Here is a 114,341-nt window from a genome sequence, read left to right on the forward strand (position 1 = left end):
CGATATCAGCCATTTTTTGATGCATCGCTACAATTGGATTAGGCCTCATCAATTCAACGATGGGTTGGCTCCAGCGCGGGCCGAGGAAAAACTTAAAGTCGTGTCCGGGATAAGTTGACCACTACAGATCAGAGATCGAAGTCATAGTCCGAAAGCTGCTTCTGGAGTCTTCTTTCTTCCAGAAGATTATCAATGGTTCTGCGTTTGGCGAGATTGGTCTTCGCCACCTCCGGAGCCGGGACGACCTCTTCCTCCTGCTCGTCTGACACAAGCTCTTCGTCTACATCCAGTTCTTCTTTGCCAGTGCTCATTCTGCTCACTCCAGACCAAGACAGCTATTGGCGCCCCTTATAGCGACAAACATCGCCAGGGTAAAAAAGATTTTCTCAATCGATCAGTGAATAAAATCGCTATCGCTCAATCATCAGACGTCTTTTCCTTAAAGTCGCACAGGTCTTCAATTCGGCAGCTCCCGCATCTGGGCTTACGTGCTTGGCACACATAGCGCCCATGGAGGATGAGCCAATGGTGCGCATCCAGCAGGTAGGGCTTGGGCACGAACTTCATCAGTTGCTTTTCGACCTCCACCACATTTTTGCCCGGCGCCAAGCCGGTACGGTTGCTTACACGAAAAATATGAGTATCGACGGCCATGGCAACCTGCCTGAACGCGGTGTTTAGCACCACATTCGCCGTTTTGCGGCCGACACCCGGAAGTGCTTCGAGCGCTTCCCGTGTCTGCGGCACTTGGCTGTCATGTCGCTCGATCAGTAACCGGCATGCCTCAATCACGTTTTTGGCCTTGCTGTTATACAAGCCGATGGTCTTGATGTACTCCGATAAGCCGTCCACTCCCAGAGCGTAGATGGCTTCTGGCGTATTCGCGACCGGAAACAATTTGGCCATAGCCTTGTTGACGCTCACGTCGGTTGCCTGTGCGGACAAAATAACCGCGATCAACAGTTCGAAGGGCGATGAGTAAGCCAGCTCCGTTTTGGGCTCAGGATTGTCTTCGTGGAATCGACGAAATATTTCAAGGCGCTTTGCGGCGTTCATGAGTAGTGGCGTTTCCTGATGGGCTGTCGGTTTATGCGCGGTAGAAAATGTGTATCGATCTGAAAAATATCAAGCGCTAGCGTCGTTCAACGAAATAATCAGCCGTTCTGCGCGATCCGCGGCCTCTTTTAATGGCGCCAACTCTTCGGTTGAGCGATTCAGGCTGATGGCTTTGTTCAGCTCTGCCCGGCGCAGTGCCAATTGAATTTTTGCGCGCTTGAGATCGGCGCCCTGGGTGCTGGCTGTGGGCGCCAAGGGCTGAGGTGTTTTTTCAAGTGTCGCCAATACCTGTTCGGCAGATTCAAATTGTTGCCCGAGCACGTTGAGTTGGGCTTGTTGTTGTGCTGTAGGAGGGTGGCCAAAGGCTTTGAGTGACTTGTGCAGTTGAGCGCGGGCCATCGCCAGCGTAATTTTGGCCTTTTTAAGCGCCACTTCATCGCTACCGGGTGTGCTGGAGATGGATTGCACGTTGGATTCGCGCGTTGTCGGGTGACCCACCGCAACAGGTTGGGAGCGTGCAGCGCGTGCGGCTAGCCTGATCTCATCTTCACGCTTGAGGCGGGCTTCACGTTGTTCATAACGAAAACGTGCATGTTGCCGTTTTTGTGCGCGGGCTTGGTACTCGTCCGTACGCTGTGCAAGCCCACCAATCACCGCAATGACGTTCTGGGGGAGTGGGCGCATTTCAATGCAGTCTACCGGGCAGGGCGCAACACACAGGTCGCAGCCTGTGCATTCATCTACGATTACGCTGTGCATCAGCTTGGCAGCGCCGAGAATGGCATCAACCGGGCAAGCCTGAATGCATTTGGTGCAGCCGATGCATTCAGCTTCGCGGATGTAGGCAACTTGAGCGGCAGCAGATCCGCGCTCTGCGTCGAGGGCAATGACAGGCACCTGGAGCAACTGTGCGAGGGCATGAAGGGTTTCTTCACCACCAGGAGGGCATTTGTTAATCGCTTCGCCCTGCGCAATCCCTTGTGCATAAGGTTTGCAGCCCGGGTGGCCGCATTTTCCGCACTGGGTTTGCGGCAATAAGGCATCGATCTGTTGTATCAGGCTCATTGTGTGATGTTTCCAACGACAGCAAGCCGTCCGCTGCGCTCATGATCAGGGAATCATCGAAACGGGCTTGGTAGTAACGCGTGAATGTCAGGTCAGTCATGGTCGCCGTCAAGCGAGGGTGCTGATTATCCGACAAGGCAGGAAGGGAGGCTACTGTAGAACGTTCGCTGACGACCCGCAGGTCGTCAGCGAATGTGAGGCGCGGTGTCTTACTTGATGCGTTGACCCGGCTTGGCGCCACTGTCAGGGCTCAGCAGGTAAATTTCTTCACCGCCCGGGCCTGCCGCCATGACCATGCCTTCCGAGATGCCGAAACGCATTTTGCGCGGCTTGAGGTTGGCAATCATCATCGTCAGGCGACCTTCGAGTGCGGCCGGGTCCGGGTAGGCACTTTTGATCCCGGAGAACACGTTGCGCTGTTCGTCGCCGATGTCGAGGGTCAGGCGCAACAATTTGTCGGCACCTTCAACGGCCTCTGCCTTGAGAATCAAGGCCACGCGCAGGTCAACGGCGGCGAAAGCGTCAAAGTCGATCTCGGCTGCCAGAGGTTCTTTTACCAGTTCGCCGTTACCTTTGGGGGCGGCGGAGCCAGTGTCGGTCTGGCTCGCAGCCAGGTCTTCTTTCGATGCGTCAGTCATGGCCTGTACTTTTACCGGGTCAATGCGGGTCATCAGTGGTTTGAATGCATTCAACTGATGATTGCTCAGCAGTGTGGTGTGATCGTCCCACGTCAACGGCGACACATTGAGGAATGCCTCTGCATCGGCGGCCAGTACCGGCAACACAGGCTTGAGGAAAATGATCAACTGACGGAACAGGTTGATACCCAGTGCGCACACCGCCTGGACTTCGTCCTGTTTACCTTCCTGCTTGGCCATGGCCCATGGGGCTTTTTCGGCAATCCAGGCGTTTGCGCGGTCGGCCAATGCCATGATTTCGCGCATGGCGCGTGCGAAGTCGCGTGCTTCATAGGCTTCGGCAATGCTCGGAGCGGCCGCCAGAAATGCATCGGTCAGCTCAGGTGCTGCGTTGCCTTCAACCAACACGCCCGCATTGCCCTTGTGGACAAAGCCTGCGCAGCGGCTGGCAATGTTCACCACTTTGCCGACCAGGTCAGAGTTGACCTTTTGCACGAAATCTTCGAGGTTGAGGTCCAGGTCGTCGACCCCGCGACCCAGTTTCGAGGCGTAGTAGTAACGCAGGTATTCAGGCGACAGGTGGTCCAGGTACGTGCGGGCCTTGATAAAGGTGCCGCGGGATTTGGACATTTTCTGGCCGTTGACCGTCAGATAGCCGTGCACGTTGATGGCCGTTGGCTTGCGATAACCTGCGCCTTCGAGCATGGCGGGCCAGAACAGGGCGTGGAAGTTCACGATGTCCTTGCCGATGAAGTGATACAGCTCGGCAGTGGAGTCTTTGGCCCAGTAGGCGTCGAAATCCAGATCAGGACGGCGTGCGCAGAGGTTCTTGAAACTGGCCATGTAGCCGATGGGTGCATCCAGCCATACATAGAAATATTTGCCGGGCTCATCGGGGATTTCAAAACCGAAGTAGGGTGCATCGCGTGAGATGTCCCACTGTTGCAGACCCGCATCGAGCCATTCGGCAATTTTGTTTGCGACGGCATCTTGCAAGGCACCGCTTCGCGTCCAGCTTTTGAGCATGGCGTCGAAGTCTGGCAGCTTGAAGAAGAAGTGTTGCGACTCTTTGAGAACCGGTGTGGCACCGGAAATCGCTGATTTCGGGTTCTTGAGATCCGTGGGTGCGTAGGTGGCACCACATTTTTCGCAGTTGTCGCCGTATTGATCTTCAGTGCCGCATTTCGGGCAGGTGCCCTTGATGAAGCGGTCGGCCAGGAACATTTTCTTTTCCGGGTCGAAGTACTGAGTAATTGAGCGAGTTGCGATATGGCCCGCTTCGCGCAGCTTGATGTAGATCGCACTCGACAGCTCACGGTTTTCTTCGGCGTGGGTCGAGTGGAAATTATCGAAGTCAACGAGGAAGTCGGCAAAGTCGGCGCTGTGTTCAGCCTGGACGTTGGCGATCAGTTGCTCTGGCGTGATGCCTTCTTTTTCAGCGCGCAACATGATTGCCGAGCCGTGGGCGTCGTCTGCGCAAACATACGTGCATTGGTTGCCGCGTTGCTTCTGGAAGCGCACCCACATATCGGTCTGGATGTACTCAAGCATATGGCCAAGGTGGATTGAACCATTGGCATAGGGCAGGGCGCTGGTGACGAGGATCTTGCGTGGCTCGGACATGGGGCTCGGCTACTTGATGAGACGGTGGTCGGCCACTATAAAGCGCCGGGCGATATATTTCACCCCGTGGACACGTATCTGAGGGTTTATGGTGGTTTCAAGGCTTTTAAAAGCCTGCTTTGGTTGCTTCAGAAGGTTAGGATAGCGGCCTGTTTTAATCAGATCTTTTCGGGAGTTGCCCATGAGCGCCGTCAATCGCGCAGCGGTGGAGGCTGTCCTTCGCCAGTACACCGACCCTTACTTGAATCAGGACCCTGTGTCTGCCGGCTGCGTCCGTCATGTCGATGTCCAGGGCGATCGCGTCAGCGTGCAACTGGAATTGGGCTACGCCGCCGGTCTGTTCAAAAATGGCTGGGCGCAGATGCTGCAAATGGCCATTGAAAACATGGATGGCGTGTCAGTTGCCAAGGTTGAGGTCAACTGCGTGATTGCAGCGCACAAGGCCCAGGCGCAAATCCCGGGGCTGGCCAATGTTAAAAACATCGTGGCGGTGGCCTCGGGCAAGGGGGGCGTGGGCAAATCCACCACGGCCGCAAACCTTGCGTTGGCACTGGCGCGCGAAGGTGCGCGGGTCGGTATTCTGGATGCCGACATTTATGGGCCGAGCCAGGGGGTAATGTTTGGTATCCCGGAAGGTACACGGCCGAAGATCCGTGACCAGAAATGGTTTGTGCCGATTGAGGCCCACGGCGTTGAAGTGATGTCCATGGCCTTTTTGACCGATGACAACACGCCGATGGTGTGGCGTGGGCCGATGGTGTCTGGCGCGCTGTTGCAACTGGTGACGCAGACGGCCTGGAATGATCTGGACTACTTGGTGATTGATATGCCGCCGGGCACTGGGGACATCCAGCTGACCCTGGCGCAGAAAGTTCCGGTCACCGGGTCTGTCGTGGTGACCACGCCTCAAGACCTGGCATTGCTGGATGCGCGTAAAGGTGTCGAAATGTTCCGCAAGGTCAATATCCCGGTATTGGGGGTTGTCGAGAACATGGCGGTCCACATCTGCTCCAATTGCGGTCACGCAGAGCATCTGTTCGGCGAGGGCGGGGGTGAGAAGCTCGCGACGCAATATGGTGTTGAGGTGTTGGCCTCACTGCCACTGTCGATGGCCATTCGCGAGCAGGCGGACAGCGGCAAGCCGACGGCGATTGCCGAACCGGACAGCCAGATCGCAATGATTTATCAGGAATTGGCCCGGCATGTGGGCGCACGCATCGTCTTGCACGAAGCCGCATCACAAGCCATGCCGACCATCACCACCAGCGACGATTGAAATTCGGCAGCGGGGGCGGGCTGGCTCGCCCCTGTTGAAGTACGGGGCACGTGTTGCTTTTACGGCAGGCATAAAAAAACCCCGCTTTTGAGGGCGGGGTTTTTTACTGGATCAGTACAAGTTAGATAACTTGAACTTCCTCAGCTTGCATGCCTTTCTGACCGCGAGTAGCGATGAAAGAAACCTGTTGGCCTTCTTTCAGGCTTTTGAAGCCGTCGGATTGGATTGCTTTGAAGTGAACAAACAGGTCGTCACCGGATTGTGGAGTGATGAAGCCGAAGCCTTTTTCATCGTTGAACCACTTAACGGTACCAGTTTGGCGATTAGACATGGTGTAACTCCTTGGACAAAGATAACTGCGACTCAGGAAAAGCCCTGGCCGAGACTGAGTGCAAAGAGCAGGAAAAATTCTTGGAGATGGTTGGATCGAAATTCAACATCGTGTAGAGATTCTCAGTGACACAAGCAACACAGTGACGCCACCTTAACCCTTTTTCAGGAACGTGCAAAGGGTCTTTGCGAAGGTTTCTCTAAAAACGTGACTGGCGGTTGGCCTCACAGCCTGTATTCCCGGTCGCTACAGCTATTTTCAATAAATCTCTCTCAGGCTTTTGAACCTGACACCTCGCCCCGGTAAGATGCCGAACAGAATTTTTCCACCTCGCTATTCAGGACACCCCGCCATGAGCATCAAATCAGACAAGTGGATCCGCCGCATGGCGCAAGAGCACGGCATGATCGAACCCTTCGTTGAGCGCCAGGTGCGTGGCGAAGGCGCCGACCGTCTGATCTCCTATGGTGTGTCGAGCTACGGCTATGACGTGCGCTGCGCGAACGAATTCAAGGTGTTCACCAACATCAACTCCGCCACCGTCGATCCGAAAAACTTCGATGAGGGCAGCTTTGTCGATGTCACCAGTGACGTGTGCATCATCCCGCCCAACTCATTCGCGCTGGCGCGCACCGTCGAGTACTTCCGTATTCCGCGCAACGTGCTGACGATCTGCCTGGGTAAAAGCACGTACGCCCGCTGCGGCATCATCGTCAACGTGACGCCCCTTGAGCCGGAGTGGGAAGGCCACGTGACGCTGGAGTTCTCCAACACCACGACCTTGCCGGCGAAAATCTACGCCAATGAAGGCGTCGCACAGATGCTGTTCTTCGAATCCGATGAGGAATGCGAAGTCTCCTACAAGGACCGTGGCGGTAAATATCAGGGCCAACGTGGCGTGACCTTGCCGCGTACCTGACGAACCGAGGGAATTCCTGAGCGAAAATACACTCTACTGGGTGTATTTCCGGTGATGCACCCAGCGCGCCGGATCCACGCTCAGGAGTGCCCCTATGAAGATTGATCCGAGTATCCGCGCCCAACTGGCCAGCCTTGAACCGAATCAGGTCGGTATGTTGGCCTGGTCGCTGCTCGCACACCCTCCGATGCAAGCAGGCGGCATCCCCGGCCAGCCTGACCCCGATACCCCGCAACCCACTGAACCGGGCGTCCCGACAATTCCGGACGAGCCACCGCCTGCGCCAGTGGCGTGAATATTCAGTCAGTCATGCGTCAGTGGCCACACGCCTTCATCTGCTACCAGATACAGGCGCGTACCCGGCGCAGGGCTGACGTTCATCCCCCCTGTGAATGCACCGAACGCCGGTAGCAAACTGATCCTTGGGCCGAGACAGAAACAGGGCGCACGTACGCTTTGCCGACCTTTACCGCGCAAGCGGAAAGTGGGATGCACATGGCCGGCCAGTACATGGTGAGTGGCATGGGGCTGCGGCTCATGCTGCAGGGCAAAGGGCCCCACCAACCACGGTTCGGCTACCACCTCAATCTTCAATGCCTCAGGCGGATCCCCGGCACGCCGGTCGTGGTTGCCCCTGATTAACCTCATCGACACATCAGAGTGCGCCTCGCGCCACGCGCCAATGGCCGCCAATGTGTTCAGCGCGTGGGATTCGGGTGCGTGCAGGAAGTCCCCCAGAAAAATCACCTCTGTGCAGGGATAACGCCGCATTAATCGATTCAGTACATCGATATTGGTTTGAGTCGTGCCGGTCGGCACCGGCTGGCCCAGTTTTCGATAGGCTGCCGCTTTGCCGAAGTGCGCGTCAGCTATCAACAGGGTGTGTCGGCGCGGCCAATAGATGGCCTTTTCTGCCAACAGCCATAGCTCTTCACCTGCCAGTTCAACCACCACTTTCATGCTATTTCGTTCCTTTCACGACAGCGGCTTCCAGGTCCTTGACCATGCGTGCGATACGATCCGCCAGTTTTTCAGAGCTGAGGCTTTCACGAAAACGCTCCACCAACAGCGGGAAGGCGAACGGGGTGGCTCGTTGGATGGCATGCACATCGAGCGTCAGTGCGCGCATGTCACTCAAGGTCTGTTCCAGGCGCTGAATATCCAACTCCTGACGCAATACTTCCTCCTGGGCTTGGGTCAACAGCAGATTGTTGGCGTCGTATTGCTTGAAGACTTCAAAAAACAGCCCGCTGGAGGCTTGAACCTGGCGCGTGCTTTTCTGCGCGCCGGGGTAACCGCCAAACACCAGTCCCGAAATACGCGCAATTTCCCTAAAGCGCCGCAAGGCCAGTTCACCGGCATTGAGGCTGGCAAGAATGTCTTCCAGCAAGTGGTCTTCATCAAACAGGCCTGCCTTGAGCAGGGACGCCCAGTCCACCGCGGTCGCGCTGAGCAGTTCAAAACCATAGTCATTCACCGCGATCGAGAACGTCAGCGGTTGCTGTTGACTGATCCGCCAGGCCAACAGGCTGGCCAACCCCAGGTGCACCTGCCTCCCGGCAAAGGGATACAGGAACAGGTGCCACCCTTCACGGGATTTAAGGGTTTCGGCCAGCAGCGTATGGGTGCCGGGCAGGGCCGACCATGCCTGTTGCACCTCCAGCAAGGGCTTGATCGCCTGCATTTCCGGGCCTGTGAACTGCCCCTGGCGAGCGGCATCCAGTTGCGCGACAACCGCATGCGCCAACTCGCTGGAGAGCGGCATGCGCCCGCCGTTCCAGCGCGGCACGGCGGCTTTTTTGCCCGAGGTACGTTTGACGTACGCCACCATGTTTTCGACGCGCACCAATTCCAGCAAGCGCCCGCCGAACAGAAAGCCGTCACCCGGTTTGAGCCGTGCAATAAACCCTTCTTCGACACTGCCCAGCGATTGCCCGCCGCCGCCTTTGCGCCAGTACTTCAATTGGATACTGGCGTCACTGACGATGGTGCCGATGCTCATGCGGTGGCGTCGGGCCAGGCGTGCGCTGGGGACTTTCCACACGCCGTCGGCATCGGGTTCGACACGCTGGTAGTCCGGGTACGCGGTCAGCGAGTCGCCGCCATGATGGACAAACGCCAGCGCCCAGCGCCATTGAGCTTCGCTCAGGTCGCGATAAGCCCAGGTGCTGCGCACTTCGTCCAGCAACTCATCAGGCGTGAAGCCACCGGCCAACGCCATACTGACCAGATGTTGCACCAACACATCCAGCGGGCAGTGGGGCGATTCGCGGGGTTCAATCAAGCGGGCGGCCACGGCGGCTTTGGCGGCAGCGGCTTCAACCAGCTCCAGGCTGTGGGTCGGCACCAGCGTCACACGCGAAGGCCGCCCCGGCGCATGACCCGAGCGGCCCGCACGTTGCATCAAGCGGGCGATGCCTTTGACCGAGCCGATTTGCAGCACCCGCTCAACCGGTAAAAAATCCACCCCAAGATCCAGACTCGACGTACAAACCACCGCTTTGAGCGTGCCTTCCTTGAGGCTGCGCTCAACCCAGTCCCGCACGCCTCGGGCCAAGGAGCCGTGATGCAGAGCAATCAATCCGGCCCAGTCGGGACGGGCTTCCAGCAACGCTTGATACCAAATCTCGGATTGCGCGCGGGTATTGGTAAAAATCAGGCAACTGGCGCTGCTGTCCACTTCGGCCACTACCGCGGGCAGCATGCGCAGTCCGATATGCCCGGCCCAGGGAAAGCGTTCGATGGAGGGCGGCAGCAGGGTGTCGACCTGTAAATCCTTGATGACGTTGCCTTGGACACTGACGCCCCCGCCTTGCGGCAATAACACATCCTGGGCGTGGGCCTGATTGCCGAGGGTTGCAGAAATACCCCACACGATCAGTTGTGGATTCCATTTGCGCAATCGTGCCAACGCCAATTGCAGTTGCACCCCGCGCTTGTTGCCAATCAACTCGTGCCACTCATCCACCACCAGCATGCGCAGGTTGGACATCTGTGCCTTTGCGTCGGCACGGGTCAGCAGCAAGGTCAGGCTCTCGGGGGTGGTCACCAGCGCACTGGGCAGGCATCGACCCTGTCGGGCGCGTTCGCTGCTGCTGGTGTCGCCCGTGCGCAGGCCAATGCTCCACGGGATGTCCAGCTCTGCCAGCGGTGCATCCAGCGCCCGCGCAGTGTCCGCTGCCAGCGCGCGCATGGGGGTGATCCACAGGACCGTCAGCGGTGCACTGGCCGGTTTGCGCGATTTGGGCGGGGTCAGCGGTTTGGCTGGTGCGGCACGGGCAAAGCGGTTGAGGGCTGCAAACCACACTGCATAGGTTTTGCCGGCGCCGGTACTGGCATGCAGCAGGCCGGACTCACCGCGCTTGACCGCCGCCCAGACCTTTTTCTGAAAGGCGAACGGCACCCACTGTCGAGCACTGAACCACTGTTTCGCGAAGTTATTGGAGTCAGCCATACGCGCGGGTAATGCTCTGAGGGGGCTTGATTCAGAGACCGCGAGTGCTGCCGGTTAGTGCCCAAAATTGTCGCTCGCCTCAAGGCGACAGCAGGTACTCGCTGCGGTGCTCCCCGGCCCCCGCCACATGCGCGATGACCATGCCGGCCGTGGCCATGCGCCGTAACGACCGGGCGTACAACACGCCTTCAGTCGCGCTGTAAATGGGCGTGACGCGGTCGCTGAGCGGGTCAATGACCTGCGCGATCAGTTGGCCGTCGCGCAGTCTCTCGCCCGGGCGGGCGCAAAACACCAGCAGCCCCCCGACGGGCGTCGTCACCGGTTCAACCCCGGCCAGCGGCGTAGCGGGGCACAACAACGCGGGGGCAGGTGGCGGGTCGCCAGCAATGGCACCCAGGTCGATCAAATAATCAAGCAACGCTTCACAGTCGGCCTTGGCCATGGGGTGGTTGACGTCATGCTGACCGCGCAACTCCACGGTGACTGACACACAACCCTGGGGGATGGCGGCGACGTGCCCGAAGCGTTGCTTGAGCTCCCACCACAAAAGCGTCAGGCATTCGTCGAAGGACAGTCCGCCTGAATCGGTGGCCAGCAGGCTTGCCTGTGCACCGATGCGACGCGCCAACGGTTCGACACGGGGCCAGGCATCGGGGGTGGTGTAAAGGTGAGGGACGGCTTCGAAATCGCAATGCAGGTCCAGCACGATATCGGCATCGCAGGCCAACGTTTGCAAGGTCAGGCGCTGAGATTGCAGCGCGGTCATGGGCACGTGCTGAGCGAGGGTTTCACGCAAATGATGGCGAATCAGATGCAGGTTATGAGTGGGATCATCGGTTAAAAGCCCTTCAACGGCATCCCCTATTTCAAGGCTTAAATCGAGAAACAGGCGATTGAAATTCTGCCCGCTTTCCAATTCAAAGCGGCCCAGGGGGACGTCCATCAGCACTTGTTCCAGGCCAGCGGGGTTTGCCATCGGCACGATCACGATTTCACTGCGCAACCGGCCCTCGCTTTCCAGCTCGGCCAGCCGCTGCTTGAGGTGCCACGCCACCAGCATGCCCGGCAGTTCATCCGCGTGCAGCGCGGCCTGAATGTAGACCTTGCCCTGCGGCTGCTCAGGGCCATAGTGAAAGCTATGAAGCTGGCGTTCACTGCCGGGTACGGGGGCCAGCAAGGCGTGAGTTCGATGTCGTTCTGTTCGCATGCAAAAGTCCCGATGAGCCAGGTCAGGGAGCGCCAGCCTGCAGCGTTCCGGCCAATGAGGTCACACAGGTCCGAATAATGGCAGCGATGCTGGCTCGCGAAAAGCTCCCCTACCGCGTTTTCCGCACAGGCGATGGCCTTTAGCCCAGCAGGGCTTGCAGGGTTTCAAGGCTGTCGGCCTCAGCCACGGGTTTGTCCTGTCGCCAACGCAACATGCGCGGAAAGCGCACGGCGATCCCGCTTTTATGGCGTCTTGACAGAGCAATGCCTTCAAACCCCAGCTCGAACACCAGGCTGGGGGTCACACTGCTGACCGGGCCGAACTTCTCGACAGTGGTCTTGCGCACGATCGCGTCGACTTTGCGCATTTCTTCGTCGGTTAACCCTGAATAAGCCTTGGCGAAGGGCACCAATTGACGATCCGATTTTTCCGGCGGTCCGTCCCATACGGCAAAGGTGTAATCGCTGTAGAGGCTGGCACGCCGACCATGCCCGCGTTGGGCGTAGATGAGCACGGCGTCGACACTGAACGGGTCGACTTTCCATTTCCACCACACGCCCACGTCCTTGGTGCGCCCGACGCCGTAGTGCGCCGTGCGCGCTTTGAGCATCATCCCTTCCACGCCCAAGGCCCGAGACGCCGTGCGTTGTTGCGCCAAGTCCGACCAGTCGCGCCCTTGCAATAGGGGGGATAGCTGCAACGCGGACTGGTTGGCCTGATCCACGGCGGCTTCCAGTTGCGCCCGCCGGTAGTGCTGCGGGTGCTGGCGCCAATCCTGGCCTTGCCACTCCAACAGGTCGTAGGCAAGCAGCACCACCGGAATTTCTTGAAGGATCTTTTTACTCAGCGTCTTGCGGCCAATACGTTGCTGCAACAGGGCGAATGGCTGCACGCGGGGGCCGATTTGCGACGCGTGATTCCAGACCACGATTTCACCATCGATGACGCTCCCGTCCGGCAGGGCAGCGCCCATTTCCAGCAGCTCCGGGAAGCGCTCGCTGATTAACTCTTCGCCCCGCGACCACAGCCATACTTGCCCGTCGCGTTTGACCAGTTGGGCGCGGATACCGTCCCACTTCCATTCCACTTGCCAGTCGGTAGGCGGCCCCAGCTGGGCCTCGAATTGCTCGACCGGCAGTTGCAGCGGATGCGCGAGGAAGAACGGATAAGGTTGCCCGCCCCGTTGCGCGTGTTCATCGGCTGACGGTTCGGCGATCAGTTTCAGGTAGTCGGCCGCAGAAGGCTTGCGCGACAACTCGGTATAACCCACCAGCCGCTGGGCCACGCGCTTGCTGTCGACCCCGGCGAGGGCCGCGAGGGCGCGGGTCACCAGCAGTTTGGAGACACCCACGCGGAAACTGCCAGTGATTAACTTGATGCAGACCATCAGGCTTTGTTGATCGAGTTGCGCCCACAGGGCCGGGAGGCGCTGCGCCAAGTCTTCTGGCGACGCTCCGCGCAGCGGTAACAGATGATGCTCAATCCAGTCAGCGAGCCCGGCCTCGCTGCGGTGCAGGGATTCAGGCAACAGCAGCGACAGGGTTTCGGCCAGATCGCCGACGGCTTGGTAGCTTTCTTCAAACAACCATTCAGGCAGGTCGGCCTGTTGCATGCCAATCTCGCGCAATACGCGGCTGGGCACCAGTTGGCGCGGGCGTCCGCCTGCCAAAAAGTACACCGCCCAGGCGGCATCGGCGGGCTGGGCCTGGCTGAAATAGTCTTGCAGCGCGGCCAGTTTGGCGTTGCTGGAGGTGGTGGCGTCGAGTCGACCATAGAGCTGCGCGAAGGCCTTCATGAGGCGGGCTCCGGCGGGGGCGTTGCGTCTTCGTCATCGCCGTATTCGGTGACAAACCCTTGGGCATCGAGGCCCTTTTCCCGCAGAAACCGCACCAGCGTGCCGATCGAACCATGGGTCACCATGACCCGTTCGGCGCCGGTTTGCTCGATGGCCCACAACAATCCGGGCCAGTCGGCGTGGTCGGACAGAATAAATCCGCGGTCCACCCCCCGGCGTCGCCTCGGGCCGCGCAGGCGCATCCAGCCGCTGGCGAAGGCATCGCTGTAATCGCCAAAGCGGCGCATCCAGGTGCTGCCGCCCGAAGAGGGAGGCGCGAGGATCAAGGCCTGTCGTAGCAAGGGGTCGGTCTTTTTGAGGTCCCCGGCGTACAGGGTTTCAGGGATGTAAATGCCCGCGTCGCGGTACACCCGGTTCAGCGGCTCCACCGACCCGTGGGTCACGATCGGGCCGATACTGGCGTCGATCCCGTGCAAAATGCGCTGCGCTTTGCCGAAGGCATAACAGAACAGCACGCTGGCTTTGCCCACGCGCTGATTGGCACGCCACCACTGATTGATTTCGGCAAAAATCTGCGCTTGCGGCTGCCAGCGGTAAATGGGCACGCCGAAGGTCGATTCAGTGATGAACGTGTGACAGCGCACGGGCTCGAACGGCGCGCAGGTGCCGTCGGGTTCCACTTTGTAATCCCCGGAGGCTACCCACACTTCACCTTTGTAGGCCAACCGAACCTGCGCCGAGCCCAGCACATGGCCCGCCGGGTGAAAGCTGAGGGTGACGCCGTGGTGTTTCAGGGGCTGACCGTAGGCCAGGGTTTGCAGGCTGATGTCTTGGCCAAGCCGTGCACGCAAGATGCCCGCGCCAGGTTCGGCGGCCAGGTAATGGGTGTTGCCCGTGCGCGCATGGTCGCCATGGCCGTGGGTAATCACCGAGCGTTCGACAGGGCGCCACGGGTCGATATAAAAATCCCCGGGCGGGCAGTACAAACCTTCAGGTCGCGCGATAACAAGGTCCATGGGCATGCCGTGGCAATGGGCTTGTTATGTAGGAGGCGAGGGCAGGGCGGGAAGTTCGAAAAAGGTGCGGGGCTGACACGGCCGCGCAAGGTGAGTTCTATGAACGCGCCCTGCGCGGCAGTCTGAGGGGTTTTACCTGCCCGGTGTCAGCGTCAGGCGGGTGTTGCCGTACACCTTGTCGAAATGTTGCGGTTGCATCGGGAAGCTCACGTACTGCCCTTTGAGCCACGGATCGATGCCGTCGGCGTAATGCGGGCTGGCCGGGTTGCTGGATTGCCCGCTGCTGTTCTGCGCCATCATCGGCTCGGGCTGCCCGAAATCAACGATCATGCGCATGGCCGGGATCAGCGTGGTGTCGAAGTTCGAATCCCCCAGGCGATACGCGGCCATGTTCAGCGTGGTGTGATCCCCGCCCGCCGCAATCGGCCCACGCACGGTCTGGCCCTGGGCATTGCGCCACACGTAATGGTGCAACATGCCCCATTGCCAGGCCTTGTGATTGCTGCCCATCAGGCGTTCACCCGCATCGACGGCCGCCACCAGGCTGCGGGCCAAGACGGCCGGTTTGTCGCGCTGTTGCCCATTGCGGGCGTCACTCCAGAACGGGCTGTCTTCGCGGCTCAGCAAGTGATCGGCCTGAGCCGAGTACGACAGGTTGCCGTTGCTGATAAACGCCTTCCAGCTGGCGCTGTTTTCGGGGCCAAGGGCGTCGAGGAACGTCACTTGCGTACTGGCCTGCAGGAACAATTCATACAGCGCCGCGTCGGCGGAGGTCGCATTGAGCTTGCCGTCAAAGGCCAGCAACCGGCTCAGGGCCTCGCGGGCTTTGGACTGGTCGGCAGCGGGCAGCGCAGCAATGGCTTGTTTCAGGGGCTGCGCCATACCGGGTGCGGTGAGCATGGCCTTGAGTTTGGGGGCGAACAGGGTGACCTGGTCGTACTGCATGGCGATCAGGCTGCGCGCGTCCTGTTTGCCGCTGCCAGCCAATTGCGCGAGGCGCTCGCTGCGCTCAGGTGACAGCCACGAGTTTGACAGTTGCATGCCGTAGCCAAAGGCCGCCGTGCGCTGGTTGGCCGTGCCGAGCCAGCCCTGAGCCGGGTCTTGATCGTAAGGGTGCAGCATGGCGTCGGCATAACCGTCCCAGTCGTAGCGACTGTCCCAGCCCGGCGACGGGATCAGGCCCAGCCCTTCGCGGCGGTTGGGGTACAGACCGGTCACTTGCCAGCCAATGTGCCGGGCGTCGGCATATAGCAAATTGAGCGCGACCGAACGGATTTCACGGCTGGCGTCGGAGGCGGCTTCGCTGGTTTGCGCCCGGGACAGGTTGAAAAACGCATCCAGCGTGCTGTCACCCTTGAAGTCCGGCAGTTGCAGGGCCAGGCCCAAGTGACTGTTGAGCGGGTTGTTGAGCAGCGGCCCGTGGCGGGTTTCATACACCGCTTCACGCACTGGGCGCTGCCCCTTAATGAAGAACGTTTCGTTGCGCACGCTGGTGGGCAACCATTTGCCGTTGGACAGGTAATACAGACGATTACCCTCGCGCTTGAGCTTCTCGACAAACACGTCCTGATTGTCGCCCATGGCCATGCTCATGCCCCACGCCACGTTGCCGTTGAAACCGGCAAACAGGGTCGGCAGCCCGGCAATCGTGGCCCCGGCAGCCTGGTACTTGGGCGCGCGGATTTGCACGTAGCTCCAGGCCGAAGGGATGCCGATGGGCTGATGAATGTCGTTGGCCAACAGGCTTTTGCCCGACCGGCTACGGGCCGGGCCAATCGCCCAGTCACTGGACGCCGTCACCCCCGGCAGACTCATGTGCGTGACCTGTTCAAGGGCTTGCGTCAGGCTGTCCAGCCCTTGTAACTGAGTGCCAAGGTTCAAGCCCTTGAGCTTGTCGGCCTCGCTGGTGGGCAACGCTTCACCGGGGTAGGTCGGCATCAGCCAGGCCAGTTTGTCGCTGCCCACTTTCTGCGCCAGCACCAGCGCATTCAACTCTTCTTGCAGGTTGGTCGACATGCCGAAGCTCAGCAGGCTGTACACCAGGGCCGAATCTTCGGGCTTCCAGTACTCGGCCTTGTAGCCTGCCCGGGCCAAATCTTCGGGCAACTTGTCGCGGTAGCGGAACAGGTAAGCGTTGACGCCCCGCGCATACACTTCAAAGAACTTTTTCAGGCGCGGCGATGCACTTTTGTACAGCTCACTGGCGTTTTTCTTCAGGTTGATGCTGCGCATCAGGCGGTCGGTGGGCAGGGCATCGGCGCCGTCCAGCTCGGCCAGACGGCCCTGAGCGAGCAAGCGCAGGCGCACCATTTGGCTGATGCGGTCGCTGGCGTGAACATAGCCCAGGGTGAACAGCGCGTCATGGAAACTGCTGCTTTCAATCAGCGGCATGCCTTGCGCGTTACGGCGCACCGACACGTTCTGCGCCAGCCCTTTGAGCGGTTGCACACCCGACGTCGGCACAAGGCTTTGTGAGGCGTGGTTGTTCATCTGGCAACCGTTCAGGCTCAACACGCCGACCACTGCCGCGGCAACGCCGAACCGGGGTAAAAAATGAATGAAGGCTGGCGAGGCCATGGCAAAGCTCCTGCGAAGGGGGGATGTCAACGAAAGGCGCTACGTTAGTGACGCGCACGGGGGCACGCAAGGGCTATCTGGCGAAAAGCCAAGGCGCTGCAGGCCGCCGATTCACGCAGACGGAGCGTTGAGGATTCGCAGGGCATAGCAGGGTGGAGCTGCGTGAATGGGCGAGTGCCATCTGATCGAGACCGAACGGCGCGAGGCGCGACTCGCCGCCTCGCGTGATCGGCCTGCAGCGCCAGCGTTATGACGCTTGCAGCGGTAAGGCGTGTTTACTGCGACGGGTTGATCTTGGCCACCAGTGCGTAAGCCCGTTCGGTGGCCGGGCGGGCCTTGACCCGGGCAAACCAGCTTTTCAGCGACGGGAAGTCATCCAGATTCTGGCCTTGCCAGGCGTGCGGCACGATCCACGGGTAAATCGCCATGTCCGCGATGCTGTACTCGTCACCTGCTACGAACTGCCGGCCTTCCAGCTGCTTGTTCAATACGCCGTAGAGGCGGGCCGTTTCGTCGGTATAGCGCTTGATCGCGTAGGGGATTTTCTCGGGCGCAAAACGATTGAAGTGATGGTTTTGCCCCGCCATCGGCCCCAGCCCGCCCATTTGCCAGAACAGCCACTGCAGGGCCATTTGCCGACCTCGTAAATCCTTGGGCAGGAACTGACCGGTTTTTTCGGCCAGGTACAGCAGGATGGCGCCCGATTCGAACAGCGACAGCGGCTCACCGCCGTCCGCCGGGGTGTTATCGACGATGGCCGGAATGCGATTGTTCGGTGAGATTTTCAGGAAGGCGGGTGCGAACTGTTCATTTTTACTGATGTTGATCGGGTGGACCTTGTACGGCAGGCCAGCTTCTTCGAGAAACAGTGAAACCTTGTGGCCGTTTGGGGTGGTCCAGTAGTAAAGATCGATCATGAAGGGCTCCAGAAGGGAATGTTCACGTTGAAACTGATGCCCGGCAAAGGTAGCAGTTCACTCGCAGTTGTCAGTTTTACGCCTTCTGTTGTGAAGGGGAAACGTGCCATCGCAGGATCTGGTCGCAACTTTCAGGCGATAAAAACACAAACGCCGCACCGGCCCGAAGGCAGATGCGGCGCTGGTCGGGCGCTTTTGACAGGATCAGGCGCCGTGACACTTTTTGAATTTCTTGCTGCTGCCACACGGGCAAGGATCGTTTCGGCCAACGTCTTTCAACGCATTGCGCACAGGCTCCTGATGGGCGTGACCGCAGTTCGGGCCATGCACGTGGCCGTTGCCGTGGTCATGGGCGTGATCATGTTGGTCATGATCGTGGTTGCAGTCCGGGCCGTGAACGTGGGGTTGTTGGGTCATTGCTCAATCACTCTGGAATAAAATCGCCGGGGATTATCTCGCCTTTGCGCATCACGTGCACGTCGTTACCGTAGAACAGACCGGTCTCCAGCGTACCTTCAAGCCGATAAGGGATGGGCTGGTCGGGCGACTCCAGCAATTTGACCAGGGGTTTGATGTGTTGCCACATGTTGGTGCGCACGGGAACGATGTACTCGGCAGTGCCGTTGGGGTCGACGCTGAACCATTGGCTGTGTTCGCCTTCGGTCAACAGAACTGGCCCCAAATACACTTTGTAGCTGATGCCGCGCACGGTAAGGGTCGAATCATTGCGGTTATCGACCCTGAAATGCAGCTTGAAGCGCTGCTCCAGCAGTTTGGCCTGAACCAGTTCGACGCGTTCCAGGCGCACCTCGGGGTCTTTGTCCGAGGACTCAAACCAGGAGGCACACCCCGACAGGCCCGCTATCAGTAACAGGGCGGCGGTGTGTTTAATAAGTGCCCGAACATCCATTCCTTGCTCCTTATCAGCCACGTCAGTTCAGCTTATTGGGCGAAATAGCCGGCGCAGCATTTTTTGAATTTGAAACCGCTGGCGCAAGGGCAGGGGTCATTGCGCCCTACTTTGAGCGGCACGGTTGGATCAATGAAGTACCAGCGACCGGCACTTTGTACGAATGAAGACTTTTCCCGATGGCTGTGTTCGCCATTGGCGTCATGCCAACGCGCGGTAAAGGTGACGAACGCATGTTCAGGTTGACCACCAAACACTTCACTGTGTTCAACCTCTAACCCGAGCCAGGTACTTTGCGCGCTCCAGCTCTTCATCGACTCACAGTCCAGACCCGCTTGCTGCACCGGGAGTGTAGTGGCCACCAGATAATCCACCTGCCCCAGCACATAGGCGCTGTAGCGTGAACGCATGAGGGTTTCGGCGCTTGGGGCCACTGTCCCCGCGTGATAATGCCCGCAGCAGGCGTCGAGCAGGTTGCCGCTGCCACACGGGCAAATAGATGTGCTCATCGTGTTACCACCAATACTTGCCAAAGTTTTCCGGGTTGGCCCAGAACCTGGCATTCAGCCAGTCGGGCACGTCTTTGTATTCGCGTAGATCATAGGTGAACAGCGTCAGTATCTGGTCGTCACGCTGAAAGCTCTCGCTGTTTTGTAGGGCTAAAGCGAAAAAGTCCGTTTCTTTCCAGTCGCATGCTGCCAGATCCGCGAGTACCGCGAGACGGCTGGCGTTCAGGTTGCGAATCCCGCCCAGCAATTCAAGGCCCGCTTTTTTGGGCATGTGCTCAAGGCAATCGACCACCAGGGCTAGATCAAAACGCTGGCCAGCCATCGCTTCGGGAAGCACGCCGGGGGCGGCGAGGGAGATCCGGGCCTCTGGGTGGGCCTTGTGAAAGGCTTGCAGTGCCGGGACATCACTGGCGGTTACCACCAGCAGGTGTTCGGGGGCATAAAGCTCAAGCAAGGCCGCCAAGGCTTGCTGAGGTGTACGGCTGTCAATGCCAGGTTTCATTTCAAAGTTCTCTCTGCCTAAGCGCTCAAGACTAGCGTGCCGGGAACGTGGGGCCTAGTCGATGTGCGCAAAGGCGCACAGGTGAAGTGAGTCCGCTACTCCTGATGCGGTAGCCGGATAACACCTTGCCTGCCCCGACACGTGTGCAAATAAGGTACAGCGGTCTTAGGACCGTCTCCATTTGATAAGGGAATTTATGACCACACCGTCTACTGCCGACCCAGTCTTACAACCGTCCAATCCACCTGTTTATCACGCCGTTAATGCACAATTTTTCACGCGTCCAGGGATCGATACCGTGATTCGGGACATGTTCAAGCATGCACTGGAAGAGCGCTACCCCACACTGACGATTGATCTGGCCACTGCCCGCCTGGCCACCCCGCTACCCACTGGTGGCTGGGAATTGCCGCTGCTCATGGACAAGATCAATGACTTTCTTGTCAACGGTGCTGCGATGGAGATCAGTCATGTCAGCCCGCGTAACTACTACTTCTTGTCTGACCGGGAGGGCAACCGCCTCAAGCTTGCCGACGATTATGAAGTCGATATGCAGGTCATTGAAGCATTGATCAAAGAGTTGCCCTGGAGTGTACCGATAGGTCTGAAAACCGCACTGGCGGACTATTGGTCACAGCAAACGGAGGGCGGGGTCACGCGATGGCGATGGCTCAGTAATGTACTCAAGGACACATTGGCAATGAAGGCGCTTGAACAGAGCAGCCTCAGTGAAACTGAGCTTGAAACCTTGCAACAGGTCCTGAATTTTCCGGACAGTGAGGAGCGGATCAGTTTTTACGGCGATCAAGCGACTCGCGTCTTTTATGTGCAATCGACGCTGATGTTTTCAGGGAATACGGGCAGGGTATTGAATCCACATTTACTGTTGGTTCGTTACGCCAGCGAGTACACCTCGACGCCCTGTGTATTGATGTGCCAACCCAATGGCGAGATCGAAGCCTTCAACTCAGTGGACGCCGTTACACAATCCAGGGCGGTCATTGTGCAAGCCTTGTATGCCGTGGATACGATTGTTTCCAAGCGCTATGAGGTCGATGGCGATGCCTTTGATGCCGAGGCGGCCCTGATTCTCAATAAACAGATGAACAACATCACTGCGTTGCGCCTGCCCAATCGTTCAGGCCTGCAAGCAGTGAAGTCGACCTACCAGGCGATGACAAACCCTGCCCAGTTTTTCAGGGGGGCCCCGGCGGGCAAGCCTGAGAAGGTAGGCAAACTGTGGGCTGTATTGCCCGACTGGATGGTAACGGCTTCCCGCGAACATCAAGAAGACTACCGCTCATGGAGCCTGGCGCTGGCTCAGGCCAAAAAAAATGCCAAAGGCCTCGACTACCTCAGTGGTGTTCCCGATCTGCACAGCTATACCGTTGAAGCGCTCAAACGTCATCTCAGGCGCGATCAACTACGGTTAACACCGCAGGCGCCTCACAGTGTGACGATGCCTGATTATGACCCCGACCACATTGAACTGACCTTTCTCGTGGTTTCCGGCACCGTTATTCCTGGATCAACCGATGTGAGCGGCGTTGTAGAACGCATAAAAATGACCCTGACAGACTTGGCCATCAAAAATCTGGCAGGCAAGCCTGAAGGTGAACTGATTAGCGTGCAGCATCGCCAGGGGGTGGCACTGCCTGCCTGGCTTACGGCCGACTACATTACCCAGCGCAACGGGTTAATTCAAAGCGTCGATATCGGTCGGTTTTACCCTCAAACCCTGAAAAGCTATCTACTGGATAACAGCCAGGCAGCGCGAAAGCGTGAAGCGCAGTTTAGCGATCAACTCAGGTGGTATTTGCCGTTACACGCCCTGGAACTGAGTCTCAGGAAGGAAAACGGCATGACGACGGCGGGCGCGAACCTTGTAGCGGCGCTCATGCACAGGTCTGCACAACCGCGCCAGGTCAATGGCCAACGGGCAGTGATTCGCAACCTAGCCCTGCTCAGTCACGCTGAGGCGAAACCTGATGTTGTGTGCAATATGTTCATCATCGAGCCGGCGAACCTTGAGACCGGGCCACACGTGCTTTACCGGCCGATGTATGTCAAATCACTGCAGGAGTTTGCATCCCGGGCAGCCTTGATGAATGCCATCGCGCACCCCGGGGAGTTGCAAACCAGCGTATTGACCTGGATGACCGACTCGGCCAGAACGGTGTACGACAACGGAGGCTTCCTTGAGCCGCATTACGTTCGATTCTCAGGCGAAGACGACTTCCCTGTGTTATTTGGAAAGCCAGAACCTGCGTCGCTCGCCACTGAGGGGGTGAGCGACGAGCTGACACAGCAAGTTCAAAACAATCAGTTAATGGCTTATCTCTACCGAGTGAACGCGCTGGCGCTCATTCATCAGGCCGATAGCGATACCGTTTCCAATCGTGAAAGCAGGTGGGCGCTGTTTATTGAAGGCGCCAGCCTGATTTTCAACACGTTCATGCTGCCTTATCTGCGTGGACCGTTAATGCTGACGGCCTGGTGGGTGTTATTGGTGCAAGCCCTGAATAAAGATATTCCCGGATTAAGCAGCAATGACCCTGTTACCCGGGAGTTGGCCATTGTCGATATGCTGCAAACCCTCGCAATGGTGCTGTTTCAGAGGGTGCCTGCGCCGACCGGTTCGCAGAGTAAACCCCAAGCCGTGGCGACCCGGAAATTGTTATCTGCAGGGGGCCCGCGGCGGGTGCTCAGCGAGTGGCCGCCCCGTCCCGAAGCAAAAATAATGGACGGTCCTGTACGAATGGCGGGCGAATGGCAGCAACGGTTGAGTCGTGATCTGGACTTCAGTTTTGCCAGTGCCAGTAACCGTCTTTCCCCGAACCTGCGTTTAAAGCTGGAGCAACTGGCAGTACCCACGCCAGTCCCTTTGCCGCTACCCGCCAAAACAGGTGTGCGGGCGGGTCTTTACCCGGTTGGGGAGGCCTGGTTTGCCTTGATTGAGGGTGGTTTTTACCCAGTCCGGATTGAGTCCGATGGCGTCAGCATTGAGGGCGGGCCCCCTCTGCAAACGGATGGGCACGGTCACTGGTCGCCTGATCTGAGACTGCGACTGCGGGGTGGCGCGCCTGGCAAACAGATCAAAGCCCTGCGTGAGCGCAAGGCGCAGCGCATTGCCGAGCTGGCAAGTGAATATGAGGTGTTCGTTCGGGAGAGACAGGCCGGTCAAGTAAAAATAAATCTTGAAAACACAGTGTTAGAACGCTTTATAAGTGACCGACGCAGAACGCCAGATGAAGTACTCGCACAACGTGAGCGCTTATTGCAGAGCCTTGATACGCAACTGGAAACCTTCGAGCGTCAAATAGCCCTTAATCAGGAGCGCAAGACTCTCGGTGTGGCGATGCCCAATGAGGATCTGGTCCAGGCCATGGATTATGTGGTCGTTAATACGTTTGCTTGTATTAAACACAATAAAAAAGTGCGTGCCGAATTGATTAATAAGTGGGCCGCACTGGAGCAATCCTTGGTAGCGGTCTCCAAGGATGATAAAGACCTTCCCTCGGCACGGCGAGCGTTACGCACAGAGGGCTGGAAAGCGCTGATCCAGATCAATGAACACGATCTGCGATGGTTTGAGCGTATTGAAACGTATATGGGTGAGCTTCCTTCGCTGGGCGAGCGCGGTAAGCGAGCTCATGAAAGCTTGAGTGTCCTCCGTGAGCAGGAGCCCTTGACCTCGACTCAAGTCAAAGGCGCTCAGATCGGGTTATTGGGGTTTACCTGTACCACCCATGAGAACCCTGAATTGCAAGAGCGCCTCAGTGAGGTCATCAACAGTGTGCTTGAACAAGTACACACCCACGACCAATTGAACCAACTTGAGCTTCCACTTGAAGAGCGTCTGGCCGTTCTTGGCAGTGTCGTTGAGCAATATGGAAAGGCGTTGGATGCCTTGTTCAATGTCAGGAAAGTTAACGTTGAGGACATTGATGTTCACACCTTTGACGCCATCGTTGCGCTAATGGAAGGGCTTTATAAAGGCGCTGAATTGCAGCTGGCCGATGACATCAAACCGCTTGAGCTGAATCGTAAAAAAATCAAAAAAGACAAAGTACCGTTAACGTCCCGTCCTTTGAAACGCATTATTAAAACCCGGCATAAGGGCCGCCTGATCGGTGACCTTAAGTCGTCGCAGGACGGCGCAGCCCCCGAGACGGTCGAAGTGCGCTCCGACACAGACAATAAAGTGCTCTCCACGTATGTCAGAGAGGGTGACAACTGGAACGTTGTGGCTATTGAACGCACCGCTGAGCCTGCTCCTTTGAAGCGCGGCCTTGCTGACCTCAAGCGTGAGGCGCTCAAGCTCTATGGCATGGCAGAGGTTCACCTCAAGCGCGCTGAAGGCCTGATCAATAGTGCCCGATACCCTCAGGAGGCAGAAGAAATCTTGTTGCATGTGGCTGATCGGCTGGGCAAGAGCGCCTCTGATCTTGAAGCCGGCAGCGCCTCCGATACCGAGCGTTGGCGGCAAAAAGAAGATCAGGAACTGGTCGCCGGAATGCGTGCCAGAGCCCTCGATATCAGGTCAAAGGCACACGATTTACGCGTGCGTTTGAGCCTGAAATTGCCCCCCACCCATGGCAGTCTGCAATACCTGCTTGAACACCAGCGTGTCAGCATTGAGCTGTATCGCAAGCGCCAGCGACTCAAAAGAGACTTCATTGATGAGTATGCGATCAAGGACAGGGACGGTAACTTTGTGTGGTGCGCTCACTTTCATTACAAAGAAGCCGGTAAAGCCAAACACGACTATGAAGTCGCACACCTTAAACGCTGGTCGCAGCGTACCGATGACTACTGGTCATTGAAAGACAGCGCGAAAAACCAGCATGAAATAGTCGAGGTTTACCGCAGTCAAATCGGCAAGAACCTTGCAGATCAGTGGTTTTTACCCTTGACCACGTAATGGGCGCAGGGGTGGGCAACGACCTCACACGCGTGATTAACGCGTTGAGGTATTTTTGCCCGGGCCTCTGGCGCTGTTGTCCTGCCACCCGTTAAGGTGCATCCAAAGAAAAAACATAACGATCAGGGGGAGCTATGAAGGTGCTTTGGGGGCTGGGGAAAGTCTTGACCCTTATGTTTTGGGTGGTCGTGGTGATCAACGTGTTCAATCCGTTGATCAACCCATTTGATGTCTTGATCAACCTGGCCGGCAGCTTGTTGCTGCTGACCCACTTGCTTGAACTGCTACTGTTCAACGGCAGTATCAAAGACCGCCCCAATCCTTGGCGTGATCGCTTGCATATCCTTCTGGTTGGCATTTTTCACCTGCAAACCCTTCGCTCTACTTCTGAACAAGGCGCTCACCATGCGTAAGTTAGGTTTATTGGTCGCCCTGTGCAGCCCGTTTGTCCATGCCGAATCGGTCAAGGTTGATCCCAACACGCTGATGCGTTTACCCGCCAATACCAGCGTTTTGCAACTCGAACAGCTGGACGTGGCGGACTACGGCACGTTGCTGATCCCGCCCGGTGTGACTCAGGTCAAGATTGACCAACTGCATTTGGGGCGTGAGGCGCGTATCACCATCGTCCCGGCTGAACGTGCCATTGAGTTGCACGCCGCTTACGCCAACTTCGAAGAAGGCAGCCAGATCAACGCCCGCGGCGCGGCGGGCACCTACGAAAAACCGGCGCGACCGGCGCGTGACCTGACCCTGCGTTTTGATGCCCTGCAAGCCAATGAACTGTCGGTCGATGCCCGTGGCGGAACCGGTGCGCCGGGTTTTGTCGGGTTGGATGGCGGCAACGGTGACGCGCCGGGTTGCACGTGGGGTTCCGCGAGCGCAGGCCACAATGGGCAAAACGGTGGCAACGGTCAGCAAGGCGCTGCTGGCGCGCAGGTTCGGGTTGAGCTGCCGCGAGACTTTCCCGATGACCTGATTAAGGTGCGTGTGGACGGCGGCGCGGGTGGCAAGCCCGGCGCAGCAGGGCGTGCGGGGTCTGGCGGCAAATCCAAAGGATGCTTGGTATACCGCACCGACGGCGCAAAGTCAGGCAAGCCAGGGCTGGCCGGGGAACCCGGTGAAACCGGTTCTGCTGGCGCCGTCACCATCCAGCGTTTGTAACCCTTCCTGTAAAAACGCCTGTTGCGAAGGCTGCGAGCGGTGACAGGACGACCAATGCGTCGTCCTGTCACCGCTCAAGGCTTTACAACATGGGGCGTGCCGCCGCAATGGCCACCACTGCCAGCCCGACGATCAAGTTACAGCCCACCAGACGACGAATCCGCCCCAAGGCCGCCGCTCCGGCCGCCCACTGTTCAGCCTCGACCGCCTTGCGCAACTCCGGTAATTGTAACGACTGGATACGAATGAACAGCGCCACCATCACGATGTACAACCCCATCATGACCTGCACATAACGCGGTGCGGTCTCAAACCCGTTAAAGCGCATCTGCAGCAGGCCAATGCCGCTTATCGGCAAAATCAGCACGGCAAGCCATACCCAGATAAAAAACCGTGGGAATACCTGAACCCATAATTTCAACCTGGCCGGGCCTTCAAGGGCGGCCACGCTGGCCGGGCGCAGGATCATCCAGGCAAAAAACATCCCGCCCACCCAGATCAGGGCGGCCAAAACATGCAGGGTATAGGCAAGGGCAAAGGCGGTCATGAGGTACTCCGTTCGGCGCGGGATGAATTAGCGGGGTATGATAGCGGCCATTCGAACCACTGAAAATTTATCCAGCGTTTCTCGCGCCCGAAGAACCATGATTAGTAACGAACTCAAATCCCAGATCCAGGGCGCCTACTCGCGTTTTCTCGAAGCCAAAAGCCTCAAGCCCCGCTATGGCCAGCGATTGATGATCGCTGAAGTGGCCAAGGTGCTCGGCGACATCGACACCGACGAAGAAGGCCATCGCAGCGGCGAACCGGCCGTGGTGGCGGTCGAAGCAGGCACCGGCACCGGTAAGACCGTGGCCTATAGCCTGGCGGCCATTCCAACGGCCAAGGCCGCAGGCAAGCGGCTGGTGATTGCCACCGCCACCGTCGCGCTGCAGGAGCAAATTGTTTACAAAGACCTCCCCGACCTGATGCGCAACAGCGGGCTGAATTTCAGCTTCGCGCTGGCCAAAGGCCGTGGGCGCTACATGTGCCTGTCCAAACTCGACATGCTGCTGCAAGAAGGCCACGCGCAAACCGCGACAGCGCAGTTGTTCGAAGAAGAAGGGTTCAAGATCGAGGTCGATGAAGCCAGCCAGAAGCTGTTTACCAGCATGATCGAGAAACTGGCAGGCAATAAGTGGGATGGCGACCGTGACAGCTGGCCCCAGGCGCTGGAAGACCAGGACTGGGCGCGCCTAACCACCGACCACAGCCAATGCACCAACCGCCATTGCCCGAATTTCGGCCAATGCGCCTTCTATAAAGCCCGCGAAGGCATGGGCAAGGTAGACGTGATCGTCACCAACCACGACATGGTGCTGGCCGACCTGGCGCTGGGCGGCGGCGCCGTATTGCCCGATCCGCGTGACACCTTGTATGTGTTCGACGAAGGTCATCACCTGCCGGACAAGGCCATCGGCCACTTTGCTCATTACACGCGCCTGCGTTCCACCGCCGACTGGCTGGAGCAAACCGCCAAGAACCTGACCAAACTGCTGGCGCAACACCCGCTGCCGGGTGATCTGGGCCGTTTGCTGGAGCAAGTGCCGGAGCTTGCGAAGGAGATCAAGGCGCAGCAGCAGTTCATGTTCACCACGTGCGAGCAGATCGCTGACTTCAAGGTCGGTGAAGAACCGGAAGGGCGCGAGCGCCCGCGGCACCGTTTTGTCGGTGGGCTTATTCCCGACCACATGCGGGAAATGGGCATCGAACTGAAAAAAGGGTTCTCGCGCCTTACAGACTTGTTTACCCGGCTGACTGAAATTCTCAAAGACGGCATGGACGGTGAGGTCAATATCGGCATCACCAGCAATCAGGCCGAAGAGTGGTATCCGCTGTTTGGCAGCTTGCTGTCCCGTGCCCAGGGCAACTGGGAATTGTGGACCGCCTTTACCACCGAAGACCCGGAAGCCAACCCGCCCATGGCCCGTTGGCTGACCTTGGCTGAAAGCGGTTCGCTGTTTGATATCGAGGTCAATGCCAGCCCGATTCTGGCGGCGGAAATGCTGCGCCGTAACCTGTGGAACGTTGCCTATGGCGCGTTGGTCACGTCGGCCACGCTGACGGCTTTGGGCACCTTCGATCGTTTTCGCATGCGTGCCGGGTTGCCGAAAAAGGCGGTGACGGCCGTCGTCCCCAGCCCGTTCCACCACGCCGACGCGGGCGTGCTGCGGGTGCCCGACCTTAAAGCCGACCCACGGGACGCAATGGCGCACACGGCGGCGATCATTCGTGACCTGCCGGGTCTGGTTGAGGGGTCCAAGGGCACGCTGGTGCTGTTCTCGTCGCGCAAACAGATGCAGGACGTGTTCGACGGTCTGGAGCGTGACTGGCGCAAGCAGGTGTTCATCCAGGGCAACTTGTCCAAGCAGGAAACCCTTAACAAACACAAGGCGCGGGTGGATGGTGGCGACTCCAGCGTGTTGTTCGGGCTGGCCAGCTTTGCCGAAGGTGTGGACTTGCCCGGCGCGTACTGCGAGCACGTGGTGATCGCTAAAATACCGTTCTCGGTGCCTGACGACCCCGTCGAGGCCGCGTTGGCGGAGTGGATCGAAGCCCGTGGCGGCAACCCGTTCATGGAAATATCCGTTCCCGACGCGTCGCTCAAACTGGTGCAGGCCTGTGGTCGTCTGCTGCGCACCGAGCAGGATCGCGGCACCATCACCTTGCTGGACCGGCGCCTGGTCACTCAGCGCTATGGCAAGGCGATCCTGAATGCCTTGCCCCCTTTCCGGCGCGAAATTTCTTGAGTGCAAGTCGGCGATCTCGCCGACTTTGCTGTCTATGCTTTGACTTTTACCACCTCACAGACCGTTTTTCGGTCGTTAGGGAGAACCACATTCCTATGATTCGCCGTTCCCTGTCTGCTGTTTTTGCGTTGTTGGTTTCGACCCCGCTACTGGCGGCGCCTGCCGGACAACAAACGTTGTTTAACTTCGTTCGCCCCGCCGATGTGGTGCAGGTGGCGACCGTGGATGCGTATTTGCCGCAGTACAACGCGGAACAAACGGCCGAAGGTGAGGTGTTGCGTCGTGTGACCTTCAACCCGGCGACAGCCCCGAGCCTGATGCTCAAGCCCCAGACCGGTGTTTGGGACTGGTCGCAGTCGGGCATGATGACGTTACGTATTCAAAACGCCATGAACTGGGCGCTGACCCTCGACGTCACCCTGCAAAGCAGCAACGGCAAAACCTTGACCAGCCGCGTCGCCCTGCCGGCAGGCCCGGCGCAGACGCTATTACTGCCCTTGAAGGCCAACACGCCGCACAGTCAGGGAATGCGCGCCGGGCCGCCGATGCCGATGACCCTCGACGGTCAGCGCATCTTGCTGGCTGCCAGTCAGGGTGAAATTGACCTGACCCAGGTGGTGTCGGTGACGCTGTCGGTCCCGCAGCCCAACGCAGCGCAAAGCATCTTGCTGGAGCGCTTTGGTGTGCAAGACGGCGACGGGGTGATCAAAGCGGTCTACAGCTCGATTGTGGACGAATATGGGCAGTCGACTCGCGCCCGATGGCCCGAGCGTGTGGCCAATGACGAGCAGCTCAAGGCCGCAGCCGCCCGGGAACACCAGCAACTCAAGGGCTGGCTGGCCAAGCGCGGCGATCAGGATAAATACGGAGGCTGGATCCAGGGCGCACCCTTTGAAGCCTCGGGCTTTTTCCGCACCGAAAAACGTGACGGGCGCTGGAACCTGATCACCCCGCAAGGGCATCCGTTTTATTCCTTGGGCCTGAATGCCGTGACCGCCCGTGACAGCCAAACCTACGTGGCGGGCCGCGAATGGATGTTCAGCGCACTCCCTAAAAAGGGCGAGCCATTGCATGCCTATTACGGCACTTCGGACCATAACAGCGACAACGGCGCGAGCCGCGGGCGAGCCTTTGACGCGGGGCGCTGGTACAACTTCTATGGCGCCAACCTGCAACGTCTTTATGGTCAGCCCTGCACCACCGGCAACGCGGCACAAAGCGCTGAAGCGGTGACCCCGTGTGCCCCCGAAGCCTTCGATGCACAGCGCTGGCAAGCCCACACGCTGGATCGCCTGCAAGCCTGGGGCTTTAACACCATCGGCAACTGGAGCGACCCGGCGCTGGCCGAGAGCAAGCGTGTGCCCTATACCTTGCCGCTGTCGATCGTGGGCGATTACGCCAGCATCAGCACCGGCTCCGACTGGTGGGGCGGCATGCCTGACCCGTTCGACCCGCGCTTTGCCATGGCCACCGAACGCGCAGTTGCCATCGCCGCCCGAGATCACCGCGATGATCCGTGGCTGATCGGGTATTTTGCCGACAACGAGTTGGCGTGGGCCGGCCCGGGCACCGATGCAAAAAGCCGTTATGCACTGGCTTTCGGCACGCTGCGCCTGACCACCGATGTGCCTGCCAAGCGCGCGTTCCTCAAGCAACTGCGGGACAAGTACCGTAACCAGCAAGGCCTTTCCAAAGCCTGGGGTGTCGACATCCCGGCCTGGGAGCTGCTTGAAGACCCGGGATTCGAAGCGCCGTTGCCCAACCCTGAGCACCCGGAAATCGAAGCCGACTATCAATACTTCCAGAAAGTATTTGCCGACAACTACTTCAAGACCATCTCTGACTCGCTCAAGTGGCACGCCCCCAACCATTTGCTGCTGGGTGGCCGGTTTGCCGTCAGCACCCCTGAAGCGGTAGCGTCCTGCGCGCAGTATTGCGATGTGCTGAGCTTCAACTTCTACACCCTGCAACCGCAAGACGGCTATGACTTCGCCAAACTGCGAGATCTCGACAAGCCGGTGATGATCACCGAGTTCAACTTTGGCTCACGTGATCGCGGCCCGTTCTGGGGCGGCGTGACCGAAGTGGCCAACGAAGAAGCGCGTGGTCCGGCGTACAGCAAATTCCTTAAACAGGCGGTGTCAGAGCCGTCGATTGTCGGTGTGCACTGGTTCCAGTACCTGGACCAACCCGTGACCGGGCGTTTGCTGGATGGCGAAAATGGTCATTTCGGGATGGTCGGCATTACCGATTTGCCGTTCACCGGGTTTGTTGAAAGCGTGCGCAAAGCCAATTTACAAGCGTTGGATCAACTCGGCCAAGAAGCCGCCAAGGCACAAGCTGACGCTAAAAATGACGTCAAAGCACCGCGTCATGCCCCTCAGGAGGGCAGCGAGGGCCGCTCTGGCGCGGGCCATGCGGGCGGGCATTCGGGGCAAGGGCACTGAGACTACCCTGGGTTGCCGACGGAGAACGTGACGTCACTGTTGCCTTTGTGACCCATACCCTGGGCGGTCATGTTCTCTCGGATCAGCGGGTGCAAGCATTGGCCAGGGCGGTAGCCGCAGCGCTGTAACGCTGACGCATGCGAGCTTGCCTGTTAAGGGCAGGTTCGCTCTAGCCTTGCCCGGGCGTGTGGTGTTTTCACAAAAAATCCACCTTGATGCGTTTACCTTCAGCCCCGATTTTTGAATGCTCAAAAATTGTGCGTTTAGATCCGTTTAGTCTGTTTCAAAATTTGATCGGGACTGGAACAATGCACGCCTTGTAGAGCCATGCGTGATCCAGGAGGGGCGGGTGCAGATTCAGGGTTTTCACGACCTCAAGTTCGAGGCGGTGCGTGAAGCATTCGCCGAGCTTTTCAACGATCCCCAAGAGCGTGGCGCCGCACTGTGTATTCAGGTCGGCGGTGAAACGGTCATAGACCTGTGGGGCGGTACGGCGGATAAAGACGGTGAACAGGCATGGCACACCGATACCATCGCCAATCTGTTTTCCTGTACCAAAACCTTCACTGCCGTGACGGCCTTGCAACTGGTGGAAGAGGGCAAGCTGGAGCTGGATACCCCGGTCGTGCGTTATTGGCCGGAATTTGCCGCCGCCGGTAAAGAGTCCATCACCTTGCGTCACCTGCTGAGTCACCGGGCAGGCTTGCCTGCGTTGCGTGAGCCTATGCCGCCTCAGGCGCTGTACGAGTGGCAAACCATGGTGGATGCGCTGGCGGCTGAAGCGCCGTGGTGGACGCCGGATGAAGGTCATGGCTATGCCGCCATCACGTATGGCTGGCTGCTGGGCGAATTGATACGCCGCGCCGATGGGCGCAGCCCGGGTCAATCGATCATGGCCCGTACGGCACTGCCGCTGGGGCTGGATTTCCACGTCGGGTTGGCGGATGACGAGTTTTACCGGGTCGCGCACATCGCTCGCAGCAAAGGCACGGTGGGTGATGCCTCTGCCCAGCGCTTGCTAAAGGCGATGATGAACGAGCCCACGTCCATGAGCACCCGGGCATTTACCAATCCACCGTCTATTATGACCAGCACCAATAAGCCGCAATGGCGTCGTATGGAGCAACCTGCGGCCAATGGCCATGGCAATGCCCGCAGCCTCGCCGGCTTTTACAACGGATTACTGGACGGCCAGTTGCTGGAGTCCGAAATGCTCGCCGAGTTGACCCGCGAGCACAGCGTTGGGGAAGACAAAACCCTGCGCACCCAAACACGCTTTGGACTGGGTTGCATGCTGGATCAGCCGCAAGTGGCGAACGCGACGTTTGGTCTGGGCGCCAAGGCCTTTGGCCACCCAGGAGCGGGCGGTTCCATCGGGTTTGCTGACCCGGAACGGGATGTGGCGTTTGGGTTTGTCACCAACACGCTGGGGCCCTATGTCTTGATGGATCCCCGTGCGCAAAAGCTGGTGCGGGTATTAGCAACCTGTTTGTAAGACTGTTTTGTAGGCCGTAGGTCGGATGCCTGTGGCTTTAATGCGCTTAATACGCTTTTTTATACGTATATCGCGTCCAATTATTTCTAATTCATTGTGTGGATATTCAATGTCATCTAATAAGACCCTTGCTCTGGCCCTCTGTCTGGCAATCACAGGTTGCGCACAAACTCCACAAAATGACGCTGAAGGCGGCCACAAATGGTGGCAGCTGGGCTCATCCGATCAAGCCGCAGCGCCAACCCCGGCTGACAAAGCCGATGCCCCGGCAGCCAAGCCGGCAGACAAAAAGAAGGCTGAGCCTGTCGTCGCCAAAACGGCTCCGGCCGCGACCGAGGCCAAAAAAGACAGCGATTCCAGCTGGTGGCCTTTTGGTTCGGACCGCGCGAAGAAAGACGAACCCGTCGCTAAAGAAAAAACGGTCGCCGCTGCTCCAGCGTCAAGCACCGAGAAAAACTGGTGGTGGCCGTTTGGTAGCACTGCTAAAGACGCCAAGCCGGTTGCAGCTCATGTCGTGCCGATGCCTGACCCTAAAGTGACCCAGGCCTGGCTGGACGAATATGAGCCACGCCTGCGTGCAGCGATTAAAGACACCAACCTGCAACTTGAACGTCGTGAAAGCCTGCTGGTGATCGTGGCGTCTGCGGACAGTGCGTTCAAACCGACGCGCCCGGATTTGTTGAAGCCGTCCATGCTCGGTCCGTTCACCCGCGTCGCCAAAGTGGTTGAAGGTGATCCGAAAACCGCTGTTCTGGTGCTCGGCCACGCTGACACCACGGGCGCAATGGCTGCCAACACCAAATTGAGCCTCGACCGTGCGCGTTCGGTGGCGGCGATTTTCCGCATGAGCGGCTTGCAGGCTAACCGCCTGACCTTGCGTGGCATGGGTTCGGTGATGCCGCGTGCGGCCAACGACAGCAACGAAGGTCGTGCATTGAACCGCCGTGTCGAAATCCTGATGACACCACAAAACACCATGCTGGCGCTGGTCAGCAAATACAGCCAGCCCGCCCTGTCGCCTGCTGAACTGGTCGCGGTACAGCCCGCCGTTGCCCCTTCCAAAGCCGTCACCGCTAAAAAAGCGGCGGCCCCGGCGAAAAAAGCCGTTGTAGCCAAGAAGTCCGCCCCGGCCAAAAAAGCGGTGAAGGCTGCTCCGGCCAAGAAAGCCGTGGTTGCCAAAACCGCCGCAGCCAAAAAGGACGTGAGCAACACTCAAGCCAAAAACTGATTGGTTTGATGAACGGGAGGGCGGCATGACTCAAGCGCTGGCAGATATGCGACGCGACTACACCCGTGACGGACTCGCCGAGGCTCAGGCCCCGGCGGAGCCTTTCGCGCTGTTTCATCAATGGTTTGCAGACGCGGTTAAAACCGAGCAACCGCCGGTTGAAGCCAATGCCATGACCCTGGCAACGGTGGATGAAGACGGGCGTCCGCATTGCCGGGTGCTGCTGCTCAAAGGGCTGGATGCACAAGGTTTTACGTTCTTCACTAATTACACCAGCGCCAAGGGCCAGCAACTGGCGGCACGCCCTTTTGCGGCGATGACGTTTTTCTGGCCCACCCTGGAGCGTCAGGTGCGCATTGAAGGGCGTGTGGTCAAAGTGACGCCTGAAGAGTCGGACGCTTACTACCAGGTTCGCCCGCTGGGCAGCCGAATCGGGGCGTGGGCTTCGCCGCAAAGCCAGGTCATTTCAGGGCGTGAAGAACTGGCCGAACTGCTTCGTGTGACCCAGGAGCGTTTCACGGATACGCAGCCCCATTGCCCTGAGCATTGGGGCGGTTTCAGGTTGTTACCCGAGCGCATCGAGTTTTGGCAAGGCCGTCCCAGCCGCTTGCATGACCGCCTCAACTATCGGCTGTGTGGGACTGACTGGGCGCGCGAGCGTCTGGCGCCCTGACGGCATATTCGGACGCCGCGGCCTGCAACCACTGGGGCAAGTCGCGGCGTTTGATCTTCTGCTGGCGAGCCTCTTCCAGGCGTTGCAGCATAAACGTCCTGCGGGCCGGATCGTCACCTGCCAGCGACAACGCCAGATCCCTGTCCATCCAGCGTTTGATGCGCACATACAGCCACCAGTGGAAATACAGGCCGGCGGCTGTGGTGATGAAAATGATGAAATAGTCCATATCTGTCCTGTGTGAACGCAGCGTGACGAAGGATTACCCGCTACCCTTGCTTGACGTTTCGACCTGATTAAAGGCATTTATCTGGCTGTACAGCCGCTGAATAAAGGCCAGTTTTTCCGCACTCCGCCGTGACAGGGTGGTTGCAGCGGAGTTTAATGAATCCCTGATCTTTTGGAGTTGATCTAATGCGTAAGTCCGTACTGTTAATTGCTGCTTTTTCAACCATGACAGTCCTGTTGGGCGGCTGCACCTCCAACTTGACTGGCGACTCTTACTCGCGTGAAGAAGCGCGTCGCGTGCAGACAGTCCGCATGGGCACCATTGTTGCCCTGCGTCCGGTACAAATTGAAGGCACCAAAACCCCGATCGGCGCCGCAACCGGTGCTGTTGTGGGCGGGGTGGGCGGTAGCGCCATTGGTGGCGGTCGCGGCAGTATCGTGACAGCTGTGATTGGCGCAGTTGCAGGTGGTCTGCTGGGGTCGGCTGCTGAATCGGGCCTGACCAAAACCCAGGGTGTTGAAATCACTGTTCGTGAAGACGACGGCAGCACTCGTGCTTATGTGCAACAGGTTCAGCCGAACGAGATATTCCGTACCGGTGAGCGCGTTCGCATCATGACTGTTGATGGCACCAGCCGCGTAGCACACTAAGACCCGGCGCCAAAACAAAACCCCGGCCAGTGCGAACTGGCCGGGGTTTTTTTGTGTCTGCCCGGAGGCTACCTGAGGCGTTGGGCCTCAGGCAGCAACGGCTGATGCAGATCAGATGGCTGTCGGTTTGCGGCTCGCCATGGCAGTCACGGCATAACCGATCAACGCTGCCAGAATCGAACCGGTGAGGATCCCCATGCGGTCCATGCCGACGTACTCACTGCTGCCGGCCACAAACGCCAGAGAGCCAACAAACAGGCTCATGGTGAAGCCGATGCCGCACAGGATGGCCACGCCAAACACTTGCCCCCAGTTTGCGCCTGCCGGCAGCGCTGCCATGCCGGTTTTGATGGCGATCCAGGTCAGGCCGAATACACCCACGGTTTTACCGATCAGCAAGCCTGCGGCAATCCCCATTGGCACGTGGCTGACGAAGTTGTGCAGGGTAATGCCCGACAACGACACGCCCGCATTGGCGAAGGCAAACAACGGCAAGATCCCGTATGCCACCCACGGGTGCAATGCATGCTCAATGGTCATGAGCGGCGAGGGCTCGGAGTTCTTGGTGCGCAACGGGATGCAGAACGCCAGTGTGACGCCCGCCAGCGTGGCGTGAACGCCGCTTTTGAGCACACACACCCACAGAATCAGGCCGACAATCATGTACGGCGCGACCTTCACCACGCCCATGCGGTTCATGAGGATGAGCACCAGCAGGCACGCAGCGGCCAGAATCAGGGACAGGCCCGACAGTTCGCTGGAATAGAACAGGGCAATCACCACAATCGCGCCCAAGTCATCGATGATCGCCAGCGTCATCAAGAATAGCTTGAGCGACACCGGAACCCGCTTGCCCAGCAGCGCCAGGACACCCAGCGCGAACGCGATGTCGGTGGCCATGGGAATTGCCCATCCGCCCAGCGCATCCGGGTAGTCCTTGTTGATGAACCAGTAGATCAGCGCGGGCACCACCATGCCACCAATCGCTGCGGCACCGGGCAGCACCACCTGCGATGGCTTGGACAACTGGCCTTCCAGCAGCTCGCGTTTGACTTCCAGGCCGATCAGCAGGAAAAACAACGCCATGAGGCCGTCGTTGATCCACAGCAGCGAAGGTTTGGCAATTTGCAGGGCGCCGATTTGCACGGCCACGGGCGCGTCCAGAAAGGCGGTGTAGAAGTGTGAAAGCGGTGAGTTGTTAATGATCAAAGCCAGAGCGGCTGCGGCAATCAACAGCAGACCGCTGGCAGCTTCCAACTGAAAGAAACGAGTGAAAGTGCTACGCAGAGGCAAGGTCGCTCTCCATCGGTAAGTGAAAGGGTGCAACACCCTAACCTGAGAGGTTAGTTGTTAAAACAAAAACTATATTCTTTTTTGTTATAAGCGGGCGCGCGAAATCACACCGCTCAAAAGCCTAGCAGTTGTGTATCAAAGTGAGTCGCGAATTAGCCGTAAAAGCCCGAGGAAAAGGGCTCAAACAGTTGAAGGAAAATGCTATCGCCAAGTGGCGATAGGGCCTGAGGGCCCCTTGTTTTTGATGGCTCGCGCAGAACTGTTGTGCAGTCTGTGCGAGCCATGCCTGGTTTAAGCGTCGATGCCCAGCAAATCGCGGGCGACCGCTTCAGCGATGCGGATACCGTCCACGCCTGCCGACAGAATGCCGCCTGCATAACCGGCGCCTTCACCTGCCGGGTACAGGCCTTTGACGTTCAGGCTTTGCATCGAGGCGTCGCGGGTCATGCGCAAGGGCGATGAGGTGCGAGTCTCGATCCCGGTCAGGATCGCGTCATGCATCGAGAAGCCTTTGATTTGCTTCTCGAACGCTGGCAAGGCTTCGCGGATGGCTTCGATGGCGTAATCCGGCAAGGCCAGCGCCAGGTCACCCAGCGAAACGCCCGGCTTGTACGACGGTTCGACGCTGCCCAGCGCGGTGGAGGGTTTGCCGGCAATAAAATCGCCAACCAGCTGTGCCGGTGCTTCGTACGTGCTGCCGCCCAGCACGTACGCGTGGGCTTCGAGGCGCTCCTGCAGCTCGATACCGGCCAATGGTCCGCCCGGGTAGTCTTCGGGGGTGATGCCGACGACGATGCCAGAGTTGGCATTGCGTTCGTTACGCGAGTACTGGCTCATGCCGTTGGTCACTACACGGCCGGGTTCGCTGGTGGCTGCCACGACCGTACCGCCAGGGCACATGCAGAAGCTGTAGACCGAACGCCCGTTTTTGGCGTGGTGCACCAGTTTATAGTCGGCTGCGCCCAGCTTCGGGTGCCCGGCATATTTGCCCAGGCGTGCGCTGTCGATCAGCGATTGCGGGTGTTCGATGCGGAAACCGACCGAGAACGGCTTGGCTTCCATGTACACACCGCGCCCGTGCAGCATACGGAAGGTGTCACGGGCACTGTGGCCCAGCGCCATGATGACGTGGCGTGCGTTCAATTGCTCTCCATCGGCCAGTATCACGCCGGTCAATTGGCCGTTGTCGATCAACACGTCGGTTACGCGCTGCTGGAAGCGAACTTCGCCGCCCAAGGCCTCGATCTGCTGACGCATGTTTTCCACGACGCCCGTCAGACGGAACGTCCCGATATGCGGCTTGCTGACGTAGAGAATTTCTTCAGGCGCACCGGCTTTCACGAACTCGTGCAGCACTTTACGGCCGTGGTGCTGCGGGTCTTTGATCTGGCTGTACAGTTTGCCATCAGAGAACGTACCGGCACCGCCCTCACCAAACTGCACGTTGGATTCGGGGTTCAGCACGTTTTTACGCCACAGTCCCCATGTGTCTTTAGTGCGCTGACGCACTTCCGGGCCACGCTCAAGAATGATGGGCTTGAACCCCATCTGAGCCAGCAACAGGCCAGCAAAAATGCCGCACGGACCGAAGCCGACCACAATCGGGCGTTCGCTCAGATCCTGTGGGGCCTGACCGACTACCTTGTAGCTGACGTCCGGTGCAGGGTTGACGTTGCGGTCATCGGCAAATTTGAGCAGCAACGGCGCTTCATCACGCACCGACAGGTCGATGGTGTAGATAAAGCACAGTTCGGAGGTTTTTTTGCGCGCGTCGTAGCTGCGCTTGAACAAGGTGAAATCGAGCAGGTCATCATCGGCGATGCCCAGGCGCTGCACGATGGCAGGGCGCAGGTCTTCTTCGGGATGGTCGATTGGCAACTTGAGTTCGGTAATTCGTAACATGACGGTGGTCCAGTATTGGGGCCAGGTTTACCCCGGCAGCCATAGACCGGCGATTATAGGCTGCTTCGGGGTAAATCCGTCAGGCTTAAACGGCAATGTTCAGTAACAGTCGTCGATTAGTCGTTGCGCGCGCCACCGAAATAGCCGCAACCGCGCTGCACTTGCCCGTTGACCCGCAGCTCGGCGCCTAAATGTTGCACGCTACCATTAGCACTGTCGGTGCAACGTTGCGGGGCCACCCACAGTTCAATGCGTTGGTGGTTGGCTTCGGTGGACAGGTAAAAGCGCCCGTCACCGACTTGCTCTTCCACATACGGCAGCGCCAGGGGCGGTTGGCCTTCACGGGTCAACTCCAGGCCCTTACTGCCCGCACGGACTTCCCACGCCGGGCCGTTGCCGTTGGCATGCACGGTCAGTTGCTTGAAGTTCGGGTCTTGGCAGGCCGTACTGCTGCGTTCAAGACGATAGAGCTGTTTGACGTTGACCTCGCCATTCGAACCGGCGGTTTTGCTGGCGATAAATTGGCCGCGAATGTCCGCGAACAGCGCCTCGGGCTTGATGGGCATGTCTGCGGCATCTTGTACGAGCGTGGTGTTTTCGCTGTCACGCACCACGTAACGCTGTTGTCCGACACAGGGCTGGAAGACCAGCTCACCGTCGGTCGAAACCAACTGGCCTTGCAGACGCGACAAACCCGCATGGCTGTCCACGGGTTTGCTGTTGAACAATTGGCAGCCCGCGAATACGGGGAGCAGGGCGACTAAAACTAAGGAACGGGCAGCACGCATCTTCTGGTCTCCTGACAAGTGTCGCCACGTTACTCAGGCTCGCCTGCCATCACAAGTGTTTAGCCGACCTGATACGTCTGGCCGGTGTGCAAACCTTCAACACTTTTTGCGTAGGCCAGTGCCACCTCCGCGGCCGGAACCGGTTTGAACCCGCGCAAGAAAGGAGCGTAATGATCCATGGCTTCTTCCAGTACGGTGGGGCTGACCGAGTTCACACGTTGATAGCGGCGGCTTTTGCGAAACCGCCTTGACACGGTACAGGGGGGGCTTTGCAGATCACCCCTTCTGAACAGGGATTTATTGGGTGGCACTGCTCTTGAATACACCACTTTTTATATTTCGGAGAAGTCCTACACGTCGCCTTAAGCCCTTGAATTAGCCTGTTCAGCTTATTTAAAGGCGTGGGGTGAATGGCTAACCAAGGTTACATGACCATTATCGGCAAGGCGCAGGCCTTATTTCGGCGGGGTGTTCAACCCAAGAATCGATTGGCAATAAATGCCAGTCTGCACACGCCGATGAAATTATGGTGCTTTCTTACAATCACAATATGGCCAATTTTGGGAATATTGACAGGCCAACACATAAACCCATTCTGATTACAAAGAACGTTGATAAATCGTCGCCTTTACTCGCTCAAGCGCTCTCCAGTAGAGAGGAAATAAACGGCGTTATTCACTTTTATCGCATTTCTTCATTTGGATTGCAGGAAAAATTTTACACCGTTGAAATCAAAGGCGGTGTTGTTGTCGATCTCACACTCGATATGCCCCATGCCGTTTTACAAAATGACTTCGAGCCCCAAGAGCATCTTGCAATTCGATACCGCTACATTACTTGGACTCACCATTTGGCAGGGACCAGTGGGTACAGTTCATGGGGAGATGAGTAAATGAGCCCTTCAAAGTATGGCTGTTTTCCCGACAGTTGCGATTACTGGGTTGTCAGTCAGGCCGCGGCGAATTTGGCAAAACAAGCCTGCACACTTGGCGCTCGTCACATTCAAGATGGCACACTGCGTATTCAATTCAATCGGGAGGTCGCCTATTACGCACGAGGTATTGTTAATGATGTTGCTTTGGGAAATAAGAGCCCTGAGGAGGGTCTGCAGGACATAAAAAATGAACAGAGCAGCCTCCTTAGTCAATCATTGGAAGTCGCTCAAAAAGGTGTTGCCGCAATCGCAGGTGCACTTCAGATCGCTGCGGGTGCCGGGATGTGCTATGCCTCAGCTGGTACGCTCTGTGTCTTTGCTGGAGGACCGTTGATGGCTCATGGGGCCAACAATGTGTATGAAAACGGGCGAAATTTATGGGAAGGACGCTCTGATACACAGGGGCCACTTAGAAAGGGGTATCAGAAGCTGGCTAGCCTAATGGGGGGCAGCGCTTTCGAGGGTGATATAGCTTACGGGACTTTGGAGTTGGGACTTTCCGCCTACGGCGTCGGTCGGTTGGTATTAAAGCCTGATGCATGGCGCTTGTTCAGGTATGTGCGCACCGATTATGTGCGAGGGTATGAAAATGCGAGTAAAACGGCTTTGTCATTTGAAATGTTATCGAATGGCGTGACAATAGAATCTATGTACTGGGGTGCCAGAGATAATGATGAATAACGCGCTCCTTGTGTCGATGCTCTATTTGTTTGCTTCGGTTGTTGTTTTTTTGGTTTTTTTTGCGACGTCCAGAGTGATATCGGGGCGAAGGTTTAAAGTGGCCCGGTTCTGGTTGTTTTTTGTACTGGCCATGCTTTGGGGGATGGTTCAATTAAATGTAGCGCGCCATGGTTATATTTATTTCTTTCCTTCTTCCAAGGTCATTATTGAAGGTGACTATATCGTCCGATGGGTCGCATTTATAAGTGCTGTGCTTCAAGCCGTTTGCATCCCAAGTCGAGAAAAACCTCGGCGTTTTTTGTCTCAAAAATAGGCGTGTACCTAAAGCGTTGTGCGTGAATGTCGACGTCTTGCTGACATCATGGGCTCTTGGTTATGCCCTGTGGACGGTGTGTGTCGCCGCCAACATTAATTCGGTGGCCGCTTGTAATTTATTCCCCCCCCCTATGCCAGCATGCTCAATACCGACCGGTCTGATGCGCTTGTGCAGTGCGTTTGCGTCATGACCTCAAGCGCACGCACTTATGGGGGGATTACCTCATGAGTTGGTTTCAACGCACTGCGTCGACCTGCGATCAGCCTTGACGATAACGGCGCGCCAGCCAGTGGTCGATGGAAAGGGTGCCCGGTCCCCGCGCCATCAGGTACAGCAAAATCGTGGCCCACGTCCCGTGCGTGGCGTAGGCATCGGGGTAAACGAACAGTTGAATGGTCAGGGTCAAGCCCAGCAGCGCCAACGCTGAAAAGCGGGTCGCCAGGCCCACCAAAATCAGCACGGGGAACAGGTGTTCGCAAACGGTCGCCGAGTAAGCGGCGAACTCCGCAGGCAGCAGTGGCACCTTGTACTCGTGGCTGAACAAGTACAGGGCTGAATCGGCCAGGTGCGGGGTGCCCCACTCGAACGTGCCGGATACGAAGTCCAGTGCAAAGCCCTCGACCTTGGTTTGCCCGGACTGCCAGAACACGGCGGCGATGGAGAAGCGCGCGATGAACGCTATCAGGGAGTGGGGAATGCGTTGCAGAGCCTGCGTTGTACTGGCCACAAAATGACCTAACGTGCAGGCATAACCTGTCAATGTGCTCATGGTCTTACCTCGTGGACGGACTGCACGTCAGTGATTGCGCCTTTGCTGATGAGCAGCGCCAGGCACTGGCTCAAGTCAAACTCTGGGTCGGCTTGCAGGGCGTAGTCAGCAGCTTGCCCAAGAGGGCAGCGGGTTTTCAAAAGTCGAATAAACGCCACGCAGCCTGAGCTGACGGCGAACACTTCCACGTTCAGACCATGGCGCAGCACCAACGCGCTTTGCGGGTGACGCGGGTCCAGGCCCTGAAGTTGCCCGTCTTGTGTGTGGGCGATCCACAAGGCGGCCACGGCATACGCAGAGTGCAAGGTGGCGACGCTTGGGTGCAGGGTCATGCGCAGGTGTTCAAGCGTCTCGGGTGTGGCTACTGCGCGCGCGAGTATGTGCGGGTTCAGGGGCAGGGCATCGGCGGCGTGATACGCCTGTACGCAGAGCCATTCCAGACGTGCGACATCTGCCAGGTAAGGCAGGCTGTTGGCCGGAGCAAAGCCTTGAATGAAGTCCGGGAAGCCACGACCGTAGCGGCTCATGACCGGATGGTCTGGCGGGTTTTTCTGCACAAACACGTGGGCCATGCCATGGAAAAACGCCTCGCCCACCCATTGGGCGACCACCGGAAAACTGCTGCCCAACGCGTTGATCAAACCGCTCTGTACGTTGTTTCGGTACACGGAAAACCGGCTCGCCGCATCACTGCCCTCCGGGCAGATCACGCCCTGCGGGCAACTCGGCTGCGGATCGAACAGGGCGGCGCTGAAGGCTTGTTGCATGGTCATAAGCGCACCTTTGAGGTCTGTAGACAGTGATCAGCGCGCTGCGCGTCGATGAGCAGCTTGCTCAAGGCGGGGACGTGATTGTCCCGTTCAATCAGCGTCGCCATGGGACCGATCCGCATGAGTACCTGCTGATAAAGGGCCCAGACGGCGTCATCCACGGCTGAACCATGGTTGTCGATCAGCAGGCGCTTACCCTGGCTGTCGGTATCTTCAGCAAAACCTGCCAGATGAAGTTCGCCGACGGCTTGTAATGGCAGGGCCTCGATGTAGGTCATGGGATCGCGGCGATGATTGATGCTGGACACGTACACATTGTTCACATCCAGCAACAGGCCACAGCCGGTGCGCTGGATCACGTGTTGAATAAACGCGGCCTCGTCGTAATCGGCCTGATCGAACTCGACGTAGGTCGCCGGATTTTCCAGCAGCATGGGCCGTCGCAGGGTGTTTTGTACCTGATCGATATGCTCACAGACGCGCGTCAACGTCGCGTCGTCATAACGCAGAGGCAACAGGTCATTGAGAAACCACGGACCGTGTGTGGACCAGGCCAGATGTTCAGAGAATTGTTCAGGCTGATAGCGGTCGAGCAGGGTGCGCAAGCGCAACACATGTGCTTGATCCAGCGGTCCGTCGCTGCCAATGGACAGGCCAACACCGTGGATCGATAGCGGGTAGTGTTCTCGAATCAAGCTCAAGTAGTGGTGAAAAGGGCCTCCGTCGACCATGTAGTTTTCGGCATGGACTTCGAAGAACCCGACATCGGGTCGGGTCTCCAGAACGTCCTGGAAGTGCTCGGCCTTGAGCCCCAGCCCCGCACGTGGCGAAAGCTGGGGCGCACGAGGCGCGATGAGCGAAGCAGTCGGGCTGTGCATCATCATGGCTCGATGACGATTGTCAGGATTTGGCGGTATAAGCAGTCAACTGACCGAAGCCGGTCGGTGATGTGCTGCTGACAGTGCTCTCGCATGTGCCTTTAGGGACGAGTTTCCACGCGTTGGCCTGATGGTCGGTTTTGGCTGTGCCCGCGCAGGTGGTGCCAGCGCCAGCGGCGCAATCGTTCTTGCCAGCCATGGCAACACCGAAGCATTTTTCCATGTCGCCCGACGCGAATGCGGTGGAGGGCAGGGCGGCCATGCTCAAGGCTGAACCCAGGGCCAGCGCCAAGGCGGTGGCGGACACAGTGCGAGTGGTTAGGTTAGACATGGTGATTCTCCGAGGTTGAGTTTTTAGTGTGGCCAGCGCGTTATGGCGACCGGCTTACCCCACTAGAGAAGCGACCTCGGGTTTTGTTACAGATGAGTCGAAAAAAAATAAATGGCGTGGCTGGGGCGGGTGGAGTCGATGCTGAAACGCCGCGCTGCGCCTGTGCAACCGTGTTAAACCGCTGCGCAAAAAAAACGGCCCCGAAGGGCCGCTCTCGTGTCACAGGCAGGCTTAACCGCCGAGGTAGGCGTCGCGCACTTTTGGATCGCAGAGCAACTGCTCGCCCGTGCCTTGCATGACCACCCGGCCGTTCTCCAGCACATAGGCGCGGTCGGCAATTTTCAAGGCCTGGTTGGCGTTTTGTTCCACCAGAAACACCGTCACACCTTCTTTGCGCAGTTGTTCGATGATGTCGAAAATCTGCTGAATGATGATCGGTGCCAGCCCCAGTGACGGCTCATCCAGCAACAACAGCTTGGGTTTGCTCATCAGCGCCCGGCCAATGGCAAGCATTTGCTGTTCGCCACCGGACATGGTGCCGCCACGTTGGGTGAAACGCTCTTTGAGCCGCGGGAAAAGGTGCAGCACCTTGTCCATTTGCTCCTGGTACTCGTGCTTGTCGGTAAAAAAACCGCCCATGGCGAGGTTTTCTTCGACGGTCAGCCGAGCAAAGACACGACGTCCTTCAGGGACCACGGCGATGCTCTTGCGCATGATCTGCGCCGAACTCAACCCCACCAGTTCTTCGCCCAAGTAACGAATACTGCCGCTGTGAGCCTGTGGCGAACCGCACAGGGTCATCATCAACGTGGATTTCCCCGCACCGTTGGCGCCGATCAGGGTCACGATTTCTCCCTGACGGACCTCGACGTTGACGCTGTGCAATGCCTGAATCTTGCCGTAGAAGGTTGAAACGTTTTCGAATTGCAGCATTTACGCTTCCCCCAAATAGGCTTTGATCACGTCAGGGTTGTCGCGGATCTGTTCCGGTGTGCCGTCGGCCAACGGCGTACCCTGATTGATGACCACGATGTGGTCAGAGATGCTCATCACCAGTTTCATGTCGTGCTCAATCAGCAACACCGTGGCGTTGTGCTCTTCACGCAGTACGCCGATGAGCGCCTTGAGGTCGTCGGTTTCCTTGGGGTTCAAGCCGGCGGCGGGTTCGTCGAGCATGAGGATGCGCGGGCGCGTCATCATGCAGCGGGCGATTTCCAGACGCCGTTGCTGGCCATAAGCCAAAGTGCCCGCCGGGCGGTTGGCGAACTCGGTCAGGTTGACCTTGTCCAGCCAGTACGCAGCGTACTCCATGGCCTCATGTTCGCTTTTACGAAAGGCTGGCGTTTTGAACAAGCCCGCCAGGAAATTGGTGTTGAGGTGGCGATGCTGAGCGATCAGCAAGTTCTCGACAGCCGTCATGTCCTTGAACAGGCGCACGTTCTGGAAGGTGCGCACCACGCCTTTGCGGGCAATTTCGTGACCGGGCAGGCCTTCAATCGCCTGGCCATCGAGCAAAATGCTTCCGGCCGAAGGCTTGTAGAACCCGGTCAGGCAGTTAAAGACGGTGGTTTTACCCGCCCCGTTGGGGCCGATCATGGAAACCACCTGTTTTTCCTTCACGGTCAGGCCCACGCCGTTGACCGCCAACAAGCCGCCAAAGCGCATGCTCAGGCCGCTGACTTTCAGTATCTCGCGGCTCATTTTCGCAGCTCCAGGTGAGGACGTTGCATCGGTAGCAGACCTTGCGGACGCCAGATCATCATCAGCACCATCAGGGCGCCGAACAGCAACATCCGGTATTCACTGAAGTCTCGCATCATTTCCGGGAGCAGAATCATCACCACGGCAGCCAGAATCACGCCCAACTGCGAACCCATACCGCCGAGCACAACGATGGCCAGAATGATCGCCGACTCCAGAAAGGTGAACGATTCGGGGGTCACCAGCCCTTGGCGGGCCGCAAAAAAGCTACCGGCAAACCCGGCGAATGTTGCGCCCAGGGTGAAGGCCGAAAGTTTGATGACGGTAGGGTTCAAGCCCAGTGCCCGGCAGGCGATTTCGTCCTCACGCAGGGCTTCCCAGGCCCGGCCGATCGGCATGCGCAGCAAACGGTTGATCACGAACAGCACCAGCAGCACCAGCAGTAACGCGATCAGGTACAGGAAAATCACCTTGTTGATCGAGTTATAGGGGATGCCGAAGTATTCGTGGAATGTCTGCATCCCCTCGGCAGCGGTGCGGTCGAAACTCAATCCGAACAGCGTGGGCTTAGGGATGTTGCTGATGCCGTTGGGGCCGCCGGTGATGTCGGTCAGGTTACGCAGGAACAGGCGAATGATCTCGCCAAAGCCCAGGGTCACAATGGCCAGATAGTCACCCCGCAAACGCAAGACCGGGAACCCCAGCAAAAAGCCGAAGGTGGCAGCCATCAGGCCCGCCAGTGGCAGGCACACCCAGAAGCTGAAGCCAAAAAAGTGCGACAGCAACGCGTAGGTGTAAGCGCCGACGGCATAAAAGCCGACATAACCCAAGTCCAGCAAGCCCGCGAGCCCCACCACGATGTTCAGGCCAAGGCCCAGCATCACGTAGATCAGGATCAGGGTCGCAATGTCCACCGCGCCACGCGAGCCATAGAACGGCCACACCAGTGCCACTACCACCAGACCGAGGATGATCCAGCGCTGAGTGCTGGGCAATGTCAGAAAGTTAGTGGCTTTGGCAGGGACTTTCGGCAGGTTGGGCGACGCTTTCCAGGCAGCGCTCAATTGCTGGTTGAACAACACGCGCACAAACATCAGCAACGAACAGAGGGCGATCACGCTGAGCGTGAAGGTGCTGGTGTTGTGAACTTCGATGTTGATGCCGACGATGGTCAGTTTCAGACCCAGTACCGGGTAGGCCACAGCCCAGACCAACAGGGCGCTGAAGAACGCCGATTTAAGATTCCTAGTCATACTTTTTCGATCTCCGGACGCCCCAGAATGCCGGTCGGACGGAACAACAACACCAATACCAGCAGGCCAAACGCCACAACGTCTTTGTATTGGTCGCCGAAAATATCAGCGCCAAAAGCTTCAGCTACCCCCAGTACCAGCCCGCCCAGCATGGCGCCAGGAATGCTGCCGATACCCCCCAGCACGGCGGCGGTAAAGGCTTTTAGCCCCACCAGAAAACCGGCGTTGGGGTTGATCACACCGTATTGCACGCTGATCAGAACCGCCGCGACGGCGGCCAGAGCAGCACCAATCACAAAGGTCAGCGCAATCACGTTGTTGGTATTGATGCCCAACAGGTTGGCCATCTTCATGTCTTCGGCACAGGCGCGGCAGGCGCGGCCCAAGCGTGAACGGGAGATGAACAGCGTCAGGCCCAGCATGGCAAGGAAGGTGACGATGAAGACCACAATCTGCATGTAGGAAATAACCACTTCGCTCGCGCCACCCGGCCCGAAGGTGAAGCCTCCCGGAATCAGGTTCGGGATGGATTTGTCTTTTGAGTCCTGTGACAAGAGCACCATGTTTTGCAGGAAGATCGACATACCAATGGCAGAGATCAAAGGGATCAGGCGATTGCTGCCGCGCAACGGACGGTAGGCAACCCGTTCGATGCTGTAGCCGTAGGCACTGGTCACCACAATGCTGGCGAGGAACGCTGCCGTCATCAGCAACGGCACGCTGTCCAGCCCCATCATGGTCAGTCCGGCAATGGCGATAAACGCGATGTAGGAACCAATCATGTACACCTCGCCGTGGGCGAAGTTGATCATTCCAATAATGCCGTACACCATCGTGTAGCCGATGGCGATGAGGGCATAGGTGCTGCCAACGTTGAGGCCGTTAACCAGCATTTGGAAAAAGTGATAGATGTCAGGCATTACCAAGCTCCTAAAAACCTGAGACGCATTTCACTGGTGGAGTCATTTTCCGGACTTGGCGGTGTGGATTTGCATCCACTTGGCGCACAAGCCTTCTCCCAGCGAACCGCTGGTGACGGTTTTAAAGATTTTCAGGTGGACAGGCTTTCGGATCACGAAAACGCAGCCCCAATTCAGTCCAACGAACGTCCGTAAAACGAAGCCCACCGCTGTGCAGTGGGCTTCGTTGTCAGATCAACACGCGGCCCTTATTGAGGGCTGACTTCGGTTTTAGGTTTGCCGAAATGCCATTCGTAGACGACGAATTTGAAGTTCTTCACGTCGCCTTTCTCGTCGAAGGTCAACTCGCCGGTAGGGGTTTTGAAAGAACCTTTGTGGATGGCTTCTGCCACTTTGGCCGGGTCTTCGCTCTTGGCTTGCGCGATACCTTGCGCAATTACTTCTACAGCCGCGTAGGCCGGAAATACGAACGGGCCGCTGGGGTCTTGTTTCATGGCAGCGAAAGCTTCAACCAATGGCTGGTTTGCCGGGTCCTTGTCGAATGCTTGCGGCAGGGTTACCAGCAGCCCTTCGGAAGCGCTCTGAGCGATTTGCGAGATAGATTCATTGCCCACGCCTTCAGGACCCATGAACTTGGCGTTCAGGCCTTTTTCTTTAGCCTGACGCAGGATCAACCCCAGTTCCGGGTGGTAACCACCGTAGTAAACGAAATCGACATTGGCTTGCTTGAGCTTGGCAATAACCGAGGAGTAGTCTTTTTCGCCAGCGTTGACGCCTTCAAAGACAGCGACCTTGACGCCTTTGTCTTCCAGGGTCTTTTTAACGGCGGTGGCGATGCCTTCACCGTATTGCTGTTTGTCGTGCAATACCGCGACGACTTTCGGCTTAACGTGATCCGCGATGTAGTTACCGGCAGCAGGGCCTTGGGCGCTGTCCAGACCGATGGTGCGGAAGATCATTTTGTAACCGCGAGCGGTGATTTCCGGGCCGGTGGCGGCCGGGGTAATCATGATGATGCCTTCGTCTTCGTAAATGTCCGAAGCTGGCTGAGTGGAGCTGGAGCACAGGTGACCGACTACAAATTTAATGCCGTCATTGACGACTTTGTTGGCAACGGCAACCGCTTGTTTCGGGTCGCAGGCGTCATCGTAATCAACCGCTTCAAGCTTTTTGCCATCAACACCGCCCTTGGCGTTGATTTGTTCGATGGCCATCTTGGCGCCCGAGAACTGCATGTCGCCATACTGGGTCAGAGGGCCGGTCTTGGCGCCGGCAATACCGATCTTGATGGTGTCTGCGGCAAACGAATGGCTGGCAACGCCGGCCAACACCATAGCGGCAAACAGTTTAGTCATGTGCTTAATAGCCATCTTTATTGTTGCTCCACTCTTCTGTTGTAATTTTTATAGTCCTGGAAGCCAAGGCAGCCGGACCGGGTCTGTTTCTGAGCGAAAATCCCGGCCAATCCCCCCCCTGCAACTGTACCGGTACAGTGTAGAGCGGCCCTTCAGCGATTGAATAGCGGGCTGAAGAGGGAAAAACCGAGAAATGTCGCCTAAACGAAAGAAAGAGACAGAATGGCGGCGAAATGGCAGGGGCTTTATTAACAGGATGTTGCTGTCGTGCCCCCGCATGCCTCGTCCCCGTCGCTTTCTTCGTGCTCCCACCTGAATCCGGGTTTTTCTACCAGGTCAGCAGCGCTATCATTGCGCCGATTTTTTACCTGGTGGACCCCATGATCGAAGAACCTAGCACCCTCTATGCCAAGCTGCTCGGCGAGACCTCAACAATCGAATGGAAAGCGCTGGAAAAGTTTTTCGCCAAAGGTGAATTGCTGTGGGTCAGCGACGATGTGGACTTGATCGAAGCGGCGCAGGCTGTGAGCCAGGATGAGGCAGGGAAAGTGGCGCAGTGGATGGCCGAGGGAGGCCTCGACAAAGTGTCTGATACGCAGGCGTTAGACTTTGCCGAGCGTGATCCGGTGCTGTGGGCAGTGGTGGTTTCGCCCTGGATCTTGATCCAGGAAAGGGCAGCAAATTAATGCTGCGCACCAAAATCGGGCGATGCTGAGGCGCAAAACACTCACGCTCAAGTGTGTAGGCCAGTAACCGGTTGCCCGATAGTGGCCAGTTGCCGTAGAGAAACGCCACAGTGAGTGCTGTGGCGTTTTTTTATCTGCTGTGCGGCCTCAGTACGCGGTTTTACCGGTGTGACTGTTGAGCGAGATGATCCGGGTTTTGCCGATACGGTGGCGATAGATCTCGCGCAGGTATTTGATGGCTTTTTTCACGCAGTCGCGTGACAGGCGGATGTCGTTGATAGAGACAAATTTGTCTTTATCGTTGATTAGCTCGCGGTACTTCTTTTCGTACATCGGTTTGATGGCGTACCAGTTGGTGTCGAGGATTTTCGCCGGGTTTTCAAACGCGTTGAGCAGTTCATCGATCCGGCTTTCATCGAAGTGCTCACCCGTGATGAACTCCAGCACCGAATCGTCGAGCGTGTCGTCAAACCGGTAAGGGTTACGGGCAAAGCAGCGTTTGATAAAGGCCACGATCAAGGTCAGAAAATCATCCGACAAACATGGGCTTTTCGCGATCAGGGTCGTCAGCGACAAGTTGGCCGAGGCGCCAATCACCAGCGCATAGCGCTTGAGGGTGGTGTTGGGGAACAGGCTGTTGAGGTGGGTCTTGAGGCGGTTCAAGTCCATGTACGACAGTTTGTAGTCCTTGGGCAGCGACACGATGGACACCACCGATGAGCAGTTCTTGAAGAAGTGCAGGTCATGCAGAGCGGCGGCGTCATACCCCGAGTGCTTGTATTGTTCCAGCGCTGCACGGTAGCGCTGAGACTCGATGGGCAGCAGGCTGATGCCTTCGATGGCCTGGGTGTCCTTGTTGAAATGCGGCAAATCGATGGAACGGAAGAACAAGTCATCGATGTCCAGTCGCGGCGGCTCTTTTTCGAACACTTTAAATTTGTCTGTGCCCGGTACGGGCTGTTCAGGCACCACCGATTCTGCATAAGCAATGGCCACAGGCCCGGCCAGACTCATGAACAAGTCGTTGGCGTCGAGGCGGATGGTTTCGCCAATGTCGATCCCGGCGCGTCGGAAGTAATTCTGATCGTAGTCTGTGGTGACTGCCTGGGCCGTCAGAATGTTGAAGATCTGTTGCGAGATATATTGGTTGGCGTGCTTTTCCATCGCGTTGACGTCGATGTTCTGAATCGTGCCGTCATCGCTTTGTTCGGCATAGCGCATGATGTCGTTGGATATCAGCATCATCGCGTTCCAGGGGCGAATGCGCCCCATGACACTGGCTTCGCTGCAGTCTTCATTATCGAAGTTGTATGAGAAGTCCCACTCTTCGGACAGGTACTTACACAGCAAACGACCAGCGTTGATGTGCAGCGCCTCGGACATTTCGCTGCGGTGATCCGAGATGTTCGGCAACACGCAAATGCCGCTGGTGAAAATGGGCTCGAAGACAAAGGCGTGGCCGCTTTTACTGTCGTGTTCATCCGCGGGCTTGGTGTCGAACGTTTTGTTCATGTACGAGAACTGTTGAGCCAGGCCGAACTCCGAGGCCATGCCCGAGCCCGTACCGCCCCCAGCGCTGAAGATCGAGAAATACAGACGCGACTGGTTGGCCTTGATGCCGCAGGAGTCGATCAGGTAGGAGTGGATCAGCTTCCAGTCGGGGCTGGAGAAGCGCTGCGCATCTTTATTGAGAATAATCTTGGCCAGGTACTGACCCAAAATAGGCGCATTACCCGCACCACCTGCGTGAACTTCCGACAAGTCCATGATCTTCATTTTGCTGTAGTCGCGGATGAAGTTACTTTTTTCGCTCTTGCGCGAAAACCGGATGCGCCCGGCGATGTCCTTGTCCAGATCCCCCAGCAGCACCAGCGGCTCGACCAGAAATACGGGTTTGGTCGGCTTGCTGTGTACCAGGCGCAGGTTATTGCGAATCCACTGTCCGGGGCTGTAGCGCTTGTCTTCGTGGCGCGGATCGACCGTACTGAATTCGTTGAGGTAGAAGGTGCGGGCGTTGTACACCAGTTCGGCGACATCCAGCGCAATGTTGGAACCGCAACGGCCCAGCCCGATCAGGCACACCGAAGGAAATTGCTGTTCGGCGCGGTGCTCGTTGTCGCCCTCGATCAGTTCTGGCTGTGGGAACACGATGTCACGCAAGCCGTCGAGGTTATCGAGAATCCGGTCGGTGTTGGTCTCGGTGAAGTACAGGTACTGCTGAGTCGCCAGTGGCTGCTGGCTTGAATAACTGTTCGATGAACGTTGGGGCTCGTTTATTGTTTTTAGAGACACGTCAGAGACCAAGGGTGTCGCATTATTGTTCGACGTCATTGTTTGCCATCTGTCTGGGCTGGACGACTGCTGAGGGACATTCAACAGGCCAATACGAGGGTGGTAATCGCGTATTTACGGGGCGATCAGGCGTTCGCGGCGCTTAATCCCTATTTTGTATAAGGCTTTTAAACGGCGCGGATAGAAAAGAATCGGCCTGAACCGTGGGTTCTTTAATGACTGTTTTCGGTCCGTTGCGAGGATGCTGGCAATTTACTGGCTTGAGAGCTGTAAGGGACTGAAATCAAAGCTCGCCAAGGGGCTTGTGTTGAGCGCCTGCAGCAAGCTGTGCAGCGCCTCAAAAGGCACGGGGTGGCTGAGCAGGTGGCCCTGAATAAAGTCGCAGTTGTACTGATTGAGGAACGCGAATTGCTGATGGGTTTCTACGCCTTCGGTGACCACTTGCAGGTGCAGGGTGTGAGCCATGACGATGATGGCCTGAACGATCTCCATGTCCTGGCTGGAATTGGGGATGTCTTGAATGAAGGATCGATCAATCTTCAACGTGTTCAGTGGCAGGCGTTTCAAATAGGCAAGGGAAGAGTAGCCGGTGCCAAAGTCGTCGATTGACAGGGAAACGCCCAGCGAGCGGATTTGGCGCAACAGGTGAGATGTATTGCTGATATTGCCCATCAAGGCGTTTTCAGTGACTTCCAGTTCTAGACGATTGGCACTCAGGCCGCTTGAGCGCAGAGCGCTTTCGACTTCGTCGCCCAGCGCTTCGCGCACCAGATTCAACGCCGAGCAGTTCACGGCAACGCTGATGTCCGTCCAGCCCAGCGCCGTCAGCGCGGCCATGTCATGGCAAGCCTTGCGCAACACCCAGTTATCGAGTTCTGCGATCAGGTCATTGGCTTCTGCAACATGAATAAAACGGTCCGGGCCCAGCAGCCCGTGCTCCGGATGTTGCCAGCGGACTAAGGCTTCAAGTTTGGCAACCTGCCCGGTTTTCAGGTCGAAGATCGGTTGATAGTGCAGGAACAGCCCGTGATCGCCGCGCATGGCCGTGCGCAGTTCCTCCTCAATCTGCAATTCAAGCGAGGCGCGGGCTTTCAGGTTTGAACTGAAAAAGTGCAGGCTGTTGCGCCCGGCGTCTTTGGATTGATACAGCGCCAGGTCGGCATGCTTGAGGAGTTCGTCAATCGTGGTGCCATCATCGGGGAACACGCTGATCCCGATGCTGGTGGTCATGACCATGTGGCGGCCCGCCAGCTCAATCGGCTCTTTCATTTTGAGCATGATTCGCTGGGCCATGTTTCGGGCTTCTTCGCGGCTGTTCAGGCTGAACAGGATGCAAAACTCATCGCCGCCAAAACGCGCCACGACGTCTTCATGATGACGGGTTGCGCTTTTGATTTGCGCGGCAATCACCTTGAGAAGCTCATCACCGGCATCATGACCCAAGCTGTCGTTAATGCGTTTGAAGTGGTCCATATCCAGAAACATGACCGCCAGCATGCTGTTATTGCTGGCGCGTTCAATCAACTTTTCGGCAAACAATTGATTGAAGCCACGACGGTTGATCAAGTTGGTCAGCGGATCGTAATGCGCAACTTGTTGCAATGAGGCGCGCGCCTGATCCAGTTGGCTAAGCAGCGCGTTGACGCGCCTGAGGTCATGTTCTTTGAGTTGCAGTTTTTTATCGACCAACGCTGCGCTGATAGTGCTGCCGATTAATAGAAGGGTGATCAGCGCTACCGTCAATGCCAGTTGCCAGTGATTGTTTTCGATGGGTGCGTTTAACGTGCCATCTGACGGGGCATAAGTGTGCAATGCCCACATCCCCACGAAATGGACACTGAGAATGGCCAGACCGGCGACCAAGCTGATGAAGTACTTGAAAAACTGATGCACCAGACCGCTGGCGCTACGCAGCGCACGGGCCAGCAGCAATGATGCATAACAGGCTGAAACGGCGATCAGCAACGACAGCACGAACAGCATGGGGTCGTAGTGCTGCAAATGGCTGGAGTGCATGGCGGACATGCCCACGTAATGCATGGCGCAAATGCCTGAACCGAACATCAGCGCGGCAACTAGAAGGCGGGCGCGTGTTACGTGGAGTTTTACTAAAACCTGCATGGCGATGACGGCTGACAGCAGTGCGATAAACAGCGACCCGATGGTAATGCTCAAGTCGTAATGCACGTTGAGCGGGGATTGGAAAGCCAGCATGCAGATGAAATGCATGGCCCAGATGCCGCCCGCCAACGAACTTGCACCCACCCAGCGCCAGACAGTTTTGGCAGCCGGTTTCTCTGCGTTGCACGCCCGTTCATACATATGCAACGTCGCCAGGCACGCGGCGCAGACAACCAAAAAGGCAAGAAACACCAGGTACGGGTTATGGCTGCTGGCTATAAGCAGTTTTCCGTTGGCGGTGTTGTCTTCAATAAACTGCAGGCCCAGCCATTCCATTGCATGCCTCAACACTGAGTGCAGGGTGCTAGTCGTCAGGCGCTAGCTTGTCTGAAGTGTAGAAGGGGGAATGTAGGAAGGCGGAATGATGGCAAGATGATGCTTACCATTTTGCTATTAGCAGCAGGTTTTTATAGCCAAACTTGCTGGCAATCAGCGATTAGACGCCGGTCGGGTAAGAGCGCTGAGTCTCTTACCCGATCCTTAAGTGACTGACGTGCAGACCGTTGCAGTCTGGCGCAGTGACGAGCGTTTTAGGGTTAGCCTGCGACCAGAACGCGAATGGCCTCAAGACGCAGCGCTGCTTTTTCAAGCATGGCCAGGCCCTGTTCACGCTGTTTACGCAATGCCACGAGTTCGCTGTCACGCACGCTCGGGTTGACGGCCTGCAACGCGGTCAGGCGTGCCAGTTCTTCTTCGGTATCAGCGGCCAGACGACGCTGGGCCTCAGCGACACGTTCAGCATGACGCGGCGCAATTTTGGCTTCACCGGCGTTGATCTTTGGCGTGAGCTGGTCGCGCTGAGCCTGCACGAACTTGTTGGCGCTGGCACGTGGCACGCTTTCAAGTTGTTCATTCAGGGTTTCGAACGACACGCGCGAAGACAGGTCGTTGCCGTTGGCGTCCAGCAGGCAGCGCAGGGCAGCAGGGGGCAGGTAGCGGCCCAATTGCAGGGCGCGCGGGGCAACCACTTCGCTGACGTAAATCAGCTCAAGCAATACCGTGCCCGGCTTGAGTGCCTTGTTTTTGATCAGTGCCACGGCGGTGTTGCCCATCGAGCCGGACAACACCAGGTCCATGCCACCTTGCACCATCGGGTGTTCCCAGGTGATGAACTGCATGTCTTCGCGCGACAGTGCCTGATTGCGATCGTAGGTGATGGTCACGCCTTCGTCGTCACCCAGCGGGAAGCTCGCATCCAGCATTTTTTCGCTAGGCTTGAGGATCAGGGCGTTTTCGGAGTGATCCTCGCTGTCGATGCCGAACGCGTTGAACAGGGTTTCCATGTAGATCGGCAAGGCGAATTGATCGTCTTGCTCAAGGATCGCCTCCACCAGCGCTTCGCCTTCACCTGCGCCGCCTGAGTTCAACTCCAGCAAGCGGTCGCGGCCGGTGTGCAGTTCTTCTTCAAGACGTTCGCGTTCGGTACGGGCTTCGTCGATCAGGGCTTGCCACTGGTCATCGTCGGCGGCTTCGAGCAACGGCAGCAGGCGCGGGCCGAACTGGTGCTGCAACGCGTTGCCGGTCGGGCACGTGTTGAGGAACGCGTTAAGCGCTTCGTTGTACCACTGGAACAGACGCTGTTGCGGGCTGGTTTCAAGGTACGGCACGTGCAGTTCGATCACGTGCTTTTGGCCGATACGGTCGAGACGGCCAATACGCTGTTCCAGCAAATCGGGGTGCGACGGCAGATCGAACAACACCAGGTGATGGGCAAACTGGAAGTTACGGCCTTCACTGCCGATTTCCGAACAGATCAGCACTTGCGCGCCGAATTCTTCGTCAGCGAAGTACGCCGCGGCACGGTCGCGCTCCAGGATGTTCATGCCCTCGTGGAACACCGTGGCCGGGATGCCGGAACGTACGCGCAGGGCGTCTTCCAGGTCCATTGCGGTTTCGGCGTGGGCGCAGATCACCAGCACTTTGGTGCGCTTGAGCATTTTCAGGGTGTCGATCAGCCACTCGACGCGAGGGTCGAAATTCCACCAGCGTTGTTCTTCGCTGATGTCCGGCTGCGACTGGAAGCTGACTTCGGGGTACAGCTCGGGGTGATCGCCCAGCGGCAATTCCAGGTATTCGTCCGGGCAGGGCAGGGGGTAGGCGTGCAGCTTGCGCTCCGGGAAGCCCTGAACAGCGGCGCGGGTGTTGCGAAACAGCACGCGGCCCGTGCCGTGACGGTCCAGCAGTTCACGCACCAGACGTGCGCTGGCCTCGGCATCACCGGCGTTGACTTCAGCCAGCAAGGCATCGCCTTCAGCGCCGAGGAAGCCGTGAATGGTGGCATGTGCTTGCGGCGACAGGCTGCCTTTGTCCAGCAGCTCCTGCACCGCCTGAGCCACGGGGCGGTAGTTTTCACTTTCGGCCCGGAAGGCCGCCAGGTCGTGGAAGCGGTTGGGGTCGAGCAGGCGCAAACGGGCAAAGTGGCTGTCCTGACCCAACTGCTCCGGGGTCGCGGTCAGCAACAGGACGCCAGGGATGGTTTCGGCCAACTGTTCAACCAGCGCGTACTCGGGGCTGACGTTGTCTTCGTGCCAGACCAGGTGGTGGGCTTCGTCGACCACCAACAGGTCCCAACCGGCGGCGAACAGTGCGTCTTGCGCCTTTTCATCGTCCACCAGCCATTCCAGCGCTACCAGCGCCAGTTGGGTGTCTTCAAACGGGTTGCTGGCATCGCTTTCGATAAAGCGTTCTTCATCAAACAGCGCGACTTCAAGGTTGAAGCGACGACGCATCTCAACCAGCCACTGGTGCTGCAGGTTCTCGGGAACCACGATCAGCACGCGGCTTGCACGACCGCTCAGCAACTGGCGATGAATCACCAGGCCGGCTTCGATGGTTTTGCCCAGGCCCACTTCGTCAGCCAGCAGGACACGTGGCGCAATGCGATCCGCGACTTCACGGGCAATGTGCAATTGGTGGGCGATTGGTTGCGCCCGTACGCCACCCAGGCCCCACAGCGGCGATTGCAGCTGGCGGCTGGTGTGCTCAAGGGTGTGATAACGCAGCGAAAACCAGGACAGCGGGTCAATTTGCCCGGCGAACAGACGGTCGCTGGCCAGACGGAATTGAATGAAGTTGGACAGTTGGGTTTCGGGCAGGGTAACGACTTCGTTTTGCTCGTTAAGGCCGTGGTACACCATCAGACCGTCGACATCTTCGACTTCGCGCACAGTCATCTTCCAGCCTTCGAAGTGGATGATGGAATCACCCGGCGAGAAACGTACGCGCGTAAGCGGTGCGTTGCGCAGCGAATATTGACGGGTTTCGCCAGTGGCCGGATAGAGCACGGTCAACAAGCGACCGTCCTGTGCCAGAACGGTGCCTAAACCTAGCTCAGCTTCGCTGTCACTAATCCAGCGTTGCCCCGGTTGATACTGCTGCGCCATGCTGCCTGACTCCCGCTTTGAAAAAGCCGAGTATATTAACGGAACGAGGGCCTGAGACCAAAGGTCTCTGATAAAAACCTGATCGACGTCCTTCAGGCTGCTGCCGGATTTAACGGGCGCCTCAAGTCAATCGGCGTCGGGCCGACAGCCTGAAAACAGGAGAACAATAATTATGCTGCCGCCGATCCTTCCCATCAGTGTGGTGCCCGTCACATCCCAGCAGGACCCGGTGCGCCCGCGTCCGGATATTCCGCCCGTGGTGCCAGCGCAAGCCAGCTCGGGTGACAGCACGATCAACTTGAAGAATCAGGACCCCGATCAGGCCTCGCTGTTGTTGCGCGAAGAGCAACGACGCCAGCAGGACAAGCGTCGGCGTGAGTCGCGCGATCAGGCTCAAGAGGTGGTCATCGTGCCGGGCGATGAACTGAATGAAGACAATACCGTGCCAGTCTCGCCGCTGATCGACGGTGCGCCGCGTCAGGGCCAGTGGGTGGACATAGAGGTCTGAATTTTTTCTGGTCAGCTCGGCTGGCGCGCCGCATTATGGGCCCTTGCCGACACATTGACAGTGATCCGATCCCGTTATGAACCAAGACAGCAAGCTGGTAGACCTGGGCGCCGAACGTGCCAAACGCGTGCATGACCTCAACGAAAAGCGCCTTAATGAAGTACGCCAGGCGTTTGAGCAGGCCATGCCCCTGACCAGTCCCAAGAAAAAGCCAAAGAAAAAGCCTAAAAAACGCTGAACTGCGGCGTTTTTCCTGATCTGCGTCAACTATTCCCCCTAACGTCCTCGAAGCGGTGGTCACTATTGATCCCGGTCAAGTTCCTCGCCTGCGCGTCTGGTTATTCTGGCTTCACACAAACAAACACGCGCAGGAGGCCGTCATGTTTCTCGATAATGTGGTTATCGCTGGAGTACTTACCGTCGGCCTCATGGTCCTGTTTTTCGCGGGTTTGGGCATTTTTATCTGGAAAGACTCCCAGAAGCGCAATAAGTAGCGCCGGGTCTTTTCGGTACACGAGCACGCAAGGCATTTTGGGCGACTTCGGTCGCCTATTTTTTTGCGTGTGTGTTTTGTGCAGGGGCGTGTCGTTGTTGCCAGGCCATGCCGCAAGTGTCCGTTGAGTGCCTGCGTCAGGCAAAAAAAAGGTACGCCCCGGGGCGTACCTTTTTTAGTGCGTTTGCCGCTTAGGCGAGCGCTTTGGACGCCAGCCAGAACAACGCAGCTGAGAGTGCAATCGTTGCGGGTAACGTCAGCACCCATGCCATCAGAATCGTCTTGATGGTGTTGCCTTGCAGGCCACTTTTGTTCGCAACCATAGTGCCCGCGACACCCGACGACAGAATGTGAGTCGTGGATACCGGCAAGGCGAAGATGTTGGCCAGGCCAATGGCAAAGGTGGTGGTGATCTGTGCCGCCATGCCCTGTGCGTAGGTCATGCCTTGTTTGCCGATCTTCTCGCCGATGGTCTTGACCACGCGTTTCCAGCCAACCATGGTGCCCAGGCCCAAGGCCAGGGCTACCGCCAGAATCACCCAGAACGGCGCGTATTCAGTGGTGGCCGTCAGGTCTTTGCGCAGTTTTTCGAGGTCCGCTTTCTCGCGTGGCTCAAGCACTGGCAATTTGCTGACTTTCTTCGCGGTGTCATCCAGGCAAAGCAGGTAACGACGGATCTCGATACGCTTCTCGGCCGACAGCGACTGATAGTTCTCGACACCTTTCAACGAACTGAGCAAGGCCGCGATGGTCGGCTCGGTTTGTTGCGGGTTGCAGCGGAACTCGCCCGGCAAGTCGTCTTTCACGCTTTTACCCAGCGCCAGGAACTCGCTGAGGCTCGCGTGATTGCGTTGATAGAACTGACTCAAGTGCAGGGTCGCGTCGCGTGTGCGTTCGATCTGATACGTCGTGCTGTTGAGGTCCAGTACGAAGGCGCTTGGCACGATACCGATCAACACCAGCATGATCAGGCCGATACCTTTCTGGCCATCGTTGGAGCCGTGCACGAAGCTCACGGTCATGGCCGAGATCACCAGTACCAGACGGTTCCAGAACGGCGGATGCTTCTTGTCATCCAGCTTGCGGCGTTGCTCGGGCGTCTTGTGCATCTTGGAGTTCGGACGCCACCACTTAAGGCCTACCAGCAGTAAACCGGCGACAACAAAGCCTGCCAGCGGCGAGAACACCAGCGAAGCACCAATGTCGATTGCCTTCTGCCAGTTCACGCCATCGCTCACCGGGATGCCGGTGATCAATGCGTTGGCCAGGCCTACACCCAGGATCGAACCGATCAAGGTGTGGGAGCTGGAGGCCGGGATGCCGAAGTACCAAGTACCCAAGTTCCAGGTGATGGCCGCTGCAAGCAGTGAGAACACCATGGCCAGGCCATGTCCTGTATTCACATTGACCAGCAGTTCGACCGGTAGCAAATGGACAATGGCGTATGCCACACCCACACCACCCAGCAAAACGCCAAGAAAATTGAACACACCGGAAAAGAACACCGCCAGGTGAGGCGGCATGGCTTTGGTGTAGATGACAGTCGCTACCGCATTCGCGGTGTCATGAAAGCCGTTGATGAACTCAAACGCGAGAACAAAGGCTAGGGCGAAGAAGAGGCTGACAAGAACCCAGGCATCCAATCCGCTTAATAGATCGATCATGAAGGTTTTCTGACACGGTCATAAAGGGGGCCGGATTATGCCAGAAAACCTTGGTAATCGATGCACTAGCTGCCCGTTGGTAACATCTGTAAATGAAAAAACTTGTCAGACCGGTCAGCGTCAATGGGTCGGAAAACGCTTCCAAGCCACTGATAACAAAGGCTCTACGCTGTTTGGCAGACAAGCGCTGGCCCTTGGAACAGGTCTGAGTGGGGCGTATGAAATTTCTTTTTTGCGGTGTTTAGCCGCAGCCCGTTCTTGTCAGAGGCCTGAAAATCCCAAGCGAGCGCTACTGAGTGGCTTCAGTTGCACGATCCGGCTTGCATTGCGCACCTTGAACACAGCCGTTCGTACAGGTTGATGGGTGCACACGCCTTTGGCGGGTTTACCCTACAGGCCGGTTTCGGCAGGGCGCAGACGAAGCCCCTGTCAGGGGGCCTCGGGTTTTAACTCTTTTTCAATTTTCTGGATTTCTTGTGTGAAGGCCTGGTCAAGCAGGCTGGCGCGCTTGCGCCATGGCTTACGCTCGGGCTCGGGTTGAGCTGCGTAAGTCGTCACTTCACCACCGTAAACGTCCTTGTAACGTTGCTCCTGACGCTCAAGTTCAGCGCGCAGTTCGTCTTTCGTCACAGTGTTACCTAATTAAGTAGAGTTTGAATCGGTTGATGCGTATTGGCCGTGTACGTCGCTCATCAATAAGCCGGCTATTAAACCGCCATGTCCCACGCACTGGGACGCTTTAACTGTCCTGTTAAAGTTTGCGACTTCACCCTTTTTAAAAAGCCACGCAACAATCAATCGCTCGGTGACCGTCCTGGCGCTGAATGGGCCAAGAAGAGGCGGTTGAGAGAGTGGCAATTTAGCCCGCGTGTAGACTGTTCTGTGCTGCGTCTGAACAGTGGCTGCTACTATCGCCGAAGCTGTTCGGGCACGTCAACTTCCATGAGTGACAAAACAGCAGGTTATCGGACGAAAGAAACAAACGTATTGAATGATTAATCAATGAGCGTCTTTCAGGAGCCAATAACTTCTGAGGAGGGGGGTGTTCTTGGATAAGTGAAGTGTGGATATAGAACGCGCGTTCTATATCCACACGGTACGGGCTGCACGTGCGCAAAGAGCGATGGGTGAAATCACCCTGCGCGTTCAGTCAGGTAGTTAAATGGCCAGGCAACTGAGGCGGATCAATCTTTCAGGGCCGCTATACAGTGCTGAACCGCAGCGGCGACTATCAAGTTTGCATATCCTACGGTTGCCATAAGGGCTAAGCATCGTTGCGCAAAGCAGCATGTTGGGTCGGGATCTGATATCCACTAATAAGGCAGTCAGGACTTTAAGCCATGTATTTCATTTTCACGCCCACTGGAGTGATCTACGGGCAAGGCACGTCAGGGGAGAAAATGCTCAGCGCGTTTAGGTAAATTCACCGCCCTTGAACACACAAACCCGCCAAAAGGCGGGTTTGTGTGTTTAGCAGTTTCTCTATCAGGCCTTCGGCGGCTCGGACGAGATCGGGCGGTTTTGCCCGGTCTGTTCGTACCAGCCGCCACCCAGCGCCTTGTACAAATTGACTTCACTGGTCAGCTGCGAAAGGCGGTCACTGATCAACGATTGTTGCGCGCTGAACAGGGAGCGTTGCGCATCAAGGAACGTCAGGTTGCTGTCGACACCAATCCGATAACGACGCTCGGCTAACCGGTAGTAATCCTGGTTGGCGTTAACGAAGTCCGTCTGGGCTTGCAACTGTTGATTGTAGGTCTGGCGCGCTGCCAGGCCGTCAGATACTTCCTGGAATGCTGTCTGGATCGCCTTCTCATATTGCGAGACGGTGATGTCCTTCTGGATTTTCGAGTAGTCCAGGCTGGCGCGCAAAGCCCCTGCGTTAAAGATGGGCAGGTTGATTTGCGGCGAGAAGAGCCAAGTGCCCGAGCCTCCCTTGAACAGCCCCGACAGGTCCGGGCTCAAGGTCCCGGCATTGGCGGTGAGGCTGATGCTCGGGAAGAACGCGGCACGTGCGGCGCCGATATTGGCATTGGCGGCCAGCAACTTGTGCTCGGCTTCCAGAATGTCAGGACGGCGTTGCAACAAATCTGAAGGCAGGCCTGCCGGTACTTCGGTCAGCAGATCAGCAGCGAGCGGTTTGCTTGCGGGCAGGTTCTGCGGAATGCTCGTGCCGAGTAGCAAGGCCAGGCTGTTCTGATCCTGAGCCACTTGGCGCGTGTAGCGGGCCAGTTGAACCTTGGCGTTTTCCACCGAGGTCCGCGACTGGCTGACTTCCAGCGCCGAAGCAACGCCCACCTCATTGCTGCGCAAGGTGAGCTTGTAGCTCTCATCGAACGCCTTGAGCGTGTCTTCAGTCAGCTTGAGCAGCTCTTTGTCGGCTTGCCAGGTCAAGTAAGCATTGGCGACGCTGGCAACCAGACTGATCTGAGTGGTGCGTCGGGCTTCTTCGGTCGCAAAGTAGTTCTGCAAGGCCTGATCGCTCAGGCTGCGAACGCGGCCAAACAGATCCAGCTCGTACGCGCTGACCCCGAGGGTCGCCGAATATTGGCTGGTGATGCCTGACTCGCCCGTTTGCGACAGGCGTGCTGGCATCCGTTGACGGCTGCCGCTGGCATTGGCCGTCACCGCCGGGAACAGATCGGCACGTTGAATACGGTACTGCGCGGCATACGCATCAATGTTCAGGGCCGCGACCCGAAGGTCGCGGTTGTTCACCAGAGCTGTCTGAATCAACTGTTGCAGGGCCGGGTCGCGGAAAAACTCACGCCAGCCTTGTTCTGCCGCCGCTTGAGCCGGCGCTTCGTTAGGCTTGTAGGCCGGGCCTTGCGGGTACTGCGCTGCTACCGGCGCTTCAGGGCGCTGGTAGTCAGGGATCAGCGAGCAGCCGCCCAGCGTAAACGCTGCTACGGCGACTGCGAGAAGCGACTTGCTCATTGGCCAGCCTCTTGATTTGGAGTTTTAGTCAGGTCCACTTTCTTTTCCGGGTCGTTGTCCTTGCCGCTGCCGAAGGACGACACCGCGACGAAGAACAGCGGCACCCAGAACACGGCCAGAACAGTTGCAGTGATCATACCGCCGATCACACCTGTACCAATGGCGTGCTGGCTACCCGAACCTGCGCCCGAAGAAATGGCCAGCGGGATAACGCCCAGTACGAACGCCAGCGAGGTCATGATGATCGGGCGCAGACGCATGCGGCAGGCTTCAATGGCGGCTTCGGTCAAGGTTCGCCCTTGTTCGTGCAGCTCTTTGGCGAACTCGACGATCAGGATCGCGTTTTTCGAGGCCAGACCGATGGTCGTCAGCAAGCCCACCTGGAAGTACACGTCGTTGGACAGCCCCCGCAGGCTAGTGGCCAGCAGTGCACCGATAATCCCCAGAGGCACCACCAGCATGACCGCAATCGGAATCGACCAGCTTTCATACAGCGCCGCGAGACACAGGAACACCATCAACAAGGAAATCGCATACAGCGCAGGTGCTTGCGAACCTGACAGACGCTCCTCGTAGGACAGGCCGGTCCAGGAAATACCGACGCCTGCCGGCAGCTTCTTGGCCAGTGCTTCGACTTCAGCCATGGCTTCACCACTGCTGTAGCCGGGTGCCGGGGCGCCCAGGATTTCCATGGCTTCTACGCCGTTATAACGCGACAGCTTCGGCGCACCGTAAATCCACTTGCCCTTGGCAAATGCAGAGAACGGCACCATGGTTCCTTCAGCGTTGCGCACATACCATTTTTTCAGGTCTTCGGGGTTCATCCGCGAGTCAGCTTCGCCTTGCAGATAGACCTTTTTCACACGACCACGGTCGATGAAGTCGTTGACATAGCTGGCACCCAGACCGATGGACAGGGTGTTGTTGATGTCGCTCAGACCTACGCCAAGGGCGCGGGCTGCTTCGTCATCGATTTCCAGCTGGTACTGAGGTTCATCGTTCAAGCCGTTAGGACGCACGCCTGCCAGGATTTTGCTCTGCGATGCCATGCCCAGGAACTGGTTACGGGCTTGCATCAACTTTTCGTGGCCAATACCGGCACGGTCTTGCAGGTACACGTCAAAGCCAGTGGCGTTACCCAGTTCCATAACAGCCGGCGGAGCAAAGGCAAACACCATGGCGTCGCGGAAGGTGGAGAAGTGCGCCTGAGCACGTGCCGCCAGCGCAAATACGCTGTTATCGGCATCACGGTCGGCCCACGGTTTGAGCATGATGAACGCCAGGCCGGAGCTTTGGCCGCGACCGGCGAAGTTGAAGCCGTTAACGGTAAAGACCGAGGACACGGCCGCCGACTCGTCCGTCAGCAAGTATTCACGCATGCGGTCAATCACGACCTGGGTGCGTTCTGCGGTTGTACCGGCCGGGGTTTGTACCTGAGCGAAGAGAACGCCCTGGTCTTCTTCCGGCAGGAACGAGGTCGGGATGCGGGTGAACAGGAACACCATGCCGACAACGATCAAGACATAGGCCAGCAAGTACGGCGCTTTGTGGCGCAGGATGCTGCCGACACCTTTCTCGTAGCGTTTTACACCGCTGTCGAATGTGCGGTTGAACCAGCCGAAGAAGCCGCGCTTGTTCTCACCATGGTCGCCTTTCTTGACCGGCTTAAGCATGGTGGCGCACAGGGCCGGGGTGAAGATCAGGGCAACCAGTACCGAAAGCGCCATCGCCGAAACAATGGTGATCGAGAACTGCTTGTAGATTACACCGGTCGAGCCGCTGAAGAACGCCATGGGCAGCAGTACGGCTGACAGCACCAAGGCAATACCGACCAGCGCTCCCTGGATTTGCTCCATGGATTTTTTGGTGGCTTCTTTGGGGGGCAGGCCTTCTTCACTCATGACCCGTTCGACGTTTTCCACCACCACGATGGCGTCGTCCACCAGCAAGCCGATGGCCAGTACCATGCCGAACATGGTCAAGGTGTTGATACTGAAACCGGCCGCCGCCAGGATCCCGAAAGTACCGAGCAATACCACTGGCACGGTCATCGTCGTGATGATGGTGGCGCGGAAGTTCTGCAGGAACAGGAACATCACCAGGAACACCAGCGCAACCGCTTCGACCAGGGTTTCAACCACCCCTTTGATCGAGGCCGATACCACGGGCGTGGTGTCGTACGGGTAAACCACTTTCATGCCGGGCGGGAAAAACGGGGCCAGGTCGTCGATGGTTTTATGCAGCGCCTTGGCGGTGTCCAGTGCGTTGGCACCGGTCGCCAGCTTGATTGCAAGGCCCGAGGACGGCTTGCCGTTGTACTGCGCGCTGATGCTGTAGTTTTCACCGCCCAGGGCGACTTCCGCGACATCATGCAAGCGTACTTGCGAGCCGTCGGTGTTGACCTTGAGCAGGATCTTTTTGAACTCTTCGGCAGTTTGCAGGCGCGTCTTGCCGATGATGGTGGCGTTCAGTTCCTGGCCTTTGACCGCTGGCAGGCCGCCCAGTTGCCCGGAAGACACCTGTACGTTCTGCGAGGAAATGGCGGATTTAACGTCAATCGGGGTCAGGTTGTACTTGTTCAGCTTGGCCGGGTCGAGCCAGATGCGCATGGCGTACTGGGCACCAAACACCTGGAAGTCACCCACACCTTCGGTACGGGAGATCGGGTCTTGCATGTTGGAGACGATGTAGTTGGACAAGTCATCCTTGTTCATGCTGCCGTCTTCAGACACCACGCCGATAACCATCAGGAAGTTTTTCACTGCCTTGGTCACACGGATACCTTGCTGCTGAACCTCTTGGGGCAGCAGTGGGGTGGCCAGGTTGAGCTTGTTCTGCACCTGCACCTGGGCGGTGTCCGGGTCAGTCCCTTGCTCAAAGGTCGCGGTGATGGTCATGCTGCCGTCGGAGTTACTTTCAGACGACACATAACGCAAGTGGTCAATACCGTTGAGCTGTTGCTCGATCACCTGAACCACGGTGTCCTGTACGGTTTGTGCCGAAGCACCCGGATAGGTCACGGAGATCGAGATGGCCGGTGGCGCGATGCTCGGGTACTGGTTGATTGGCAGTTTCAAGATCGAAAGTGCCCCGACCAGCATGATCACAAGGGCGATTACCCAAGCGAAAATCGGACGGTCGATAAAAAATTTCGACATGGTTTATTCCCCTTTACTGCCTGCAGCTTTTTCTGTTGCCGGGGCAGGTGCCGGGGTTGCGCCTTGTGGTTTTTCCATGATTTTGACTTCAACGCCAGGCTTGATGAATTGCAGGCCGTCAGTAATCAGGCGATCGCCCGGGTTCAGGCCTTTCTCGACCAGCCAGTCGCTGCCCACGGTGCGCGATGCTTCAAGCACACGCAGCTCAACCTTGTTGTCCGGGCCGACAATCAATGCTGTCGGTTGACCTTTGAGGTTGTGGGTCACGCCCACTTGAGGGGCGAGGATTGCATTGCTGTCGATACCGGCTTCCAGTTGCGCGTGCACAAACATGCCGGGCAAGAGGATTTCATCAGGGTTGGGGAATACGGCGCGCAAGGTCACCGAACCGGTGGTTTCGTCGACCGAGACTTCGCTGAATTCAAGGCGGCCTTCCTGACCATACTCACTGCCATCGGGCAGTGTCAGCTTGACCTTGGCGGCATTTTCGCCAGCTTTCTTCAGGCGGCCATCGGCGAGGTCTTTGCGCAGCTCCAGCATTTCAACCGACGACTGGGTCACGTCCACGTAGATCGGGTCCAGTTGCGTGATCACTGCCAGAGCATTGGCCTGGCCGCTGGTGACCAGCGCGCCTTCGGTGTAGAGCGAACGACCGATGCGGCCGGTCAGAGGTGCCAATACCTTGGTGTAACGCAAGTTGACCTGAGCCGTATTCAGCGTGGCTTCAGCTTCAAGGCGCGCGGCTTCGGCGTTGTCGTATTCCTGGCGGCTTACGGCTTGCTCTGCGACCAATTGCTTGTAGCGGTCAGCCAGTGATTTGGCCGACTGTAAGGTCGCGCGTGCGCTCAAGACGGCACTTTCATAGATGGCCGGATCAATTTGATACAGCTGCTGACCGACTTTGACGTCAGAGCCTTCTTTGAACAGGCGCTTAAGAATAATCCCGTTCACTTGTGGGCGAACCTCGGCAGAACGGTAGGACGTTGTTCTGCCTGGAAGGTCGGTCGTCAAGGTAAAGGGCTGGGCTTTCAGCGTGACAACACCGACCTGAGGGATTTGGGGGGCAGGTGCCGCTTCTTCCTTTTTGCATCCGCTGAGCAGCGATGCCAGGGCGACGGCGGCAACCAGAGCGGTAACAGCTGGCTTGAATTGCATGAAGATCCTCGGGTCAGGCACGCGAAAGCGCACAAGAATAGTGGAAGGGTGAAGAAAGCTGTTCCGGGTGGATAAGTAGCTTGCTAAGGAATATACTTACATTCGTGTCTGTTTGTAAATAGCAGGGTTGTGTCGTTAAAGACATGTTTCAGCCCTTTTCATTGCGTGAGCTGTAGGCCGGGATAAGGCACAACAAACGCCACCCGATATAGGTCTTGGGGGCTTTTCAGAGCCGTTAGGGCCACTCTGATTGAGGTTTTTATTGCCATGGTGCGTCGTACCAAAGAAGAAGCGCAGGAAACCCGCAGTGCGATTCTCGAAGCAGCCGAAAGGGCTTTCTATGAGCGAGGTGTTGCGCGCACGACGCTGGCTGATATCGCCACGCTGGCCGGGGTGACCCGAGGCGCGATCTACTGGCATTTCAGCAACAAGGCCGACGTTGTGCAGGCGATGCTGGACAGTTTGCATGAGCCTTTGGATGCGCTCGCTGAAGCCTGTAAGAGTCAAGACGAAATCGACCCGCTTGGCTGCATGCGCAAGCTGCTGATCCATTTGCTTCACCAAGTGGCAATTGATCCAAAAACTCGGCGAATTAATGAGATTTTGTTTCATAAGTGTGAATTCACTGACGAAATGTGCGATTTGCGACGTCAGCGCCAAGTGGCGATGATCGACTGCAACACTCGGATTGAGCTCACCCTGATCAATGCGATTCATCGGCACCAACTCCCCGAAACCCTCGACGTACGCCGCGCAGCCATCTGTTTTCACGCCTATATCGACGGTCTTCTCGGGCAATGGCTGCTGGTTCCCGACAGTTTTGAACTTCATAAAGAAGCGGAGTCCTGGGTCGACGTGGGCCTGGATATGCTGCGCTTGAACCCCGGCCTGCGAACATCAGATAAAACTGAATCAGAGTCTAGTTCTCTACAGCCATAAGGCGAGAGAAGATTTTGTCTGGAGGACGTTTACTACCACGGCGGTCTTTATATACGTCTAGGCCGCGGGTTTAAAGTTAGCGAGCTAAGTATTTTGTAGGGCAATTGTTACGAGTTTGTTAAAGATCGTATCCGTGGCCCGACTTACCCGTCAAAGCGTTGCGCAAACGCGACACACCCTGCATTTATTTCTACGCCATCCACACTCATGGCTAGAGTTCCTTCGCCGCCTTCCCCTACACTCGGGCAACGCTCTGGCCTAAGGCTGGGGCAGCCAAGATCGGGGGGTGGGCGACAGCCGTTTTCTTAGGTGTCCGTCCTCGACTAAAGCAAGCAGGCCACAGGTGCCAGGCGCACCGTGGCCAATTCGAGGAATAACAAGTGAATAAGATTTACTCGAGTGCTGAATCCGCCTTGCAGGGGCTCGTCGAAGACGGGATGACCCTGGCCGTGGGCGGTTTTGGATTGTGCGGGATTCCAGAAGCCCTGATCGCTGCCTTGCGCGACAGTGGCAAGCGCGAGTTGACCGTGATCAGCAATAACGCCGGTGTAGACGGGTTTGGCCTGGGTCAACTGCTGACCACGCGGCAAATTCGTAAAATGATTTCTTCCTACGTGGGGGAGAACAAAGAATTCGAACGTCAGTACCTGGCCGGTGAGTTGGAGCTTGAGTTCACCCCACAAGGGACGCTGGCTGAGAAGCTGCGCGCGGGTGGCGCTGGTATTCCGGCGTTCTACACCAAGACCGGTTACGGAACCCTGGTTGCCGAAGGCAAAGAAACCCGCGAATTCGACGGCGAGTGGTACGTCATGGAGCGCTCACTGCGTGCCGACGTCGCACTGGTTAAAGCCTGGAAAGCCGATAAATCAGGCAACCTGCTGTTCAATAAAACAGCGCGCAACTTCAACCCGTTGGCCGCGATGGCCGCGAAAGTGTGTGTGGTCGAGGTGGAAGAAATCGTTGAAATTGGCGAGATCGAACCTGATCAGGTTCATTTGCCCGGGATCTACGTACAGCGGCTGATCCTCAATGCCACCCCGGAAAAACGCATCGAACAACGCACTGTGCGGAGCGCCTAAGTATGGCCTGGACTCGTGAAGAAATGGCGCACCGCGCCGCCCAAGAACTGCAGGATGGTTTTTACGTCAACCTGGGCATTGGTTTGCCGACGCTGGTGGCCAACTACATCCCGCAAGGTATGGACGTCTGGCTGCAAAGTGAGAATGGTCTGTTGGGGATTGGTCCGTTTCCCACTGAAGAAGAAGTCGATGCTGACTTGATCAATGCGGGTAAGCAGACCATCACCACCTTGCCCGGGAGCAGCTTCTTTAATAGCGCGGACTCTTTCGCGATGATTCGCGGCGGGCACATCAACCTGTCGATCCTGGGCGCGATGCAAGTCTCCGAGAAGGGTGACCTGGCGAACTGGATGATTCCCGGCAAGATGGTTAAAGGCATGGGCGGGGCCATGGATTTGGTGGCCGGAGTCAAACGCGTGGTGGTATTGATGGAGCACACCGCCAAAGGTGGCGCCCACAAACTGCTTAAGCAATGCGATCTGCCGCTCACTGGCGTGGGTGTGGTGGATCGCATCATCACCGATTTAGGGGTGCTGGATGTCACCGAGCAAGGGCTCAAGCTGGTAGAGCTGGCGTCGGGTGTTACCCGTGAACAATTGCAAGAAGCCACGGGGTGCGACATCGCAGGCTAATCAGCGCTAAGCCCGGCCTGCTTTGCAGTGGCAGGAGAGGCGTGCGGCCCGGATGAGGATTAAAGCGCAACGTCAAAACGTAAAAAGCCCCGGCTCGCAAGAGACGGGGCTTTTTAGTGCAGCGTGAATCAGCGCTCCAGGTGTTCGATCTTGCCTGGTTTGCCATCCCACTCTTCCGCGTCCGGCAGAGGGTCTTTGCGTTCAGTGATGTTCGGCCAGATTTCAGCCAGCTCCACATTCAACTGAATGAAATTCTCCATACCCGCTGGCACTTCATCCTCGGAGAAGATGGCTTGCGCCGGGCATTCAGGCTCACAAAGCGCGCAATCAATGCACTCGTCCGGGTGAATCACCAGGAAGTTCGGGCCTTCGTAAAAGCAGTCCACCGGACAGACTTCTACGCAGTCGGTGTACTTGCACTTGATGCAGTTGTCGGTGACGACGAAGGTCATTTCTAATTTTCTCCTCAGGCGGCGGCAGCGAAGCCCTTCCAGGTCGGGCTCGCCAGGCTCGGGAGTGGTATCTATTGGCCAGGCTAAAAGGCCAGTAGCATCCCGAACCGCGCGCGATTCTATCGCATGGTTAGATGCGTGTCTTTAATGTGTAGAGCAAATCAAGGGCTTTGCGTGGCGTCAGGTCGTCAAGATCCAGCTTGGCCAGGTCGTCCAGCACCGGATGCGCAAGGCTAGCAAACATATCGCTTTGCTGGGGCGCTGATTGTTTGCCTGGGGCCGGTGCAGGCACTTCATGGGGCAGGCTGGTGGTTTCGAGTCGGCTTAAATGTTCGCGAGCGCGAGTGATGACATTCGCCGGAACCCCCGCCAGTTGGGCCACCGCAAGCCCGTAGCTTTGACTCGCAGGGCCAGGCAATACGTGGTGCAGGAAGACAATGCGCTCGTTGTGTTCGGTCGCGCTCAAATGCACGTTGGCCACCAGTGGTTCGCTCTCTGGCAGCACGGTCAATTCGAAATAGTGGGTAGCGAACAGCGTATAGGCGCGCAATTGAGCGAGACGTTCTGCCGCAGCCCATGCCAACGACAAACCGTCAAACGTGCTGGTGCCACGGCCCACTTCGTCCATCAACACCAGGCTGCGCTCTGTCGCGTTGTGCAGAATGTTGGCGGTTTCGCTCATTTCCACCATAAAGGTAGAGCGTCCGCCAGCCAGGTCATCGCTGGAGCCGATACGCGTGAAAATCCTGTCGACCAACGACAGTTCGCAGCTGGCGGCCGGGACAAAACTGCCGATGTGCGCCAAGAGCACAATCAGGGCGGTTTGCCGCATGTAAGTGGATTTACCACCCATGTTCGGGCCGGTAATCACCAGCATGCGGGTGTTGTCATCCAGCGCCAGATCGTTGGCCACAAAAGGGGTGGTCAGCACTTGCTCCACCACCGGATGACGACCTTGTTGAATGCGCATGCACGGTTCTTCAACGAACCGCGGGCAATTGAGGTCGAGGTTTAAAGCGCGTTCGGCCAGATTACTCAGTACGTCCAGTTCGGCCAGTGCGGCGGCCGTGTCTTGCAGCGGCGGCAATTCACCGATCAGGGTTTCAAGCAGCGCTTCGTAAAGCATTTTCTCGCGGGCCAGGGCACGGCTTTTGGCGGACAGGGCCTTGTCTTCAAAGGCTTTGAGCTCGGGGGTGATAAACCGTTCGGCTCCTTTGAGGGTCTGGCGGCGGATGTAGTCCGCAGGCGCCTGTTCTGCTTGTTTGCTTGGCAGCTCGATGAAATAGCCATGCACCCGGTTGTACCCGACCTTGAGATTGGCCAGCCCGGTACGGGCTTTTTCACGGGCTTCCAGGTCAATCAGGAACTGACCCGCGTTCTCGCTCAAGGCTTGCAGTTCATCCAGCTCGGCGTCATAGCCGGTTTTCAGCACGCCGCCGTCACGAATCACCGCAGGCGGGTTATCAATAATCGCTCTGTCCAGCAACGCAGCCAGTTCGGGATAGGTGCTGGTGGTGGCCGCCAACTGCTGCAAGTGCGGCGCGTGCAAATCGAGCATGGCGTCTTGCAGTTCAGGCAGTGCGGCCAGTGCGTCACGAAGACGCGCCAAATCGCGGGGCCTTGCGTTGCGCAGGCCGATACGCGCCAGAATGCGCTCCAGATCGCCGATTTCTTTGAGCTGGGGCTGCAAGCGCTCGAAGCGATAGCCGTCCAGCAGGCAGGTAATCGAGGTCTGGCGTGACAGCAGTACCGGTAAATCGCGCAATGGACGATTCAGCCAGCGGGTCAGCAAGCGGCTGCCCATAGACGTTTGGCAGCGATCCACTACCGACTGCAGCGTGTTGTCGCGCCCGCCCGCCAGGTTGGTATCCAGCTCAAGATTGCGGCGGCTGGCGCCATCGAGCACCACCGTGTCGTCCAGGCGTTCGTGGCGCAGACTGCGCAAGTGGGGCAGGGCGGTGCGTTGGGTTTCCTTGGCGTAACTGAGCAAACAACCGGCTGCCCCAATGGCCAATGTCAGGTTTTCACAGCCAAAACCTTTGAGGTCTTGGGTGGAAAACTGCTGGCACAGGCTTTTCAAGGCCGAATCGCGCTCGAAGTCCCACGGTGCACGACGACGCACGCCACGGCGTTTCTCGGCGGGCAGGCCTTGAGGCCAATCGTCGGGGATCATCAGCTCAACCGGGTTGATGCGCTCCAGTTCAGCCAGCAGGTTTTCCCAGCCCTTGATTTCCAATACCGAGAAATTGCCGCTGGTGATGTCCAGAACGGCCAGACCAAACAAACGTTCATCGCCAAGAACGGCGGCAATCAGGTTGTCGCGGCGCTCATCCAGCAGCGCTTCATCACTGACGGTGCCTGGCGTGATAATCCGCACCACTTGACGCTCAACCGGTCCTTTACTGGTGGCCGGGTCGCCAACCTGCTCGCAGATCACCACCGACTCGCCCAGCTTCACCAGCTTGGCCAGATAACCTTCGGCCGCATGATAAGGAATGCCGCACATGGGAATCGCCTGTCCTGCCGACTGTCCACGTGCCGTGAGGGTGATGTCCAGCAACTTGGCAGCCTTCTTCGCGTCTTCGTAGAAGATCTCGTAAAAGTCGCCCATGCGATAGAACATCAACTGATCAGGGTGCTGGTTTTTCAGGCGCCAGTACTGCTGCATCATCGGTGTGTGGGAAGACAGGTCGGAAGTATTTTTACTCATCAGGGCTTAGGCGGATTCATTTATAAAAGAGGAGTGAAAAGCGGGTGCCGGGCACAGCTTTATGGCAATGGGCGCAAGGTTAACATGCCAGCGCCTTGCATCTACAGGCATGCTCGGCTCAGTCCGGCGTGTTGCTATATAGAGAAGAATTAGGATTTGCCAACGGGGCGCTTGCCCAGCAATATTCGGCCCATGCCTGAACGTACTGTTTCAATCGTCCTTAAAGCGCTGCTCGAACGGCACCACATCAGTGCCATGGCGTTGCATCGTCTGACCGGTGTCCCGCAATCCACGCTGTCCAGAATTTTGAGTGGCAAGATTGCCGAGCCGTCAGACCGCCATCTTTCAAAAATAGCCGCGTATTTCAATATCAGCACTGACCGCCTGCGTGGGCGTGAGGACCCAGTGCCTCACCCCGAGCCGCGGCATCCGGAGCTGCGTGATATTTGCCTGTGGGATGACGATACGCCCGTGGCCGATGACGAGGTGTCGATCCCGTTCTTGCGTCAGGTTGAGCTGGCGGCAGGTTCCGGGCGTTTTGCCATTGAGGAAAGTGAGCGAGCCAAGCTGCGTTTTGGCAAGCGCAGCCTGCGGCACAACGGTGTGCAATTCGATCAGGCGAAATGTGTAACGGTACGCGGTGACAGCATGCTGCCGGTCCTGCGGGACGGCGCAACAGTCGGGGTCAATGCCGGTAAACGTTCACTGGATGATGTTGTGGACGGCGATCTGTATGCAATCAACCACAACGGCGAGCTTCGGGTAAAACAGCTGTATCGCCTGGCGACTGGGCTGCGTTTGCGCAGTTTTAACCACGACGAGTATCCAGACGAGGATTACCTCTATGCCGACCTTGAGGATGAGCAGCTGGTGATTCTCGGCCATGTGTTCTGGTGGGGCATGTACGCCCGCTAAGACGCTTCTCCCCCCTAAAGCCTGCTCTCAGCAGGCTTTTTTTCGCACCTGAAAAGAAATGTCCTGCCCGGCTTGCGATTGCAGCTGACACTCATAAGCGAAGGAAAGAATATGCATCAGTGCATTGACTGTATATTCATACAGGCATAATCTTGGTTTTATGGCTGCAGAGGTCGACCTTACGCAAGGATGTGGTGCGAGAGGAGCGTCAAGTGTTCAGCCTATAAGTCAGACATTGACGCTTTTCGATAAGGACTCAGGAGTGATGAAGCGATGAATGATCCGCAAGTTTTGTTGGATATGCCGGTGTTGCTGGTCGTCCTTCTGGCATTGGTGGGCGGTATTTTTGGCGAAATGTGGCGGGCCGACAAAGAGGGCGCGAGCGGATGGCCGCTGGTGCGCCGGCTGGCGCTGCGTTCTGGCGCTTGCATGGTGTGCGGGGTCTCGACGTTCATGCTGCTTTACGCGGCCGGCATGTCGGTCTGGGCCGCGGGCGCCTTGGGGTGTTTGACGGCACTGGCGGGCGCAGATGCTGCCATCAGCCTGTATCAACGTTGGGCTGCAAAGCGTTTGGGGGTTGACGGTTAGCCCTTTTGGGCTGACGAGCGCTCACCGCCTGAGGTGATGCCCGGCCCGTGGCGACCCGAATGGGGGTCGTGTAGCTTAGTGGCCCGAGTGAGCGCTTTAAAGGAGTCGATCGTGGATGAATTAACTCAGCTTGCGGCTGAACTTGGGCGGCAATTGCAGGTTCTTAATGCGCAGGTCACGACCGCCGAGTCATGCACCGGTGGCGCAATATCAGAAGCCATCACCCGTATCGCAGGCAGTTCGGCCTGGTTTGAAGCGGGGTTTGTTACCTATTCCAATCATCAGAAAACCAGGCAGTTGCAAGTGCCGGAGCCCTTGTTCGCCCAGGTCGGCGCTGTCAGCCGTGAAGTGGTAGAGGCCATGGCCCGCGGCGCACAAGCGCAGAGCGGGGCACGTTTTTCAGTTGCGGTCAGCGGTGTGGCAGGGCCCGGCGGAGGTTCTGCGGCCAAGCCGGTGGGCACGGTCTGGCTGGCCTGGGGGGTTGGCAGCGAGGTTTCTGCCGAGTGCAGGCATTTCCCGGGGGACCGCGACGAGGTCCGTCGGCAAACAGTCAAAGCGGCTCTGGAAGGCTTAATACGCCGAACGGTAAGAGAAATAAAAAATCAGGGGTAGGCGATCCTGAAACCCTGTGGAATAATACTGGCTACTTATACAGTTATCGGCCGCCAGGCCTTATTGATTACGAGAGGACTTTAATGGACGACAACAAGAAGAAAGCCTTGGCTGCGGCCTTGGGTCAGATCGAACGTCAATTCGGCAAAGGCGCCGTCATGCTGATGGGCGATCAGGACCGCCAGGCCATCCCGGCTATCTCTACCGGTTCGCTGGGCCTGGACATCGCGCTGGGCATTGGCGGTCTGCCAAAGGGCCGCATTGTTGAAATCTACGGTCCAGAGTCTTCCGGTAAAACCACCTTGACCCTGTCCGTTATCGCGCAAGCCCAAAAAGCGGGCGCGACCTGCGCATTCGTCGACGCTGAACATGCGCTGGACCCTGAATACGCCGCCAAGCTTGGCGTGAATGTCGATGACCTGCTGGTTTCCCAGCCAGACACCGGCGAACAGGCACTGGAAATCACCGACATGCTGGTGCGCTCCAATGCGGTTGACGTGATCATCATTGACTCCGTGGCGGCCCTGACGCCTAAAGCGGAAATTGAAGGCGACATGGGTGATACCCACGTGGGTCTGCAAGCCCGCTTGATGTCGCAAGCCTTGCGCAAAATTACCGGCAACATCAAAAACGCCAATTGCCTGGTGATCTTCATCAACCAGATCCGTATGAAAATCGGCGTCATGTTCGGTAGCCCGGAAACCACTACCGGTGGTAACGCCCTGAAGTTCTACGCTTCGGTTCGACTGGACATCCGTCGTACCGGTGCAGTGAAAGAAGGCGACGTCGTAGTCGGCAGCGAAACCCGAGTCAAAGTCGTCAAAAACAAAGTGGCACCTCCCTTCCGCCAGGCAGAATTCCAGATTCTGTACGGCAAGGGCATCTACCTCAATGGCGAGATGATCGAGCTGGGCGTATTGCACGGTTTCGTTGAAAAAGCCGGTGCCTGGTACAGCTATCAGGGCAGCAAAATCGGTCAGGGCAAGGCCAACTCGGCCAAGTTCCTCGATGAGAACCCGGACATCAAGGCCACCCTTGAAAAGCAGCTGCGTGACAAGCTGTTGGGCCCTAAGACTGAAAGCGAACTGGCTGAAATGAAAGTCATGCCAAAAATGAGCAAGGCTGCCAAGCAAGCGGCGGCTGAGCAGGAAGCTGCCGAAATGGAGCTTGAAAACACCGGTTCGGACGAAGACAGCAACTGATTGAGCCATGACAGCTGTTCTGGAAGACCTCACCGCCATCCGGCGATCCGCAATGGACCTGCTCGCGCGCCGCGAGCACGGTCGAGTCGAGCTGACGCGCAAATTGCGTCAGCGCGGCGCTTGCCCTGAGATGATCGACATCGCCCTCGACCGTTTAACGCAAGAGGGGCTGTTGTCAGAGTCGCGTTACCTCGAAAGCTATATCCGCTATCGCGCCCGTTCCGGTTACGGCCCTTTGCGTATTCGTGAAGAGCTCAACCAGCGTGGCTTGGCGCGGGGGGATATTGAGCAAGCATTGCGTGAGTCTGAAATCAACTGGCAAGAGCAGTTGAAAGAGGCGTGGCAGCGAAAGTTTTCCGGGTGCATGCCAGAAGATCCCAAAGAGCGCGCCCGTCAGGGGCGTTTCTTGAGCTATCGCGGCTATTCGCTTGAAATGATCGGTCGACTGCTGAGTGGCCGAGAGTTTGATGATTAGTACGCCTATCACAACGCTTGGCAGCAACAGCAGATAACAGCTGTTGCTGCCAAGCGTTGCGAGGTACGCCAGGCCCTTCGTGTTCCAATGCATCCCATTAAGTGCAGGTTGTGCCCATCTCTTGGCTACAGCTCGCTCCTGATTGTTCAGCCCAGTTGCGTGGCAGGTTTATAAAATTTACCAGTTCACGCAGGCGGCCTTGATTGCGACCACTGAAAGCAAAACTTAAACGAGTCAAATGACTGAAGCCGGGCTCATCGTCGACGTGCTGATGGAAGCCATCGCTCAGGCAAATGTCTGCAAACGTTTGTCGAACCTGATGTAACGCCTCCTCATTGAGTGGGCGTTTCATGCGCACGGCAAAGAGTTTGTTCAGCCAGCGGGTCGAGTGGAAGTTGTTATAGAACTGGTTAATCTCGGCCACGGCTTCTTCGGGGCTGTGAACCAGCCGCATCAGCTTGAGGTCGTTGGGCAAGATGTAATGATTGGCTTCAAGGTGGTTGTGAACAAAGTCCAGCGCGCTTTGCCAGAATGTTCCGCCCGGCATGTCCAGCAACACCACCGGTACCAACGGCGTCTTACCCGTCTGAATCAGCGTCAGCACCTCCAGCACTTCATCCAGCGTCCCGAACCCTCCAGGGCACATGACCAACCCGTCGGCCTCTTTGATGAAGAACAGTTTGCGCGTGAAGAAGAAGTGAAACGCCAGCAGGTTGGGGGTGCCAAGAATAGTGGGGTTGGCGCGCTGTTCGAAAGGCAAGGTGATGTTGAAGCCCAAGCTGTGATCAGCGCCAGCGCCTTCGTGCGCGGCTGCCATGATGCCAGCACCGCCGCCCGTGATGACCATGAAATCTGATTGCGCAAGCGTGGCGCCCACTTCTCGGGCTAATGCATAGAGAGGATCTTCGATGGGGGTTCGCGCAGAACCAAATACTGTCACTTTGCGACGGCCCCGGAACTGCTCCAGTACCCGGAACGTCTTTTCCAGTTCGCGTATGGCTTGCAGTGTGATTTTGGCATTCCAGCGATCAAGGTCTTCGTGGGCCATGCGCAACACGGTCATCAGCATTTCGCGATAGAGCGCGCGGTTGGGGCTGTCGGGTGCTATCAACTGCAGTTGAGCGTCTACTTGCGCCGCAATATCAAGGCTCAAGTGCTCAGGTTCAAAAGGGAGGGATTCATGGGGTTGGTCAGGCATGTACGTCTCCTTCAGCACAACATCCTTTGGGCGCTGCGAATGAGACAGCGCAGACACACCGTGTCAAAAGTGATGGCCTGATGATGGTCTTGCACCGCCAAGGCTGGCAACCGCTAATTACTTGAAGCGCATGAAGAATCGTAAAACGTGCAGAGACTGTTCACGCCGCATCGGTGTACGGCGTGCAGGTATAGAGGGCTAAACCGTTATTTCTTGCGCTGGCAGTTGTCGGCGCCGATGTCCTGAACCAGCACAGGCTTGTTGGTTTTATATTCCCGGATGTTAAAGCGCATGGTTGCGCCTTTGGCCATCAGCTTACGGAAGTTTGGATTGCTGCAAACGCTGCGACCCAGCTGGGGGATGGCCGCTTCTGGAGCGGAGCGCATCTGGGCGGCGAGGTTCGGACTCGCTTCCAGGTTATTGACCAGTACCGTGCCTTCAACAGTAAAGCCTTTGTCCAGCAAGTCGGCGTTGATTGCCCGTGGTTTGCCTTCGTTGCTTTTGTCAGCAACTTTGAGCAGGGTTTTGTTCAGGTTGAATTCTGCAAGAGAGGCCGCTTGTGCGCCCAAAGGCAGTGCGAGCAATAGAGCAACGGTCGGAATGATATAGCGCAGCATGAAACTCTCCTGATTCAGTGACGCAGGCTTTGACCCGCCACAGGTCTATGCGTTCAGTGGCGCGGGAGTATAGGTCAGCCTGCGCTGTCAGGAAATGCCTCACGTCACGGGCGCCGCCGTCAGGGCGTGGCCTCTGTTAGACTGCGCGCCTTTATTCAGTGAATCGACTCCTGCGCCCATCCGAGGCGAGCGGGCGATCTGCCCCTTAAGTAAAAAACATGACCCTGATGACTTTTTCCCCGAATGCAGTCGCCCGTTTACGAGACGAGCGAGAAGAGGAAAGCACTAAACCCTACCTGTCCCGCGGCTCACGCGCGCCCCGTTGCCACACCTGCCGGGTGATCGCGAGTCATTGCTTGTGTCGCTGGCGACCGCAGGTCAGCACGCGGGCGGGCGTGTGCCTGATCATGACCAAAAAGGAAGTGTTCAAGCCAAGTAATACCGGGTGGTTGATTGCGGATGTGGTGAGTGACAACTACGCCTTCATTTGGTCGCGTACCGAAACCGATCCGGGCTTGCTGGCGTTACTGTCCGACCCGCAATGGCAACCGTATCTGGTGTTTCCGGGTGAATATGTCGAGCCTGAGCGTGTGACCCATAGCGTTGAACTCGACAGTGCCAAGCGTCCGCTGTTTATCCTGCTGGACGCGACCTGGACGGAGGCGCGCAAGATCTTTCGCAAAAGCCCCTACTTTGATCGGTTGCCAATTCTGAGCCTGTTGCCCGAGCGTTTGTCGCGCTATCGACTTCGCCGCTCTACCCGCAGCGAGCATTTATGCACCGCAGAAGTCGCGAGCCTGTGCCTGGATCTGGCCGGCGATACCCAGGCGTCCACTGCGCTGGACGCCTACTTCGATGTGTTCAGCCAGCACTACCTCGATGCCCGCAATCAGTTGCCGATCAACGAAAGCAGCGTAGCGCACCGTGAGCTGGACGTTTTCTGTAAAAGACCTTCGCCAGAATCGCTCTCAATAGACTAAAGAAGTAGCGCTACAATTTTCAGCAATGACAGGGTGTGTCAAAGAGTCGCGGCCTTGCAGGTGTGCTGGATGTCAGACAGGGCTCAAAGGCGACGTCTGTTTTATCCTTGACCCTCTTGCATTCGCTGGGCATGCTTGGCGCCGATTCGGGCGCTGCTGCCGTTCAAACCCCTATTTTTCGCGACGTTTAGCGTAAAATGCGCCCTTTGACGCACGGTGTCGACACTGTTGCTCAAGTTGCCTTAGCGGGTACTGCAATGCGTCAGTACTCGCCTGAAACGGGATCATTTAAAAAATGGCCACATACGAAATCCTGATTGCCGACGACCATCCTCTGTTCCGCAGTGCCTTGCATCAGGCGGTGACATTGGGGCTGGGACCAGATGTTCGTCTGGTAGAGGTCGCCAGTATTGCCGAGCTGGAAAAACAGCTGGCCATCAAGGCGGATTGGGATCTGGTGCTGCTCGATTTGAACATGCCGGGCGCCTACGGGTTTTCCGGATTGGTACTGTTACGCGGGCAATATCCGCAAATTCCGGTGGTCATGGTCTCTGCCCAGGAAGAGGCTTCGGTGATGGTGCGGTCTCGAGAGTTCGGCGCCAGCGGGTTTATTCCAAAATCCAGCTCTTTGGAGCAGATTCAAACGGCCGTGCGCGCCGTGCTCGATGGCGATGTGTCGTGGCCGCCACAGGCGTTCGAACAGGTTCAAGTGTCTGCTGAAGCCAAAGCGGCCAGCGAAGGTCTGGCCAGTTTGACGCCTCAGCAGTTTCGGGTGCTGACCATGGTCTGTGAAGGGCTGTTGAACAAGCAGATCGCCTATGAGCTGAGCGTGTCGGAAGCGACCATCAAGGCCCACGTGACGGCGATTTTCCGCAAGTTGGGCGTGCGTACGCGCACACAGGCTGCGCTGCTTTTGCAACAACTGGAGTCAATTTCGAGCCATTAATCGGCCGTTCTTCACGCTTTTTTGACGAAGCGTGATCTAGCGTCCATTTCTCATTTCTTACGCAGTTACTTATATGTCGCCTTTTAAAGGGAAAACCGGTTTTAAACGGATTTTGAACGCTGGCGGCTATTCGCTGGATGGCCTGCGTGCGGCCTTCACCGGCGAAGCGGCGTTTCGTCAGTTGGTGTTACTCAACGTGGTGCTGATCCCGTTGACGTTTTTCCTGAGTGTCAGTCGGGTAGAGCGTGCGTTACTCATCGCGGTGTGCCTGTTGGCCCTGATTGTCGAGTTGATTAACTCGGCCATCGAAGCCGCGATCGACCGTATCTCCCTGGACCTGCACCCGTTGTCGAAAAACGCCAAAGACATGGGCAGCGCCGCGCAGTTTGTGGTGCTGACCCTGATTGCAGTGGTGTGGGCGGTGATCCTGCTTTAAGCGATATTGGGCAGTACGATTTCGTCGCTGCGGTGTACCCCGGCGGTGAAGGCGCGGCACAGGTCCAAAAACTCGCGCATGGCGGAGGTCTGGTACTTCTTTTTATGCCAGATGAAATAAAACTGCCGCGCAAGGTCCAGCTCGGGGGTTTCAACCGCAACCAAACTGCCGCGTCGAAAGGCGTCGCGCAGCGCCAGGCGGGAGATGCAGCCAATGCCCAGCCCTGATTCGACGGCGCGCTTGATCGCTTCGGTGTGCTCCAGTTCAAGGCGGATGTTGAGCGCGCTTTGATGATGGCGCATGGCCTGATCGAAGGTGAGGCGTGTGCCGGATCCTTGCTCGCGCAGGATCCAGGCTTCGCGGGTCAGCTCTTGCAGAGTGGCGTGACCTCGCGCAGCCAGCGGGTGCTGCGGTGCGCAAAACACCACCAGCTCATCCTCCACCCAGCTCTGCACTTCGATGTCCGGATGGCTACAGTCGCCTTCAATTAGACCCAGATCAATTTCATAGTGGGTCACTTGCTGCACGATATGCGCTGTGTTTTGAACGATCAGTTTCACTTGGCTCTCGGGGTGAGCTTGCATGAAGCTGCCAATCAGCAGCGTGGCCAGGTAGTTACCGATGGTCAGGGTTGCACCCACGGTGAGTGAGCCAAAACCGGATTTGCCATTGAGCAAGTCTTCAATTTCTTTGGCCTGGTCCAAAAGCGCGACCGCCTGTGGCAGCAATTGGCGTCCCAAGGCATTGAGGCTAAGGCGCTTGCCGGCACGGTCAAACAGTTGGCAACTGGTCTGGCGTTCCAGTTCGGTAATCGACGTGCTGGCGGCGGACTGGGAAAGGGCCAACAAGCCAGCAGCGCGTGACACGCTCTCTTGTTGGGCGACGGTGACGAACACTTGGAGTTGTCTGAGAGTAAATCGCATATCGATATAACCGATAACCCTTATCTTGATAATTCAGTTAACAGATATTGTCCTCGCCATTAGAATGCTATGCAATCGCGCCCATAGTCAGCGCAGGCGAAATTAGGAGCCCCGTAGATGAGCAACATGAACCACGAACGTGTCCTCAGTGTTCACCACTGGAACGACACCCTGTTCAGCTTCAAGTGCACCCGCGACCCGGGCCTGCGCTTTGAGAACGGTCAGTTCGTGATGATCGGCCTGATGCAACCCAACGGCCGTCCGCTTATGCGCGCCTATTCGATCGCCAGCCCCAACTGGGAAGAGCATCTGGAGTTCTTCAGCATCAAGGTGCCGGATGGCCCGCTGACGTCCCAGTTGCAACACTTGAAGGAAGGCGATGAGATCATCATCAGCAAAAAACCTACGGGTACGCTGGTGCTGGACGACTTGAAGCCGGGCAAGCACCTGTACCTGCTGAGCACCGGCACAGGCCTTGCGCCGTTCATGAGCGTGATTCAAGACCCGGAAACCTACGAGCGTTTCGACAAGGTCATTCTGTGCCACGGCGTGCGCTATGTGAACGAAGTCGCTTACCGCGAATTCATCACCGAGCACCTGCCACAGAACGAGTTTTTCGGTGATGCGGTACGCGAGAAGTTGATCTACTACCCGACGGTTACCCGCGAGCCGTTTGAAAATCAGGGGCGTCTGACCGACCTGATGCGCAGTGGCAAGTTGTTCAGCGATATCGGCCTGCCGCCGATCAACCCGCAGGACGACCGCGCCATGCTGTGCGGCAGCCCAAGCATGCTGGACGAAACCAGTGAAGTGCTCAACAGCTTCGGCCTGACCGTTTCGCCGCGCATGCGCGAGCCAGGTGACTACCTGATCGAGCGCGCCTTCGTCGAGAAGTAACCGCGTCGTTCAACAAAAAGCCCGCGGGGTCCAAGGACTGCGCGGGCTTTTTGCTGTCGGGTACTTAACGCGCGGCAATGACCTCAAGTACGCGGATCATGCCCGGTTCCGGGTAGTGCCAGCGCACATCCAGGTCCCAAAACTGTGCGCCGTACTCACGTTGCGCTGTTGGCGTCTGGTAGGCCGGACGCGGGTCTTGGGCCAGGCACTGTTCAATCAGTTCCACCAGCGGTTCCTGAAGACGCAGCCCGTGGTTCTGTGCCTGCTGCAACGCCGTGTCCGTCCAGCTCACAGGAATCAGCACCGGCGCTGCACTGGCCATGCTGTTACTCGCGCCGGCGATGATGTCGGCGTAAGGGACGTAGGGTTTGATATCGAGAATCGGTGTGCCGTCGAGCAGGTCGATGCCCGAGACATGCAGCCGATCAGCCTCGACCTTGTCCAGCTTGACCACGGACTGGCCTATGCCGTTCGGGCGATGGGTGGCGCGGGTCGCGAATACCCCCATGGAGGTGTTGCCTCCCAGGCGTGGCGGACGCACCTTGAGCCGCGGCTTGTCCTCCAGGGCCTGATGGAACACAAAGAGTAACCAGACGTGGCTGACCTGTTCCAGGCCTTGCACGGCATCGCCCTGATTGAACGGGGCGATCAGCTCCACGACGCCACGGGCCGCGGGCGCCAGTTGGGGCTGGCGCGGGATGGCGAACTTCTCCTTGAAGCAGGAGCGCACAAAACCTATCGCAGACACGTTGTAGGTCATGAAGTTGAAGCCTTGGGCAGCGAGGACATGGGCTGTTTCAGTGCCTCAGGGTTTAGCCGCGAACACGCAGGGTCAGACCCTTGAGGAAGTTGCGCAACAACTGATCGCCGCAGGTGCGGTAATTGGTGTGGCCAAACTTGCGGAACAGTGCGCTCAGTTCTGGCTTGGACACCGGGAACCCTGCCGACTTCAAAATGGCATGCATGTCGTCTTCTTTGAGTTCAAAGGCCACGCGCAGCTTTTTCAGAATGGTGTTGTTGGTCACGGGCAGTTCCACCGGTACGGGTGGGCGGCTTTCATCCTTACCGCGCTTGAAGAACACCAGCCCGTCGAGGAAGTGCGCCATCACGTTGTCCGGGCAACGCACAAACCCTTCTTCTTCGTCTTTTTTCAGGTAAGTCAGCACGTCTTCTTTGGTGACGTCCAGCCCACCCAGCTTGATGATGTCGACCACTGTGTTGTCGCTGATGTCGAGCATGTAGCGCACGCTGCGCAGTACGTCGTTATGAATCATGTGAGCAATCCTGATAGTCAGCAGTGAGCACCGCAGGCGTGCTGCGGTGTCGAAATGTGCGGGGTTGAGCTGTCGTTAAAACTTTTCTTTGGCTGTCATGTAGCGCCATTGCCCGACGGGCAGCTTGCCCATCGACACGCCGCCAATACGGATGCGGCGCATTGAAATCACGGTCAGGCCCACGGCCTGGCAAAACAGGGCGATGACACCCGCCTGCGGGTTTTTCATCGCAAAGCGCAGGCGGTTTTCACTTTGCCAGCTGGCTTTGACCGCAGGCAGTTCGCGACCCTTGTAGGTCATGCCATGGTTGAGGCGATTCAAGCCATGAGGCGCCATCTCACCGGAGACTTCGACCACGTATTCCTGCTCGATCTTGCTCGCGTCGGCCGTCAGCTTGCGGACGATTTTCCAGTCCTGGGTAAACACCAAAAGACCGCTGGCGTTGGCTTGCAGCTCATTGCCCACGCTCAGGCGCAGGAAGTGGCCCTTAAGCGGGCGCTTGCCATAGCGGTGCTCTTCGCTCAAGGAGTCCGGGCCGATCAGTGCCATGGCACTGTCGGTGTCCAGCCCGGCGGGGGCATTCAGCAGAATGGTCACGGGTTCAGGCGCGGTGGCCTTGGCTTGCGGGTCCAGCTCGACTTTTTGGTTGTCGACCTTGAACTGCGGTTCGTCGATGACTTCGCCATCTACCGTGACCCAGCCACCTTCAATGAACAGTTCGGCCTCACGGCGGGAGCAGCCGACGAGTTCGATGAGGCGTTTGGAGAGACGTATCGGTTCAGACATGACAAGGGCCGTAATGTAATTGGGCGGCTATTGTACCCGCCTCGGGCCGGTTAAGCCCGGCAACATTTGTCCTGGCTTCGGGTTGCGCGCTTATATCGCAGGTGCAGCAGCGGATAGGGTTCGCCCAGACCGTCTGTTTCGCTGCGGCCGATCACTTCAAAGCCTTGTTTGAGGTAAAAGCCGATGGCCTGCGGGTTCTGCTCATTCGCATCGAGTTCAGTCGCGTTCAGCTCATTGATGGCAAACATCAGCAAGCTCTTGCCCACGCCGTGTCCCCGGTAATCGGGGTGAATAAACAGCATTTCGACCTTGCGCGCCGCCACCCCGGCAAACCCCGCAATGCGCTTGTTCACAGGGTCGCGGCAGCACACCAGCATCACGGCATCCAGGTAGCGATGCTCCACCAGCTCTCTAAGCTCCTGAATGTAGCTGCGGGGCAAAAAATCGTGGGTGGCGCGAACCGATGCTTCCCACACATTGGCGAGTTCATTGAAATCTTTGAGGCTCGGTGTTTGAACGACCCAAGTCGGCTTCATTCTGAGCAGGTCTCCTCATCCGTGATTAAGGGCATGGCTTAACAATAGTCGTAAAAAAAGCCCTGACGCGAGCGCGGCAGGGCTTTTTGAGAGCTGATTGCGTGTTACAGCGCTTCAGCCCACAAGTCATATTCGTCCGCATCGGTGACACGGCACATGATCTTGTCACCCGGCTTGATGTCTTTTTCGGTGGCAATAAACACATTGCCGTCGATTTCCGGTGCGTCGAAGAAGCAGCGGCCCACTGCGCCTTGCTCGTCCACTTCGTCGATCAGGACTTCGATCTCCTTGCCGATTTTCATCTGCAAGCGTGCGGCGCTGATGGCTTGCTGATGCGCCATGAAGCGTTCCCAACGATCCTGCTTGATCTCGTCTGGCACGACGTCCAGGTCCAGATCATTGGCCGGTGCGCCTTCTACCGGCGAGTACTGGAAGCAGCCTACGCGGTCCAGTTGCGCTTCAGTCAGCCAGTTCAGCAGGTACTGGAAGTCTTCTTCGGTTTCGCCGGGGAAGCCGACAATGAAGGTTGAGCGGATGATCAGGTCCGGGCAGATTTCGCGCCAGTTCTTGATGCGGGCCAGGGTCTTGTCTTCGAACGCCGGGCGCTTCATGGACTTGAGCACTTTAGGGCTGGCGTGCTGGAACGGAATGTCCAGATACGGCAGGATTTTGCCTGCTGCCATTAAAGGAATCAGCTCGTCCACGTGCGGGTACGGGTAAACGTAGTGCAAGCGCACCCAGACACCCAGCGTGCTCAAGGCTTCACACAGCTCGGTCATGCGGGTTTTGACAGGGGCGCCATTCCAGAATCCGGTGCGGTATTTTACGTCCACGCCGTATGCGCTGGTGTCCTGGGAGATGACCAGCAACTCTTTAACCCCGGACTTGACCAGGCGTTGAGCTTCGTCCAGCACATCGCCTACCGGACGGCTGACCAGTTTGCCGCGCATCGACGGAATGATGCAGAAGCTGCAGCTGTGGTTGCAGCCTTCGGAAATCTTCAGGTACGCATAATGACGCGGGGTCAGCTTGATGCCTTGGGGTGGCACCAGATCGATCAGCGGGTTGTGATCCTGACGTGGCGGTACGACTTGGTGCACGGCGTTGACCACTTGCTCGTACTGCTGAGGGCCAGTCACCGCCAGCACGCTTGGGTGCACGTTGCGGATGTTGCCTTCTTCGACGCCCATGCAGCCGGTCACGATGACCTTGCCGTTTTCCTTGATGGCTTCGCCGATGACTTCCAGCGACTCCGCCTTGGCGCTGTCGATGAAGCCACAGGTGTTGACCACCACGACGTCGGCGTCCTGGTAGGTGGAAACGACATCGTAGCCTTCCATACGCAGCTGCGTCAGGATGCGCTCGGAGTCGACCAGCGCTTTCGGGCAACCCAGAGAGACGAAGCCAACCTTGGGGTTGGCTGGCGTGGTAACGGTGGACATGGCGAACCTCGGTATGTAGTGACGTTACATGCCCGTAAAGGCTGCACGACGAACGGACGCTTGATGCGCCTCTAGTGAAAAAAAGTGCGCAATTTTAGCTATGGTCAACGCACTTGACCAGCGTTATACGGGGATTTACGACGAGTGCTGCGCTATGCTGCGCGCCGTTGCGAAAGTAGGGTTTTTAACCTGCGATTTTTCGTAGATAACAGTCAGACAATCAGCGCATGCTGCCGATCAAGCGTAGCGCTCGCCATTAAGAAACGTAGACCAGAGTTGTAGGAGTGGTTGATGGGGCATGCAAGTAGTCAGGCGGCAGAAAGCGGGCATTCCACAGCCAGGCCGATTGGGATGCTGGTTGCAGCAGTCGGGGTGGTCTACGGCGACATCGGGACCAGCCCGTTATATACCCTCAAAGAGGTGTTTTCCGGTGCTTACGGGGTTCAAGTCAACCACGACGGCGTATTCGGCATTTTGGCGCTGATCCTCTGGTCACTGATCTGGGTGGTGTCAATCAAGTACGTGCTGTTTATCTTGCGTGCCGACAACCAGGGCGAGGGCGGCATCATGGCCCTGACCGCACTGGCACGTCGTGCCGCGTCTCCCTATCCCAAACTGCGCACGATCCTGGTCATCCTTGGGCTGATCGGCGCGTCGCTGTTTTATGGCGACAGCATGATCACCCCGGCCATTTCTGTGTTATCGGCAGTCGAGGGGCTTGAACTGGCCTTCGACGGGCTGGAGCACTGGGTGGTGCCGCTGGCCTTGATTGTGCTGGTGTTGCTGTTTTTGATTCAGCGTCATGGCACCGCCAGTATTGGCAAGCTGTTTGGCCCGGTGATGGTGGTGTGGTTTGTGGTGCTGGGCGGCTTGGGTATCCACGGGATCGCGCAACACCCTGAAGTGCTCCATGCGCTGAACCCAATATGGGGCGTGCGTTTCTTTGTGTCCCACCCGGGCATGGGGGTGGCCATTCTGGGTGCGGTGGTGCTGGCCTTGACCGGTGCCGAAGCGCTGTATGCCGACATGGGGCACTTCGGCCGCAAACCGATTGCCCGTGCCTGGTTCATTCTGGTGCTGCCAGCGCTGGCGCTGAACTACTTCGGTCAGGGTGCGCTGTTGCTGGAAAACCCCGAAGCTGCGCGCAACCCGTTTTATCTGCTGGCCCCGAGTTGGGCGTTGATTCCTTTGGTGGTGCTGTCGACGCTGGCCACGGTGATCGCGTCGCAGGCGGTGATTTCAGGGGCGTTCTCCCTGACCCGTCAAGCCATTCAGTTGGGGTACATCCCGCGCATGCATATCCAGCACACCTCGAGTGACGAGCAGGGCCAGATTTACATCGGTGCCGTGAACTGGTCGCTGATGGTCGGTGTGATTCTGCTGGTGCTGGGCTTTGAGTCCTCGGGCGCACTGGCTTCGGCCTATGGCGTGGCGGTGACCGGCACCATGCTGATCACCAGCATTCTGGTGTCGGCTGTGATGCTGTTGCTGTGGAAATGGCGGCCGATCCTCACGGTGCCGATTTTGGTGGGTTTTTTGCTAGTGGACGGGCTGTTCTTTGCTGCCAACGTGCCGAAAATCGTGCAGGGCGGGGCCTTCCCGGTGCTGGCCGGCATTGTTCTGTTCGTGCTGATGACCACCTGGCGACGGGGCAAGCAATTGCTGGTGGACCGTCTGGACGAAAACGCATTGCCGCTGCCGCTGTTCATCAGCAGCATCCGCGTGCAGCCCCCGCATCGCGTGCAAGGCACGGCCGTGTTCCTGACCGCAAGGCCGGATGCCGTGCCCCACGCGTTGCTGCATAACCTGCTGCATAACCAGGTATTGCATGAGCAAGTGGTGCTGTTGACGGTGGTCAACGAAGACTCGCCGCGGGTGCCAGCCGAACGGCGTTTTGAAGTGGACGCGTATGGCGACGGGTTTTTCCGGGTGATCCTGCACTTTGGCTTCATGGACGAGCCCGATGTGCCGCAAGCATTGAAGCTGTGTCATCTGGACGAACTGGATTTCAGTCCGATGCGCACCACGTACTTCCTCAGTCGCGAGACCGTGATTCCCTCCAAACTGGTGGGCATGGCGCGCTGGCGCGAGGGGTTGTTTGCGTTCATGTTGAAAAACGCCAACGGCAATCTGCGGTTCTTCAAATTGCCGGTCAATCGGGTGATCGAGCTGGGCACACAGGTCGAAATCTAGCCTGAAAAAAAGCCCGGCCTCGCAAGAGGTCGGGCTTTATTGTGTGCGGCTGTCAGCGTTATGAGCGTTACTGAGCGGCGGCCTGATGCGTCTTGATCAGGTCGACCAGGCGCTGGGCCAGGGCCGGGTAGTTTTCATCGAAGTGATGACCGCCGGGCAGCTTCAAGCCTTTGCCTACAGCGGTCTTGGCCGTACAGCCGCTTTCGTCGACTTCCTCTTCGCCATAAATGCACACCACCTTGGCGGCGGGCAGTTTGGCCATTTCCGGGCCGGTGTCGGCTTCGGCGCCCGCTTTGCCGAGCCAGCCATCGACGTGGATCTCGAAACTGCCGCTGCGCGCAAAAGCCAGTAGGAGGATGGAGTCAACCCGGTTCTGTTCGGCTTCCGGTAAACGGTTATACGTGGCGGGCAGTACGTCAGCGCCGAACGAATAGCCCACCAGGACAAAGCGCTGGGTGCCCCATTTCTGGCGATAGTGCTGCATCAGTTCAGTCAGGTCGGTGGCGCTCTGTTCCGGGGTTTTGTGCTGCCAGTAGTAGCGCAGCATGTCGATGCCTACCACCGGAAAGCCGATCTTGGCCATTTCGCCCGCCACGTCGCGGTCCAGGTCACGCCAGCCACCGTCACCGGACAGGAACAGGGTCACGGTGTCGTTTTGCTGGCCCGCGGGCACTTCAACCACGGGCATGTTCAACCCGCCGTTTTCCGTGCCCACCAGTAGCTTGCGCAGCTCGTTGCTCAGCACTTGCGCAAAGTGGATGTCGTAATCGCTGATGCTGGTCTGTGCGTTCGGTTGATCGCGCACGAAAGCAGCGCTTGGATCGTCGGGGTTGTCGTTCCAGGCCACCAGCCAGTTGCCGTGGGCTGCGGACGCGGGCAGCGGCAGGGCGCACCCCGGCTGTTCCAGTGCGAAACCCACCGACACTGCCCGAGCGTTGTCGCTGGTTTGCCCGGCGAGCCAGCGCCATGCCAGGCTGGCACCGGGGCCAATGCCGCTGACCAGCGTGGCAGGCCCTTTGAGCTGGCTCAGGGCGCTTTGCAGGGCTTGCTGTTGCAGCGTGCAGTCAGCCTTGGGCACGATCACTTGAACCAGCTGCGCGGCCCCGCCACGGCTCAATGCCAGCAGTTGCTTGTCATTCAGCGCTTGGTCAGCGGGCGTGGCGATGACGACCTGTGCGCGGGCCTTTTCGCCCGGCATGACGTTTGTCAGTGTGGAGCCGTCGGCTTGAGTGACATGTTCGATTGTGGGTTCAGGCGCGGGGCGGTTCCACCCCGTATACCCGCCTGCGGCCAGCGCTACCACGACCACCAGAGTTACCAGCAGCAACCGCCAGGAACGATGTTTCATTAACGTTTCACCAATCCAGTCAAGCCGCCCGCGATCAGGGCGGCGGTATCAGCCAGTGCGACCAGCGGATCAAGCCCGGCAGGCACGGCCATGTATCGAGGTTCCCAGTCGGGCTGGAATTTGTCTTTAAAGCGGCGCAATCCCTGAAAGTTGTACAGGTGCTCGCCGCGCTGGAACAGCATTGAGCCCAGGCGCTGGGTCAACGGCGCGCCGCGCCGGGGTTGCAGGCCCGACAACGGCACCATGCCCAGGCTGAAGCGGGCGTAGCCGTGCTTCTTATAGTGTTGAATCAGGCCGACCATCATGAATTCCATGGTCAGTTTCGGCGCGTCCGGGTGCGCGCGCATCAGGTCCAGGCTCGACAGCTCATGGCTGTGGGTCTCCAGCAGGTTGGCAAAGGCCACCGGCTTGCCTTCGAAACGAATGATCGCCACCCGAAAATGCCGAATGTACGCTTCGCTGAATCGCCCGAGGGAGAAGCCTTTTTCACGCACGTTTTTGCCAGTCAGCCACGCATCGGAAATCACCTTCAGTTCATCCATCGGTGCTTCGCCCGGCTCGTGGATCTCCAGTGACAGCCCGTCACGGGTGCCGCGGTTCCAGGTGTAGCGCAGGTCTTTCATCTCTTTGCCTTTGGCGTCGAGATCAAAGCGGTGCAGGTCGACGCGGGCTTCTTCGCCAAGTTTGATCGCGGTCAGACCGATGTCCATGTAGAACGGCAGGTTTTCAGCGCGCACCTGATAAAACACCGGGCGGGCGTGGAAGGTGTCGCACAGGTCGCGAAATTGCCAGATCAGTTCGGCGCGTTGCTGATTGGGGCCGATGGGGTCATACAGCGCAACAAGGCTGCGACCGCGACGGGCATACATCAGAAAGGCGTTGTCGTCCGGGTGGAACAGCAACGCTTTATCGCCGGTCAGGGCCAGACCGCCGTCAGGTTGATCGGAAGCGAGGAGGATTTTCTCTGCGCGTTCCAGCTCGCTGGCATCGGGCAGATGGATCACCGGGCGGGCCGTGCGCAACAACCAGGTCAGCGACACCACCACCAGCACCACCGCAGCGCCCAGCAGCGAGCGCAAACCGCGAGGTGCGTCTGCGTCCAGGGTGAACTGCCACCACAACTGATGGCTATAAGGCACATCTTGGTAGGCGAACAGCAGCAGCCAGATCGAGGCCGCCAATACACACAGGCTGGCAACCAGATAAAGCGGCGAGAACGGCAGTTCGGTCAAACGGCTCGGGCGGTAGAACGAGCGGCGAAACAGGGCCAGCAAACTGGCTGTGAGGGTCAGGATGCAGGCTTCTTCCCAGTCGAAGCCTTTGAGCAGCGACAGCACGGCGCCGACCAGCAGCAAAACGGTGGTGAGCATCCAGGCGGCCGATAAACGTCGGCGCAAGCCTTGAGCCAGCAACAGACACAGCACGCCAATCAGGCTGGCGCCAAAGTGCGACGCGTCGATCAGGCGATGAGGGATGAGAAAGCCGATGTGCTCCAGGCGCGTGTCGATTTCAGGCGTGGCGCCGGAGAACAACAACACGACGCCGGACATGAACACCAGAATCGCCAGAATCGGTGCCGCAAGCCCAGAGGCTACGCGCAGGCTTTGGCGGGTCTGGATCAAGCGTTGCGCTTCATTGATCAGCAGCATCAGGCAGGCAATGAGCAGCGGCAATATCACGTAGATCATGCGATACAGCAGCAACGCCGCGGCCAGTGGGGCGGCGCCGAGCGTGTCGGCAAACGCGGCCAGCAAAATCGCTTCGAACACCCCGACTCCGCCGGGGACATGGCTGAGCACACCTGCGGCCAGGGCCAGCAGATAGACCAGCAGGAAGGCACCGAAAGGCGGTGCTTCTGGCAGTAACAGATAGAGCACGGTGGCAGCGGCAGCCACGTCCAGCGCGGTAATCAGCAGTTGTAGCCATGTCAGACGCAGGCTAGGCAGGCGCAGGGTGCGTCGGCCGGCTTTAACCAGCAGGTTGTCGGGGATCGGTTGCTGGGGCAGGCGTCGGCGGTAAATGCCCAGCGCCAGCAGGCCGAACAGTGCCAGCACTGAGATGGCAATCGCCCCCAGTACATAAGTTGGAAGGTGCAGGGCGGCAGAGGCGGCGGGCAGGTTGCTTAGTGTCGCGAGGGCTGCCAGCGGCGGTAAAGCGCATCCCAATGACAAGCTGGCGAACAGCGTCATGTGTGCGACTTCCGAGGCGCCTACGCCTTCACGCGCATACAAACGGTAGCGAACCGATCCGCCGGAGAGCAGCGACAGCCCAATGGCATTGCCAATCGCAAAGGCAGTAAACCCGCCAAGCGCCAGGGTCTTGGGCGGCAGTTTGACACCTGCGTAACGGCTGGCTGACCACTCGTACCCCAGCAAAATGACAAAGCCGACTGCTGTGGCAGCCACGGCGCCAAAAAGTGCGGGTTTGGGCACTTCCAGAATCGAGTCGTGCAATGCGCTCAGGTCCAGCTCACTGAGCAAGTGTCGACACGCAATCAGGGCGATTGCGAACAACAACAGGGTGAGGGCAAGTCCAATGGGCTGACGGTATTTGCTCAGCAAATCCAGCCAGTGCAAACGCGCCGCGGCAATGGGCTGGGCTGCAGTAACGGAGTCTTTTGGGAGTGGCGAATTATCGGGCATCAATCACCTCGTGGATCGTGCGCGATAGGATGGATGCATCGACTCAAGTTACCAATCCTTTTGGTTAAAATATTTTGAAATACTTTCAGTCGTTTGCCTGAGGTTCAGGTTGCGAGGTTGAAAAGAGGGGCGTCGTGGGGATTGAGCATAGGCGGGCGAACTTTCAGAAATATGCCGTTTATTGTCAATAAACGCCTGGCGCTCACTTTTTGAGCGCACACAAAAAAGGCCACTCTTTCAAGTGGCCTTCTTCGATGTTTGGTTGCGGGAGCCGGATTTGAACCGACGACCTTCGGGTTATGAGCCCGACGAGCTACCAGACTGCTCCATCCCGCGTCTGTGTGGGCGCATTCTACAGAGGAACTCAAATGTGTCAACGTCTAATTGACTCTGCGGTCGAATTAGACGGGTTTGCGTGACGGTAAGGGTAAAAGTAGACGCGCACAAAAAAGGCCACTCTTTCAAGTGGCCTTCTTCGATGTTTGGTTGCGGGAGCCGGATTTGAACCGACGACCTTCGGGTTATGAGCCCGACGAGCTACCAGACTGCTCCATCCCGCGTCTGTGGGGCGCACTCTACAGTGATGAGCTGAGGAGTCAACCTTTAATGCATAAATGCAGGCAATTAGATGAAATGCTGCCGGTTGTCTGCGTGAATCAAGCGCGGGAACGAAATGAGTGATGCCGGGCGCCGCAGGGTACGCAGAAACTGACGCGCACAAAAAAGGCCACTTTTTCAAGTGGCCTTCTTCGATGTTTGGTTGCGGGAGCCGGATTTGAACCGACGACCTTCGGGTTATGAGCCCGACGAGCTACCAGACTGCTCCATCCCGCGTCTGTGTGGCGGATTCTACAGCGATACGCACATGTGTCAAACGTTAATTTAGAAAAAAGTGTTCTGGTTCAATTGGTTAGGCCGTGATTGAAGTTATATGAGGGCCTGCAGGCCACGTGATATGGGGATTTGCTCTATTAAAGTGGCGAGTTCGATAGGGGAAATAAATATGTGCCGCTGTAGAACCACGCTGGTCGGGGAGGCTGAAGACTACTGGTGCTATATACAGTTGCGGATGACATACTGGCGACCCGCTTTGAACCTCAGAAAGAACGCCGCCCCACATGACGCAGCGAAAAATCATTCATGTCGACTGTGACTGTTTCTACGCCGCCATTGAGATGCGTGATGATCCGAGCCTGGCAAACAAGCCTATGGCGGTCGGAGGCTCAGCAGATCGGCGGGGCGTGATCTCAACGTGCAACTATGAAGCGCGGGCTTATGGGGTGCGATCGGCCATGTCCTCGCGGCATGCGCTGAAGCTGTGTCCTGATCTGGTGATCGTGCATGGGCGGATGGACGCTTATAAAGAAGCATCCCGCGAGATTCACGGCATCCTGCGCGATTACACCGAGTTGATTGAGCCGTTATCGCTGGATGAGGCTTATCTGGATGTGTCGGACAGTCCGCACTTCGCCGGCAGTGCCACGCGCATTGCTCAGGATATCCGGCGCAGGGTTTCCAATCAGTTGCACATCACGGTCTCGGCCGGGGTGGCGCCTAACAAGTTTCTGGCAAAAATCGCCAGTGACTGGCGCAAGCCCAACGGGTTATTTGTGATTACCCCAGATCAAGTGGACGATTTTGTCTCTGCGCTACCGGTCAACAAGCTGCATGGCGTTGGCAAGGTGACCGCCGACAAGTTGGCGCGGCTGGGGATCGAGACCTGCCTGCAATTGCGTGACTGGAGCAAGCTGGCGCTGGTGCGTGAATTCGGCAGCTTTGGTGAGCGGTTGTGGGGGCTGGCGCGAGGCATTGATGAGCGCCTGGTGCACAGCGACAGTCGCCGTCAGTCAGTCAGTGTTGAAAACACCTACGACGTCGACTTGCCGGATCTGGCGACCTGCCTGGAAAAACTCCCGGAACTGCTCGACACCTTGAATGGGCGTATCGGGCGGCTGGACGCGAGTTACCGTCCGGGCAAGCCGTTCGTCAAAGTGAAATTTCACGATTTCACCCAGACCACGCTTGAGCAGTCGGGGGCCGGAAGGGATCTGGAGAGTTATCAGGGCCTGTTGAGCCAGGCCTTTGCGCGCGGCGCCAAACCCGTTCGATTGCTCGGGCTTGGCGTGCGCTTGCAGGATTTGAGTACCGGGTTTGAGCAGTTGGAGTTATTTGACGGGCGCTCGTAGCGCGCCCCTCAACTTACGCCGGGGTCTGCGACCAGCCGACCGGCATTTTTGGTCAGAGACTGAAGGAATTCACGCTGCAACTCAGGATCGTTGCGTGTGAGTTCGATCAGGCTCTGTTCCAGTTCGCTGGCTTCTTCTTCAAGGCCTAACTCAGACAAGCGTTTGACCCGATGCACCCATTGGTTGACATCGTCACCCTCAAGGTCGTCGAAGATCAGGTTGTGCGCTTCCAGCAGTTTGCCGCGCAAGTGGCTGCTGATTGAGAGGGTTGAGTCGGAGTGCGTCTCGTCCTGTGCGTCCTCTACCGTGATCGTCAATTTGCCGACGTGGTTGAGATCCTGTTCGGCAAAAGGGCCGTCCAGCAGGTTGAGGCGTAACACGCCATTGCGGTCAGTGGTCAGTTCGTGGGTCTGTTTCCCCGCTGTCACCGCTACGGGACGTTCAGCCCACGGCAGGCTGGAATACTCCAGACGAGAATCGCGCTGGACGTCTTCGATCCCGGCCAGGCTCTGTTGGGCTCGGCCATTGGATTGCACGTTCATGGCCGGATTCAGCCCGTCAACGCCATAGCTGAGCCAGTCTCTGGTGACGCTGTCCGGCAATTGCCCGAACATGAAGATGTTCAGCACATTGGCGCCGACCCCCGCAACCACTGCCACGGCCCCCAACGGCACCTCGTAGATTTCTCTCCAGGGCTGGTAAGGGGTGTAGCGGTCGTAACGGCGGGTGACATCGAACTCGGTGACTTCGAAGGTCTTTTGCTCGTTGATGCGCACACGACGTTGCGGCAACTCCAGAACAGCCGGCGAACCCACATCGATGAGCAGGCTGTGGGACAGCAGTTTGCGCTCGATGCGCTCCTCGTGCTCGCTGCGTTGCGACATGTGGTTGGCACAGCCGTTCAACAGCAGGGCGCCGCACATGGCGGCGCCCCCGAGGGTTAAGGTACTTCGATTGAACATGGCGTCTCTATATTCGGGTTCAGCGACGGATGCGTGCCTGAAGGAAGGCCAGGACGTCAGCCACGGGCAGGGCTTGCGGCTCTGCTTCGGTGCGACTCTTGTACTCCAGGTTGCCTTCGGCCAGGCCACGGTCGCTGACTACGATGCGGTGCGGGATGCCGATCAGTTCCATGTCGGCAAACTTGATGCCGGGGCTGGTTTTCTTGTCGCGATCATCCAGCAGCACTTCAAAACCTGCCGCTGTCAGTTGGGCATACAGGGTGTCAGTGGCTTCGCGCACCGCTTCGGTTTCGTAACGCAGCGGCACCAGCGCCACCTGGAACGGCGCCAACGCATCGCTCCAGATAATGCCGCGCTCGTCGTTATTCTGCTCGATGGCAGCGGCAACCACGCGCGATACGCCAATGCCGTAGCAGCCCATGCTCAGCGTGACCGGCTTGCCGTTCTCGCCCAGCACCTGACACTTCATGGCTTCGCTGTACTTGGTGCCCAGCTGGAAAATGTGCCCCACTTCGATGCCGCGCTTGATTTCCAGCGTGCCTTTGCCGTCCGGGCTAGGGTCGCCCGCCACGACGTTACGCAGGTCGGCAACCGTCGGTACTGGCAGATCACGCTCCCAGTTCACGCCGAAGTAATGCTTGTCGTCGATGTTCGCGCCTACGGCGAAGTCGCTCATCATTTCGACCGAGCGATCGATGATGCAAGGCAATGGCAGGTTCAACGGGCCCAGCGAGCCTGCACCGGCACCGATGGCCTCGCGCAGTTCGGCATCGCCCGCCATGACCAGCGGGCTGGCCACCAGCGGGTGGTTGGACGCTTTGATTTCGTTGAGTTCGTGGTCGCCACGGATGACCAGCGCAATCAGCGTGCCTTCTTCGGCAGCGTGGACGATCAGGGTCTTGACGGTTTTCTCAATCGCCAGGCCATGGCCTTCGACCAATTGCTGAATGGTTTTGGCGTCCGGGGTGTCCACCAGGCGCAGCGTTTCAGTGGCAGCCGGGCGCACGGTTTCAGTTGGGATGGCTTCGGCTTTTTCAATGTTGGCCGCGTAGTCAGAGCCGTTGCTGAACACGATATCGTCTTCGCCCGATTCAGCCAGTACGTGGAACTCGTGGGAGCCGGCGCCGCCAATGGAGCCGTTATCGGCTTCAACCGGACGGAATTTTAGGCCCAGACGAGTAAACACGTTGCAGTACGCCTGATGCATGCGGTCGTAAGTAACCTGCAGCGAGGCGTCGTCTGCGTGGAAGGAGTACGCGTCCTTCATGATGAATTCACGGCCGCGCATCAAGCCGAAACGGGGACGGATTTCGTCACGGAACTTGGTCTGGATCTGATACAGGTTGATAGGCAGCTGCTTGTAGCTGTTCAACTCGTTGCGGCACAGGTCGGTGATCACTTCTTCATGGGTCGGGCCCACGCAGAACTCACGGCCATGACGGTCTTTAAGGCGCAGCAGCTCGGGGCCGTATTCTTCCCAGCGCCCGGATTCTTGCCACAGTTCGGCCGGCTGGATGCTCGGCATCAGCACTTCCAGAGCGCCTGCAGCGTTCATTTCTTCACGAACAATGGCTTCGGCCTTGCGCATGATGCGCAGGCCCATCGGCAGCCAGGTGTACAGGCCGGAAGCAAGTTTGCGAATCATGCCTGCGCGCAGCATCAGCTGATGGCTGATAACGACCGCGTCCGATGGCGTTTCTTTTTGTGTGGCGAGCAAATATTGACTGGTGCGCATGGTTAGCCGGTGCCGTTGCTGATGACTAGAAATGACTGGGCATTGTACGGGCGAGATGTGCTTGCGTACAGGCCGGGCGGGGGAGGCTGGCTCCCCCGAGTGTTTACGGGGCTTTTTGGAGGTCGACAGGCGGTTTTTGCCGTGCGCGGCGGCTCTCTTGATACCAGTGCAGGCTGATCAGCAGCAGCGTGGGAATGCCCATCACCGCCGTAATGATGAAGAAGTTGTGGTAGCCGAACTTCTCGACCAATACGCCGGAGTAACCCCCCATCAGACGCGGCAGCAGCAGCATGATGGAGCTGAGCAGCGCGTATTGAGTGGCGGAAAACTTGAGGTTGGTCAGGCTCGACAGGTAGGCCACGAACGCCGACGTGGCGAGGCCGGAGCTGAAGTTGTCGAGTGAAATCGTGACAATCAGCATTTGCAAGTTCGGGCCCATGTCGGCCAGCAGCATGAACAGCAGGTTCGTCCCGGCCGACGCCGCGCCGCCAATGAGCAGGATCGGCAAGATGCCGAAGCGCACGATCAGCAGGCCGCCCATGCCTGCGCCCACGAGGGTCATGATCAGGCCAAAAATCTTGCTGACCCCGGCAATCTGATCCTTGGTAAAGCCCTGGTCGATATAGAACACGTTGGCCATGACGCCCATGACCGTGTCAGACATGCGGTAGGTGGCGATCAGGCCGAGCAGCAACAGTGCTTGCCACCGATAACGCACGATAAAGTCGTTTACAGGGGTAAGCACGGGCGCCAACCCGCGTCGTCCGATTGAAGACAGGCACATCGCGGTCAGCAGGGTGTAAAGAATCGCACGCAGAAAAGCTCGGTCTTCCAGCAGTAAATCAAGAGGTGTCTGGTCACCAAAGAGCACACTTGCGAAATCGGTGTTGTAGAGCTGGGTAAACATCGCGGGGAACGAGACCAGCAGCACAATCAGTACGAATACCGATGCCAGCTGATGGCCGAAGCCGTATCGCCCGGCGGACAACTGCGTGCGCAGGGGCACGGGCGGTTCGCGCATGAAAAAGGTGGTCAGCAGGGCCGGGACCATCAGCACCCCGAACAGCACGTAGGTGCCGGTCCAGGCGGAGTGTTTGTAGTTAAACCCGGTGGAGCCGAATCCTTCCGCGAAAAACAGGGCGCCGGCCGTGGCCAGCAAGGCGGCTACCCGATAGCCCGACATGTAGCTGGCGGCGAGTGCGGCCTGACGGCTGTCTTCTGCAATCTCCAGGCGGTACGCGTCGACGGCAATGTCTTGGGTAGCCGAAGCAAAAGACACGACTACGGCAATGGCAATCAGCCAGGACAGATGTTTTTGCGGGTCACAGAAGCCCATGCCGACCAGGCCCAGAATGACCAGCGACTGCGACAGAACCAGCCACGAACGGCGGCGGCCGAGCCTGCCCAGCAAGGGCAGGCGCCATTGGTCGAGCAGGGGTGACCACACCCATTTAAAAGCGTATGCCAGGCCGATCAGGCTGGCATAACCAATGGTTTCGCGGGCCACACCGGCTTCGCGCAACCAGACGGAAAGCGTTGAGAACACCAGCATGTACGGCAAGCCGGCGGCAAAACCGAGCAACAACAGCACAAGAGTCGAGGGGCTGGCATAGGCAGCGAGCGCGGCGCGCCAGGTTTTACGGGGCATGGGCTGGAGTCTGCCTCAGGTTACGGAAACAAAGGGCGCACTCTAACCGTAGTGCTCTATCGGGCGCCAGCCATGGCGTTGTATATCCACGCGATTATTCACAATGCTCAGCCCTTCATCGCGAAGCCGCGCGCGCTGCTCATCCCCTGACGGCGAACCTGCTGGCAAACTGATACGCCCGCCCGCGGCCACGACACGGTGCCACGGCAAGCGCGAGCCTTCCGGTAGCTGGCTGAGTGTGCGCCCGACCCACCGCGCTGCCCGGCCCAGGCCCGCCAGCCCGGCGAGCTGACCGTACGTCACCACAGAGCCAGCGGGCACCTGCATCAGCGTTGAGTAGAGGGCTTCGCGCCGAATATCGGCCGGCGTTTGAGTGGGAGATGGGTCGCAATTCACGTCAGGTTTCTTTGTCGAGTTGGCTGGGGTGTATAGCTGAAGGCATTTCTGTCAATTGGACTAATGAAGGAACTACATCCTTTTCAGCCGGTCTTTCTTTGCCTGGGGCGTGTCCATCTGGATAATGCCGGCATTCTTTCGCAAACCTGAGTTTCGCATCTGCTTATGTTGTCCAGAACCCTGTTATGCCTCGCTGTGTTGAATGTGTCCACGCCTTTGCTTGCTGATACGGTCTGGTTGAAAAACGGCGACCGCCTGAGCGGCAAAATCAAAGTGTTTGATGGCGGCAAGTTACTCATTCAAACCAAATATGCGGGGGCCATTCCCATTGATTGGAAAGAGGTTAAAACCCTTGAGAGCGATCAGGAGTTATTGGTCAAACAGGATGCGTACACGGGCGAAAAAGCCAAATCGCTAAAAGCAGCCGAGGACGGCAAGGTCACGCTGGCCAATGGTGATGCACCCAGAACGGTCGACCTGGCAAGCATTCAGCAGATCATCAAGCCCAAACCGGTGATCGAAGATCTGGTCTGGAAGGGCAATATAGATGTGGCCCTCGACTACAAACGTGCCGACAAAGACACCGACGACTACGACATCGACTTTAAAACCACTGCCCGTCACGGTGCCTGGCGTCATCACGCTGAAGGCGAATATAACCGCGAGTTCCAGAACGATGTGGTCACCACGGATAACTGGAGCGCTGAATACGCCCTTGACCATTTCATTGATGAAAAGTGGTATTGGCAAGGTCGCCTGACGTACAAGCGCGACAAGGTCGAAGATATCTCCCGTCAGCGCACCGTGGGTACGGGTCCTGGCTATCAGTTCTGGGATGACGAGCTCGGCGCGTTCTCACTGGGCTCACTGGTGAACCGCACGGATTATGAATATTCAGACGGCAAGAAAGACAACTTCTATTCCTTGGCCATGCGTTGGGACTACAACCGTTATTTGCTGGGCAAGACGGTGTCGCTGTTCACCAATGGCGAAGTGGGCAAGCCGTTGTCCAGTGCCTCGGATTACAGCCTTGAGGCTGAAATCGGCCTGCGTTACAAAGTCACCGAATGGGCCTCCCTCAACCTTAAGGCTGAGAAAGACCTGGTGGGCAGTGGCAGCGGGACGGACAACACGCTCAACAAAACCCGATACACCGCAGGTTTTGGTGTGACCTGGTAATCAGTCAGCCGAGGCGCATCGGCTGCCAAAACTGCCTGTACGGGCAGCTTCGGCGCCTAATGCTTGCTGCGTGAATGGCATTGCCTGAAACAACTGCCCGGACGGGCGGGGTGCAATCGCGGGTTAAATTCGCAGCCCGCCATCCAGCTCCAGGATTCGGCCGCTGTAGTAGTCGTTTTCAAAGATATAAGCCGCTGAATGAGCGATTTCTTCGACTTTGCCCATGCGTTTGAGCGGGATGAACGACGTCATTTTCTCCAGGGCTTCCGGTTTCATGCCCAGGGTCATTTCAGTTTCGATGAAGCCCGGTGCAATCCCCGCGACCCGAATGCCATAGCGCGCCAGCTCTTTGGCCCAGGTCACGGTCGCAGCGGCTACGCCTGCTTTGGCCGCCGAGTAGTTGGTCTGGCCCACGTTGCCGGCCCGCGAGATGGACGAGATATTAATAATCGCCCCCTGATTGTTCAGCTCAACCATTTTGGCGGCGACTTCGCGGGTGCACAGGAACACACCGGTCAGGTTCACATCAATCACCGCCTGCCACTGCGCCAGGCTCATCTTGGTGATCTCGCCGTCTTTAACCTTGAGCAACATGCCATCGCGCAGGATGCCGGCGTTATTGATCAGGCCGTGGATTGCACCAAAGTCATCGGCAATCTGTGACACCGTTTGTGTGACTTGCTCTTCATTCGCCACGTTGCACAGATAGGCCCGGGCTTCGACGCCCTGGGCCTGGCAGGCCGCTACGGCGACTTCGAGCTTTTCGAGGTTCAGGTCAACCAGCGCCAGCTTTGCGCCTTTGGCCGCCAGATACTCGGCCATGGCACGACCTAGCCCTTGGCAACCGCCAGTGATAATGATTACTTTGTCTTTAAGTTGCATGACAGCCCTCGGCAGCAATTCATCGGAGTGATTCCTTACACCGCCTTTGATCGACGCCGGGGGAGTGGTCGTCTATCAAATACAGCCCTGAGTGCGGGTGTACTGCATGCCCTGAACTCGTCCGTTTTCGACGGATTTTTTATAAGGAGTCACAGATTGAGCGTTGAAGCTGCCAAGCATGCCCGAGAATTACTGCTCAAGGAATACCGTGGAGCACTGGCGACGCAGTCCAAGGCGATGCCGGGCTTCCCGTTCGGCTCGGTGGTGCCGTATTGCCTGGACGATCAAGGCCGTCCCTTGATTCTCATCAGCCGCATTGCCCAACACACCCATAACCTGCGTCAAGACCCCAAGTGCTCGTTGATGGTTGGCGAGCGTGGGGCAGAGGACGTACAGGCTGTAGGGCGTTTGACCGTGATGGCCGAAGCCGAGCAGTTGACTGATGCAGCGGCCATTGAAGCGGCTGCCGAGCGTTATTACCGCTACTTCCCCGAGTCCCGCAGCTATCACACGGCCCACGATTTTGATTTCTGGGTGCTAAAACCGGTGCGCCATCGTTATATCGGCGGGTTTGGTGCCATCCACTGGCTGGATCAGGTGACGTTGACCAACCCGTTTGCCGGGCAGGTCGAGCTGCGCATGGTTGAGCACATGAACGACGACCATGCCAATGCCATTCAGCATTACGTGCAGTTAGCCGGGTTGCCGCAAACCACACCTGCCGTACTGGTCGGAATAGACAGCGAGGGCATGCATTTGCGCATCGGTGAGGGGCTTTATTGGCTAGGCTTTCCTGAGAGCTGCAACACTCCGATACAAGCGCGCGAAGCCCTGGTTCTTCTGGCCCGCGCCAGCGAATGGCCGAAAAAACAGCCAGCCTGACCTTGAATTCAGCGCCAAGCGCCGTCATCTAGGTTGAGTTGGAAGATATTCTTCCGGAGAGGAATCATTTGATGCGCGCTTTTCTATTGCTCTTTCTGTTGTTTCCCGTGCTAGAGCTGTACGTCTTTTTCAAGGTCAGCACCGCGATTGGTTTTTTCCCCGCGTTGTTGCTGATCATTGCTGGCTCCATGCTGGGGATTCTTGTGGTGCGGGTCGCCGGATTGGCGACGGCACTCAGCGCGCGCGAAAGTTTGAATCGCGGCGAGTTACCTGCCGAACAAATGCTCCACGGTTTGATGATGGCGTTGGGCGGTGGCTTGCTGGTGCTGCCCGGCTTTATCAGCGACATCGCCGGTTTGCTGTTGCTGCTGCCACCGGTTCGCAGTCTGCTGGTCAATCGCTTGCGCAAACGCGCTGAAGAGCAAGCCATGCGCCAGCGTGCCTTTGCGGATGAATTCGATGCCACGGCGCGTCCCGGTACACACCCGCCCTTGGGGCGTGAACCCAATGTGATCGAAGGTGAGTTTGAGCACCGCGACAAGTAAAACGCTTCAGCTTTTACAGCACGGCACTTCGGTGCCGTGTTCGTTTTTAGCCGCAGGAGCGCGCAAAAAAAATCATGGGTCGACCCTTGTAATCACCACGGTCGCCCTCATGTAACGGACACCGCAGGGTTTTGCTGGCAACAGCAAGCACTTATCCGCGAAACACCCCCGGCAATTCCGGACTTGTAAACCCAGCCGGTATGACACCGGCCGATGAACACCACAATTAGGAGAGATCGACAATGAAGCTTCGTCCTCTGCATGACCGCGTCGTAATCCGTCGCAGCGAAGAAGAAAAGAAAACCGCTGGCGGTATCGTTCTGCCTGGTTCGGCTGCCGAAAAAGCCAACAGCGGTGAAGTGATCGCCGTGGGCACGGGTCGCGTTCTGGACAACGGTGAAGTGCGTGCGCTGGCCGTGAAAGTGGGTGACAAAGTCGTGTTCGGCCCTTACTCCGGCAGCAACACCGTGAAGGTAGACGGCGAAGACCTGTTGGTAATGGCTGAGAACGAGATTCTCGCTGTTATCGAAGGCTGATTTCCCGCTCATTTTCCCGTTACTACACAGTATTTAAGGAAGAACGATCATGGCTGCTAAAGAAGTTAAATTTGGCGATTCCGCCCGTAAGAAAATGCTCGCCGGTGTCAACGTCCTGGCTGACGCAGTAAAAGCGACCTTGGGCCCTAAAGGCCGTAACGTGATCATCGAGAAGAGCTTCGGCGCTCCGACCATCACCAAGGACGGCGTGTCCGTTGCTAAAGAAATCGAGCTCAAAGACCGCTTCGAAAACATGGGCGCGCAACTGGTTAAAGACGTTGCTTCCCGTGCCAACGACGACGCGGGTGACGGTACTACCACTGCAACCGTTCTGGCTCAATCGATCGTCAACGAAGGCCTGAAAGCCGTCGCTGCCGGCATGAACCCGATGGACCTCAAGCGCGGTATCGACAAAGCGACCATCGCTATCGTCAAAGAACTGCGTGAACTGGCCAAGCCTTGTGCTGACAGCAAGGCGATTGCTCAGGTAGGTACTATCTCTGCCAACTCCGACAACTCCATCGGCGACATCATTGCCGAAGCCATGGAAAAAGTCGGCAAAGAAGGCGTGATCACCGTTGAAGAAGGCTCGGGCCTGGAAAACGAACTGTCTGTGGTTGAAGGCATGCAGTTTGACCGCGGCTACCTGTCCCCTTACTTCGTGAACAAGCCAGACACCATGGTGGCTGAGCTTGACGGTCCGCTGATCCTGTTGGTTGACAAAAAGATCTCCAACATCCGCGAAATGCTGCCAGTTCTGGAAGCCGTTGCAAAAGCCGGCCGTCCACTGCTGATCGTGGCCGAAGACGTTGAAGGCGAAGCCCTGGCGACGCTGGTTGTGAACAACATGCGCGGTATCGTGAAAGTCGCTGCCGTAAAAGCACCTGGCTTCGGCGACCGTCGCAAAGCCATGCTGCAGGACATCGCCGTTCTGACGGGCGGTACCGTTATCTCCGAAGAGATCGGCCTGAGCCTGGAAAGCACCACCCTGGAGCACCTGGGTAACGCCAAGCGCGTGATCCTGTCCAAAGAAAACACCACCATCATCGATGGTGCTGGCAACGATGCGGACATCCAGGCACGTGTGACCCAGATCCGTGCACAAGTGGCTGATACCACTTCTGACTACGACCGTGAAAAACTGCAAGAGCGTCTGGCCAAGCTGTCCGGCGGTGTTGCTGTGATCAAGGTAGGTGCCGGTTCTGAAGTTGAAATGAAAGAGAAGAAAGCCCGCGTTGAAGACGCCCTGCACGCTACCCGTGCAGCCGTTGAAGAAGGCGTGGTACCTGGCGGTGGCGTGGCACTGGTTCGCGCTCTGCAGGCCATCTCTGAGCTGAAAGGCGACAACGCTGATCAAAACGTCGGTATCGCGCTGCTGCGTCGTGCAGTAGAAGCGCCTCTGCGTCAGATCGTTGCCAACTCCGGTGACGAGCCAAGCGTAGTGGTCGACAAAGTGAAGCAGGGTTCGGGTAACTACGGTTACAACGCGGCCACTGGCGAATACGGCGACATGATCGAAATGGGTATCCTTGACCCGGCTAAAGTGACCCGTTCGGCTCTGCAAGCGGCTTCGTCGATTGCCAGCCTGATGATCACCACTGAAGCGATGATCGCCGAGATCCAGGAAGACAAACCAGCTGGCGGCGGCATGCCAGACATGGGCGGCATGGGTGGTATGGGCGGCATGATGTAAGCCAGCCTTACCCCGATACGCAAAAGCCCCGCCTGAGTAATCAGGCGGGGCTTTTTATTGTCTGCGGTTTTAGGGAGGCTCCGTGTTCAGGTCGTTAGCGGCGCAACATGCTCTTGAAGTGGGGAACACCTGCCGCCGTGGCCTGGCGATCTCACGGCTGCGTGCCGTATAAGGCACGCAGCTGCGCTTTCGCTTTAGCGTTTTGTGACCTGTTCGGGCACAGCCTGCTCGGGTTTCCAACTCAATAACTGCTGTTTGTAGCCATAACTGGCGGTCTGGTAATAGGTGATTGCCCGCTCAATCAGCGCATCGGTGGCCGGTACGCGGGATTCAACACTGGCGGTCAGTGCCTGGTCGTGGCGACGCAAGCCTTGGCGCGGGCTCAAAATCGCCAGGTCGTTGCCGTCGAAAAGCCCCAGGTGCTGGTAGTTGCCCACCACCACCCGTGGCGGCAGCGGGTTATCTTGCAACAGGTTGCGGCCGAAAAACGTGGACTGATAATCCATGTTCAACAGGCCGAGCAGGGTCGGCGCCAAGTCGATCTGGCTGGCCAGTTGTGCGCTTTCCCGGGCCTGGATCAGCTTGGGTGCATAGATGAACAACGGGATCTGGTAATTGGCGATCGGCAGGTCTTCTTTGCCGGCGCTTCCCGCCGTGTGGTCGGCCACGAAGATGAAGATCGTGTTGTCGAACCACGGTTTCTTGCGGGCATCGTTCAGGAACTGGCCGATGGCGTAGTCAGTGTATTTCACTGCGCCGTCACGGCCATTCCCCGACTTGATATCGATCCGGTTGTCCGGGTACGTATAAGGACGGTGGTTTGAGGTGGTCATCAATTGCAACAGAAACGGCCTGTTCTGCGCATATTCAGCATCGGCCAGTTTCAGGGTTTCGCGGTACAGGTCTTCATCGGCCATGCCCCACGCGTTTTTGAAGTGAATGTCAGCTTCGTTCACGCTGCTTTGGTCCACCACGCGGTAGCCGTTACCGCTGAAAAACGCATTCATGTTGTCGAAGTAACCACGCCCGCCGTACACAAACACACTGTCGTAGCCGACGGCGTTGAGTTGCTGGCCCAGGCTGGCAAAACCGCTTTCCCGGCCAATACGTTTGACGATGGAGCGTCCCGGTGTCGGTGGAATGGCCAGCGTAATGGCTTCCAGGCCGCGATCGGTGCGGGTGCCAGTGGCATAAAAGTTATTGAAATACAGGCTTTCTTGGCGCAACCGGTCAAGGTTTGGCGTGAGCTGGCGGTCATCGCCGTTGCTGCCCAGGTACTTGGCGCTCAAGCTTTCGATGGTCACCAGCACAATATTGGGCTGGATGGGCGACCCGGGGTTGTCGATCGTGCGGCGGATATCCAGCGGGTCTTTGCCCACAAACGTCGCGTTGGGCTCTGTCAGCTCGGCGCGCAATTGTTTGGCCACCACCTCAGCGGGGAGGCTGGCGTAGAACTGCGGGTAATCCAGCTCGTTGTTGCGAAAGGCCGCGAAAAATTGATAAGGCCCGTTGCTTGCCAGTTCGTGCTGGTAGGCATTGCCGCCTTGGCCACGCGGGTTATCTTGATCGAGCAGTTGCGCGCTCAGGCCAGCAAGCAGCGCCAGACCGGCGAAGCTGGCCACGCGGGTGCGCACCGTGGGCAGTGGCGCATTCATGGCGGCATTGAAGGGTTTGCGCAGAGCAAAGCACAAGGCAATGGCCGTCGCTGCAATGGCGCTGAGCAAAGCACCTATTGGATAGGACTCCAGCACGTTATTGAGCACTTCATCTGAATACACCAGGTAGTCGACAGCGATGAAATTGAAGCGCACGCCGAACTCGTCCCAGAACAACCACTCCGCCACGGCCGTGAAGAGCATGGCAAATAAGCTGACACCCAGTAACCCTTGCAGAAACCAGCGATGCCCCCGTCGACGGCACAGCGCAGGCGGGCACAACAACAGATAAAGGCCCAGAGGCAACGCGGCGTAAGACAAAAACCCAAGGTCGTAGACCAGGCCAACGCCCACTACCGGCAGCCATTGGTGTCCCGCTTCCCCCCAATGGGTGACCAGCAACAGGCCTCGGGTCATGAGAAAGGTTGCCAGCCAACAGCCTGTCAACAGAAGGAGATAGCGCATTGGCGCGGTGTGCAGCAGACGCATGGTTGTTTTTCCGTAAACCCGTGGGGTGCGCAAGTCTGCTGAGGGAGCTGTCGGCCACTTGTGAATCGCAGGTGAAAAAAATGTTAAGCCTTGATGACACTCAACTAAATAGCCGGAACGCCTTGTGGCGCTGGCCCTGCGGCGTGGTTCGCACTAAGCTGCGCGGGCCAAGACGGCCGTAACTGCGTACGGAGAAAGTGCCCATGCGAATTCTATTGGTTGAAGACAACCGCGATATCCTCGCCAATTTGGCTGATTACCTGGGGCTTAAAGGCTATACCGTGGATTGCGCGCAAGACGGTTTGTCAGGCTTGCATCTGGCAGCCACCGAGCATTACGACCTGATCGTGCTCGACATCATGTTGCCCGGCATTGATGGCTACACCTTGTGCAAACGCCTGCGTGAAGATGCGCGTCGCGATACGCCGGTCATCATGCTCACCGCGCGGGATCAATTGGACGACCGTTTACAGGGGTTCAAGTCAGGGGCCGATGACTACCTGCTCAAGCCGTTCGCCTTGTCGGAACTCGCGGCCCGCATCGAAGCCGTGCTGCGCCGTGCCCAGGGCGGCGGGCGTCGCGAGTTACAAGTGGCGGATCTGAAATACGACCTCGACACCCTTGAGGTCACGCGCCAGGGCCGCCTGCTCAAGCTCAACCCGGTGGGCCTCAAGCTGCTGGCGGTGCTGATGCAAAAAAGCCCCCACGTGTTGCGCCGTGAAGTACTGGAAGAAGCCTTGTGGGGCGATGACTGCCCCGACAGCGACAGCCTGCGCAGCCACGTTCATCAATTGCGTCAAGTGATCGACAAACCGTTCGACAAGCCGCTGCTGCAAACCGTGCATGGCGTGGGCTATCGCCTCGCCGAGGCACGCGATGGAGTTTAAGCAAAGCCTCGCCCAGCGGATCATCATTGCGTTTGCGCTGATGAGCGCGCTGGTCGCGGGGACGTTCGCCATGGGCATCGTGGCCACCGTGCACCTGGTGGAAGAGAAGCTCATTTCGGCGGGCCTGGGCGGCGACTTGCAGCGTCTGCTGCTGATGGACAATGTGGCGGACTGGAACCACCGTCCCGAGCCGGATCAGCTGTTTTATTACAGTGGCGGGCGCGGCGATTTCGCCTTGCCCAAGGATTTGCGACATCTGGAGCCGGGCTTCCACGAAGTATTTCGCGATCAGCTGTCGTATCACGCCATGGTGGAAGTGGTGGACGGGCGTCGCTACGTATTGCTGCAAGACCAGAGTGATTTCGAAGAGCGCGAACGGGTGCTGTTTGCCGTAGTGCTGGTGGGCTTTGTACTGGCGCTGGCGCTGGCTGTGTTTCTGGGGTGGGTGCTGGCACGCCGGGTGATGGCTCCCGTGGTGAGGCTGGCGCGGCAAGTTCGTCACCGCGACCAGCTCCTTGGGCTGGCGCCGCCGCTGGCGCCCGATTATGCCGCTGACGAAGTGGGTGAACTGGCCGTGGCTTTTGACGCCACCCTGGGCCGGTTGCGGGCTACCCTCACGCGTGAACGCCTGTTTACCAGTGACGTCAGCCATGAATTGCGTACGCCCTTGATGGTACTGGCCAGTTCCTGCGAGCTGTTGCTCGAAAGCCCGGCCCTGGATCAGCGCAGTCGTTCGCAGGTTGAGCGGATTTCCCGCGCGTGTGAAGAAATGCGTGAACTGGTGCAGACCTTCCTGATGCTGGCGCGTGCGCAGCATGAGGACGCCAGTATGTCGCCCAAGGTCAACCTCTCGACAGTGGCTGAAGGCCTCATCAGCTTATGGCGCGGGCCTATCGAAGCCAAAGGGCTGGAACTGATCTATCAGCCGGGCGACCCTCTGGATACGCTCTACAACGCGACTTTTCTGCATGCAGTGATGGGCAACTTGCTGCGTAATGCCTTGCATTACACCGACACCGGTTTCATCCGACTGACCCTCGAACCGACCGGTTTTGTGGTGGAAGACAGCGGCGTAGGGATCCCGGAAGAGAAACGTCAGGCGATGTTCCAGCCCTTCGTGCGCGGCAGCGAAAAACGCGGAGAAGGGCTTGGGCTGGGGTTGTCGCTGGTGCAGCGAATCTGTGACAGCCAGGGCTGGCGCGTGACGCTCACCACCATGGAGCCCAATGGCTGCCGATTCCGCGTTGAACTCAACCCTTCGGATTGAGTTTTTTTTGCGACGGCTTGCGCCCTGCAGGCTGTCGCAAAACTAGAGCTTTTAGTCGATAAGTGGCCCTGCGCCACTATTTCTAGCCTGTAAAACCTTGCAACTCTTGCGGGGTTTACAACACGTTTTTTTCACTCGTTGATGACCTGAAGCTCACAGCCGCCTGATTAAGGTGATGGCTACACGCTTCAGGAGAGCCATCATGAGCCCCGCCATCAAACTCAAATTTTCTGAAAAGTACGATCAGCAACACGCCTCGAATTATCTGTTGAAGCACCAGAACGGTTTGGCACGGCGCTTGTCCCATGCCCGGGACGAACAATTGGCCCGCCATGCCCTGGCGTTGGCCGGTGATCCTGGAGTGGTGCTGGATTTGCCCTGCGGCGCGGGGCGTTTTTGGCCGTTGCTGGCGCAAAGACATAATCGTGAAATCATTGGCGCGGACAATTCAGCGTCTATGCTGGATGTGGCTTCAAAGGCGCAACCCGACGAAGTGGTCAAACGGGTACGCCGTTTGCAGACATCTGCTTTCGACATCGACCTGCCCGATAACGCGGTTGACAGTATTTTTTGCATGCGCCTGCTCCACCATATCGGTGATGCCCGTCATCGGATGGCTCTATTGCGTGAGTTTCATCGTGTCAGCCGCGACAGTGTGATTATTTCCCTGTGGGTCGATGGCAATTTCAAGGCGTGGAAACGCAAGCGCCTTGAACGTCGACGCGGTGCCTCACCTGTGCAGGAGGGTTGCCAAAATAGATTTGTGTTACCTGTTGTTACAGTTGAGGGCGAGTTCAGGAAGGCTGGTTTCACCATTCAGAAGCATCTGGATTTTATTCCGCTGTACGCGATGTGGCGGGTTTACGTATTACGCAAGAGATAGCTCATGACCGTTTTTTTTGTACAGCAACCCCCGATGTCCACTGAAGATTGCTTTGAACATTACTGGCGCCAGGAAGGTGAATGGGTTGAAGAACCCAACCGGCGGCGGGGCGGGGAGAGTGGCGTACAAAGGATTCATGAAGATGGCAAGTTGCTCTATGCCAAGCGTCAAGTGGGTCATATTTACCGCAGCTGGCGCTACCCACAGGGGCGCCCGACGGTGCTGCGCGAACGAGATGCCCTGCTCGGGTTGAGCGAACTGAAGGTGAACGTGCCGGAGTTGGTGTTTTGCGGCGCCAAACAGGCGCAAGACAAACAATGGCGTGCCTTGTTGGTCACATCGGCGCTGGACGGTTATATCGAAATTCAAGACTGGTACGCCGCCGGCGGTCGCGAGCAGTACGGCGAAGCGGTGCACGACCGGGTGCTTCAAGCCGTGGCACAGAACCTGGCGCGCATGCACTTGGGGCGCTGGCAGCACGGATGCCTTTATATCAAACACGTTTTTGTGCGGGTCACGGGCACAGAACAGGCCGTACAGGTCGATGCCGCGCTGCTGGATCTGGAGAAATGCAGGCAACGTCTGACGCCGTATAAAGCGGCTTCGCACGATCTGAAACAGTTACGACGCCATTCGTCGTGGAGCGATACCGACTGGCGCAAACTCATCTACTTTTACGAAACGGTGTTTGGCAGCGCCATCAAAGGTTTACGGTGATGAAGCGAGAAATTGCACGAGGTTTGTTTTTGCTGGCTGCACTGGCCATTGCGTCAGTGGCGCTGGCCGCCTGGGAGCAACCCAAGCCACAGGTATTGAGCGCCACCCTCAGTGGCAATCACTGCCCGTTGCCGAGGGTGGCCAAGGTTGAGAGCGTGGCCAAGCCCGATCACGACTTGCTGCTGTTCATGTTCGGTATGTCCCAGGGGTTACGTCCACAGAGTTGAAAACATGTCAGAGGCGTTCTATAGCAGTCGCCGGACCGACCCCCGGCGACGCGCTCCCACGGCAATTGCTCATCCGGCGTCTGTTTTACATCACGTGTAAATGGTTGTCCCAAAGCCCGGCTGGCAGATCCAGAGGTTGGGCAGTCAATTGCGGTTGTCGGCAATCATAGAACCGGCACCGGCCTTGCCCCGAGGTCACCACAAAACCGTCCTTCACCGCCGCTACACCCGCGCAATCCGCTAATGGCGCATCCAGGCGCACCGCGCCGCTGTCCAGATCCCAGACAAAAAACCGATTGCCCCTCGGCGCCGTCAATGCCACCAGCCGCAGATCACTGTGCACCGCGACGCTGGCCGTGTAATGGCCCATGGCACGCAGCTGTTGTTCAGCCACAGGGAAAGGCTCGAAAGGCTGGCCCGGCCGCTTGATCGCCAATAACTCCGACAACTCGTGGGCATCGCCCATGAACTGCTGGCAGGCCACCACGGTGCCATCGCTGGCAATGCCCAAGTGCCGCACACTGTTCATCTGCTGGCTCAAGGTCTCTTTGCTCAGCAGGGTGCCGTCGCGTTGCATCAGTACCAGGCTGGGCTCCATGGCGTTGAGGTTCATCTCGACGCGGCTTTCGGCTTCGGTGCGAATGCCGCCGTTGGCCACCACCAGGGTTTCACCGTCTGGCATCCACGACACTTGGTGCGGGCCGACGCCATGGGTCGGGATCTCTCCACTGTGAATCAGGCGATCGCCTTCAAAGCGGTAAACCCCTAACAATCCGCGGCCCGGATCGGTCGTGTCGTTTTCAGTGGCGTAGAGCCATTCGCCGTCCTTGTGAATCACGGCATGGCCATAAAAGTGACGATTGGGCAGCGACGTGAGGGTTTGCAGCAACGCCCCGTCCGCGAGGCTGATGAGGTAGCTTTCGGTGCCTGGACGTCGGGCCACGAACAGCGCAATGGGCTGCGTCGGGTGGTTGATGATGTCGTGGCAGCGTTGCTTGACCTGGGTACTGAACACCTGGGTGCCGTCGAGCGTGTAGCCGACGGCGAAGTGATTGCCGTCGACGTCGTCACGGGCACTGAGCAACAGCGGGCTTTGGCCCTTCTGTTTGAACAGCGACCAGCCGCCCAGCGTGACGGCGCTGAGCAGTAAACCGCCAAGTTTCAAAGCTTGCCTGCGCATCATAGAACCTTCCTTCATTAATCGCCGTCGTTGGCGTTAAAGCCCAACTGGATGCCCAACGCTTTGGCCAGCTCGCCTTCGTGCAGGCGGTGAACCACGTTCAGGCTGTCGTAGATCGCATCCAGTTGAGCGCGGCCGGCGTCGTCAGCCAGCAGCTCATTGAGCGACCGGGTGTTGTCATTGAACAATTTGAGCGAAGCGTCGTATGCCGCATCGATCTTGTCAGCCAGCGGCTTTTGATCGGCAGGCAGCAGGCCGCGCAGGCCCTTGTTGTCGACACCGACCCACACCGTCCGGGCAGCGGCGAGGCTGGCGGCCAGGCTTTTGAGCGACGACTCGCTGCGCCATGCGTCAGCCTGGAAGGGCTGCGGGATGCCTTTGCTCTGGCGGCCCATCGGCGTGCCGAGTTTTTTCTTCAGGGTGTCCAGTGCAGTGACCTGAACCCGCAGCAAGTCAGCGATGGCTTCGTGGGAGTCGGCATAGCGCTGGTTCGGGAACTTGGTCATTTGCGCCAGCATGCCGTCGGTGCTGTTCCAGCTCGCCAGAATGTCTTCGGCCAGTTGCTTCTGACGTTCGCCAATGGCGCTCAGCAGCGGGCAGTAACGGGCTTTGGTGGCCTCGTCAGCGAGGTCGATTTTGCTGTCGAACAGGATGTACTCATAAGCAGACAACCCCTGGACCACGACGCTCGATTTGGCCAGTGCGGCGGCATCAATTTGCGGTTGGGCGATGACCAGTTGCTCGACCTGACGGCCGACCAGATTTTTTTTGTCCGGCCAGAACTGGACTTGCCACGAACGGTTGCCTTCAGCCAGTGGCCCGATCAGC

Annotated in this window: 99 protein-coding genes, 3 tRNA genes and 3 pseudogenes (1 of these 105 running past the window's edge); 43 read left to right on the plus strand and 62 right to left on the minus strand. The window is 57.8% G+C overall.

Translation table 11 applies throughout. The features are described from left to right. Positions 1 to 128: 128 nt before the first annotated feature. From V6F78_RS17025 to metG, 4 genes and pseudogenes are all read right to left on the minus strand, one after another. On the minus strand, positions 129 to 311 hold the full coding sequence (locus V6F78_RS17025; protein WP_047274016.1) for a PA3496 family putative envelope integrity protein: 183 nt from the start codon (positions 309 to 311) through the stop codon (positions 129 to 131). Positions 312 to 417: 106 nt separating this feature from the next. After that, positions 418 to 1,056 (minus strand): endonuclease III, encoded by a 639-nt coding sequence (gene nth, locus V6F78_RS17030; RefSeq protein ID WP_047278722.1) that lies wholly within the window; start codon positions 1,054 to 1,056, stop codon positions 418 to 420. A 69-nt stretch (positions 1,057 to 1,125) separates the two neighbouring features. Then, positions 1,126 to 2,136, minus strand: a pseudogene (gene rsxB / locus V6F78_RS17035) (electron transport complex subunit RsxB); the annotation flags it as partial. Between the two features lie 194 nt (positions 2,137 to 2,330). Beyond that, entirely contained in the window at positions 2,331 to 4,382 is a 2,052-nt protein-coding gene (gene metG, locus V6F78_RS17040; RefSeq protein WP_047292484.1) for a methionine--tRNA ligase, read from the minus strand. Between the two features lie 181 nt (positions 4,383 to 4,563). Here metG and apbC point away from each other — a divergent pair, with 181 nt between their 5' ends. Then, a complete protein-coding gene (gene apbC, locus V6F78_RS17045) occupies positions 4,564 to 5,658 on the plus strand; it encodes an iron-sulfur cluster carrier protein ApbC (protein ID WP_047274024.1) in 1,095 nt (364 codons plus the stop codon). Between the two features lie 121 nt (positions 5,659 to 5,779). On the opposite strand, the gene V6F78_RS17050 is transcribed toward apbC, so the two are convergent. Then, positions 5,780 to 5,989, minus strand: coding sequence for a cold-shock protein (locus tag V6F78_RS17050; protein ID WP_002554837.1), 210 nt, complete (start codon positions 5,987 to 5,989; stop codon positions 5,780 to 5,782). Positions 5,990 to 6,341: 352 nt separating this feature from the next. Here V6F78_RS17050 and dcd point away from each other — a divergent pair, with 352 nt between their 5' ends. Next, the gene (dcd, locus tag V6F78_RS17055; protein WP_019411020.1) at positions 6,342 to 6,908 is read left to right on the plus strand and encodes a dCTP deaminase; all 567 of its coding nucleotides are present in this window, start codon (positions 6,342 to 6,344) and stop codon (positions 6,906 to 6,908) included. A gap of 94 nt (positions 6,909 to 7,002) precedes the next feature. Continuing rightward, complete coding sequence (locus V6F78_RS17060; protein WP_047274028.1) at positions 7,003 to 7,203, plus strand: hypothetical protein; 201 nt, start codon at positions 7,003 to 7,005, stop codon at positions 7,201 to 7,203. Between the two features lie 8 nt (positions 7,204 to 7,211). Here V6F78_RS17060 and pdeM read toward each other — a convergent pair whose 3' ends face one another. From pdeM to V6F78_RS17115, 11 genes are all read right to left on the minus strand, one after another. Beyond that, positions 7,212 to 7,868 carry a ligase-associated DNA damage response endonuclease PdeM gene (gene pdeM, locus V6F78_RS17065; RefSeq protein WP_047292486.1) on the minus strand — a complete coding sequence of 219 codons (657 nt, stop codon included), beginning with the start codon at positions 7,866 to 7,868 and terminating at the stop codon, positions 7,212 to 7,214. A gap of 1 nt (position 7,869) precedes the next feature. After that, positions 7,870 to 10,362: a ligase-associated DNA damage response DEXH box helicase gene (locus V6F78_RS17070; RefSeq protein WP_193077733.1), complete on the minus strand. Its 2,493-nt coding sequence runs from the start codon at positions 10,360 to 10,362 to the stop codon at positions 7,870 to 7,872. A 79-nt stretch (positions 10,363 to 10,441) separates the two neighbouring features. Continuing rightward, a complete protein-coding gene (locus V6F78_RS17075) occupies positions 10,442 to 11,569 on the minus strand; it encodes a succinylglutamate desuccinylase/aspartoacylase family protein (protein WP_332727949.1) in 1,128 nt (375 codons plus the stop codon). Positions 11,570 to 11,708: 139 nt separating this feature from the next. Further along, positions 11,709 to 13,364: an ATP-dependent DNA ligase gene (locus tag V6F78_RS17080; protein WP_332727950.1), complete on the minus strand. Its 1,656-nt coding sequence runs from the start codon at positions 13,362 to 13,364 to the stop codon at positions 11,709 to 11,711. Further along, positions 13,361 to 14,380: a ligase-associated DNA damage response exonuclease gene (locus V6F78_RS17085; protein WP_047292493.1), complete on the minus strand. Its 1,020-nt coding sequence runs from the start codon at positions 14,378 to 14,380 to the stop codon at positions 13,361 to 13,363. Before V6F78_RS17085 ends, V6F78_RS17080 begins: the two co-directional genes overlap by 4 nt. A gap of 132 nt (positions 14,381 to 14,512) precedes the next feature. Beyond that, a complete protein-coding gene (locus V6F78_RS17090; RefSeq protein WP_332727951.1) occupies positions 14,513 to 16,957 on the minus strand; it encodes a penicillin acylase family protein in 2,445 nt (814 codons plus the stop codon). 275 nt (positions 16,958 to 17,232) lie between these two features. After that, entirely contained in the window at positions 17,233 to 17,874 is a 642-nt protein-coding gene (locus V6F78_RS17095) for a glutathione S-transferase N-terminal domain-containing protein (RefSeq protein WP_332727952.1), read from the minus strand. A 204-nt stretch (positions 17,875 to 18,078) separates the two neighbouring features. Then, a complete protein-coding gene (locus V6F78_RS17100; protein WP_080960307.1) occupies positions 18,079 to 18,291 on the minus strand; it encodes an SEC-C metal-binding domain-containing protein in 213 nt (70 codons plus the stop codon). 7 nt (positions 18,292 to 18,298) lie between these two features. After that, on the minus strand, positions 18,299 to 18,784 hold the full coding sequence (locus V6F78_RS17105) for an LEA type 2 family protein (protein WP_095008179.1): 486 nt from the start codon (positions 18,782 to 18,784) through the stop codon (positions 18,299 to 18,301). A gap of 32 nt (positions 18,785 to 18,816) precedes the next feature. Continuing rightward, positions 18,817 to 19,293: a YchJ family protein gene (locus V6F78_RS17110; RefSeq protein WP_047278700.1), complete on the minus strand. Its 477-nt coding sequence runs from the start codon at positions 19,291 to 19,293 to the stop codon at positions 18,817 to 18,819. Positions 19,294 to 19,297: 4 nt separating this feature from the next. Then, positions 19,298 to 19,795, minus strand: coding sequence for a DUF6231 family protein (locus V6F78_RS17115; protein WP_332727953.1), 498 nt, complete (start codon positions 19,793 to 19,795; stop codon positions 19,298 to 19,300). 196 nt (positions 19,796 to 19,991) lie between these two features. Between V6F78_RS17115 and V6F78_RS17120 the strand changes: the two genes are divergently transcribed. The 3 genes from V6F78_RS17120 to V6F78_RS17130 all read left to right on the plus strand — a co-directional run bounded on the left by V6F78_RS17120 (position 19,992) and on the right by V6F78_RS17130 (position 25,883). After that, the gene (locus tag V6F78_RS17120; protein ID WP_332727954.1) at positions 19,992 to 24,719 is read left to right on the plus strand and encodes a dermonecrotic toxin domain-containing protein; all 4,728 of its coding nucleotides are present in this window, start codon (positions 19,992 to 19,994) and stop codon (positions 24,717 to 24,719) included. Positions 24,720 to 24,853: 134 nt separating this feature from the next. Continuing rightward, complete coding sequence (locus V6F78_RS17125; protein ID WP_095008182.1) at positions 24,854 to 25,132, plus strand: DUF1145 domain-containing protein; 279 nt, start codon at positions 24,854 to 24,856, stop codon at positions 25,130 to 25,132. Next, positions 25,125 to 25,883 carry a hypothetical protein gene (locus tag V6F78_RS17130; RefSeq protein WP_047278697.1) on the plus strand — a complete coding sequence of 253 codons (759 nt, stop codon included), beginning with the start codon at positions 25,125 to 25,127 and terminating at the stop codon, positions 25,881 to 25,883. The genes V6F78_RS17125 and V6F78_RS17130 overlap by 8 nt, the downstream gene beginning before the upstream one ends. Positions 25,884 to 25,965: 82 nt before the next feature. Here V6F78_RS17130 and V6F78_RS17135 read toward each other — a convergent pair whose 3' ends face one another. Continuing rightward, positions 25,966 to 26,430 carry a CopD family protein gene (locus tag V6F78_RS17135; RefSeq protein ID WP_070411234.1) on the minus strand — a complete coding sequence of 155 codons (465 nt, stop codon included), beginning with the start codon at positions 26,428 to 26,430 and terminating at the stop codon, positions 25,966 to 25,968. 97 nt (positions 26,431 to 26,527) lie between these two features. Here V6F78_RS17135 and dinG point away from each other — a divergent pair, with 97 nt between their 5' ends. The 5 genes from dinG (at position 26,528) to pdxH (ending at position 34,515) form a co-directional block, all read left to right on the plus strand. Then, on the plus strand, positions 26,528 to 28,672 hold the full coding sequence (dinG, locus tag V6F78_RS17140) for an ATP-dependent DNA helicase DinG (RefSeq protein WP_332727955.1): 2,145 nt from the start codon (positions 26,528 to 26,530) through the stop codon (positions 28,670 to 28,672). A gap of 95 nt (positions 28,673 to 28,767) precedes the next feature. After that, on the plus strand, positions 28,768 to 31,119 hold the full coding sequence (locus tag V6F78_RS17145) for a beta-galactosidase (protein ID WP_332727956.1): 2,352 nt from the start codon (positions 28,768 to 28,770) through the stop codon (positions 31,117 to 31,119). A 349-nt stretch (positions 31,120 to 31,468) separates the two neighbouring features. Continuing rightward, complete coding sequence (locus tag V6F78_RS17150; RefSeq protein WP_047292510.1) at positions 31,469 to 32,614, plus strand: serine hydrolase domain-containing protein; 1,146 nt, start codon at positions 31,469 to 31,471, stop codon at positions 32,612 to 32,614. A 109-nt stretch (positions 32,615 to 32,723) separates the two neighbouring features. Then, entirely contained in the window at positions 32,724 to 33,842 is a 1,119-nt protein-coding gene (locus tag V6F78_RS17155; RefSeq protein ID WP_047292512.1) for an OmpA family protein, read from the plus strand. Between the two features lie 25 nt (positions 33,843 to 33,867). Beyond that, a complete protein-coding gene (gene pdxH / locus V6F78_RS17160; protein WP_047278687.1) occupies positions 33,868 to 34,515 on the plus strand; it encodes a pyridoxamine 5'-phosphate oxidase in 648 nt (215 codons plus the stop codon). Here the strand turns inward: pdxH and V6F78_RS17165 are convergent. Beyond that, a complete protein-coding gene (locus V6F78_RS17165) occupies positions 34,463 to 34,744 on the minus strand; it encodes a 30S ribosomal protein S3 (RefSeq protein WP_080963764.1) in 282 nt (93 codons plus the stop codon). The genes pdxH and V6F78_RS17165 overlap by 53 nt on opposite strands. 185 nt (positions 34,745 to 34,929) lie before the next feature. Here V6F78_RS17165 and V6F78_RS17170 point away from each other — a divergent pair, with 185 nt between their 5' ends. Further along, positions 34,930 to 35,394 (plus strand): glycine zipper 2TM domain-containing protein, encoded by a 465-nt coding sequence (locus tag V6F78_RS17170; protein WP_047274071.1) that lies wholly within the window; start codon positions 34,930 to 34,932, stop codon positions 35,392 to 35,394. Between the two features lie 111 nt (positions 35,395 to 35,505). Here V6F78_RS17170 and nhaA read toward each other — a convergent pair whose 3' ends face one another. The 4 genes and pseudogenes from nhaA to V6F78_RS17190 form a co-directional block, all read right to left on the minus strand. Next, complete coding sequence (nhaA, locus tag V6F78_RS17175; RefSeq protein WP_047292514.1) at positions 35,506 to 36,687, minus strand: Na+/H+ antiporter NhaA; 1,182 nt, start codon at positions 36,685 to 36,687, stop codon at positions 35,506 to 35,508. 291 nt (positions 36,688 to 36,978) lie between these two features. After that, entirely contained in the window at positions 36,979 to 38,589 is a 1,611-nt protein-coding gene (locus V6F78_RS17180) for an NAD(P)/FAD-dependent oxidoreductase (protein ID WP_047274074.1), read from the minus strand. Positions 38,590 to 38,705: 116 nt separating this feature from the next. After that, complete coding sequence (locus V6F78_RS17185) at positions 38,706 to 39,377, minus strand: COG3650 family protein (RefSeq protein ID WP_047292516.1); 672 nt, start codon at positions 39,375 to 39,377, stop codon at positions 38,706 to 38,708. 59 nt (positions 39,378 to 39,436) lie between these two features. Beyond that, positions 39,437 to 39,595 (minus strand): annotated as a pseudogene (locus V6F78_RS17190) (short chain dehydrogenase); the annotation flags it as partial. Between the two features lie 192 nt (positions 39,596 to 39,787). Here V6F78_RS17190 and V6F78_RS17195 point away from each other — a divergent pair. The 3 genes and pseudogenes from V6F78_RS17195 (at position 39,788) to V6F78_RS17205 (ending at position 41,305) form a co-directional block, all read left to right on the plus strand. Beyond that, positions 39,788 to 40,269: pseudogene (locus tag V6F78_RS17195) on the plus strand (Hcp family type VI secretion system effector). Beyond that, the gene (locus tag V6F78_RS17200) at positions 40,270 to 40,992 is read left to right on the plus strand and encodes a DUF4225 domain-containing protein (protein ID WP_332727957.1); all 723 of its coding nucleotides are present in this window, start codon (positions 40,270 to 40,272) and stop codon (positions 40,990 to 40,992) included. Continuing rightward, positions 40,985 to 41,305, plus strand: a complete 321-nt coding sequence (locus V6F78_RS17205; RefSeq protein WP_332727958.1) for a hypothetical protein — start codon at positions 40,985 to 40,987, stop codon at positions 41,303 to 41,305. The genes V6F78_RS17200 and V6F78_RS17205 overlap by 8 nt, the downstream gene beginning before the upstream one ends. Positions 41,306 to 41,567: 262 nt before the next feature. On the opposite strand, the gene V6F78_RS17210 is transcribed toward V6F78_RS17205, so the two are convergent. From V6F78_RS17210 to V6F78_RS17250, 9 genes are all read right to left on the minus strand, one after another. Then, positions 41,568 to 42,077: a DoxX family protein gene (locus tag V6F78_RS17210; RefSeq protein ID WP_094991057.1), complete on the minus strand. Its 510-nt coding sequence runs from the start codon at positions 42,075 to 42,077 to the stop codon at positions 41,568 to 41,570. Continuing rightward, positions 42,074 to 42,850, minus strand: coding sequence for an HvfC/BufC N-terminal domain-containing protein (locus V6F78_RS17215; protein WP_094991056.1), 777 nt, complete (start codon positions 42,848 to 42,850; stop codon positions 42,074 to 42,076). The genes V6F78_RS17210 and V6F78_RS17215 overlap by 4 nt, the downstream gene beginning before the upstream one ends. Further along, a complete protein-coding gene (gene bufB, locus V6F78_RS17220) occupies positions 42,847 to 43,731 on the minus strand; it encodes an MNIO family bufferin maturase (protein WP_332727959.1) in 885 nt (294 codons plus the stop codon). Before bufB ends, V6F78_RS17215 begins: the two co-directional genes overlap by 4 nt. Before the next feature lie 16 nt (positions 43,732 to 43,747). Beyond that, on the minus strand, positions 43,748 to 44,056 hold the full coding sequence (locus V6F78_RS17225; RefSeq protein ID WP_047292525.1) for a BufA1 family periplasmic bufferin-type metallophore: 309 nt from the start codon (positions 44,054 to 44,056) through the stop codon (positions 43,748 to 43,750). A 231-nt stretch (positions 44,057 to 44,287) separates the two neighbouring features. Next, entirely contained in the window at positions 44,288 to 44,989 is a 702-nt protein-coding gene (locus V6F78_RS17230; protein ID WP_047274091.1) for an ABC transporter ATP-binding protein, read from the minus strand. Next, positions 44,990 to 45,757, minus strand: a complete 768-nt coding sequence (gene livG / locus V6F78_RS17235) for a high-affinity branched-chain amino acid ABC transporter ATP-binding protein LivG (RefSeq protein WP_169963264.1) — start codon at positions 45,755 to 45,757, stop codon at positions 44,990 to 44,992. It abuts the gene before it with no gap. Beyond that, positions 45,754 to 47,010: a high-affinity branched-chain amino acid ABC transporter permease LivM gene (locus V6F78_RS17240; RefSeq protein WP_047274095.1), complete on the minus strand. Its 1,257-nt coding sequence runs from the start codon at positions 47,008 to 47,010 to the stop codon at positions 45,754 to 45,756. The genes livG and V6F78_RS17240 overlap by 4 nt, the downstream gene beginning before the upstream one ends. After that, positions 47,007 to 47,930: a high-affinity branched-chain amino acid ABC transporter permease LivH gene (livH, locus tag V6F78_RS17245; protein WP_047274097.1), complete on the minus strand. Its 924-nt coding sequence runs from the start codon at positions 47,928 to 47,930 to the stop codon at positions 47,007 to 47,009. The genes V6F78_RS17240 and livH overlap by 4 nt, the downstream gene beginning before the upstream one ends. A gap of 248 nt (positions 47,931 to 48,178) precedes the next feature. Next, positions 48,179 to 49,300 (minus strand): branched-chain amino acid ABC transporter substrate-binding protein, encoded by a 1,122-nt coding sequence (locus V6F78_RS17250; protein ID WP_047292527.1) that lies wholly within the window; start codon positions 49,298 to 49,300, stop codon positions 48,179 to 48,181. A gap of 365 nt (positions 49,301 to 49,665) precedes the next feature. Here V6F78_RS17250 and V6F78_RS17255 point away from each other — a divergent pair, with 365 nt between their 5' ends. Beyond that, positions 49,666 to 49,971: a DUF2288 domain-containing protein gene (locus V6F78_RS17255; protein ID WP_047292627.1), complete on the plus strand. Its 306-nt coding sequence runs from the start codon at positions 49,666 to 49,668 to the stop codon at positions 49,969 to 49,971. Positions 49,972 to 50,118: 147 nt separating this feature from the next. Here the strand turns inward: V6F78_RS17255 and V6F78_RS17260 are convergent, their stop codons facing one another. The 3 genes from V6F78_RS17260 to rapA form a co-directional block, all read right to left on the minus strand. Next, a complete protein-coding gene (locus V6F78_RS17260; RefSeq protein WP_047292530.1) occupies positions 50,119 to 52,302 on the minus strand; it encodes a hypothetical protein in 2,184 nt (727 codons plus the stop codon). Positions 52,303 to 52,515: 213 nt separating this feature from the next. Further along, positions 52,516 to 54,720 carry a putative bifunctional diguanylate cyclase/phosphodiesterase gene (locus tag V6F78_RS17265; protein WP_332727960.1) on the minus strand — a complete coding sequence of 735 codons (2,205 nt, stop codon included), beginning with the start codon at positions 54,718 to 54,720 and terminating at the stop codon, positions 52,516 to 52,518. 260 nt (positions 54,721 to 54,980) lie between these two features. Beyond that, the gene (rapA, locus tag V6F78_RS17270) at positions 54,981 to 57,827 is read right to left on the minus strand and encodes an RNA polymerase-associated protein RapA (protein WP_048374666.1); all 2,847 of its coding nucleotides are present in this window, start codon (positions 57,825 to 57,827) and stop codon (positions 54,981 to 54,983) included. Positions 57,828 to 57,999: 172 nt separating this feature from the next. On the opposite strand from rapA, the gene V6F78_RS17275 reads away from it, so the two are divergent. The 3 genes from V6F78_RS17275 (at position 58,000) to ccoM (ending at position 58,829) form a co-directional block, all read left to right on the plus strand. Beyond that, complete coding sequence (locus V6F78_RS17275) at positions 58,000 to 58,335, plus strand: hypothetical protein (RefSeq protein WP_047274109.1); 336 nt, start codon at positions 58,000 to 58,002, stop codon at positions 58,333 to 58,335. Positions 58,336 to 58,411: 76 nt separating this feature from the next. Further along, positions 58,412 to 58,573, plus strand: coding sequence for a hypothetical protein (locus V6F78_RS17280; RefSeq protein ID WP_094987356.1), 162 nt, complete (start codon positions 58,412 to 58,414; stop codon positions 58,571 to 58,573). 142 nt (positions 58,574 to 58,715) lie between these two features. Further along, positions 58,716 to 58,829, plus strand: a complete 114-nt coding sequence (ccoM, locus tag V6F78_RS17285) for a cytochrome c oxidase subunit CcoM (protein WP_019411060.1) — start codon at positions 58,716 to 58,718, stop codon at positions 58,827 to 58,829. 190 nt (positions 58,830 to 59,019) lie between these two features. Here the strand turns inward: ccoM and V6F78_RS17290 are convergent, their stop codons facing one another. The 5 genes from V6F78_RS17290 to V6F78_RS17310 all read right to left on the minus strand — a co-directional run bounded on the left by V6F78_RS17290 (position 59,020) and on the right by V6F78_RS17310 (position 67,742). Continuing rightward, positions 59,020 to 60,492 (minus strand): inorganic phosphate transporter, encoded by a 1,473-nt coding sequence (locus V6F78_RS17290; RefSeq protein WP_047278665.1) that lies wholly within the window; start codon positions 60,490 to 60,492, stop codon positions 59,020 to 59,022. Positions 60,493 to 60,921: 429 nt separating this feature from the next. Beyond that, the gene (locus V6F78_RS17295) at positions 60,922 to 61,122 is read right to left on the minus strand and encodes a hypothetical protein (protein ID WP_047274113.1); all 201 of its coding nucleotides are present in this window, start codon (positions 61,120 to 61,122) and stop codon (positions 60,922 to 60,924) included. Positions 61,123 to 61,977: 855 nt separating this feature from the next. Then, the gene (gene adeC, locus V6F78_RS17300; RefSeq protein WP_047278661.1) at positions 61,978 to 63,429 is read right to left on the minus strand and encodes an AdeC/AdeK/OprM family multidrug efflux complex outer membrane factor; all 1,452 of its coding nucleotides are present in this window, start codon (positions 63,427 to 63,429) and stop codon (positions 61,978 to 61,980) included. Then, the gene (locus V6F78_RS17305) at positions 63,426 to 66,587 is read right to left on the minus strand and encodes an efflux RND transporter permease subunit (RefSeq protein ID WP_047292538.1); all 3,162 of its coding nucleotides are present in this window, start codon (positions 66,585 to 66,587) and stop codon (positions 63,426 to 63,428) included. The genes adeC and V6F78_RS17305 overlap by 4 nt, the downstream gene beginning before the upstream one ends. 3 nt (positions 66,588 to 66,590) lie before the next feature. Next, on the minus strand, positions 66,591 to 67,742 hold the full coding sequence (locus V6F78_RS17310; protein ID WP_094991052.1) for an efflux RND transporter periplasmic adaptor subunit: 1,152 nt from the start codon (positions 67,740 to 67,742) through the stop codon (positions 66,591 to 66,593). A 267-nt stretch (positions 67,743 to 68,009) separates the two neighbouring features. On the opposite strand from V6F78_RS17310, the gene V6F78_RS17315 reads away from it, so the two are divergent. From V6F78_RS17315 to V6F78_RS17325, 3 genes are all read left to right on the plus strand, one after another. Continuing rightward, on the plus strand, positions 68,010 to 68,681 hold the full coding sequence (locus V6F78_RS17315; RefSeq protein WP_047292540.1) for a TetR family transcriptional regulator: 672 nt from the start codon (positions 68,010 to 68,012) through the stop codon (positions 68,679 to 68,681). Between the two features lie 380 nt (positions 68,682 to 69,061). Continuing rightward, positions 69,062 to 69,760: a CoA transferase subunit A gene (locus V6F78_RS17320; protein WP_047274119.1), complete on the plus strand. Its 699-nt coding sequence runs from the start codon at positions 69,062 to 69,064 to the stop codon at positions 69,758 to 69,760. A gap of 2 nt (positions 69,761 to 69,762) precedes the next feature. Further along, complete coding sequence (locus tag V6F78_RS17325; protein WP_047274121.1) at positions 69,763 to 70,392, plus strand: CoA transferase subunit B; 630 nt, start codon at positions 69,763 to 69,765, stop codon at positions 70,390 to 70,392. Positions 70,393 to 70,520: 128 nt separating this feature from the next. Here the strand turns inward: V6F78_RS17325 and fdxA are convergent, their stop codons facing one another. Together fdxA and mutS are read right to left on the minus strand one after the other, a co-directional pair. After that, the gene (gene fdxA / locus V6F78_RS17330; protein ID WP_047292542.1) at positions 70,521 to 70,844 is read right to left on the minus strand and encodes a ferredoxin FdxA; all 324 of its coding nucleotides are present in this window, start codon (positions 70,842 to 70,844) and stop codon (positions 70,521 to 70,523) included. Between the two features lie 130 nt (positions 70,845 to 70,974). After that, positions 70,975 to 73,554: a DNA mismatch repair protein MutS gene (gene mutS / locus V6F78_RS17335; protein ID WP_047274125.1), complete on the minus strand. Its 2,580-nt coding sequence runs from the start codon at positions 73,552 to 73,554 to the stop codon at positions 70,975 to 70,977. A 192-nt stretch (positions 73,555 to 73,746) separates the two neighbouring features. Between mutS and V6F78_RS17340 the strand changes: the two genes are divergently transcribed. The 5 genes from V6F78_RS17340 to recX all read left to right on the plus strand — a co-directional run bounded on the left by V6F78_RS17340 (position 73,747) and on the right by recX (position 77,346). Beyond that, the gene (locus V6F78_RS17340) at positions 73,747 to 74,469 is read left to right on the plus strand and encodes a LexA family transcriptional regulator (RefSeq protein ID WP_169837374.1); all 723 of its coding nucleotides are present in this window, start codon (positions 73,747 to 73,749) and stop codon (positions 74,467 to 74,469) included. Between the two features lie 273 nt (positions 74,470 to 74,742). Then, positions 74,743 to 75,057 (plus strand): phage holin family protein, encoded by a 315-nt coding sequence (locus tag V6F78_RS17345; RefSeq protein WP_047274129.1) that lies wholly within the window; start codon positions 74,743 to 74,745, stop codon positions 75,055 to 75,057. 111 nt (positions 75,058 to 75,168) lie between these two features. Further along, the gene (locus V6F78_RS17350) at positions 75,169 to 75,669 is read left to right on the plus strand and encodes a CinA family protein (protein ID WP_047292546.1); all 501 of its coding nucleotides are present in this window, start codon (positions 75,169 to 75,171) and stop codon (positions 75,667 to 75,669) included. An 83-nt stretch (positions 75,670 to 75,752) separates the two neighbouring features. Continuing rightward, a complete protein-coding gene (gene recA / locus V6F78_RS17355; RefSeq protein WP_169858578.1) occupies positions 75,753 to 76,871 on the plus strand; it encodes a recombinase RecA in 1,119 nt (372 codons plus the stop codon). Positions 76,872 to 76,878: 7 nt separating this feature from the next. Next, complete coding sequence (gene recX / locus V6F78_RS17360; RefSeq protein WP_047292549.1) at positions 76,879 to 77,346, plus strand: recombination regulator RecX; 468 nt, start codon at positions 76,879 to 76,881, stop codon at positions 77,344 to 77,346. Between the two features lie 97 nt (positions 77,347 to 77,443). Here the strand turns inward: recX and V6F78_RS17365 are convergent, their stop codons facing one another. Both V6F78_RS17365 and V6F78_RS17370 read right to left on the minus strand, forming a co-directional pair. Beyond that, a complete protein-coding gene (locus V6F78_RS17365) occupies positions 77,444 to 78,544 on the minus strand; it encodes a TIGR00730 family Rossman fold protein (protein WP_094991050.1) in 1,101 nt (366 codons plus the stop codon). Between the two features lie 206 nt (positions 78,545 to 78,750). Beyond that, entirely contained in the window at positions 78,751 to 79,161 is a 411-nt protein-coding gene (locus tag V6F78_RS17370; RefSeq protein ID WP_047278646.1) for a PA3611 family quorum-sensing-regulated virulence factor, read from the minus strand. Between the two features lie 227 nt (positions 79,162 to 79,388). Here V6F78_RS17370 and V6F78_RS17375 point away from each other — a divergent pair, with 227 nt between their 5' ends. The 3 genes from V6F78_RS17375 (at position 79,389) to V6F78_RS17385 (ending at position 81,523) form a co-directional block, all read left to right on the plus strand. Continuing rightward, positions 79,389 to 80,141, plus strand: coding sequence for a tRNA-uridine aminocarboxypropyltransferase (locus V6F78_RS17375; RefSeq protein WP_047292629.1), 753 nt, complete (start codon positions 79,389 to 79,391; stop codon positions 80,139 to 80,141). 295 nt (positions 80,142 to 80,436) lie between these two features. After that, a complete protein-coding gene (gene erdR, locus V6F78_RS17380; RefSeq protein ID WP_047274141.1) occupies positions 80,437 to 81,087 on the plus strand; it encodes a response regulator transcription factor ErdR in 651 nt (216 codons plus the stop codon). Positions 81,088 to 81,160: 73 nt separating this feature from the next. Continuing rightward, positions 81,161 to 81,523 (plus strand): diacylglycerol kinase, encoded by a 363-nt coding sequence (locus V6F78_RS17385; protein WP_047274143.1) that lies wholly within the window; start codon positions 81,161 to 81,163, stop codon positions 81,521 to 81,523. Here V6F78_RS17385 and V6F78_RS17390 read toward each other — a convergent pair. Next, positions 81,520 to 82,446, minus strand: a complete 927-nt coding sequence (locus V6F78_RS17390) for a LysR family transcriptional regulator (RefSeq protein ID WP_047274145.1) — start codon at positions 82,444 to 82,446, stop codon at positions 81,520 to 81,522. The two genes, V6F78_RS17385 and V6F78_RS17390, sit on opposite strands and share 4 nt — an antisense overlap. A 117-nt stretch (positions 82,447 to 82,563) precedes the next feature. On the opposite strand from V6F78_RS17390, the gene fpr reads away from it, so the two are divergent. Further along, on the plus strand, positions 82,564 to 83,343 hold the full coding sequence (fpr, locus tag V6F78_RS17395; RefSeq protein ID WP_047274148.1) for a ferredoxin-NADP reductase: 780 nt from the start codon (positions 82,564 to 82,566) through the stop codon (positions 83,341 to 83,343). A 64-nt stretch (positions 83,344 to 83,407) separates the two neighbouring features. Here fpr and tsaA read toward each other — a convergent pair whose 3' ends face one another. The 5 genes from tsaA to rimO all read right to left on the minus strand — a co-directional run bounded on the left by tsaA (position 83,408) and on the right by rimO (position 87,381). Next, positions 83,408 to 84,103, minus strand: coding sequence for a tRNA (N6-threonylcarbamoyladenosine(37)-N6)-methyltransferase TrmO (gene tsaA / locus V6F78_RS17400; RefSeq protein WP_169840262.1), 696 nt, complete (start codon positions 84,101 to 84,103; stop codon positions 83,408 to 83,410). Between the two features lie 52 nt (positions 84,104 to 84,155). Then, on the minus strand, positions 84,156 to 84,617 hold the full coding sequence (locus V6F78_RS17405; protein ID WP_332727961.1) for a DUF1456 family protein: 462 nt from the start codon (positions 84,615 to 84,617) through the stop codon (positions 84,156 to 84,158). A gap of 75 nt (positions 84,618 to 84,692) precedes the next feature. Further along, positions 84,693 to 85,403 (minus strand): rRNA pseudouridine synthase, encoded by a 711-nt coding sequence (locus tag V6F78_RS17410; RefSeq protein ID WP_047292557.1) that lies wholly within the window; start codon positions 85,401 to 85,403, stop codon positions 84,693 to 84,695. 50 nt (positions 85,404 to 85,453) lie between these two features. Continuing rightward, positions 85,454 to 85,939: a GNAT family N-acetyltransferase gene (locus V6F78_RS17415; protein ID WP_094991048.1), complete on the minus strand. Its 486-nt coding sequence runs from the start codon at positions 85,937 to 85,939 to the stop codon at positions 85,454 to 85,456. Between the two features lie 104 nt (positions 85,940 to 86,043). Next, entirely contained in the window at positions 86,044 to 87,381 is a 1,338-nt protein-coding gene (gene rimO / locus V6F78_RS17420) for a 30S ribosomal protein S12 methylthiotransferase RimO (protein WP_047274158.1), read from the minus strand. A 291-nt stretch (positions 87,382 to 87,672) separates the two neighbouring features. On the opposite strand from rimO, the gene V6F78_RS17425 reads away from it, so the two are divergent. Beyond that, complete coding sequence (locus V6F78_RS17425; protein WP_332727962.1) at positions 87,673 to 89,574, plus strand: potassium transporter Kup; 1,902 nt, start codon at positions 87,673 to 87,675, stop codon at positions 89,572 to 89,574. 67 nt (positions 89,575 to 89,641) lie between these two features. On the opposite strand, the gene V6F78_RS17430 is transcribed toward V6F78_RS17425, so the two are convergent. From V6F78_RS17430 to V6F78_RS17450, 5 genes are all read right to left on the minus strand, one after another. After that, positions 89,642 to 90,922 (minus strand): virulence factor family protein, encoded by a 1,281-nt coding sequence (locus V6F78_RS17430; protein ID WP_047292563.1) that lies wholly within the window; start codon positions 90,920 to 90,922, stop codon positions 89,642 to 89,644. Continuing rightward, complete coding sequence (gene mprF, locus V6F78_RS17435) at positions 90,922 to 93,564, minus strand: bifunctional lysylphosphatidylglycerol flippase/synthetase MprF (RefSeq protein WP_332727963.1); 2,643 nt, start codon at positions 93,562 to 93,564, stop codon at positions 90,922 to 90,924. Before mprF ends, V6F78_RS17430 begins: the two co-directional genes overlap by 1 nt. 259 nt (positions 93,565 to 93,823) lie before the next feature. Then, a tRNA-Met gene (locus V6F78_RS17440) sits at positions 93,824 to 93,900 on the minus strand. 147 nt (positions 93,901 to 94,047) lie between these two features. Next, positions 94,048 to 94,124: transfer RNA gene (locus V6F78_RS17445), tRNA-Met, on the minus strand. A 197-nt stretch (positions 94,125 to 94,321) separates the two neighbouring features. Then, positions 94,322 to 94,398: transfer RNA gene (locus V6F78_RS17450), tRNA-Met, on the minus strand. Between the two features lie 284 nt (positions 94,399 to 94,682). Between V6F78_RS17450 and dinB the strand changes: the two genes are divergently transcribed. Beyond that, on the plus strand, positions 94,683 to 95,750 hold the full coding sequence (dinB, locus tag V6F78_RS17455) for a DNA polymerase IV (protein WP_047274163.1): 1,068 nt from the start codon (positions 94,683 to 94,685) through the stop codon (positions 95,748 to 95,750). An 8-nt stretch (positions 95,751 to 95,758) separates the two neighbouring features. Here dinB and V6F78_RS17460 read toward each other — a convergent pair whose 3' ends face one another. The 4 genes from V6F78_RS17460 to V6F78_RS17475 all read right to left on the minus strand — a co-directional run bounded on the left by V6F78_RS17460 (position 95,759) and on the right by V6F78_RS17475 (position 100,491). After that, positions 95,759 to 96,712 (minus strand): hypothetical protein, encoded by a 954-nt coding sequence (locus V6F78_RS17460; protein WP_047274165.1) that lies wholly within the window; start codon positions 96,710 to 96,712, stop codon positions 95,759 to 95,761. A 19-nt stretch (positions 96,713 to 96,731) separates the two neighbouring features. Next, a complete protein-coding gene (locus V6F78_RS17465; RefSeq protein ID WP_332727964.1) occupies positions 96,732 to 98,447 on the minus strand; it encodes a proline--tRNA ligase in 1,716 nt (571 codons plus the stop codon). Positions 98,448 to 98,550: 103 nt separating this feature from the next. Further along, positions 98,551 to 100,095: an AmpG family muropeptide MFS transporter gene (locus tag V6F78_RS17470; RefSeq protein WP_047274169.1), complete on the minus strand. Its 1,545-nt coding sequence runs from the start codon at positions 100,093 to 100,095 to the stop codon at positions 98,551 to 98,553. A 42-nt stretch (positions 100,096 to 100,137) separates the two neighbouring features. After that, the gene (locus V6F78_RS17475) at positions 100,138 to 100,491 is read right to left on the minus strand and encodes an MGMT family protein (protein ID WP_047292567.1); all 354 of its coding nucleotides are present in this window, start codon (positions 100,489 to 100,491) and stop codon (positions 100,138 to 100,140) included. A gap of 165 nt (positions 100,492 to 100,656) precedes the next feature. On the opposite strand from V6F78_RS17475, the gene V6F78_RS17480 reads away from it, so the two are divergent. Next, complete coding sequence (locus V6F78_RS17480) at positions 100,657 to 101,670, plus strand: DUF481 domain-containing protein (protein ID WP_047278631.1); 1,014 nt, start codon at positions 100,657 to 100,659, stop codon at positions 101,668 to 101,670. Between the two features lie 123 nt (positions 101,671 to 101,793). Here V6F78_RS17480 and V6F78_RS17485 read toward each other — a convergent pair whose 3' ends face one another. Next, positions 101,794 to 102,552, minus strand: coding sequence for an SDR family oxidoreductase (locus V6F78_RS17485; RefSeq protein ID WP_047278629.1), 759 nt, complete (start codon positions 102,550 to 102,552; stop codon positions 101,794 to 101,796). Between the two features lie 156 nt (positions 102,553 to 102,708). On the opposite strand from V6F78_RS17485, the gene V6F78_RS17490 reads away from it, so the two are divergent. The 4 genes from V6F78_RS17490 to groL all read left to right on the plus strand — a co-directional run bounded on the left by V6F78_RS17490 (position 102,709) and on the right by groL (position 106,208). Further along, positions 102,709 to 103,434: a HugZ family pyridoxamine 5'-phosphate oxidase gene (locus V6F78_RS17490; RefSeq protein WP_047292569.1), complete on the plus strand. Its 726-nt coding sequence runs from the start codon at positions 102,709 to 102,711 to the stop codon at positions 103,432 to 103,434. Positions 103,435 to 103,505: 71 nt separating this feature from the next. Continuing rightward, entirely contained in the window at positions 103,506 to 103,979 is a 474-nt protein-coding gene (locus V6F78_RS17495) for an FxsA family protein (protein WP_047292571.1), read from the plus strand. A gap of 242 nt (positions 103,980 to 104,221) precedes the next feature. Beyond that, positions 104,222 to 104,515, plus strand: a complete 294-nt coding sequence (locus V6F78_RS17500; protein ID WP_016779794.1) for a co-chaperone GroES — start codon at positions 104,222 to 104,224, stop codon at positions 104,513 to 104,515. Positions 104,516 to 104,564: 49 nt separating this feature from the next. Continuing rightward, positions 104,565 to 106,208 (plus strand): chaperonin GroEL, encoded by a 1,644-nt coding sequence (groL, locus tag V6F78_RS17505; protein WP_047274181.1) that lies wholly within the window; start codon positions 104,565 to 104,567, stop codon positions 106,206 to 106,208. 194 nt (positions 106,209 to 106,402) lie between these two features. On the opposite strand, the gene V6F78_RS17510 is transcribed toward groL, so the two are convergent. Continuing rightward, positions 106,403 to 108,352, minus strand: coding sequence for an LTA synthase family protein (locus V6F78_RS17510; RefSeq protein ID WP_332727965.1), 1,950 nt, complete (start codon positions 108,350 to 108,352; stop codon positions 106,403 to 106,405). A gap of 203 nt (positions 108,353 to 108,555) precedes the next feature. Here V6F78_RS17510 and colR point away from each other — a divergent pair, with 203 nt between their 5' ends. The 5 genes from colR (at position 108,556) to V6F78_RS17535 (ending at position 112,333) form a co-directional block, all read left to right on the plus strand. Continuing rightward, positions 108,556 to 109,239: a two-component system response regulator ColR gene (gene colR, locus V6F78_RS17515; protein ID WP_047274185.1), complete on the plus strand. Its 684-nt coding sequence runs from the start codon at positions 108,556 to 108,558 to the stop codon at positions 109,237 to 109,239. Continuing rightward, the gene (locus V6F78_RS17520) at positions 109,229 to 110,506 is read left to right on the plus strand and encodes a sensor histidine kinase (RefSeq protein ID WP_047278621.1); all 1,278 of its coding nucleotides are present in this window, start codon (positions 109,229 to 109,231) and stop codon (positions 110,504 to 110,506) included. Before colR ends, V6F78_RS17520 begins: the two co-directional genes overlap by 11 nt. 202 nt (positions 110,507 to 110,708) lie before the next feature. Next, positions 110,709 to 111,389, plus strand: a complete 681-nt coding sequence (locus tag V6F78_RS17525; RefSeq protein WP_047292575.1) for a class I SAM-dependent methyltransferase — start codon at positions 110,709 to 110,711, stop codon at positions 111,387 to 111,389. Positions 111,390 to 111,392: 3 nt separating this feature from the next. After that, positions 111,393 to 112,106, plus strand: coding sequence for a lipopolysaccharide kinase InaA family protein (locus V6F78_RS17530; RefSeq protein WP_047278617.1), 714 nt, complete (start codon positions 111,393 to 111,395; stop codon positions 112,104 to 112,106). Further along, positions 112,106 to 112,333, plus strand: a complete 228-nt coding sequence (locus V6F78_RS17535) for a hypothetical protein (protein WP_047278615.1) — start codon at positions 112,106 to 112,108, stop codon at positions 112,331 to 112,333. The genes V6F78_RS17530 and V6F78_RS17535 overlap by 1 nt, the downstream gene beginning before the upstream one ends. 85 nt (positions 112,334 to 112,418) lie before the next feature. Here V6F78_RS17535 and V6F78_RS17540 read toward each other — a convergent pair whose 3' ends face one another. Both V6F78_RS17540 and V6F78_RS17545 read right to left on the minus strand, forming a co-directional pair. Next, entirely contained in the window at positions 112,419 to 113,516 is a 1,098-nt protein-coding gene (locus V6F78_RS17540; protein WP_047292577.1) for a DUF1513 domain-containing protein, read from the minus strand. 14 nt (positions 113,517 to 113,530) lie between these two features. Further along, positions 113,531 to 114,341, minus strand: the 3' portion of a protein-coding gene (locus V6F78_RS17545; protein WP_047274198.1) for an imelysin family protein. The gene runs 254 nt beyond the window's last position; 811 of the gene's 1,065 nt are visible here — the last part of the coding sequence; its start codon lies beyond the right edge, outside the window — the gene reads right to left on this strand; the stop codon is at positions 113,531 to 113,533.

Source organism: Pseudomonas sp. ESBL9, from assembly GCF_036668715.1.
In the GTDB taxonomy this organism is placed as follows: Bacteria; Pseudomonadota; Gammaproteobacteria; order Pseudomonadales; family Pseudomonadaceae; genus Aquipseudomonas; species Aquipseudomonas lundensis.

Excerpts from the sequence above, each read along its gene's own strand:
- V6F78_RS17025 (WP_047274016.1), bottom strand. The coding sequence starts at position 311 with ATGAGCACTGGCAAAGAAGAACTGGATGTAGACGAAGAGCTTGTGTCA.
- nth (WP_047278722.1), bottom strand. The coding sequence starts at position 1,056 with ATGAACGCCGCAAAGCGCCTTGAAATATTTCGTCGATTCCACGAAGAC.
- metG (WP_047292484.1), bottom strand. The coding sequence starts at position 4,382 with ATGTCCGAGCCACGCAAGATCCTCGTCACCAGCGCCCTGCCCTATGCC.
- apbC (WP_047274024.1), top strand. The coding sequence starts at position 4,564 with ATGAGCGCCGTCAATCGCGCAGCGGTGGAGGCTGTCCTTCGCCAGTAC.
- V6F78_RS17050 (WP_002554837.1), bottom strand. The coding sequence starts at position 5,989 with ATGTCTAATCGCCAAACTGGTACCGTTAAGTGGTTCAACGATGAAAAA.
- dcd (WP_019411020.1), top strand. The coding sequence starts at position 6,342 with ATGAGCATCAAATCAGACAAGTGGATCCGCCGCATGGCGCAAGAGCAC.
- V6F78_RS17060 (WP_047274028.1), top strand. The coding sequence starts at position 7,003 with ATGAAGATTGATCCGAGTATCCGCGCCCAACTGGCCAGCCTTGAACCG.
- pdeM (WP_047292486.1), bottom strand. The coding sequence starts at position 7,868 with ATGAAAGTGGTGGTTGAACTGGCAGGTGAAGAGCTATGGCTGTTGGCA.
- V6F78_RS17070 (WP_193077733.1), bottom strand. The coding sequence starts at position 10,362 with ATGGCTGACTCCAATAACTTCGCGAAACAGTGGTTCAGTGCTCGACAG.
- V6F78_RS17075 (WP_332727949.1), bottom strand. The coding sequence starts at position 11,569 with ATGCGAACAGAACGACATCGAACTCACGCCTTGCTGGCCCCCGTACCC.
- V6F78_RS17080 (WP_332727950.1), bottom strand. The coding sequence starts at position 13,364 with ATGAAGGCCTTCGCGCAGCTCTATGGTCGACTCGACGCCACCACCTCC.
- V6F78_RS17085 (WP_047292493.1), bottom strand. The coding sequence starts at position 14,380 with ATGGACCTTGTTATCGCGCGACCTGAAGGTTTGTACTGCCCGCCCGGG.
- V6F78_RS17090 (WP_332727951.1), bottom strand. The coding sequence starts at position 16,957 with ATGGCCTCGCCAGCCTTCATTCATTTTTTACCCCGGTTCGGCGTTGCC.
- V6F78_RS17095 (WP_332727952.1), bottom strand. The coding sequence starts at position 17,874 with ATGATCGATCTTTACTACTGGACCACCCCAAACGGCCACAAGGTTTCA.
- V6F78_RS17100 (WP_080960307.1), bottom strand. The coding sequence starts at position 18,291 with ATGACCCAACAACCCCACGTTCACGGCCCGGACTGCAACCACGATCAT.
- V6F78_RS17105 (WP_095008179.1), bottom strand. The coding sequence starts at position 18,784 with ATGGATGTTCGGGCACTTATTAAACACACCGCCGCCCTGTTACTGATA.
- V6F78_RS17110 (WP_047278700.1), bottom strand. The coding sequence starts at position 19,293 with ATGAGCACATCTATTTGCCCGTGTGGCAGCGGCAACCTGCTCGACGCC.
- V6F78_RS17115 (WP_332727953.1), bottom strand. The coding sequence starts at position 19,795 with ATGAAACCTGGCATTGACAGCCGTACACCTCAGCAAGCCTTGGCGGCC.
- V6F78_RS17120 (WP_332727954.1), top strand. The coding sequence starts at position 19,992 with ATGACCACACCGTCTACTGCCGACCCAGTCTTACAACCGTCCAATCCA.
- V6F78_RS17125 (WP_095008182.1), top strand. The coding sequence starts at position 24,854 with ATGAAGGTGCTTTGGGGGCTGGGGAAAGTCTTGACCCTTATGTTTTGG.
- V6F78_RS17130 (WP_047278697.1), top strand. The coding sequence starts at position 25,125 with ATGCGTAAGTTAGGTTTATTGGTCGCCCTGTGCAGCCCGTTTGTCCAT.
- V6F78_RS17135 (WP_070411234.1), bottom strand. The coding sequence starts at position 26,430 with ATGACCGCCTTTGCCCTTGCCTATACCCTGCATGTTTTGGCCGCCCTG.
- dinG (WP_332727955.1), top strand. The coding sequence starts at position 26,528 with ATGATTAGTAACGAACTCAAATCCCAGATCCAGGGCGCCTACTCGCGT.
- V6F78_RS17145 (WP_332727956.1), top strand. The coding sequence starts at position 28,768 with ATGATTCGCCGTTCCCTGTCTGCTGTTTTTGCGTTGTTGGTTTCGACC.
- V6F78_RS17155 (WP_047292512.1), top strand. The coding sequence starts at position 32,724 with ATGTCATCTAATAAGACCCTTGCTCTGGCCCTCTGTCTGGCAATCACA.
- pdxH (WP_047278687.1), top strand. The coding sequence starts at position 33,868 with ATGACTCAAGCGCTGGCAGATATGCGACGCGACTACACCCGTGACGGA.
- V6F78_RS17165 (WP_080963764.1), bottom strand. The coding sequence starts at position 34,744 with ATGGACTATTTCATCATTTTCATCACCACAGCCGCCGGCCTGTATTTC.
- V6F78_RS17170 (WP_047274071.1), top strand. The coding sequence starts at position 34,930 with ATGCGTAAGTCCGTACTGTTAATTGCTGCTTTTTCAACCATGACAGTC.
- V6F78_RS17180 (WP_047274074.1), bottom strand. The coding sequence starts at position 38,589 with ATGTTACGAATTACCGAACTCAAGTTGCCAATCGACCATCCCGAAGAA.
- V6F78_RS17185 (WP_047292516.1), bottom strand. The coding sequence starts at position 39,377 with ATGCGTGCTGCCCGTTCCTTAGTTTTAGTCGCCCTGCTCCCCGTATTC.
- V6F78_RS17200 (WP_332727957.1), top strand. The coding sequence starts at position 40,270 with ATGAGCCCTTCAAAGTATGGCTGTTTTCCCGACAGTTGCGATTACTGG.
- V6F78_RS17205 (WP_332727958.1), top strand. The coding sequence starts at position 40,985 with ATGAATAACGCGCTCCTTGTGTCGATGCTCTATTTGTTTGCTTCGGTT.
- V6F78_RS17210 (WP_094991057.1), bottom strand. The coding sequence starts at position 42,077 with ATGAGCACATTGACAGGTTATGCCTGCACGTTAGGTCATTTTGTGGCC.
- V6F78_RS17215 (WP_094991056.1), bottom strand. The coding sequence starts at position 42,850 with ATGACCATGCAACAAGCCTTCAGCGCCGCCCTGTTCGATCCGCAGCCG.
- bufB (WP_332727959.1), bottom strand. The coding sequence starts at position 43,731 with ATGATGATGCACAGCCCGACTGCTTCGCTCATCGCGCCTCGTGCGCCC.
- V6F78_RS17225 (WP_047292525.1), bottom strand. The coding sequence starts at position 44,056 with ATGTCTAACCTAACCACTCGCACTGTGTCCGCCACCGCCTTGGCGCTG.
- V6F78_RS17230 (WP_047274091.1), bottom strand. The coding sequence starts at position 44,989 with ATGCTGCAATTCGAAAACGTTTCAACCTTCTACGGCAAGATTCAGGCA.
- livG (WP_169963264.1), bottom strand. The coding sequence starts at position 45,757 with ATGAGCCGCGAGATACTGAAAGTCAGCGGCCTGAGCATGCGCTTTGGC.
- V6F78_RS17240 (WP_047274095.1), bottom strand. The coding sequence starts at position 47,010 with ATGACTAGGAATCTTAAATCGGCGTTCTTCAGCGCCCTGTTGGTCTGG.
- livH (WP_047274097.1), bottom strand. The coding sequence starts at position 47,930 with ATGCCTGACATCTATCACTTTTTCCAAATGCTGGTTAACGGCCTCAAC.
- V6F78_RS17250 (WP_047292527.1), bottom strand. The coding sequence starts at position 49,300 with ATGGCTATTAAGCACATGACTAAACTGTTTGCCGCTATGGTGTTGGCC.
- V6F78_RS17255 (WP_047292627.1), top strand. The coding sequence starts at position 49,666 with ATGATCGAAGAACCTAGCACCCTCTATGCCAAGCTGCTCGGCGAGACC.
- V6F78_RS17260 (WP_047292530.1), bottom strand. The coding sequence starts at position 52,302 with ATGACGTCGAACAATAATGCGACACCCTTGGTCTCTGACGTGTCTCTA.
- V6F78_RS17265 (WP_332727960.1), bottom strand. The coding sequence starts at position 54,720 with ATGGAATGGCTGGGCCTGCAGTTTATTGAAGACAACACCGCCAACGGA.
- rapA (WP_048374666.1), bottom strand. The coding sequence starts at position 57,827 with ATGGCGCAGCAGTATCAACCGGGGCAACGCTGGATTAGTGACAGCGAA.
- V6F78_RS17275 (WP_047274109.1), top strand. The coding sequence starts at position 58,000 with ATGCTGCCGCCGATCCTTCCCATCAGTGTGGTGCCCGTCACATCCCAG.
- V6F78_RS17280 (WP_094987356.1), top strand. The coding sequence starts at position 58,412 with ATGAACCAAGACAGCAAGCTGGTAGACCTGGGCGCCGAACGTGCCAAA.
- ccoM (WP_019411060.1), top strand. The coding sequence starts at position 58,716 with ATGTTTCTCGATAATGTGGTTATCGCTGGAGTACTTACCGTCGGCCTC.
- V6F78_RS17290 (WP_047278665.1), bottom strand. The coding sequence starts at position 60,492 with ATGATCGATCTATTAAGCGGATTGGATGCCTGGGTTCTTGTCAGCCTC.
- adeC (WP_047278661.1), bottom strand. The coding sequence starts at position 63,429 with ATGAGCAAGTCGCTTCTCGCAGTCGCCGTAGCAGCGTTTACGCTGGGC.
- V6F78_RS17305 (WP_047292538.1), bottom strand. The coding sequence starts at position 66,587 with ATGTCGAAATTTTTTATCGACCGTCCGATTTTCGCTTGGGTAATCGCC.
- V6F78_RS17310 (WP_094991052.1), bottom strand. The coding sequence starts at position 67,742 with ATGCAATTCAAGCCAGCTGTTACCGCTCTGGTTGCCGCCGTCGCCCTG.
- V6F78_RS17315 (WP_047292540.1), top strand. The coding sequence starts at position 68,010 with ATGGTGCGTCGTACCAAAGAAGAAGCGCAGGAAACCCGCAGTGCGATT.
- V6F78_RS17325 (WP_047274121.1), top strand. The coding sequence starts at position 69,763 with ATGGCCTGGACTCGTGAAGAAATGGCGCACCGCGCCGCCCAAGAACTG.
- fdxA (WP_047292542.1), bottom strand. The coding sequence starts at position 70,844 with ATGACCTTCGTCGTCACCGACAACTGCATCAAGTGCAAGTACACCGAC.
- mutS (WP_047274125.1), bottom strand. The coding sequence starts at position 73,554 with ATGAGTAAAAATACTTCCGACCTGTCTTCCCACACACCGATGATGCAG.
- V6F78_RS17340 (WP_169837374.1), top strand. The coding sequence starts at position 73,747 with ATGCCTGAACGTACTGTTTCAATCGTCCTTAAAGCGCTGCTCGAACGG.
- V6F78_RS17345 (WP_047274129.1), top strand. The coding sequence starts at position 74,743 with ATGAATGATCCGCAAGTTTTGTTGGATATGCCGGTGTTGCTGGTCGTC.
- recA (WP_169858578.1), top strand. The coding sequence starts at position 75,753 with ATGGACGACAACAAGAAGAAAGCCTTGGCTGCGGCCTTGGGTCAGATC.
- recX (WP_047292549.1), top strand. The coding sequence starts at position 76,879 with ATGACAGCTGTTCTGGAAGACCTCACCGCCATCCGGCGATCCGCAATG.
- V6F78_RS17365 (WP_094991050.1), bottom strand. The coding sequence starts at position 78,544 with ATGCCTGACCAACCCCATGAATCCCTCCCTTTTGAACCTGAGCACTTG.
- V6F78_RS17370 (WP_047278646.1), bottom strand. The coding sequence starts at position 79,161 with ATGCTGCGCTATATCATTCCGACCGTTGCTCTATTGCTCGCACTGCCT.
- V6F78_RS17375 (WP_047292629.1), top strand. The coding sequence starts at position 79,389 with ATGACTTTTTCCCCGAATGCAGTCGCCCGTTTACGAGACGAGCGAGAA.
- erdR (WP_047274141.1), top strand. The coding sequence starts at position 80,437 with ATGGCCACATACGAAATCCTGATTGCCGACGACCATCCTCTGTTCCGC.
- V6F78_RS17385 (WP_047274143.1), top strand. The coding sequence starts at position 81,161 with ATGTCGCCTTTTAAAGGGAAAACCGGTTTTAAACGGATTTTGAACGCT.
- V6F78_RS17390 (WP_047274145.1), bottom strand. The coding sequence starts at position 82,446 with ATGCGATTTACTCTCAGACAACTCCAAGTGTTCGTCACCGTCGCCCAA.
- fpr (WP_047274148.1), top strand. The coding sequence starts at position 82,564 with ATGAGCAACATGAACCACGAACGTGTCCTCAGTGTTCACCACTGGAAC.
- tsaA (WP_169840262.1), bottom strand. The coding sequence starts at position 84,103 with ATGACCTACAACGTGTCTGCGATAGGTTTTGTGCGCTCCTGCTTCAAG.
- V6F78_RS17405 (WP_332727961.1), bottom strand. The coding sequence starts at position 84,617 with ATGATTCATAACGACGTACTGCGCAGCGTGCGCTACATGCTCGACATC.
- V6F78_RS17410 (WP_047292557.1), bottom strand. The coding sequence starts at position 85,403 with ATGTCTGAACCGATACGTCTCTCCAAACGCCTCATCGAACTCGTCGGC.
- V6F78_RS17415 (WP_094991048.1), bottom strand. The coding sequence starts at position 85,939 with ATGAAGCCGACTTGGGTCGTTCAAACACCGAGCCTCAAAGATTTCAAT.
- rimO (WP_047274158.1), bottom strand. The coding sequence starts at position 87,381 with ATGTCCACCGTTACCACGCCAGCCAACCCCAAGGTTGGCTTCGTCTCT.
- V6F78_RS17425 (WP_332727962.1), top strand. The coding sequence starts at position 87,673 with ATGGGGCATGCAAGTAGTCAGGCGGCAGAAAGCGGGCATTCCACAGCC.
- V6F78_RS17430 (WP_047292563.1), bottom strand. The coding sequence starts at position 90,922 with ATGAAACATCGTTCCTGGCGGTTGCTGCTGGTAACTCTGGTGGTCGTG.
- mprF (WP_332727963.1), bottom strand. The coding sequence starts at position 93,564 with ATGCCCGATAATTCGCCACTCCCAAAAGACTCCGTTACTGCAGCCCAG.
- dinB (WP_047274163.1), top strand. The coding sequence starts at position 94,683 with ATGACGCAGCGAAAAATCATTCATGTCGACTGTGACTGTTTCTACGCC.
- V6F78_RS17460 (WP_047274165.1), bottom strand. The coding sequence starts at position 96,712 with ATGTTCAATCGAAGTACCTTAACCCTCGGGGGCGCCGCCATGTGCGGC.
- V6F78_RS17465 (WP_332727964.1), bottom strand. The coding sequence starts at position 98,447 with ATGCGCACCAGTCAATATTTGCTCGCCACACAAAAAGAAACGCCATCG.
- V6F78_RS17470 (WP_047274169.1), bottom strand. The coding sequence starts at position 100,095 with ATGCCCCGTAAAACCTGGCGCGCCGCGCTCGCTGCCTATGCCAGCCCC.
- V6F78_RS17480 (WP_047278631.1), top strand. The coding sequence starts at position 100,657 with ATGTTGTCCAGAACCCTGTTATGCCTCGCTGTGTTGAATGTGTCCACG.
- V6F78_RS17485 (WP_047278629.1), bottom strand. The coding sequence starts at position 102,552 with ATGCAACTTAAAGACAAAGTAATCATTATCACTGGCGGTTGCCAAGGG.
- V6F78_RS17495 (WP_047292571.1), top strand. The coding sequence starts at position 103,506 with ATGCGCGCTTTTCTATTGCTCTTTCTGTTGTTTCCCGTGCTAGAGCTG.
- V6F78_RS17500 (WP_016779794.1), top strand. The coding sequence starts at position 104,222 with ATGAAGCTTCGTCCTCTGCATGACCGCGTCGTAATCCGTCGCAGCGAA.
- groL (WP_047274181.1), top strand. The coding sequence starts at position 104,565 with ATGGCTGCTAAAGAAGTTAAATTTGGCGATTCCGCCCGTAAGAAAATG.
- V6F78_RS17510 (WP_332727965.1), bottom strand. The coding sequence starts at position 108,352 with ATGCGTCTGCTGCACACCGCGCCAATGCGCTATCTCCTTCTGTTGACA.
- colR (WP_047274185.1), top strand. The coding sequence starts at position 108,556 with ATGCGAATTCTATTGGTTGAAGACAACCGCGATATCCTCGCCAATTTG.
- V6F78_RS17520 (WP_047278621.1), top strand. The coding sequence starts at position 109,229 with ATGGAGTTTAAGCAAAGCCTCGCCCAGCGGATCATCATTGCGTTTGCG.
- V6F78_RS17525 (WP_047292575.1), top strand. The coding sequence starts at position 110,709 with ATGAGCCCCGCCATCAAACTCAAATTTTCTGAAAAGTACGATCAGCAA.
- V6F78_RS17530 (WP_047278617.1), top strand. The coding sequence starts at position 111,393 with ATGACCGTTTTTTTTGTACAGCAACCCCCGATGTCCACTGAAGATTGC.
- V6F78_RS17535 (WP_047278615.1), top strand. The coding sequence starts at position 112,106 with ATGAAGCGAGAAATTGCACGAGGTTTGTTTTTGCTGGCTGCACTGGCC.
- V6F78_RS17540 (WP_047292577.1), bottom strand. The coding sequence starts at position 113,516 with ATGATGCGCAGGCAAGCTTTGAAACTTGGCGGTTTACTGCTCAGCGCC.